99 protein-coding genes, 1 rRNA gene and 1 riboswitch (1 of these 101 running past the window's edge) are annotated in these 115,343 nt (G+C 47.3%); of the genes, 41 read left to right on the plus strand and 59 right to left on the minus strand.

What is annotated here, in order from left to right; genetic code table 11:
- Positions 1-113, minus strand: a 16S ribosomal RNA gene (locus IEY09_RS12320); the annotation flags it as partial.
- 661 nt (positions 114-774) lie between these two features.
- On the opposite strand from IEY09_RS12320, the gene IEY09_RS12325 reads away from it, so the two are divergent.
- Positions 775-1,239, plus strand: a complete 465-nt coding sequence (locus IEY09_RS12325) for an RNA recognition motif domain-containing protein (RefSeq protein ID WP_037430549.1) — start codon at positions 775-777, stop codon at positions 1,237-1,239.
- 11 nt (positions 1,240-1,250) lie between these two features.
- On the opposite strand, the gene murI is transcribed toward IEY09_RS12325, so the two are convergent.
- Positions 1,251-2,066: a glutamate racemase gene (murI, locus tag IEY09_RS12330; protein WP_188871257.1), complete on the minus strand. Its 816-nt coding sequence runs from the start codon at positions 2,064-2,066 to the stop codon at positions 1,251-1,253.
- Positions 2,067-2,207: 141 nt separating this feature from the next.
- Between murI and trmA the strand changes: the two genes are divergently transcribed.
- Positions 2,208-3,305 (plus strand): tRNA (uridine(54)-C5)-methyltransferase TrmA, encoded by a 1,098-nt coding sequence (trmA, locus tag IEY09_RS12335; RefSeq protein ID WP_188871258.1) that lies wholly within the window; start codon positions 2,208-2,210, stop codon positions 3,303-3,305.
- 66 nt (positions 3,306-3,371) lie between these two features.
- On the opposite strand, the gene fabR is transcribed toward trmA, so the two are convergent.
- Entirely contained in the window at positions 3,372-3,986 is a 615-nt protein-coding gene (gene fabR / locus IEY09_RS12340) for an HTH-type transcriptional repressor FabR (protein WP_011070594.1), read from the minus strand.
- 143 nt (positions 3,987-4,129) lie between these two features.
- Between fabR and IEY09_RS12345 the strand changes: the two genes are divergently transcribed.
- The 3 genes from IEY09_RS12345 (at position 4,130) to mnmH (ending at position 7,506) form a co-directional block, all read left to right on the plus strand.
- Positions 4,130-5,236: an acyl-CoA desaturase gene (locus IEY09_RS12345; RefSeq protein ID WP_037416479.1), complete on the plus strand. Its 1,107-nt coding sequence runs from the start codon at positions 4,130-4,132 to the stop codon at positions 5,234-5,236.
- 96 nt (positions 5,237-5,332) lie between these two features.
- The gene (selD, locus tag IEY09_RS12350; protein WP_188871261.1) at positions 5,333-6,391 is read left to right on the plus strand and encodes a selenide, water dikinase SelD; all 1,059 of its coding nucleotides are present in this window, start codon (positions 5,333-5,335) and stop codon (positions 6,389-6,391) included.
- A complete protein-coding gene (gene mnmH, locus IEY09_RS12355; RefSeq protein ID WP_188871263.1) occupies positions 6,391-7,506 on the plus strand; it encodes a tRNA 2-selenouridine(34) synthase MnmH in 1,116 nt (371 codons plus the stop codon). Before selD ends, mnmH begins: the two co-directional genes overlap by 1 nt.
- Positions 7,507-7,583: 77 nt before the next feature.
- On the opposite strand, the gene IEY09_RS12360 is transcribed toward mnmH, so the two are convergent.
- The 11 genes from IEY09_RS12360 to IEY09_RS12410 all read right to left on the minus strand — a co-directional run bounded on the left by IEY09_RS12360 (position 7,584) and on the right by IEY09_RS12410 (position 27,148).
- Positions 7,584-9,446, minus strand: a complete 1,863-nt coding sequence (locus IEY09_RS12360) for an MFS transporter (RefSeq protein WP_188871265.1) — start codon at positions 9,444-9,446, stop codon at positions 7,584-7,586.
- Positions 9,437-10,048: a TetR/AcrR family transcriptional regulator gene (locus tag IEY09_RS12365; protein ID WP_144346701.1), complete on the minus strand. Its 612-nt coding sequence runs from the start codon at positions 10,046-10,048 to the stop codon at positions 9,437-9,439. The genes IEY09_RS12360 and IEY09_RS12365 overlap by 10 nt, the downstream gene beginning before the upstream one ends.
- Before the next feature lie 228 nt (positions 10,049-10,276).
- On the minus strand, positions 10,277-10,720 hold the full coding sequence (locus IEY09_RS12370) for a GNAT family N-acetyltransferase (RefSeq protein ID WP_172588439.1): 444 nt from the start codon (positions 10,718-10,720) through the stop codon (positions 10,277-10,279).
- Between the two features lie 6 nt (positions 10,721-10,726).
- Complete coding sequence (gene cysQ / locus IEY09_RS12375; RefSeq protein WP_172588438.1) at positions 10,727-11,539, minus strand: 3'(2'),5'-bisphosphate nucleotidase CysQ; 813 nt, start codon at positions 11,537-11,539, stop codon at positions 10,727-10,729.
- 70 nt (positions 11,540-11,609) lie between these two features.
- Positions 11,610-12,161: an ADP compounds hydrolase NudE gene (nudE, locus tag IEY09_RS12380; protein ID WP_188871267.1), complete on the minus strand. Its 552-nt coding sequence runs from the start codon at positions 12,159-12,161 to the stop codon at positions 11,610-11,612.
- 237 nt (positions 12,162-12,398) lie between these two features.
- Positions 12,399-21,920: a putative Ig domain-containing protein gene (locus tag IEY09_RS12385; protein ID WP_188871269.1), complete on the minus strand. Its 9,522-nt coding sequence runs from the start codon at positions 21,918-21,920 to the stop codon at positions 12,399-12,401.
- A gap of 122 nt (positions 21,921-22,042) precedes the next feature.
- The gene (locus tag IEY09_RS12390) at positions 22,043-22,678 is read right to left on the minus strand and encodes a phage tail protein (RefSeq protein WP_037427516.1); all 636 of its coding nucleotides are present in this window, start codon (positions 22,676-22,678) and stop codon (positions 22,043-22,045) included.
- Positions 22,679-22,911: 233 nt separating this feature from the next.
- The gene (locus tag IEY09_RS12395; protein WP_172587863.1) at positions 22,912-23,400 is read right to left on the minus strand and encodes a GNAT family N-acetyltransferase; all 489 of its coding nucleotides are present in this window, start codon (positions 23,398-23,400) and stop codon (positions 22,912-22,914) included.
- On the minus strand, positions 23,387-24,553 hold the full coding sequence (locus IEY09_RS12400) for a hypothetical protein (RefSeq protein ID WP_188871271.1): 1,167 nt from the start codon (positions 24,551-24,553) through the stop codon (positions 23,387-23,389). The genes IEY09_RS12395 and IEY09_RS12400 overlap by 14 nt, the downstream gene beginning before the upstream one ends.
- Positions 24,553-26,562: a phytanoyl-CoA dioxygenase family protein gene (locus tag IEY09_RS12405; protein WP_188871273.1), complete on the minus strand. Its 2,010-nt coding sequence runs from the start codon at positions 26,560-26,562 to the stop codon at positions 24,553-24,555. Before IEY09_RS12405 ends, IEY09_RS12400 begins: the two co-directional genes overlap by 1 nt.
- Positions 26,540-27,148: an aspartyl/asparaginyl beta-hydroxylase domain-containing protein gene (locus tag IEY09_RS12410; protein ID WP_188871275.1), complete on the minus strand. Its 609-nt coding sequence runs from the start codon at positions 27,146-27,148 to the stop codon at positions 26,540-26,542. The genes IEY09_RS12405 and IEY09_RS12410 overlap by 23 nt, the downstream gene beginning before the upstream one ends.
- A 120-nt stretch (positions 27,149-27,268) precedes the next feature.
- On the opposite strand from IEY09_RS12410, the gene yrfG reads away from it, so the two are divergent.
- Positions 27,269-27,931 carry a GMP/IMP nucleotidase gene (gene yrfG / locus IEY09_RS12415; protein WP_037427521.1) on the plus strand — a complete coding sequence of 221 codons (663 nt, stop codon included), beginning with the start codon at positions 27,269-27,271 and terminating at the stop codon, positions 27,929-27,931.
- Between the two features lie 70 nt (positions 27,932-28,001).
- Here the strand turns inward: yrfG and IEY09_RS12420 are convergent, their stop codons facing one another.
- The 12 genes from IEY09_RS12420 to gspC form a co-directional block, all read right to left on the minus strand.
- Positions 28,002-28,763 carry a type II secretion system protein N gene (locus IEY09_RS12420; protein ID WP_188871277.1) on the minus strand — a complete coding sequence of 254 codons (762 nt, stop codon included), beginning with the start codon at positions 28,761-28,763 and terminating at the stop codon, positions 28,002-28,004.
- Positions 28,764-28,777: 14 nt separating this feature from the next.
- Positions 28,778-29,254: a type II secretion system protein M gene (locus IEY09_RS12425; RefSeq protein WP_037416438.1), complete on the minus strand. Its 477-nt coding sequence runs from the start codon at positions 29,252-29,254 to the stop codon at positions 28,778-28,780.
- 1 nt (position 29,255) lies between these two features.
- A complete protein-coding gene (gspL, locus tag IEY09_RS12430; protein ID WP_047535796.1) occupies positions 29,256-30,443 on the minus strand; it encodes a type II secretion system protein GspL in 1,188 nt (395 codons plus the stop codon).
- 48 nt (positions 30,444-30,491) lie between these two features.
- Entirely contained in the window at positions 30,492-31,490 is a 999-nt protein-coding gene (gspK, locus tag IEY09_RS12435; RefSeq protein WP_037416434.1) for a type II secretion system minor pseudopilin GspK, read from the minus strand.
- Positions 31,487-32,254: a type II secretion system minor pseudopilin GspJ gene (gene gspJ / locus IEY09_RS12440; protein ID WP_037416432.1), complete on the minus strand. Its 768-nt coding sequence runs from the start codon at positions 32,252-32,254 to the stop codon at positions 31,487-31,489. Before gspJ ends, gspK begins: the two co-directional genes overlap by 4 nt.
- On the minus strand, positions 32,235-32,603 hold the full coding sequence (gspI, locus tag IEY09_RS12445) for a type II secretion system minor pseudopilin GspI (RefSeq protein ID WP_037416429.1): 369 nt from the start codon (positions 32,601-32,603) through the stop codon (positions 32,235-32,237). The genes gspJ and gspI overlap by 20 nt, the downstream gene beginning before the upstream one ends.
- Positions 32,590-33,162, minus strand: a complete 573-nt coding sequence (gspH, locus tag IEY09_RS12450) for a type II secretion system minor pseudopilin GspH (protein ID WP_082389634.1) — start codon at positions 33,160-33,162, stop codon at positions 32,590-32,592. The genes gspI and gspH overlap by 14 nt, the downstream gene beginning before the upstream one ends.
- A gap of 1 nt (position 33,163) precedes the next feature.
- A complete protein-coding gene (gene gspG, locus IEY09_RS12455) occupies positions 33,164-33,598 on the minus strand; it encodes a type II secretion system major pseudopilin GspG (RefSeq protein ID WP_011715426.1) in 435 nt (144 codons plus the stop codon).
- A gap of 74 nt (positions 33,599-33,672) precedes the next feature.
- The gene (gene gspF / locus IEY09_RS12460; RefSeq protein ID WP_037416423.1) at positions 33,673-34,896 is read right to left on the minus strand and encodes a type II secretion system inner membrane protein GspF; all 1,224 of its coding nucleotides are present in this window, start codon (positions 34,894-34,896) and stop codon (positions 33,673-33,675) included.
- 3 nt (positions 34,897-34,899) lie between these two features.
- A complete protein-coding gene (gene gspE / locus IEY09_RS12465; RefSeq protein WP_229777892.1) occupies positions 34,900-36,465 on the minus strand; it encodes a type II secretion system ATPase GspE in 1,566 nt (521 codons plus the stop codon).
- Entirely contained in the window at positions 36,462-38,576 is a 2,115-nt protein-coding gene (gene gspD / locus IEY09_RS12470) for a type II secretion system secretin GspD (protein ID WP_037427533.1), read from the minus strand. The genes gspE and gspD overlap by 4 nt, the downstream gene beginning before the upstream one ends.
- A gap of 24 nt (positions 38,577-38,600) precedes the next feature.
- On the minus strand, positions 38,601-39,527 hold the full coding sequence (gspC, locus tag IEY09_RS12475; RefSeq protein WP_037427535.1) for a type II secretion system protein GspC: 927 nt from the start codon (positions 39,525-39,527) through the stop codon (positions 38,601-38,603).
- 251 nt (positions 39,528-39,778) lie between these two features.
- Here gspC and hslR point away from each other — a divergent pair, with 251 nt between their 5' ends.
- The 3 genes from hslR (at position 39,779) to IEY09_RS12490 (ending at position 42,814) form a co-directional block, all read left to right on the plus strand.
- Positions 39,779-40,177: a ribosome-associated heat shock protein Hsp15 gene (gene hslR, locus IEY09_RS12480; RefSeq protein WP_037416410.1), complete on the plus strand. Its 399-nt coding sequence runs from the start codon at positions 39,779-39,781 to the stop codon at positions 40,175-40,177.
- Between the two features lie 36 nt (positions 40,178-40,213).
- Positions 40,214-41,074, plus strand: a complete 861-nt coding sequence (hslO, locus tag IEY09_RS12485; RefSeq protein WP_172589900.1) for an Hsp33 family molecular chaperone HslO — start codon at positions 40,214-40,216, stop codon at positions 41,072-41,074.
- 198 nt (positions 41,075-41,272) lie between these two features.
- Positions 41,273-42,814, plus strand: a complete 1,542-nt coding sequence (locus tag IEY09_RS12490; protein WP_037416403.1) for a phosphoenolpyruvate carboxykinase — start codon at positions 41,273-41,275, stop codon at positions 42,812-42,814.
- A gap of 269 nt (positions 42,815-43,083) precedes the next feature.
- Here IEY09_RS12490 and IEY09_RS12495 read toward each other — a convergent pair whose 3' ends face one another.
- The 4 genes from IEY09_RS12495 to IEY09_RS12510 all read right to left on the minus strand — a co-directional run bounded on the left by IEY09_RS12495 (position 43,084) and on the right by IEY09_RS12510 (position 46,102).
- Positions 43,084-43,242, minus strand: a complete 159-nt coding sequence (locus IEY09_RS12495; protein WP_167352739.1) for a hypothetical protein — start codon at positions 43,240-43,242, stop codon at positions 43,084-43,086.
- A gap of 85 nt (positions 43,243-43,327) precedes the next feature.
- Positions 43,328-44,140: a PepSY-associated TM helix domain-containing protein gene (locus IEY09_RS12500; RefSeq protein ID WP_069453827.1), complete on the minus strand. Its 813-nt coding sequence runs from the start codon at positions 44,138-44,140 to the stop codon at positions 43,328-43,330.
- Positions 44,141-44,168: 28 nt separating this feature from the next.
- Complete coding sequence (locus IEY09_RS12505; RefSeq protein ID WP_080612421.1) at positions 44,169-44,744, minus strand: FMN-binding protein; 576 nt, start codon at positions 44,742-44,744, stop codon at positions 44,169-44,171.
- A 176-nt stretch (positions 44,745-44,920) separates the two neighbouring features.
- Entirely contained in the window at positions 44,921-46,102 is a 1,182-nt protein-coding gene (locus IEY09_RS12510) for a porin (protein WP_069453828.1), read from the minus strand.
- A gap of 489 nt (positions 46,103-46,591) precedes the next feature.
- On the opposite strand from IEY09_RS12510, the gene IEY09_RS12515 reads away from it, so the two are divergent.
- From IEY09_RS12515 to IEY09_RS12525, 3 genes are all read left to right on the plus strand, one after another.
- Positions 46,592-47,830 carry a dicarboxylate/amino acid:cation symporter gene (locus tag IEY09_RS12515; protein ID WP_037427568.1) on the plus strand — a complete coding sequence of 413 codons (1,239 nt, stop codon included), beginning with the start codon at positions 46,592-46,594 and terminating at the stop codon, positions 47,828-47,830.
- Positions 47,831-48,086: 256 nt separating this feature from the next.
- Complete coding sequence (locus IEY09_RS12520; RefSeq protein ID WP_188871278.1) at positions 48,087-49,205, plus strand: FUSC family protein; 1,119 nt, start codon at positions 48,087-48,089, stop codon at positions 49,203-49,205.
- Positions 49,206-49,336: 131 nt separating this feature from the next.
- Complete coding sequence (locus IEY09_RS12525; RefSeq protein ID WP_188871280.1) at positions 49,337-51,328, plus strand: M14 family metallopeptidase; 1,992 nt, start codon at positions 49,337-49,339, stop codon at positions 51,326-51,328.
- A gap of 24 nt (positions 51,329-51,352) precedes the next feature.
- On the opposite strand, the gene IEY09_RS12530 is transcribed toward IEY09_RS12525, so the two are convergent.
- Complete coding sequence (locus IEY09_RS12530) at positions 51,353-52,120, minus strand: class I SAM-dependent methyltransferase (protein WP_188871283.1); 768 nt, start codon at positions 52,118-52,120, stop codon at positions 51,353-51,355.
- Between the two features lie 270 nt (positions 52,121-52,390).
- On the opposite strand from IEY09_RS12530, the gene IEY09_RS12535 reads away from it, so the two are divergent.
- Positions 52,391-53,167, plus strand: coding sequence for a DUF4097 family beta strand repeat-containing protein (locus tag IEY09_RS12535; protein WP_037416378.1), 777 nt, complete (start codon positions 52,391-52,393; stop codon positions 53,165-53,167).
- Positions 53,168-53,421: 254 nt separating this feature from the next.
- On the opposite strand, the gene IEY09_RS12540 is transcribed toward IEY09_RS12535, so the two are convergent.
- Together IEY09_RS12540 and IEY09_RS12545 are read right to left on the minus strand one after the other, a co-directional pair.
- The gene (locus IEY09_RS12540) at positions 53,422-55,053 is read right to left on the minus strand and encodes a methyl-accepting chemotaxis protein (protein WP_188871285.1); all 1,632 of its coding nucleotides are present in this window, start codon (positions 55,051-55,053) and stop codon (positions 53,422-53,424) included.
- 537 nt (positions 55,054-55,590) lie between these two features.
- Positions 55,591-56,316, minus strand: a complete 726-nt coding sequence (locus IEY09_RS12545; protein ID WP_224021403.1) for an SIMPL domain-containing protein — start codon at positions 56,314-56,316, stop codon at positions 55,591-55,593.
- 657 nt (positions 56,317-56,973) lie between these two features.
- Between IEY09_RS12545 and IEY09_RS12550 the strand changes: the two genes are divergently transcribed.
- Both IEY09_RS12550 and IEY09_RS12555 read left to right on the plus strand, forming a co-directional pair.
- Positions 56,974-57,600, plus strand: a complete 627-nt coding sequence (locus IEY09_RS12550) for an SLATT domain-containing protein (RefSeq protein ID WP_188871287.1) — start codon at positions 56,974-56,976, stop codon at positions 57,598-57,600.
- The gene (locus tag IEY09_RS12555; protein WP_188871290.1) at positions 57,578-58,921 is read left to right on the plus strand and encodes a reverse transcriptase domain-containing protein; all 1,344 of its coding nucleotides are present in this window, start codon (positions 57,578-57,580) and stop codon (positions 58,919-58,921) included. The genes IEY09_RS12550 and IEY09_RS12555 overlap by 23 nt, the downstream gene beginning before the upstream one ends.
- A 216-nt stretch (positions 58,922-59,137) precedes the next feature.
- Here the strand turns inward: IEY09_RS12555 and IEY09_RS20225 are convergent, their stop codons facing one another.
- Together IEY09_RS20225 and IEY09_RS12565 are read right to left on the minus strand one after the other, a co-directional pair.
- Positions 59,138-59,581 (minus strand): GIY-YIG nuclease family protein, encoded by a 444-nt coding sequence (locus IEY09_RS20225; protein WP_229777894.1) that lies wholly within the window; start codon positions 59,579-59,581, stop codon positions 59,138-59,140.
- Between the two features lie 10 nt (positions 59,582-59,591).
- Complete coding sequence (locus tag IEY09_RS12565; protein ID WP_188871292.1) at positions 59,592-61,727, minus strand: S9 family peptidase; 2,136 nt, start codon at positions 61,725-61,727, stop codon at positions 59,592-59,594.
- A 240-nt stretch (positions 61,728-61,967) separates the two neighbouring features.
- Positions 61,968-62,198, plus strand: a riboswitch (FMN riboswitch).
- A gap of 195 nt (positions 62,199-62,393) precedes the next feature.
- Here IEY09_RS12565 and ribB point away from each other — a divergent pair.
- Entirely contained in the window at positions 62,394-63,047 is a 654-nt protein-coding gene (ribB, locus tag IEY09_RS12570) for a 3,4-dihydroxy-2-butanone-4-phosphate synthase (protein ID WP_055647604.1), read from the plus strand.
- A 355-nt stretch (positions 63,048-63,402) separates the two neighbouring features.
- On the plus strand, positions 63,403-66,636 hold the full coding sequence (locus IEY09_RS12575) for an EAL domain-containing protein (RefSeq protein ID WP_188871294.1): 3,234 nt from the start codon (positions 63,403-63,405) through the stop codon (positions 66,634-66,636).
- Between the two features lie 76 nt (positions 66,637-66,712).
- On the opposite strand, the gene ftnA is transcribed toward IEY09_RS12575, so the two are convergent.
- Positions 66,713-67,249: a non-heme ferritin gene (gene ftnA, locus IEY09_RS12580; protein ID WP_037416358.1), complete on the minus strand. Its 537-nt coding sequence runs from the start codon at positions 67,247-67,249 to the stop codon at positions 66,713-66,715.
- Between the two features lie 328 nt (positions 67,250-67,577).
- Between ftnA and moeA the strand changes: the two genes are divergently transcribed.
- The 4 genes from moeA to IEY09_RS12600 are packed head-to-tail and all read left to right on the plus strand — an operon-like array spanning position 67,578 to position 70,633.
- The gene (gene moeA / locus IEY09_RS12585) at positions 67,578-68,831 is read left to right on the plus strand and encodes a molybdopterin molybdotransferase MoeA (protein ID WP_188871296.1); all 1,254 of its coding nucleotides are present in this window, start codon (positions 67,578-67,580) and stop codon (positions 68,829-68,831) included.
- Positions 68,832-68,840: 9 nt separating this feature from the next.
- Positions 68,841-69,602 carry a molybdopterin-synthase adenylyltransferase MoeB gene (gene moeB / locus IEY09_RS12590; RefSeq protein WP_144376174.1) on the plus strand — a complete coding sequence of 254 codons (762 nt, stop codon included), beginning with the start codon at positions 68,841-68,843 and terminating at the stop codon, positions 69,600-69,602.
- A 55-nt stretch (positions 69,603-69,657) separates the two neighbouring features.
- Positions 69,658-70,320, plus strand: coding sequence for a Bax inhibitor-1 family protein (locus tag IEY09_RS12595; protein ID WP_037416350.1), 663 nt, complete (start codon positions 69,658-69,660; stop codon positions 70,318-70,320).
- 25 nt (positions 70,321-70,345) lie between these two features.
- Positions 70,346-70,633 (plus strand): putative hemolysin, encoded by a 288-nt coding sequence (locus tag IEY09_RS12600; protein WP_047536502.1) that lies wholly within the window; start codon positions 70,346-70,348, stop codon positions 70,631-70,633.
- A 39-nt stretch (positions 70,634-70,672) separates the two neighbouring features.
- Here IEY09_RS12600 and rlmF read toward each other — a convergent pair whose 3' ends face one another.
- On the minus strand, positions 70,673-71,785 hold the full coding sequence (gene rlmF, locus IEY09_RS12605) for a 23S rRNA (adenine(1618)-N(6))-methyltransferase RlmF (protein ID WP_188871298.1): 1,113 nt from the start codon (positions 71,783-71,785) through the stop codon (positions 70,673-70,675).
- 59 nt (positions 71,786-71,844) lie between these two features.
- Positions 71,845-72,255 (minus strand): flagellar basal body-associated protein FliL, encoded by a 411-nt coding sequence (locus IEY09_RS12610; protein WP_037416344.1) that lies wholly within the window; start codon positions 72,253-72,255, stop codon positions 71,845-71,847.
- Between the two features lie 101 nt (positions 72,256-72,356).
- Here IEY09_RS12610 and IEY09_RS12615 point away from each other — a divergent pair, with 101 nt between their 5' ends.
- Positions 72,357-72,926, plus strand: coding sequence for a chorismate--pyruvate lyase family protein (locus IEY09_RS12615; protein WP_169548441.1), 570 nt, complete (start codon positions 72,357-72,359; stop codon positions 72,924-72,926).
- Between the two features lie 64 nt (positions 72,927-72,990).
- On the opposite strand, the gene IEY09_RS12620 is transcribed toward IEY09_RS12615, so the two are convergent.
- On the minus strand, positions 72,991-75,801 hold the full coding sequence (locus tag IEY09_RS12620; RefSeq protein WP_188871300.1) for an immune inhibitor A domain-containing protein: 2,811 nt from the start codon (positions 75,799-75,801) through the stop codon (positions 72,991-72,993).
- 302 nt (positions 75,802-76,103) lie between these two features.
- Positions 76,104-76,697: a YhgN family NAAT transporter gene (locus IEY09_RS12625; protein WP_037416335.1), complete on the minus strand. Its 594-nt coding sequence runs from the start codon at positions 76,695-76,697 to the stop codon at positions 76,104-76,106.
- A gap of 286 nt (positions 76,698-76,983) precedes the next feature.
- Between IEY09_RS12625 and IEY09_RS12630 the strand changes: the two genes are divergently transcribed.
- Together IEY09_RS12630 and IEY09_RS12635 are read left to right on the plus strand one after the other, a co-directional pair.
- Entirely contained in the window at positions 76,984-78,624 is a 1,641-nt protein-coding gene (locus IEY09_RS12630) for a ZIP family metal transporter (protein ID WP_172589867.1), read from the plus strand.
- Positions 78,625-78,686: 62 nt separating this feature from the next.
- A complete protein-coding gene (locus IEY09_RS12635; RefSeq protein ID WP_055647610.1) occupies positions 78,687-79,487 on the plus strand; it encodes an NRDE family protein in 801 nt (266 codons plus the stop codon).
- Positions 79,488-79,491: 4 nt separating this feature from the next.
- Here the strand turns inward: IEY09_RS12635 and IEY09_RS12640 are convergent, their stop codons facing one another.
- Positions 79,492-79,941 (minus strand): YybH family protein, encoded by a 450-nt coding sequence (locus IEY09_RS12640; protein ID WP_037416327.1) that lies wholly within the window; start codon positions 79,939-79,941, stop codon positions 79,492-79,494.
- Between the two features lie 129 nt (positions 79,942-80,070).
- On the opposite strand from IEY09_RS12640, the gene IEY09_RS12645 reads away from it, so the two are divergent.
- Complete coding sequence (locus IEY09_RS12645; RefSeq protein ID WP_188871302.1) at positions 80,071-80,631, plus strand: lysophospholipid acyltransferase family protein; 561 nt, start codon at positions 80,071-80,073, stop codon at positions 80,629-80,631.
- Positions 80,632-80,657: 26 nt separating this feature from the next.
- Positions 80,658-81,281, plus strand: coding sequence for a LysE family translocator (locus IEY09_RS12650; RefSeq protein ID WP_188871305.1), 624 nt, complete (start codon positions 80,658-80,660; stop codon positions 81,279-81,281).
- On the opposite strand, the gene IEY09_RS12655 is transcribed toward IEY09_RS12650, so the two are convergent.
- Positions 81,278-82,546 (minus strand): mechanosensitive ion channel family protein, encoded by a 1,269-nt coding sequence (locus tag IEY09_RS12655; RefSeq protein ID WP_037416320.1) that lies wholly within the window; start codon positions 82,544-82,546, stop codon positions 81,278-81,280. The genes IEY09_RS12650 and IEY09_RS12655 overlap by 4 nt on opposite strands.
- A gap of 207 nt (positions 82,547-82,753) precedes the next feature.
- On the opposite strand from IEY09_RS12655, the gene IEY09_RS12660 reads away from it, so the two are divergent.
- Positions 82,754-83,332 (plus strand): outer membrane beta-barrel protein, encoded by a 579-nt coding sequence (locus IEY09_RS12660; RefSeq protein WP_188871307.1) that lies wholly within the window; start codon positions 82,754-82,756, stop codon positions 83,330-83,332.
- A gap of 17 nt (positions 83,333-83,349) precedes the next feature.
- Here IEY09_RS12660 and IEY09_RS12665 read toward each other — a convergent pair whose 3' ends face one another.
- Complete coding sequence (locus IEY09_RS12665; RefSeq protein WP_188871309.1) at positions 83,350-83,742, minus strand: DUF1090 domain-containing protein; 393 nt, start codon at positions 83,740-83,742, stop codon at positions 83,350-83,352.
- A 217-nt stretch (positions 83,743-83,959) separates the two neighbouring features.
- Here IEY09_RS12665 and IEY09_RS12670 point away from each other — a divergent pair, with 217 nt between their 5' ends.
- Positions 83,960-84,595: a DUF3157 family protein gene (locus tag IEY09_RS12670; RefSeq protein WP_188871311.1), complete on the plus strand. Its 636-nt coding sequence runs from the start codon at positions 83,960-83,962 to the stop codon at positions 84,593-84,595.
- Between the two features lie 137 nt (positions 84,596-84,732).
- A complete protein-coding gene (locus IEY09_RS12675) occupies positions 84,733-85,722 on the plus strand; it encodes a DUF481 domain-containing protein (RefSeq protein WP_144376182.1) in 990 nt (329 codons plus the stop codon).
- Here the strand turns inward: IEY09_RS12675 and IEY09_RS12680 are convergent, their stop codons facing one another.
- Positions 85,723-86,322, minus strand: a complete 600-nt coding sequence (locus tag IEY09_RS12680) for an MliC family protein (RefSeq protein WP_372841599.1) — start codon at positions 86,320-86,322, stop codon at positions 85,723-85,725.
- Between the two features lie 402 nt (positions 86,323-86,724).
- Between IEY09_RS12680 and IEY09_RS12685 the strand changes: the two genes are divergently transcribed.
- Positions 86,725-87,339, plus strand: a complete 615-nt coding sequence (locus IEY09_RS12685) for a hypothetical protein (protein WP_037427937.1) — start codon at positions 86,725-86,727, stop codon at positions 87,337-87,339.
- Between the two features lie 116 nt (positions 87,340-87,455).
- Positions 87,456-88,781 carry a M48 family metallopeptidase gene (locus IEY09_RS12690; protein WP_037427939.1) on the plus strand — a complete coding sequence of 442 codons (1,326 nt, stop codon included), beginning with the start codon at positions 87,456-87,458 and terminating at the stop codon, positions 88,779-88,781.
- A gap of 139 nt (positions 88,782-88,920) precedes the next feature.
- Here IEY09_RS12690 and hutH read toward each other — a convergent pair whose 3' ends face one another.
- The 3 genes from hutH to hutC all read right to left on the minus strand — a co-directional run bounded on the left by hutH (position 88,921) and on the right by hutC (position 93,013).
- The gene (gene hutH, locus IEY09_RS12695) at positions 88,921-90,462 is read right to left on the minus strand and encodes a histidine ammonia-lyase (RefSeq protein ID WP_188871313.1); all 1,542 of its coding nucleotides are present in this window, start codon (positions 90,460-90,462) and stop codon (positions 88,921-88,923) included.
- A gap of 49 nt (positions 90,463-90,511) precedes the next feature.
- A complete protein-coding gene (gene hutU / locus IEY09_RS12700) occupies positions 90,512-92,182 on the minus strand; it encodes a urocanate hydratase (protein ID WP_188871315.1) in 1,671 nt (556 codons plus the stop codon).
- A 123-nt stretch (positions 92,183-92,305) separates the two neighbouring features.
- Positions 92,306-93,013 (minus strand): histidine utilization transcriptional repressor HutC, encoded by a 708-nt coding sequence (gene hutC / locus IEY09_RS12705; RefSeq protein ID WP_188871317.1) that lies wholly within the window; start codon positions 93,011-93,013, stop codon positions 92,306-92,308.
- Positions 93,014-93,226: 213 nt separating this feature from the next.
- Between hutC and hutI the strand changes: the two genes are divergently transcribed.
- The 4 genes from hutI to IEY09_RS12725 all read left to right on the plus strand — a co-directional run bounded on the left by hutI (position 93,227) and on the right by IEY09_RS12725 (position 97,476).
- Positions 93,227-94,453, plus strand: a complete 1,227-nt coding sequence (gene hutI, locus IEY09_RS12710; protein WP_188871319.1) for an imidazolonepropionase — start codon at positions 93,227-93,229, stop codon at positions 94,451-94,453.
- Between the two features lie 324 nt (positions 94,454-94,777).
- Positions 94,778-95,998 carry a NupC/NupG family nucleoside CNT transporter gene (locus IEY09_RS12715; RefSeq protein ID WP_047540364.1) on the plus strand — a complete coding sequence of 407 codons (1,221 nt, stop codon included), beginning with the start codon at positions 94,778-94,780 and terminating at the stop codon, positions 95,996-95,998.
- Between the two features lie 14 nt (positions 95,999-96,012).
- Positions 96,013-96,723: a purine-nucleoside phosphorylase gene (deoD, locus tag IEY09_RS12720; protein ID WP_047536455.1), complete on the plus strand. Its 711-nt coding sequence runs from the start codon at positions 96,013-96,015 to the stop codon at positions 96,721-96,723.
- A 156-nt stretch (positions 96,724-96,879) separates the two neighbouring features.
- Positions 96,880-97,476 (plus strand): Crp/Fnr family transcriptional regulator, encoded by a 597-nt coding sequence (locus IEY09_RS12725; protein ID WP_047536454.1) that lies wholly within the window; start codon positions 96,880-96,882, stop codon positions 97,474-97,476.
- Positions 97,477-97,636: 160 nt separating this feature from the next.
- Here IEY09_RS12725 and IEY09_RS12730 read toward each other — a convergent pair whose 3' ends face one another.
- A complete protein-coding gene (locus IEY09_RS12730) occupies positions 97,637-98,188 on the minus strand; it encodes a protein tyrosine phosphatase family protein (protein ID WP_188871321.1) in 552 nt (183 codons plus the stop codon).
- 261 nt (positions 98,189-98,449) lie between these two features.
- Between IEY09_RS12730 and IEY09_RS12735 the strand changes: the two genes are divergently transcribed.
- Both IEY09_RS12735 and IEY09_RS12740 read left to right on the plus strand, forming a co-directional pair.
- Positions 98,450-99,043: a hypothetical protein gene (locus tag IEY09_RS12735; RefSeq protein ID WP_188871323.1), complete on the plus strand. Its 594-nt coding sequence runs from the start codon at positions 98,450-98,452 to the stop codon at positions 99,041-99,043.
- Between the two features lie 207 nt (positions 99,044-99,250).
- A complete protein-coding gene (locus IEY09_RS12740; protein ID WP_229777896.1) occupies positions 99,251-101,146 on the plus strand; it encodes a DUF885 domain-containing protein in 1,896 nt (631 codons plus the stop codon).
- 91 nt (positions 101,147-101,237) lie between these two features.
- On the opposite strand, the gene IEY09_RS12745 is transcribed toward IEY09_RS12740, so the two are convergent.
- From IEY09_RS12745 to IEY09_RS12755, 3 genes are all read right to left on the minus strand, one after another.
- A complete protein-coding gene (locus IEY09_RS12745; protein ID WP_188871327.1) occupies positions 101,238-101,969 on the minus strand; it encodes a hypothetical protein in 732 nt (243 codons plus the stop codon).
- A 128-nt stretch (positions 101,970-102,097) separates the two neighbouring features.
- A complete protein-coding gene (locus tag IEY09_RS12750; RefSeq protein WP_188871329.1) occupies positions 102,098-103,111 on the minus strand; it encodes a DUF3137 domain-containing protein in 1,014 nt (337 codons plus the stop codon).
- A 93-nt stretch (positions 103,112-103,204) separates the two neighbouring features.
- A complete protein-coding gene (locus tag IEY09_RS12755; RefSeq protein WP_037416234.1) occupies positions 103,205-103,627 on the minus strand; it encodes a hypothetical protein in 423 nt (140 codons plus the stop codon).
- Between the two features lie 372 nt (positions 103,628-103,999).
- Between IEY09_RS12755 and mtnC the strand changes: the two genes are divergently transcribed.
- Positions 104,000-104,680 (plus strand): acireductone synthase, encoded by a 681-nt coding sequence (mtnC, locus tag IEY09_RS12760; RefSeq protein WP_169548464.1) that lies wholly within the window; start codon positions 104,000-104,002, stop codon positions 104,678-104,680.
- A gap of 61 nt (positions 104,681-104,741) precedes the next feature.
- Here the strand turns inward: mtnC and IEY09_RS12765 are convergent, their stop codons facing one another.
- Positions 104,742-105,137, minus strand: coding sequence for a GFA family protein (locus tag IEY09_RS12765; RefSeq protein ID WP_047536445.1), 396 nt, complete (start codon positions 105,135-105,137; stop codon positions 104,742-104,744).
- Positions 105,138-105,286: 149 nt separating this feature from the next.
- On the opposite strand from IEY09_RS12765, the gene IEY09_RS12770 reads away from it, so the two are divergent.
- Both IEY09_RS12770 and IEY09_RS12775 read left to right on the plus strand, forming a co-directional pair.
- Positions 105,287-105,715 carry an acyl-CoA thioesterase gene (locus IEY09_RS12770; RefSeq protein WP_037416226.1) on the plus strand — a complete coding sequence of 143 codons (429 nt, stop codon included), beginning with the start codon at positions 105,287-105,289 and terminating at the stop codon, positions 105,713-105,715.
- Between the two features lie 59 nt (positions 105,716-105,774).
- Positions 105,775-106,038, plus strand: a complete 264-nt coding sequence (locus tag IEY09_RS12775) for a GNAT family N-acetyltransferase (RefSeq protein WP_144376199.1) — start codon at positions 105,775-105,777, stop codon at positions 106,036-106,038.
- A gap of 20 nt (positions 106,039-106,058) precedes the next feature.
- On the opposite strand, the gene IEY09_RS12780 is transcribed toward IEY09_RS12775, so the two are convergent.
- From IEY09_RS12780 to IEY09_RS12810, 7 genes are all read right to left on the minus strand, one after another.
- Positions 106,059-106,607 (minus strand): HPP family protein, encoded by a 549-nt coding sequence (locus IEY09_RS12780; protein ID WP_011715363.1) that lies wholly within the window; start codon positions 106,605-106,607, stop codon positions 106,059-106,061.
- Positions 106,608-106,724: 117 nt separating this feature from the next.
- Positions 106,725-107,135 (minus strand): acyl-CoA thioesterase, encoded by a 411-nt coding sequence (locus IEY09_RS12785; RefSeq protein ID WP_188871331.1) that lies wholly within the window; start codon positions 107,133-107,135, stop codon positions 106,725-106,727.
- A 107-nt stretch (positions 107,136-107,242) separates the two neighbouring features.
- Complete coding sequence (locus IEY09_RS12790; protein WP_188871333.1) at positions 107,243-109,732, minus strand: toxin-antitoxin system YwqK family antitoxin; 2,490 nt, start codon at positions 109,730-109,732, stop codon at positions 107,243-107,245.
- A gap of 140 nt (positions 109,733-109,872) precedes the next feature.
- A complete protein-coding gene (locus tag IEY09_RS12795; RefSeq protein ID WP_188871335.1) occupies positions 109,873-111,666 on the minus strand; it encodes an AMP-dependent synthetase/ligase in 1,794 nt (597 codons plus the stop codon).
- A 128-nt stretch (positions 111,667-111,794) separates the two neighbouring features.
- Positions 111,795-113,105 carry an ABC transporter permease gene (locus IEY09_RS12800; protein ID WP_188871337.1) on the minus strand — a complete coding sequence of 437 codons (1,311 nt, stop codon included), beginning with the start codon at positions 113,103-113,105 and terminating at the stop codon, positions 111,795-111,797.
- Positions 113,102-113,965 (minus strand): ABC transporter ATP-binding protein, encoded by an 864-nt coding sequence (locus IEY09_RS12805; protein WP_188871339.1) that lies wholly within the window; start codon positions 113,963-113,965, stop codon positions 113,102-113,104. The genes IEY09_RS12800 and IEY09_RS12805 overlap by 4 nt, the downstream gene beginning before the upstream one ends.
- A 46-nt stretch (positions 113,966-114,011) precedes the next feature.
- Entirely contained in the window at positions 114,012-114,377 is a 366-nt protein-coding gene (locus IEY09_RS12810; RefSeq protein WP_188871341.1) for a GntR family transcriptional regulator, read from the minus strand.
- A gap of 92 nt (positions 114,378-114,469) precedes the next feature.
- Here IEY09_RS12810 and IEY09_RS12815 point away from each other — a divergent pair, with 92 nt between their 5' ends.
- Positions 114,470-115,343, plus strand: the 5' portion of a protein-coding gene (locus IEY09_RS12815; protein WP_188871343.1) for an alpha/beta hydrolase. Its footprint extends 746 nt past the window's final position; 874 of the gene's 1,620 nt are visible here — the first part of the coding sequence; its start codon is at positions 114,470-114,472; the stop codon falls past the right edge of the window.

Raw genomic sequence — 115,343 nt, forward strand, 5'->3', positions numbered from 1 at the left:
CCCGTCCGCCGCTCGCCACCTCAGGAGTAAACTCCCTTGTGCTGCCGCTCGACTTGCATGTGTTAGGCCTGCCGCCAGCGTTCAATCTGAGCCATGATCAAACTCTTCAATTAAAAGTTTTTTGTTTCCGAAGAAACGACTCAATGAATTCTACTGTTTTGATTCGCTCTGCTCACTAAGAAGCATAGCGTTTCAATTCATACATTACTGTATGTACATATTGCTATGAACACTCATTCATTGATTTAATTTTTTGATTACTCGCCAAACGGCAGAGTAATTTCGATTAACTCAACACCTGTGAGTGTCCACACAGATTTGCTTGATAAATTGTTAAAGAGCGTTGACCATCGCATTATCACTACTGATTTCAGCGGGTCAGGGCTGCGTATTTTACGCATTCCCGTTTTTGCGTCAAGTAGTTTTTTAAACTTTCTTTTCGCTCATCAAGGACTGAATCACTCGATGAACTGGCACTTGCAACTGCGTATCGCTGTCTGCCGTGTCAGTGGATGCGCATTATAGGCAGCGGAACTTTTTGTGCAAGTGCTTTTTTAGCCCCTAAAGACTGTACGCCGACATTTTAAGCATTATGTTTATTTTTTATCTATTTTGGCTTGGTTATTCAATTTTGATGTAAGTTTTTATCTGATAAATGATAATTCGCGCTCAATTTTTCGGCAGCAGTCTAGTGTAAAAGTAAATAATTCATTACCATATGACTTGCTGTTAACAGTTATTTATCATTTTCTATTTCATTCAGAGAGCATTTATATGCAAAAGTCATTTCTTATTGTTTTGGTTATTGCCATTCTTGGCGCAATTGCGCTATCTCAATTTGCAACAACATTACCCGCTTACATCGCCTTTGTTGCTGGCGTGATTATTACTACGCTTATCTTTAAATTTGTCCCTGATTTAGGTACTACTCAAGCTGCTGATGAACAATATGTCGGCCCGACAATGACACTCTATGTAGGTAACTTGCCTTATCGTGTGCATGAGGGAGAAGTGAAAGTCTTGTTTGGTGAATTCGGCCCAGTCAATTCAGTCCGTTTAGTTCGAGATCGTAAAACAGGCCGCCGTAAAGGCTTCGGTTTTGTTGAAATGTCCGAAGCAGGTGCTCAAAAAGCAATGGTTAAGCTAAATGACTTTAACTTCCAAGAAAGAACCTTAAAGGTTAGAGAAGCTAAGACTCAAGATTCGGAAGCCGCCGACCGTACAGGTACTGATGAATAATCTGCGTTAGCTTATCCGTTCTGGTTGATTGTGGTGATTCGCTCTAGGGCCGAAAAGCCACAATCGACTAACATAGTCATCAATCCCTCACTGATTTCCGCTTTAGTATAAAACGCCTGCATAACCGAATCTTGGTGCTCGTCTTTTAGACCTTGCTGTTCGCTCTTAGTAGCTAACAGTGTTTTGACTCGTTTAGCTATTGCCTCACCTGAATCAAGCAGAGTCACACCTTGACCCAATACCTGCTGCAATTCATCACGCATCATTGGGAAATGAGTACATCCAAGTACCAATACATCTAACTCCGCTTCGACAATCGGCGACAATATCTGCGTTAATCGCACCATATCCAGCTGACCAGTGGCAATCTTCTGCTCGGCCATCAGCACTAATTCCGAACATCCGAACAGCTCTACATGGCAGTCATCGGCAAATTGGCTAATGAGTTCGTGAGTATAGTGGCGCTTTACCGTACCTGGGGTGGCTAGTAAACCGATACGCTTACTTTTAGATAACTGCGCTGCAGGTTTAATGGCGGGGACAACACCGACAACAGGAACAGTTAAAGTGGCACGCAGCGCGGGCAACACAACCGTACTCGCGGTATTGCAAGCTACGACAACAATTGCTGCATGGGTACGCTCTACGACTTGGTCGATTAGCGCGACACAGCCTGAGACAAGTTCCTGCTCCTCCAATTCGCCATAGGGCAATCTGGCATTATCGAATAAATAGCAGTAATCATGGTGAGGAAGCAGTTTGCGAATTTCTGCTAATACGGATAGACCGCCGATGCCAGAATCGAATACTAATATTGGTTGCGACAAGCCCATCTCCAGTTAATTCTTCGCCCCATGCGCGGGCGGATTTTCCCACAGCTTTGCTCAAACCGCAAAACCAAGATGCTGGACATTCGTGTCACCTAGTATAAAATTTGCGCCCCAATTTACAGCCACGGTGAATCAACAATGAATTTAGCAGCAATGGATCCTACGACCTATGATGCGCAACTGACTGCAAAGCGTATCAAGCTAGAGCAGACCTTTGCCCAATTTGAGACGCCGAGTGTTGAAGTGTTTGCCTCTGAGCCTGCCAACTACCGTATCCGCGCCGAGTTTCGCGTATGGCATGAGGGCGACGATTTATACTATTACATGTTTGATAAAGTATTGAACGACAAAGTACGTTGTGATCAATACTTACCTGCGAGTGCGTTAATCAATCAAATGATGGCGGCACTGATCGCCGAGTTAAAACCTAACCACAGCCTACGCCACAAACTCTTCCAGGTTGATTTTTTATCAACGCTCAGTGGTGAGATTCTAGTATCACTGCTGTATCACAGACAGCTTGATGACCAATGGCGCAGCGAAGCCACCGCGCTCAAAGCTAGATTGAGCAGCCAATTTAAGGTCAATATCATTGGCCGTGCGCGCAAACAGAAAATCGATTTAGATAAAGACTTTGTGGTTGAGTCACTGCAAGTGAATGACAAAGTTTTCCATTACAAACAAATCGAAAACAGCTTTACCCAGCCAAATGCCAAGGTGGCAATCAAGATGCTGGAATGGGCTATCGACGTGACTCAACACAGCCAAGGCGATTTGCTGGAGCTTTACTGTGGTAATGGCAACTTCTCTATCGCGCTGGCACAAAACTTTAATCGCGTGCTCGCGACCGAGTTAGCTAAACCTTCGGTGGATGCAGCCCAATACAATATCGAAGTCAACAATATCGATAATCTGCAAATTATCCGCATGTCGGCGGAAGAGTTTAGCGATGCGATGGCCAAAAAACGCAGCTTCAGGCGCTTAGAAGGCATCGATCTGGATAGCTATGTGTGCAACACCATTTTTGTTGACCCACCACGAGCAGGTATTGACCCAGCTACGTTGGACTTAGTGCAAGGTTATGAGCGGATTTTGTATATCTCGTGCAATCCCGACACCTTAAAAGACAATTTGCAGCAATTAAATCAGACTCACAAGGTGACACGTTTTGCGCTATTCGATCAGTTCCCTTACACCGACCATATGGAAACAGGTGTGCTGTTAGAACGTCGTTAGGCGACTCTATATACCTAAAAACAAAGGAGCCTGTGGCTCCTTTGTTTTTAGTCAAACCGTACCCAACTAACGATGTTCTACTTTATGTTGTAATGCTTCAGCGCCCTTGGCGACCATGCGCAGCTGCATTACTAATTGATCGGCAAGCACTTTACGATCGGCGCGCTTCATATCCAGTGCCGACGCTCCGGCGTTAAACACTAAGGTCACTAGCGCTTCTGCCTGCGCTCTGGCTAGCATAGGTGTACGGCCCGCCGTCGCTTCGGTGTAATGGGCCAATTCAGAAATAAAATGTTCAATCTCGCGAGCCACCGCTGCGCGGAATGCCGCCGAGGTACCTGAACGCTCATGCAGTAAAATTCTGAAAACGTTTGGATTAGAATCAAGTACTTCCATAAAGGTATCCACTGATATACGGATCACGCTACCACCCGCTTCAGCACGTTGACGCCCCTTGCGCATCATTTGCCTTAGGGTAAGCCCGCCCTCGTCGACCATAGTCAACCCGAGCTCATTCATATCCTTAAAATGACGATAAAAGGATGTGGGCGCAATGTTGGCTTCCCTCGCCACTTCTCGCAAACTTAAGCTAGAGAAGCTCCGCTCAGCACTGAGCTGATTAAAGGCCGCATCGACTAGAGCCCGCCGAGTTTTCTCTTTTTGCTGTGCACGAATACCCATTCTTGAATCCGCTAACTGAATGTAATGACGCGATAATACCGCTTTTGCGATTGAAACACAGCCCTATCCACCTTGACCAAACAAGATTGCTGGGCTAAATTAGCTTACAGTTGTACGCTCAAATGCGGATATTGGAAACTATAATGAATAAACCCCCTATCATCTGGCTTAATGTCACCCTATTTAGCCTAACCTTTCTCAGTGCGGTAATCCTCGTTCCTTGGTATGGCCTAGCCCACGGTTACGGTGCCAGCGAATGGATTGCTTTTGTGGTGTTAGCCTTTGCCAGTGGTCTGTCGATCACTGCGGGTTACCATAGACTCTGGTCACATAAAGCCTATAAGGCACACCCTGTAATACGTTTCATCTACGCACTTGGTGGTGCATTAGCATTACAAAACAGCGCATTACATTGGGCATCCGATCATCGAGTGCATCATAAGCATGTCGATGACAATGACAAAGATCCTTACTCCGCCAACATGGGTTTCTGGTACAGCCATATCGGTTGGATGCTGCGCGAATACCAAGCCCAGCGTTACCATGACTACCAAAACGTGCGTGATTTACAGAACGACCGTATCGTGATGTGGCAACACAAGCACTATCTTGCACTTGTGCTACTTATGAATATTGGTCTGCCTGCTTTATTAGGCTGGTTCACTGGCAATATCGCGGGTATGTTACTGATGGCGGGACTTCTGCGCTTAGTGGTCGTGCATCACTGCACCTTCTTCATTAACTCCCTCGCCCACGTGTGGGGTAGCCAACCTTATACCGATAAAAATACGGCTCGCGATAATGGTTTTCTGGCTGTACTGACCTACGGTGAGGGTTACCATAATTTCCACCATATCTTCGAAAACGATTATCGTAACGGGATTAAATGGTGGCATTACGATCCGACTAAGTGGTTGATTAAGGCGTTATCTTGGGTGGGTTTAGCCAAAGACTTACGCACGAGTCCGCAGGAGCGAATCGAGAGTGCCCGCTTACAAATGCAACTGCTGCATGCTAAAAGCAAAGTGCTCAATTTGCCAAATGCCGATGAAATTATTGAAAAGATTCAACAAGAGTATGAGTTGATGAAACAACACTTACTCGAATATTATCAAGCCCAAAAAGCACTGTTAGAGGCCAAACGTAAGCAACTGGTCGATCAGCAATTATTGCAGCAAGTCGAAGAGCTAAAAACCCGACTCCTGAATCAGCAAAAAAGCTGGAAGAGCCTGACTGCAACTTATAGCTAGGCCACAATTATCGGTAAAAATCATACGGCCGCCTTGCATGGTGGCCGTATCCTATTATTATGATGCCTCATTCACTTTTTACAGGATGTTAGGCTCATGTCGAATTGTGCAGTATCTCCAACCGATAGCATTAAACTCACCGAATATAGTCATGGTGCCGGTTGCGGCTGTAAAATTTCCCCTAAAGTACTGACCACCATTCTTGCCTCGCAGCTGCCTGTATTTACCGATCCTAATCTGCTGGTCGGCAATCAGAGTCGCGATGATGCGGCCGTGTATAAGCTCAATGATGAGATTGGCATTATCAGTACCACTGATTTTTTTATGCCCATTGTTGATGACCCCTTTACCTTTGGCCGCATTGCTGCCACCAATGCGATTAGTGATATTTACGCCATGGGCGGCACGCCGATGATGGCGATTGCTATTTTAGGCTGGCCAATCAACAAATTGCCTGCCGAAATCGCGCAACAAGTGGTTGATGGCGGTCGTCAAGCCTGTATGGAAGCAGGCATTATGCTGGCTGGCGGTCATAGCATCGATGCACCTGAACCTATCTTTGGCCTTGCAGTAACAGGACAAATCGCCTTAACCGATTTAAAACAAAACGACACTGCTAAAACTGGCGATCGTTTGTATCTCACAAAACCTATTGGCATTGGCATCCTGACCACGGCACAAAAGCAGAAGAAGCTAAAAGACGAAGATAGCCACATTGCGGTGAATGCCATGTGCCAGCTCAATAGCGTAGGCGCTAAGATCGCTAAGATCAAAGGCGTAAACGCCCTGACCGATGTCACTGGCTTTGGCCTTGCTGGCCATCTGCTCGAAATGTGCCAAGGCGCTAAACTCACCGCCAAATTAACACTCGATGCAGTGCCACTCTTGCCGCGCGCCCTCGACTATCTAGCGCAAGGCTGTATACCCGGTGGTACCCATCGTAACTACGACAGTTATGGCGAACACTTGCCCGCACTTACCGATCACCAAAAAGCCATTTTGTGTGACCCGCAAACCAGTGGCGGCTTGTTAGTGGCGGTATCGAATGAGGCCGAAGCAGAACTGGTGGCACTGCTTAATGCCCATCAAATTGAGCCTATCTGCATTGGTTCGCTAGAAACGCCCACCTCCACCGCCAATGTGGTGCTGTGTTAATGACAACAACGATTATCCAGGCCCAGCAATACCACGATATCTTTATCGCTGGGCAGCCATTAATCGACTTAAGAGCGCCAATCGAGTTTGACCGCGGCGCGTTTCCTTCCTCGGTAAATCTGCCGTTAATGGTTGATAAAGAAAGGGAAAAGGTCGGCACTTGCTACAAAGAGCAAGGACAGCAAGCCGCGATTACCTTAGGCCATTCACTCGTACATGGCGCAGTAAAACAACAAAGAATTGATGCTTGGTTACACTTTTTATCGGCCCACCCCGAAGCTTATCTTTACTGCTTTCGTGGTGGCCTGCGTTCACAATTAACTCAGCAATGGCTTAAAGAAGCGGGCGTAGTCGTACCTTATGTACAGGGTGGCTACAAAGGCATGCGCCAATATTTAATTGGTGTGATTGATGCCGTCCCTAACGAACAACGCTTGTTAAGCCTAAGTGGTATGACGGGCTGCGGTAAAACGGATTTTTTAAAACAGCGCAAAGAGGCAGTGGATCTTGAGGGTATCGCCAATCACAGAGGATCGAGTTTTGGTAAAAACATCGACCCACAACCAACGCAAATAAACTTTGAAAATCAGCTCGCGATTGCACTACTCCGCCACCAACAGGGTAATCATTCCTGCTTACTACTTGAGGATGAAAGCTTTCTGATTGGCCGCTCAGCGCTGCCGCAAAGCTTTTATAGCGCAATGCAGGCAGCCGATATTGTGGTACTCGAAGAAGAAGATGACATCAGGCTCACTCGCTTACTCGATGAATATGTTCATAAAATGCATCACGGTTTTGTTGAACGCTTAGGTATTGAGGCAGGCTTTGATGCCTTTAGCCAATATCTTTTGCAGAGTCTTACCAGTATTCGTAAACGTCTCGGTGGTAAACAATTTCAAGAATTACAAGACATCATGCAACTGGCTCTGACGCAGCAACTCAATCAAAACCAAACCTCACAGCATTTAACTTGGATAAGCCTGCTACTGCAAAAGTATTACGACCCTATGTATGAATACCAATTAGCAAAAAAAGCACATAGAGTGCTTTTTAGGGGAAATCACCAAGACATGCATCAGTGGTTAGATAACTTATCGCAAGATAATCTTGGCTAAACAAGTACAGCTCAGCATGTTAAAAACAAGAAAACCGTGTGCTAACTGCCACGGTTTTCTTTATCTATCTCGTCAAGTTAGGACTTATTGAGCAGATTCAAGACACTATCCCTTAGCGAGTGCCGATCAGCGCTTTGACCATCCACCACATCCGTTAAGCTCACCGATACCTTGGACCAGAAGCGTTTCGGCATTGTGGTCAATGCATGGCCATCTTTATGACTGAAGTAAGAGCCCCACAGACCATTGAGCGCCATAGGGATTACGGGCACGGGATCGCGGGCCAAGATTTTATCGATACCAGGGCGAAACTCGCCGAGTTCACCATCCGGCGTTAAACGACCTTCGGGGAAGATACACACCAACTCGCCATTCGCTAACGCCTCATGAATTGATTCAAAGGCTTGATTGTAAGTCGCCTCACTCTGGCGTGGCGAACAAATCGGAATCACTCCTGCATGGCGGAACAGGTATTTCAGCACCGGAATTTCACTGATCGATTTATCCATCACAAAACGAATCGGCCGGGTCGACGCGCCCATAATGATCAACGCATCCACATAGCTCACATGGTTACAGACGATAATCCCTGCACCTTCCTTAGGGATCTTTTCTCGCCCAGTCACAGTCACCCGATACATCACATGGCTGAGTAAGTAACTGATAAATCGTTGTGTAAACTCAGGCACCTGCGAATAGACATAAAGCGCAACCACAAAGTTCATCACCGCCAACAGTAAGAATAACTGTGGAATACTCCAGCCAGCCACACCGAGTAACAGCATAGACAACAACGCCGACGCCACCATAAACAGTGAGTTCATAATGTTATTCGCGGCAATCGCTTGCGCACATTCTCCCTTCGCAGAACGCGCTTGAATAAAGGCGTACAGAGGCACGATAAACAGACCTCCGCTGACACCAATCATAAAGAAGTCCAGCATCACTCGATAATGCTTCTGCTCGGCAATAAAGCTTTGTAAGCCATAAACAAAACTAGCATCCGCAGGTGCAGGCGGAATCGCCCACAGCAAGTCCACACCAAACACGGTTAACCCGAGCACCCCAAAGGGCAACAAGCCTAACTCCACATGGCCAAAGGAAAAACGCTCACAGACAAAGGAGCCCACCGCAATCCCAATAGAGAACATTCCCAGTAGCAGCGACACCACTGTCGCACCAGAGTGCAAATGCAGCTTGGCAAAGTTAGGGAATTGGGTCAGATATGTCGCCCCCAAAAACCAGAACCAGCTAATGGCGAGGATGGCCATCCAAATCGAAGGCGTTTGGCGTGCCTTCTTAATGGTGCGCCAAGTGCCAGATAATGGCCGAAATTGGATTTTCTGAACTGTGCCCTGTGGCGGTAAAGCAGGGATCGCACGGCTAGACAAATACCCCGCCAAGGCAAGGGCTGCGACCGTGATGGCCGACCACAAGGTGGCGTTGTTTTCAGACACTAAAATCCCGGCATTCAAGGTACCGATCAAGATAGACAAAAACGTCCCCATCTCAACCCAGGCATTGCCCGTCACTAACTCATCCTCTTTTAAGGCTTGAGGCAAGAGGGAATATTTGACCGGTCCAAAATAGGCTGACTGGCTACCGGTTAAAAACAGCAGTAATAACATCATCATATAATTCTCACTCACAATGGCGAGTGCGGCGCTGAACATAATGATGACTTCGAGCAGTTTTAAGCGACGGATAAGCTTGGCTTTATCCATATTGTCGGCCACCACACCCGCATGAGCCGAGAACAGGAAAAACGGCAGGATAAAGACCCCAGCAGCCAAATTAACAAACATGTCGACGCTAATGGGTAAATCATTGACTTGGCTGAAGGTGACGAGCAACAGCAACACATTTTTATAGATATTGTCGTTAAGTGCGCCCAGACATTGGGTTGCGAAATACGGTAAAAAACGTTTTGTTAGCAGCATGCTTCTTCCCTCTGGTAACCCATTCCCTGTAAATACCCTGTTACATGACTTTCTAGCAAAGCGGGTAAAGATACTGTATCGGCAAATAATTTATTATCCAACGATAATGCTGCCAGTCCGTGGATCCCGCCCCAGAGTACTCGACTCATTTGGAGTTGCTGCTCAGCAGTCTTATGGGGGAACAACAGGGCTAACTCACGTTCAATTAAACTGAATAAACCCGCAATAAGTTGGCCTTGGGATTCGGGCAAAGGTTCGGAGTCGAGTAGCTGCAGTTCAAATACCAACTTAAAACATTGGCGCTGCGCATGGGCAAACTCAGCGTATTTTTGCGCCATACTGATGATTTTATTGCGACTATTATCTGCATTTACCTCGGAGAGCTGATGCATCAGCGCCTGCAGCGTTGCCTCAGAAACGGCTAACAAAAGGTAGTTATAGCTACCAAAGATATTGATTAAGGTACTCGGCACATAGCCAATCTGGCTAGCAATCTTGCGTAAACTCAGTTCTTGTGTCCCTTGCTGTTGCAGCAGTGCCATTGCTGCTTCTATTGCCATAGCACGAATCTCATCATGACTATGTTCTTTGCGTCTCGCCATAGGTCTCACTCCCTGTTGAATGGTGTGAGATTAACAGCCTGAAAAATAAAAAACAACGTTCAAAATAAGTTTATTTTGCGTACAGCATGAAGTAAAAGGCATAAAAATGAGGGAAGAAAGTCTAACTCTGGGCAATCGCTCGATGCGAACCTTGGAGGGAATTTAACTTTTAACGCATAAAAAATGACGCCCTCAATTGAGGGCACCATTTCGAGATTGAACTTTTACCTAGCGGCAGTGATAACTCATCACGACTCTGTCGGCCCCAGCGCCAAAATAGTCCGCTTCGAAGGCAGTATCGACAAACCCTAAACGCTGATATAAACCATGGGCAGGATTATGGGGATCGACAGTTAAATCCACCCGCTTAACCAGAGGTGGTATTTGGCTTAAACATTGTTGGATTAATTGTTTACCAATGCCTCGCCCGCGGGCTTGCTCACTCACCGCCACGGACAGGATCCACATACAAGTAGGGTCGCCACTTTGAGCGCAGAGCAAATAGCCTAAAAGCTCCCCGTCAGCGTCTACGGCAACCAGAAAATGCTCGGGCCAACAATCAAACCCTTGCCGGAAGAAAAAATCCGGATAACAATGCTCGCCAAAGATAGCCTGCTCGAGTTGAAACACGTCGGCTAATTCTGACTTTAATACTGGACGAATCGACTGCATGTAAAACTATTCACCAATTAAAATTTTATCCCACGCTAAATTGGGCGCACCCACAACAATAAAGTTAGGATTTTCAAGCGTCTCACGCTCGTTGTAGGTTAAAGGTTGCAGCTCGGTATCCATGAGCTGGCCACCCGCTTCCTCAATAATGATCTGCGCAGCGCCAGTGTCCCACTCACCTGTCGGCCCGACTCGCACATAACAATCGGCACGCCCTTCGGCAACTAGACAACTCTTCAAGGCTGCGCCCCCCATGACCACCAACTCACAGTGCTTAGGATGATTGAATAGGGTCAACACGGATTGGGGGTCCTGACGACGACTTACCGCTAACCTGAGGGAAACTTGCTCACGGTGCTGAATTTGCCGACTACTGATACGCACTTCTTGCTTATCGGTACGTTTATAGGCGCCTAAGCCCGCAATGGCGTAGTAACACACCTGCGTCATAGGCACATAAACCACGCCCATTACAGGGCGATTGTGCTCCACCAGCGCAATGATCACCGAAAAGTCACCACTGCCCGCAATAAACTCCCCCGTACCATCTAGAGGGTCGACTAACCAATAACGTTTCCAGCCTTCGCGCACGCTTAGGGGAATATCGGCAGCCTCTTCCGACAGGATAGGAATATCGGGAGTCAATGCGGCTAAGCGTTCACAAATCAGCTTATTCGCCGCTAAGTCCGCCGAGGTGACGGGGGTATTATCAGACTTGGTTTCTCGTTCAAAATTACCCTTGAGGTAAATCTCACGAATAGTGCGACCCGCATCCGTTGCTATCGCAATCACCTCGTCGATTAACTCTTCTGGCTTCATAACCACTCCAATCGCAAACTTCGCGAATGATTTACAAGCACTCAGTTGCTGAACGCTTTAACGAAAAAGATTATTTAAGTTGTAGGTGTTTCTGCGCTAAAAACAATGCGCTCACACTACGAGATTCGGAAAAATCGCTATTATCGAGTAACGCTTCCCACTCGGCCACTGCCCAAGGCACTACATCTATGGGTTCTGGCTCATCGCCTTCGAGGCGGCTTTCATATAAATCTTCTGCTATGAAAATTTGCATCTTGCTAGAGAAATAACCCGGTGCAAGACTAAGTTCTTTCAACAGTGTCAGCTTACGCGCCCCAAAACCGATTTCTTCCTGTAATTCTCGATTGGCCGCCTCGATAGCTTGCTCACCAGGGTCAATTAATCCCTTAGGAAAACCTAGCTCGTAATTGTCGGTGCCAGCGGCATATTCACGGGCTAACAACATGTTGCCTTGATGAATGGGCACCACCATCACAGCGCCACGGCTTCCGCCCTTCATCCGCTCATACTGGCGCTCGACACCGTTGGAGAATTTAAGATGGACCTGTTCAATTTGAAACAAACGGCTCTTAGCGACAACTTCAGTATGCAAGATTTCCGGCTTATGGTGCCGCTGCGACATAACTGCCCCTGGATAAAAATAGCAACAAACTAACTAGGATAAGTGACAATCTTACTATCCTGTCTTTAATCTACAACCTGAATTTAGTGCGGCTATTCCAAAGACCACCATCCAAGCCATGGGATTTAAATCACATACTCAGCAAGGACAAAGGAGAAACGGTTAAAACTTTTCGCTTTTTACCGCGAAAAATCACCAACAAAAAAGGGGCTAAGCCCCTTTTGATGTCAACATCATCTAAAACTGATAGCGCAGATTGAGCTGATAACTCAATAGATCATTCGGCTCGATATCTATGTATTGATAACCTAACCCCACGGACCAAGCATCACTGAATTGGTAACTAAAACGCACTCCCGCATACCAATCAGTACCATCTAAATCGGTCTTGATCCTTGTATTGCCCATGCTACTGCTGATATCTGCTTGCCAATGGAACAAGCCAACGGGTACTTCAAAACGCCACCCCTCATGTTCAAGCAAGGTAAGTCTCAGGCCAAGCATCGCCCCATCGGCAAGGACTGGAGTGACGGTTTTCACCAACTCATGGTATTGCGCTGGCGTTAACGTCGAGCCCTTAATTCTCGCGCTTCCTTCACCAAAGTCGGCATAACCCAGTTCCAACGCTACGGTCGGCGTCCACTGATAACCCAGACTCACCCCAAATGCGGTATCCGAGTCATCGACGTTGAGAAGTTGCCCCTCTCCGACTTGGACGTTCAACTCAGGCAGGGTTTTATCGGCCTTCGCTTGGCCAATGAACCCCTCAACATACCAGTCTGTTGCCTGTGCCTGTTGCGTCACACTGAGAAATAACAGGCAGCCTAAGGCCAATCGCTGTAGCTCTCGGCGGCGCAACATGGCGCACGCTAAGATAAATGCCAACGCCCATAAGGTCATACTGCCTCCTCCTGACTTATTATCGATAATGACCTCTTGATAGGCTTTAACAGTGATAAGCACTTGCCCCGTTGCTTCACCACCTTGACCATCGCTAATCCTATAGGTCACGGTATCCACACCATCAAACCCTGTTTTAGGGATATAACGCAGTTTATTCGCCTCGATAGTCACACTGCCTTGTTGAGCTGTCGCACTTAACAGGGTCAACGTATTACCATCCAGATCGGTGTCATTACTCAGCACGTCGATAAGCAAGCTGGTGCGATCATCGGTGGCGGCGCTGTCATCAACAGTCACAGGGGCTGTGTTGCCATTCACCTCAATCGTCAGCTCACTACTTGCCGTACCACCTTTACCATCGGTAATGCTATACACCAACACATCGGTGCCGATAAAGTCTGCCGCTGGCGTGTAACTGATCCGTTGATCCGCTAACACTGTGGCAGTGCCAAACTCACTGATCACTTGAGTAACACTCAAACTATCGCCATCGCTATCCGTATCGTTGGCAAGCACATTGACATCGATACTTTGGTTCCAAGCAATTGCTGCCGAGTCGGGATTGGCGACAGGCAAGTGGTTACCATTGAGCATCACCGCGACGCCACTTGGGTCGACGATAGTACGGTTAGCCACACCATCATCATCGTTAGGGCCACCGTCTTCGATAGTCAACTGCACACACCAATGGCCTTCGGTTAATCCCGGTGTCCAACGGCTATCCCCCGGTGGCGGGCAGAAACCACGTTCCCCCTCAGTACTGGCAACAGTGTTGTTTGCATCAATCACAAAGTCTCGCCAGCCCGCTTGCGCATTAAACTTGCGGTAGACGGCATTCGCTGGAACGGGCGAACGTTGTGGCAATACCAAGCTATAGCTTTGGCCCTGTTGTGGCAGACCCGTCGCAATAAAGTCGAAAATACCGCCCACATTGGCAGCTAAAGCATCTTCAGCCACGGCTTCAGGCTGTAGTTGCACACCGCTCTGTCCACGGCTTAGGGCAATATTTCCCAAACGTAAACAGACGCCCGCTTGCCCTTCGGCCAAGAAGTACACTGGCTGCAATTCCCCTTCAGGCATCACATTACAGTCATTGTTCGCATCCAAATAATCTGGGATGCCATCACTATCGCTATCGCTATAGCCTTCTTGAACATCAGGGATTAAATCGCCATCCGCATCGGCACTCGTCAATGCAGCTAAACTTGGACGCACTACGATGTACACTGTTTCGGTACTCGACAGCATAGGCGAACCATCATCGGTCGCTGTTAAGCTCACGGGATAAATCCCCGGCGTTACCGCGGCTGGAGAGAACATCATCCCCGTCGCATCCGCTTGCAAGCTTAACGCACCGCTTGCCCACGTCAGCGTTAATGTATCTTGCTCATTGGCATCGGAGGCGGTGGCACGAATATGCACGTCGCCGCCATTTTGCGCGACTATCACCTGCTGTTGGCCAGCTTGAGTCACCGCCAAACTAACCTGTGGTGCAATATTGGCTTCGGTAATCACCACTTGGGTCTGCTGCTTACTACCAAGATTCAGGCTTGGGTCAAGGCTGATTAATACCTCTTCATTCCCTTCACTCACACCATCGTTCAAGGTAGTAAAGTGGATTTCTGCCATTTGTCCTGAGGCTATCTCCACTACGCCATCAACCAAATCATGGTCGCTGCTGTCTGCCGTTCCTGACACTGTGTAAGGAATACTCAGCGGATAGCTTGGTGCCTCTCCGTTGAGGTGAACACTCACGGTCACTTGATTCCCTTCTGCAGTAACTTGATCTTTGCTCAGCGAAATCAATGGATTGACTTTGACCTTCTGCGCTTTAATCGCCTTATTACCCTCACCGTCCACTGCCTGCCAATAGGCTAAGTAGTTGCCAGGGGCGAAGAACAAGCTCTTATTCACCAGCGACACGGGTAATGGATGGCCATTACGGTCAACCGCCTTGGCAAAACCGAGTTTCACCCGCGTAAACAGGCCAGTCGCATTCACTTCCACATCATCAGGAAGGGTGATCACGGGTTGACTCGCTGAGTCAGCGCCTTCAATCAGCACATTGACTTTGGCGGTTGCTCGGCCTTTGTTGCCATCGCTAATGGTATAACGCAGTGCAACAGGCCCCACATAAGCCTCGGGCGCGGTAAAGCTGAGTCCATCAGCTGTGATTTGTACACTGCCAATATCCGCAGCAGCACCATCAATGCTTAAGGTGTCACCATCGACATCCACATCGTTTGCCAACACCGGCAGTGAATAGGTGTCATTTGCAGTACTGGTTAAGGTATAGCTGTCATCGATAGCTTGAGGATCGTCGTTCACTGGCGTAACCGTAACGGTGACTGTGGCAGGCTCTGAGCTCAGCTCTGCATCTTTAGCGATAAAGCCAATAGAGTCAGTACCATTAAAATCCTTCTCAGGCGTGTAGAGCCAGACACTACCGTGCTGCTCTAAGGTACCAGAGGCAGGTTGGGCGCTGATCTCATAGGTCAGAGGATCATTATCGGCATCCTCACCCGCAAGCGTGATCATCACCGAACTGTCTTCCTCTAGCGTCACTGTCTGATTGGTAGCGACAGGTGCATCATTAACGTTTGCCACCACAATGCTGAAGCTTTGCTCTGCGGTTAAGCCATCCACATCGGTGGCGCGTAGTACCACGGCATGACTGCCGACATTGGTGTTAGTTGGGGTGCCACTTAACACGCCTGTGGCTGCATTAAAGCTCAGCCAACTTGGCAGTGTCACGGCACTTAAGGTGACACTGTCGCCGACATCGCTATCCGTTGCTACCAAGGTGTAGCTATAGGCTGCATCTTGGGTGGCACTGGTTAACGCCGTTGAACTGATGGTCGGTGCATCGTTGACGTTTGCCACCACAATGCTGAAGCTTTGCTCTGCGGTTAAACCATCCACATCGGTAGCGCGTAGCACCACCGCATGGCTGCCGACATTGGTGTTAGTTGGGGTGCCACTTAACACGCCAGTGGCTGCATTAAAGCTCAGCCAGCTTGGCAGAGTGACTGCGCTTAAGGTGACACTGTCGCCCACATCGCTATCCGTCGCCACCAAGGTGTAGCTATAGGCTGCATCTTGGGTAGCACTGGTTAATGCCGTTGAACTTATGGTCGGTGCATCATTAACGTTTGCCACCACAATGCTAAAGCTTTGCTCTGCGGTTAAGCTATCGACATCGGTGGCGCGTAGCACTACCGCATGGCTGCCGACGTTAGCATTAGTTGGGGTACCACTTAACACGCCCGTGGCGGCATTAAAGCTCAGCCAGCTTGGCAGTGTCACGGCGCTTAAGGTGACACTGTCGCCGACATCGCTGTCGGTCGCCACCAAGGTGTAGCTATAGGCTGCATCTTGGGTAGCGCTAGTCTGTGCACTAGAGGTGATGGTTGGTGCATCGTTGACGTTTGCCACCACAATGCTGAAGCTTTGCTCTGCGGTTAAGCCATCGACATCCGTAGCGCGAAGCACCACGGCATGGCTGCCGACATTGGCATTAGTTGGGGTACCACTTAATACGCCAGTCGCGGCATTAAAGCTCAGCCAGCTTGGCAGAGTCACGGCGCTTAAGGTGACACTGTCGCCCACGTCGCTATCCGTTGCTACCAAGGTGTAGCTATAGGCCGCATCTTGGGTAGCGCTAGTCTGTGCACTAGAGGTGATGGTCGGTGCATCGTTGACGTTTGCCACCACAATGCTGAAGCTTTGCTCTGCGGTTAAGCCATCGACATCCGTAGCGCGAAGCACCACGGCATGGCTGCCGACATTGGCATTAGTTGGGGTACCGCTTAACACGCCAGTGGCTGCATTAAAACTCAGCCAGCTTGGCAGAGTCACGGCGCTTAAGGTGACACTGTCGCCCACATCGCTGTCGGTCGCCACCAAAGTATAGCTATAGGCTGCATCTTGGGTGGCACTGGTTAACGCCGTTGAACTGATGGTCGGTGCGTCGTTGACGTTTGCTACCACGATGCTGAAGCTCTGCTCTGCGGTTAAGCCATCGACATCCGTAGCACGTAGCACCACTGCATGGCTGCCCACGTTAGCATTAGTTGGGGTACCACTCAGCACGCCCGTGGCTGCATTAAAGCTCAGCCAGCTTGGCAGTGTCACGGTACTTAAGGTGACACTGTCGCCCACATCGCTGTCGGTCGCCACCAAGGTGTAGCTATAGGCTGCATCTTGGGTGGCACTAGTCTGTGCACTAGAGGTGATGGTTGGTGCATCGTTAACGTTCGCGACCACAATGGTAAAGCTCTGGTCAATCGTCAGACCATCCACATCCGTAGCGCGTAGCACCACGGCATGACTGCCGACATTGGTGTTAGTTGGGGTGCCACTTAACACGCCAGTGGCTGCATTGAAGCTCAGCCAACTTGGCAAAGTGACTGCGCTTAAGGTGACACTGTCGCCGACATCGCTATCGGTCGCCACCAAGGTGTAGCTATAGGCTGCATCTTGGGTAGCACTGGTTAATGCCGTTGAACTGATGGTCGGTGCGTCGTTGACGTTCGCGACCACAATGCTGAAGCTTTGCTCTGCGGTTAAGCCATCCACATCCGTAGCACGTAGCACCACCGCATGGCTGCCCACGTTAGCATTAGTTGGGGTGCCACTTAACACGCCCGTCGCCGGATTGAAGCTCAGCCAGCTTGGCAGTGTCACGGCACTTAAGGTGACACTGTCACCCACATCGCTGTCGGTCGCCACCAAAGTATAGCTATAGGCTGCATCTTGGGTGGCGCTAGTCTGTGCACTAGAGGTGATGGTTGGTGCATCGTTGACGTTCGCCACCACAATGCTGAAGCTCTGGTCAATCGTCAGACCATCCACATCCGTAGCGCGTAGCACCACGGCATGACTGCCAACATTAGCATTAGTTGGGGTACCACTTAACACGCCCGTAGCTGCATTAAAGCTCAACCAACTTGGCAGAGTGACTGTGCTTAAGGTGACACTGTCACCGACATCGCTGTCGGTCGCTACCAAGGTGTAGCTATAGGCCGCATCTTGGGTAGCACTGGTTAACGCCGTTGAACTGATGGTCGGTGCATCGTTAACGTTCGCGACCACAATCGTGAAGCTTTGCTCTGCGGTTAAGCCATCGACATCTGTGGCGCGTAGCACCACGGCATGGCTGCCGACGTTAGCATTAGTTGGGGTACCACTCAGCACGCCCGTCGCCGGATTGAAGTTCAGCCAGCTTGGCAGTGTCACGGCACTTAAGGTGACACTGTCGCCCACGTCGCTATCCGTCGCTACCAAGGTGTAGCTATAGGCTGCATCTTGGGTGGCACTGGTTAACGCCGTTGAACTGATAACGGGAGCACCATTAGGCTTCACTGTATTACTCGCCGTGGAGGCGCTACCGGTTCCGGCTGAGTTTATAGCTGCAACCGTAAATGAATAGGAAGTCCCATTGGTTAATCCCATTATCGTGATGGGTGAAGACGTGCCCGATGCCGTAATACCGCCTGTAGTCGATACTAAGGAATAGCCCGTAATGGCATCGCCACCAGTGAATGCCGGGGCACTAAAACTCACCGTTGCTTGAGCATTCCCCGCAGTGGCAGTGCCGATTATTGGCGCGCCGGGTACAACGGCATTGATACTGAATGAACGACTAACTTGAGTCGCCGCCAAATAACTCGCATCACCCGCCTGATCCGCGTTAATCGTACACATGCCTGTGGCTACAAAGGTCAAAACACCACCGGAAGTAATCGTACAGACAGCGGGTGTTGATGAGGTAAAGGTTGGGATCAACCCACCCGTTGCGTCGGTCGTTGCAGTAAGTGTTGGCGATGTACCAAAATTCTGATCGCCCGGATTGAGGAAGGTAAGCGTTTGGATCGCTTTGGGCGTAATTGGGTTAGATGCGCTGGAGGCAGGGCCGAAACCCACTGCATTCTCAGCTTCCACCGTAAAGGTATAGGTCACACCATTAGTTAGACCACTCACCACAATCGGTGAATTTGCGCCACTGACAGGTAAGACATCATTTGGCGTCACCGATACAACATAGCCGAGGATATTCGAACCGCCGTTATTGGCAGGAGGTGCAAACGCCACGCTCGCCTGGGTATCGCCTGCCGTCGCAACAATAGTGGTGGGCGCGCCGGGAACAATCGCACTTACCGCAAACGAGCGGCTGACTTGGGGAGCGGCCAAGTAGGATGAGTCGCCCGCTTGATTCGCATTAATAGTACAGGTGCCAGCGGTCACGAATGTTAGCGTAGTGCCGCTCACCGTACAGACACCAGGGGTGGATGAGGTGAAAGTGACAACATAACCACCGCCTGCAGACGAACTGGCTGTCAGCGTTGGTGTAGTCCCAAAGGTCTGTGCTCCAGGGTTGTTAAAGGTGATGGTTTGTGGTGATGCCGGGGTAATGGAATTCGATGCTGCCGAAGCCGCCCCCGTGCCCGCCGAGTTAGTCGCTGTCACCGTGAAGGTGTAGGAAACACCATTGGTCAAGCCGGTCACTGTAACCGGCGAACCGGAGCCAGTACCTGTTGCACCACCTGGACTAGCAGTGACGGTGTAACCACCAGCAAGAATCGATGCACCACCGGTACTGGCAGGTGCAGTAAATGTTACCGTTGCCTCGGCATCACCTGCGGTTGCCGTACCGATGGTTGGCGCATCAGGAACTACCGCATTCACCGTAAAGCTTTGGGTTACTGTAGTCGCCGCATTGGTTGCGCTATTACCAGCCTGATCGGCATCAATCGTACAGGTACCTGCACTTACAAAGGTCAAAGCAACGCCACTCACCGTACATACACCAGTGGTAGACGACGAGAAGGTGACTGTGAGACCGGAGTCTGAAGTTGCAGACAAGTTCGGTGTGGTACCAAAGTTATAGTTGCTCGGCTGGGCAAAGGTAATTGTCTGGTCGGCTTTGGGAGTTGCCGAGTTGGATGCGGCCGAGGCTGTGCCTGTACCTATCCCGTTGGTCGCCGTCACAGTAAAGGTATAGGCAGTGCCGTTGGTGAGACCGGTGATGAGAATCGGTGAACTGGCACCCGTATTTGTAAAACCTCCGGGGTTAGAGGTCACGGTATAACCAGTGATAGCAGAACCACCGTTATTGCCGGGAGCGCTGAAAGCAACTGATACCTGGCCATCACCTGCGGTTGCAGTGCCTATGGTTGGCGCATCAGGCACTGTCGGAATGGCCACAGTATGGGCGGAACCACTCGTATAGGCGGCTGGACCTACGTTGCCAGCAGCATCGCTGATATTCGTTGCGCCATTCAGGTTCAGCTTGATAGTACCGTTGCCGGTGATACCACTGACGGTCACCGTCACACTTGAGCCAGAGGTCGCGGAGACACTGGCGACAGTGCCAGTCGCGCCACCAGTAGTACCAAGCGCAAAGTCATCGGTAGAAATGTTGTTGACGGATTCGCTGAAGTTAACCGTGAAATCGACGCTGGTATCAGTCGATACTGCGCCACCAACAGGAGCAGTGCTGGTTACAGACGGTGTAACGCCATCCACAACCAGCGCTTTATTGGCGCCCAATGAGTTGGCCGCTCCGGGCGATGCCAGTGTAAGCGTCGCATTATTCGTAGCCGCATCGCGAATAGTGCCGCCATTTAACGACAATGAATTGGTGGCGACATAATCCAAATCGCTGCTATTGTCGCCCGCCTGAACGGTGTAGCTGAAGGTCAAGCTGCTGGAGCCACTACCATTCGCATAATTAATGGTGCGATCCGTTGTGCCAGTTTCCAGAGTCAGTTGTGGCGTACCAGTGACATTCACCACTTCGCTAAAGTTAACTTGGATACTGATGCTATCGCCCAATTTGTAAGTGCCATTGGCTGTACTGGCTGTCACAGAAGAAACGGTGGGTGCGGCACTATCCACAAGAACACTGCTTGTGGAGCCGACAGAATTTAGCGTCAGCGTCATGTCATTATTGGCAGCATCTTTCAAGGTTCCGCCGTTCAAACCAAGCGCACCTACGGTAATACCATCAGAATCAACCAAACCACTCTCAACCGTGTAACTGAAGACAAGCGCAGAGGTTCCAGATCCCGACGAGTAGGTTGCGTATTTGGTTGTGCCACCAATAGTCAATGCAATGCGAGGGGTACCTCCACTAATATTCACGATCACGTTTTCGCTGGTGTTAACCGTGAAACTCAGTGATTGCCCAGTGATATAAGTTGCGCTGAAAGGAACGCTTACACTGGTGACTGTTGGAGGGGTGACATCAGGAACCGTATTAAATACAAAGCTATCAAATACATCAAAATAACCGCCGCCATTTGAAGTAATAACTACCTTGTCAACATTATCAAAGGGATTGTTGTTTAACGTTACAGTAAATGAGCCATTAGCCTGACCAAAGCCAGACCCAGTACTTTGAGTCCCCACAGATGATCCGTCTCTAAAGCCCTCAACCGAGGCAAAACCACCACCAAATGCATTGATGTAAAAACTAACGAAGTCAAATTCATTGCCCGAGGTGGTTTCGACAGTAATTGTTTCAACTCCAGAATACATACCTGCAAATAACCCGGCAGAATTACTCTGACCATCATCCGTATCCTGAAACCAGTTAGCGGCGCTGTAAGTTATTTTAAAGTCACCCTGTGTAAAAACATTTGATCCATGGTCTGCACTCTCAACAAAACCAGAAGCATTGAAATCGACAATGACATTAGAAGGAATTGAAGCCGCATTGACACTCATACTTAGCAACACTACTGCTGCAAAACCCAGTTGAACGATCCACTTAATGCCTGTATTTATATTTACGAATCCACAAGCCGGAGTTTGATATCGCTCATCGGGATGATCTGTTTTGCAGCATGACATATTAAGCCCCTTAATAGCTGTGTACGAAAATTTTTGATTTAGCTAAAGTAGCTAAAACCAGCAATCCAGAAGATTTAACTCCCTCTGGATTACTGAATTAATTTAATAGCAATTATCCAACGTTAATTACGCGACGGATAAATACCCTCTAACGCGATAATAAAATTCATCCCCAGATAGGGATTGCGAATTCCGACAGGCTGTCCTCCACCAACAGGATTGACGGTTACGGTGCCAGCAGGTGTAACGCTACCATGCACTCCACCGAGGCTGCTCTTGGTAGAATCTGGCGCCGTACTGGTAAACAATCCATTAAACGCAACACTGGTAGGCCCCGCCTTAGCTGTCGTAGCAGAGAGGTAGGTAGTCGCGCCTGCTGCCGGAGGAACCATTGCAGTGGCCGTGGTGGTAGCAACATCAACCGTTGCTGTTACGCTACTTGCATTACCAATGAAAGTAGCTGTTGGTGCATGAATGGGTAGCTGATTGGTAGTGAGGTTAACGTTTTCAACACCGGCAACTTGTCCCAAAACAACATTACTTAACCCTGCACCAGTTCCGGTACCCACAGGAGTACGACTTTGCAAGTTAGGCAACCCAAAGGTTGTGGTGCCATTGCCACCATAGGTTGTACCCAGAAGAGAGAAAAGCGCGCTGTTGGTGGAAATGGCCAATAACTGTCCATTGCAAAGCGCCCAGCCACGCGGAGCGAAAGTACCAGCGAACATGCGGATTTCTCCAATAAATGGATCTGACATTGTATTTCTCCTTAAATAACGATTTTGTCTATGTAACGTCTTGCAATGACTTAATTACTCACGACAATTAATCGACAGCGAGTCCTTTTGCTGATGACAACATCATTCACATCACACAATCGATGGTCTATTGTGAAACATAATGAAAACAATTTAGCTACAACTAAACATATCTGAAAAATCGGCAAACACAATTACGCAGAAATAATTTTGTATAAATTATCAGCCGACGTTTAAGGCCATAGCATTGACTCATAGGTTTCGGAACGGCTTTGAAACTGAAATCCATGCCGTAAATAAAGTGATTTAGCCTGAGTATTTTCACTCTCTACTGATAAATGAACAGGCAACTGACGTTGCCTCGCCTCAAGCTTGACCGCCTCTAATACCGCAGAGCCTAAACCGCGACCTCGCATACTTGGCGCAATAATAAAATCAACAAGATGAACCCTATGCCCATTGGTATCGAGCATCAGTTTGCCGACCGCTTGTTGCTGATAAAACAATATATAGGTAATGGCATGTGGATATTGCTCCCGATAAGAGACTTGTTGCAGCCGATATTGTTGCTCCAACATGTTCTGTACGACATCAAGGGGTAAACCAAGCTCATAGAAGAAGGTTTTAGTTGAATAAAAAAGTTCTGCCATAAATAAGTTATCGCTTGCATTGGCAGGCTTAATACTCAAGCCAGTGAATGGATTTAACTCAGCTAGCATCATGGTTTTTATCTCGAACTAAAGGTTGCAACAGTTGCTCATAAGCATTCAATAACAGCTGCCATGAGAGAGTTTGTGATTCATTTAATGGGGTAGATTGGGCGGGTACCATGGGTACAAACAATTGCCCTTGTCGCTTTACATCAAAGTGCCAGTGGCCTTGCCAATGCTCAATATCTTCTGCGGCTAACGGCCATTCTAAAATGGCCGAAAGTGCGCTGGGTTTAAACGCATTTAATTGTTGATAATCCATTAAGATGCAACGACTTGATTGATAAAGTGCAGCAGTTTGCTGGGCAAAACCATGTAACACGCCCATTCGAAATGCATCTACACTAGGCTCACCATGTGTGTTTTCACTAAGCGGCAATGCATGGAGAAATACAGCCTTCACTCGCCCCGCCATATGCATCCCAGCCTCTCGTTGATGCGAAGCCAAAATATCTCTGGGATGGCGCATCAGACATAGCACTCGACTATTAGGGTAGAGTTCTAGCAACATGGGCCAACAAGCTAAATCCCACGCATTCCACTTGATCACTAGCTCACGCTCATCAGGCCTTAACCGCCCTTGTAGCCTTAAACATAAATCCACCAGCAGTGGTGTTAAGGCCGAAGGCCAAGCATCATGGTGCATCACATCGCTGCAGAGCATAGATTCGGATAACACTCGGCAAGTTTTGAGTAGGGAAAAACTGCTTGAAACGAGTGTTGACCCACAACGAGACCAATGGAAAATCATCAAGTTAGGATTGATAGAGGGCAAACTTTCGCGTTGGGATAATAAGGGTTCGAGCAAGGTTTGAGGCTGGATAAAACTGGCCAGTAAGCCACGACGAGCATCGCTGATATCGTCCTCCAAGAAAGGTTTTGATAACCGCTTAAAAACCGGAACCCAACTGATTGTTTTGGTTTGAGCATGATAACGAGAAGGAAACCACACTTGGCTGAAGCGTACTAAATCTGGAATGAAGCTTTGTTGCTGTAAGGCAATAAATGCAAGCATCTGCTCTAAATTTAGCTCAGGCCAATTGAGGAAGTCTGCCATCAGAGCAATAAAATGCTCAACATCCTGCGCTTGATGCAGTAAAAACAATGATTCAGGCTGATGCAGCAATTGCCAATAGCGTTGCTGCTGTTCATTAAAATCAATCATTAGCAGGCCATTGGGTAGAAGTTAATGTACTGCACCATGCGGGGTAACACGCCTCGATTGGGCGTCGGTCCATGGGGCAATGCATGGTGCCAAATAATTAAATCCCCTGCGTTTGCGACAATGGGTTTAATGGGCCACTCTTCCCAACGCTGTTGCTGCAACTCAATATCAGTCTTGTTTTGTTCCTGTAGCCAAGCTTCTATTTTGAGGTGAAAACCGGGAACACAGCAAAATGCCCCTTGCTCGGCAGGGGTATCCGTAAGATAAATCAATCCTTGAGTTCCAAATGGCACAGGTAGTTGCAGTGGCATATCCCAATGCATATTTGGGCCAGGAAACTGCCAAGTGGGCGTTTCAGGGGGATTAAAACTCACTCTGTCAGTTGTCATCACTAAATCGGTACGCTGCCATAATTGTTCAAAGGCTTGGCGGATAAGAGGTGTTTGCCGATTGGCATCGAGGATAGGATGACGAAATAACTGCAGCATGATTTTCTGCATCAACTCATGGGACTGATACCAAGTTGATGGATCATTTTCATTCGCGCCAAGCTGTTGCCAAATCACGGATCGACTGGCCGCGCATTGGGCTTTTGACAACACTTGCGGGATGACTAAATAACCTTCCCGTTGCCAAAAGGCGAGTTGGGCATCGGTAAGCACTTGAGGTAAAGCGTTACCATAAGCTAACTCGGTATTGCCGCTTTCTGGCTCAGCTTGGGATAAGGCACGCAATCGCTGATTAATACCGACAATATCCGCGGTGGTCAGTTTAGTTTGTCTTTGAACGAAGGCGATAAAATCAGTTTGTTTATCACATTGATAGAGCGCCTTCATCCCAGGCTCTAATCCAATACCGCACAGATCCAGCAGCGCTTTATCTAGGCTCCATTCTCCCTCTGCCACCTCATTGGTTTGTCCACGCTTTTGCAACTGAATTTTTTGCCATAGTCGCTGCAAGTGATAAATTCCCAAACAACTCAAATCCTCACTGCCAACAAGCGCCAATTTATGCTGCTGATATTGGAAGATAAAATCGGGATATGCTCCCAGCTCGTAACGGAAGTCCACTCTGCTAAGAGGTTTAAGCCACAAGGATTTTTTATATTGGGAGAGGGTTAATTGTGATTGGTTTTCAAGTAATTGATGTTCGCCATAAACCCTGATTTTTGTCGTCAGTTTTAGGCTTATGGGTTGGGGTTCATAATCGGGTAACAATAAGCTCCCCACTAGCCCACTTCTGTCATCTTGAGCGAGCAAGCGGGCATGAGCTAAATCGAGACAGAATAAAGGACCCAAATAAATGGGTGGCCGCTCTTTTAGCTCGAGCCATGCATCCAACTCAATCGACTCAGGGATTAAACATCCATCCTCTGCTAAAAAATGCTGTAGATGGCTAAAAATCTGTACCTGCGGTTCCTGTTGCAGCAGGTGTTTCATGGTTTCAGAAATTATCAGATCAAAGGTTTGTGTTGATGCTGGCCGCCAAAGCGTAGCGTCAGCACAAATAATCGCATCGACACGATCCGCTACATCGAAATATGCCAGCAGCTTTTCAACACTCTCCAATGACGCTCGATGAATGTCGAGTAAGGTTACTCGCACTTGCTTCGCCGTAAATAGCGGTAATAAGGCTAAGATTAACCAAGCAAAAGGCCCGGTTCCGGCATAGAGTATGTGCACAGGATGGTTCGAGTTAGCTTTAAGTTTGTCCTGTATCGCTTGATAAATTCCCTGAATAAACACTCTGCTACGTTCGGGATCTTCTGCACATTGCGCCGCAGTTGTCGGTGATACCGCCTTGCCAAAAGCCGTAATACTCGCCTCTGTATCGAGAAACAACGCCGGGTGCAGTTCCAACCCAGTCAATTGGCATAACTGCGCCAGCATTGGATCGATAAGCCGCTTTGCCTCCCCCGCTGAATGGGATTGCAACAGCGCCTGAGCAAACAGCTTTAATCTTAGATACGCCTCGCGCTGCCCTGCATTAGGCTTTGATCTTGGCATCATGGATAAGCTCCTTTAACCACGAGTTGACTTCACAATCGATCACCAAATTAATTCTGGCATCCACGCCTTTATTCGCGACCCAATGGGTTTGGTCAGCATTGATATACCAAAGCTCTCCGGCCCGCATAGGTACACGTTTCTCATCCACATAAAAATAAAGCTGATCATGGGTTTGTAGGGGCAAATGTAATCTAGCCTCACCCTGTTCAAGTGATAATCCTTGATCCCTATGGGGCTTGATTTCAGCACCAGCGTGTAAGCGCATTAAGCGCATTAAGCGCACCGATTTAACTGGGCAAGCAAGGGATTGAATAAACTGCAGCAGCGCGGGGCTCGATTCCAGTGAAGGCAAATTATCCCAATCTGTCGCGGCACTAATGGAAAAGGCTTGTAAAATGGGGTGCGCGACTCGATATTCCTCGGCGCAGCGTAGAGCCAACACATCCCAACCGCCCTGAGAGCCCGCGTGATAATCACGTTGGTTAATGTGTGGCAACCACTCATGCTGCAACAAAGTCGTGAGTTCTTGCTGTAAACTAGTGATATTCGGAGCTTGGGTGAGTAAGGCGAATGAGCAGATATCCATATCCAAGTGTCTCATTTTTAGACAAAAACGAATTAATCAAGCCTAGCACAAAGTGTCATGCTGGCAAGATAGGCTACTGTAAACCTCACGCTGAGCTGAGTTAACCACACAGGATATCCCATGTTTGACTGGAAGAAGATTGATACTGTACTGCTCGATATGGATGGCACCCTGCTCGATTTGCACTTTGATAACCATTTTTGGCTGAGTCTGGTGCCACAGGAGCTGAGCAAGCAGCGGGGATTAAGCCAGAGCCAGGCACAACAACTGGTGGAAGAAGCCTACGGCAGAGTCGCAGGCACGTTAGATTGGTATTGCCTCGATTATTGGCAGTCCGAGCTGCAGCTCGACATTATGGGGCTTCACCGCGACTTAGTTGACCGTATTCAACTGCGCCAAGACAGTATGCCTTTTCTCGATGCCCTCGCCGCCGCGGGCAAAAAACGCATCTTAGTCACCAATGCCCACCCTAAGAGTCTTGCTCTTAAGCTGGAGCATACTGAACTGGGGAGTGGTTTAGATGCGATGATCTCAAGCCATGAAACGGGTTATCCCAAGGAACACCCACAATTTTGGCAAACGCTATTCGAAAAATTCGCCCTAGTGCCTGAGCGCTGCCTGTTTATCGATGATAGTGAACCCATTTTAAATGCAGCGCGCTTAGCGGGCGTGGGGCATCAGCTCGGGATCAGCAATCCCGATAGCCAGAAACCTGCCAAAACCTTCAATGATTTTCCGGCCATTAGCGACTATCGTTTATTGCTTAACGATCTCGCGAGTTAACCCCTCGAAATAGAAAAGGCACCCAAGGTGCCTTTATCAAATCATGCATTAGGTTACATTACTGGCTAGATTAAAGCCCAGGAATACGCCCCTGATAAACAATAGGGAAGTAACCGTCATCTCCACGCTTGCCGAGGATATTAAGAGATTTACGCATATCTTCCGGCTGTTCGTTGGTCTCTTTGATCTTAGCGGCAACCTTGACCATATTCCCCTCGTCTAACTGTAAGGTACCGATAATTCCCAACTGGTTTTTGCTTTCGTCGGTAGCGAGCTGAGCTTTCCCCTCAACACAGCTAAGGCCTAACTCGATATTACCCAGTGGATAATCGCCGAATTGATTCTTCACATTGGTTTGGTTTAAGAATAATTTACCCGATAATTGTTCGCACCAAGGTTTACCTTGTTCTAGGGTTTCCACCAGCAGGCTGACTTCACCATTAATTTCGGTTCTAAAGGGCAGCTTAGTATTACCAATTAAGAAGCTATCGGGCGCTTCAAAGCGCAATCCTTGAGCGCTGATACCGCCCATAGACCAAGTGACGACACCTTTGGCACTCACAGGGGTTGCACGGCTACCCACTTGAAAATCCAGCTTCACTTTGCCTAAAAACAAAGACCAAGGGCTGAGTTCCCAACGCACTTGCTCCAATTGGCGCTGCTGAATATTCAAAGTTTCAATGCTACCCGCCCAAATACTGCCACTCACTCCAGAAATTCCCACATTCGCTGGGAGTGGTGCGAGGCGCACGGCCACACTGGCAGGAAACAACGCCACTAAAAACACGATATAAATTAGTACACCAATAATAATCTTTTTTATCAGACTCACAGCTACACCTTAACCTATTGCGCTAGTTGGATCCGTCTTACTTTGACATAGCCAGGCGCGTCAGCCTCCGCCAAATCAACACTCTCAAGGGATAAGCCCTTTTGCTGCACTAAATCATTCAAATAACTGAGTAAGGCATCGAATGGCACATCATCCATCCACACTTGGATTTTATCGCCCTGGGGCTGCATGCGAGTGATCACTAAGCCATAACTGCCCGCTGTTTGGTTGACGACTGAACTTAAACTGCCGCTCATCGTCGGCTTAGCGCCGCTTTGTTTTAAGCCAGCGATTTTATTCGCCGTCTGCTTTACATAGGTCAAGGTTTGCTGCTGCGCCGTTAAGTTGCGCAGTGCATTGGCCTCAGCATTGGCGATTGGTGTCCAAATCCCCCAGTAAAATAGACCGATCACTAAAAATACGGCGCCAAAACCTACGATCTGCTGCTCGCGCGACGCAAGCCCTTGCCACCAAGTCCGCAAATTATCCATCTTATTTGCTCCTCAAGGTTAAGGTGCTGGTGACCTGATCTTCACCGCTATTCATCGTGCCACCATCCATTTGGAAACGACGGCCGACAATCTCTTTAAACTTCTCAATTTGCGCGTAATTTTTAGCAGTGACTTGCATGCGGATTTCATTACGGGCACTTTCAAATCGTAAGCTATTGGGTTTTAGCTCAGGTACTTGTTTAAAGGCGTCTTGTAACCCCGCCAGCATAGCAAAAAACTCTGCACCACTGCCTTGGCCTTGGAGTGCGCGTAGTTGGCTCTCCATCTGCGAGCGTAAATTCACAATACGTGAATTGCCTGGTATCACTTGTTGATAAATGGCTTCACTTTGCGCCTTCAAATCGGCGATTTGGCCATTTACCTGATGAATGGTTAAGCCTTTATTTACCAGAGACAACACAATAGCAATGGCTAGTACAATTGCCGCATTTTTCCATTGCAACAGATGCTTACTGTATTCGCGCTTAGGCGTATAGACACCCGTCAGTAAGTTAATCGGCGCATGTAAAATGCCGCGCGCCAGCACCAACATAGGTAAGTCGAGTGGCTGTGGCTTAAGCTCGACACCGTCCAACTCCATCTCGGTGTAACTGGCGACCGACACCTCGTCTGTCTGAGCCGTCAGTTGCTTCATTGCCACTGGCAACCAAGATAAAGGCAGGCTATGGCCCGTTCCTAATCCTGTACGCAACAATAACTCGTTACCAAAACGCATAGCCGCCCATTGGCATTCCTGCAATGGCAAGGCCAAGCAATCAGGCACGATACGCTTTACTTTTAAGCCCGCTTCGGCCAAACAGCTGAGCCAAGTTTGCATTTGCTCATGGGCAACGGCCACCACGCTGAGGGCATCGCCATTGCGTGGGCCAACGGTAAAGTGCATCGCATCCACATCCTCGGCGATGGTTTCTTCCAACATAAAAGGCAGGGCCTTTAAGGCTTGGCGTTGGCCTTTTTCGGGCAGATTCACGCTGGTGAGCGTCATGGCGGAAGCTGGCACCAACACATCAATAGGGCGATTGCCCGCGCGCTCAGTTAAGGTTGATAAACCTTGGGCGTTGGCCAGTTCGCCTGAGGCGATAATTTCTTGTTCTTGTTCGGACCAAACCAGCCAAGAGCATGCCTGCTCTGCGGTTCTGCCTAAGCGAATAAATAGCCGTTCACTCACAGTTTTTCTCCACCAGCTTCAACCTTAAGGGATTGAGCTTGTTTGCTATTATTTTTGTCCACCAAACTGACGGGTGAGCACATCCATTTTGTTACCGCTGCCCTTTTTGAGCACACTCTCCATCCTAAAAATGGCGTTGTCGACCTTTGCGCCCGAGGCAAGGAGGAAATATTGACTGTCGATCACAAAAGTCGACTTCATCGCATCTTCCCATTTAATCGACCCCATTGAGGAGGATTCGTAAAAATCATCAATCTTGGCAAAACCATCGCCAGGGCGCTGGTTAATAATGCTTTCCGCCTCACCGACAGAAATCTGATTATCGAGCATGGCCGCCAGCAGCGCTGCTTGTTCGACATCAATGGTATTCACATTCAACAATTGCCTGTCATTCCCCGGGATGACACAAATATAGGGCAATAATTTCAAATAAATATCCTGTGTGTATCCCATCACTGCCCGCAGCTCACTTCGATGATTCATCAGAGTGTTGGCGGCACGGTATGGCACGTGGCGTGCTTCATACTCGGCATCTTCAGCGCCATAGGGGCTGGTGATCGTGTCTTCGTCGATATAATCCTTTAGGGTTTGAGTGAGATGATCAGCGGTAAAATCATCCATACCTAAACTCACTAATAACGCCTTGTATTGCTTAGCAGCCAAGGGCAATTTAGGTTGACCGTTTTCCACATCTTTTGTGGTGACGGACAAGGCATTTAAGTTAAAACACGAACGCATATCGGTGATCTTGCCTGCAATCTCGCCATATTCTGCCGGAAATACCACATCGCTCATGGCCCAATATTGTTGCTTATGGACACGCCCCTCTGAATCGTCTAAGTCCTGCTTGAGGATCTTCTTCGCCAGCTCTTCGGCGGAAATAGCATACCAATAGGCCTGATCGTACTGAGCTAAGTTTAAGGTGCGGCGCATCGACAACTGATTACGACTGGTAATATTGGTGGCAATAATCACCACCATGGCCACGATCAGTAATACGACGATCAGCGCGACACCACGCTGTTTAGTAGGAGTTCGCCTTATCATGCGCCATCCTCATTTTCTGGCTCACCGGTGCCGGGATCTTCTTCCCCGTTACCGGAACCATCGCCGTTATTATCTTTGTCACCGTTGTCTTCTTTATTGTCTTCGGTGTTTTCGTCTTTGTTGTCTTCATCACTAGACTTTTCTGGCGCCGCCGCGCCCAGAGGCAGCATAAACTTACGCTGAATCTTACCTAGACCTTCAATCTCAATTTCGATTGCAATGGCTTTGGGTAACTTAGTCGCCTCAACCTTGCGCTCCCACTTATCCTCCATAAAGAAGGAATACTCGACCGAGAGCACCTTATCGATAATCACCGTCTTGATTGGCTCGGCGCCAAATTCCGGCTCAGGGTAAGGAAAATACCAGCGTTCTAATTTTCCTTCTCGTACGACATAGGCGACTGACTGCAAACTGCCACGGGGCAATAAGCCATCTGGATTGAGCCAGCCCAAGCGGTAAAAGACTAAAGCCTCGGATTCCGAATCTAAAAGGTCATTCCCCGTCTGAAATACCGTTGTTCCGCGGCCACCTTCGAGGAGTCTGGGTGTGCGAGCAACCATCTGTCCCAAGTCGCGCTCAATCGCTCCAAAGCCCTGTTGCAACGCTTTTAAACGGGTTGAGAAATTCTTTGTCACTTCATCATTGGTCAGAACTGTGCTGAGTACCGCATTGGCCGCTAAGCCCAACATGGCAAAAATCGCAATCGCGATCAGCATTTCCAGCAGGGTAAACCCCCGATGAGCATTAGTTTGTTTTAAGGACATAACTGCTCACTTGTGCTGCAATACGCTGATAACGCTCATCTTCACTGACACTAATACGGATCATGCGAAAATTATCATCGGTGGTTTTCACCACTTCTTTTCGCCAGTACCAATCCTTACCAGCCAGTTCTACTTGGCCCTCTTTTTTGCCGATTTCCGGAAATTGAGGCTCGAGTCTAGCATCGACCATTTGATTGTCGGCTACCCACTGAGCAAGGGTGCGCGACTCCAAAATCGGCATATTCGCCATTTGCTCACCCAAGCTTTTGGTGATGGAAACGGCGGCAATCGCAAACACCGCCAAGGCGACGATCACTTCGAGTAACGTCATGCCCTTAGCGTATTTCATCAGGGCGCCCTAGGGTTAAACGGCCAAGGGCATCGCCCACCACCAATACGTCGAGGGGGCCTTTATCTGTCTTGGTAATAAAACTCAACTCAAAGGCGCTCATTTCGCCGCTGGGAAATAGCAAAATCTGTGGTTCAGGGTGCTTTTTCTTATCTTCCGCAGAGGGCTCGATTAAAGGTTCTTTAAACCAAGAGTCATCTTGTTCGTCCTCTTGTGCGAGCGGTAAACCATCGAGCACCAAATTAATCACCACACCAGGTTCCATTTGTTTTTCAGACAGAATTCTGTCCTTTTCCAATGGACTCCATTTACCATCTTTATAAAAAACAAACTGATAACTGGTTTTTTCCACCACAATACCGATAAATTGGCCGCTTAATACGGTTTCATCCAGCACTAACTCTGTAGCGGCTATAAATTGCTGCGCGGTTTTTTCCAGCGCCTGTTGTGGCCCCGAATTGCCAATAGACATGGTCACCGCCGCGGCGGTGAGTCCCATTAGCAAAATCACCAGCATCACCTCCATCAAGGTGAAGCCGGCGTGGCGCAGCGTTAACATCTTATTGGAAATTCTGTAAGTTCCAGTTACCGATATCATCTTCGGTACCTGGTTGACCGTCTGGGCCTGCACTAAAGATATCTAACTTGCTGTTTTCGCCAGGGCTTAACAGTAAGTAGTTATTACGCCATGGGTCCTGTGGTAAACGCTTTACATAACCTTCTTCGCGGTAGTTACGAGGCTCAGGTGAAATCGTTGGTTTTTGCACCAAGGCTTCTAAACCTTGCTCAGTCGTTGGATAAACACCGTTATCTAACTTGTACATATCTAAAGCGTTTTCGAGCGCGACTATGTCAGATACCGCTTTTTGTTGGTCGGCTTTATCTTTGTTGCCCATCAGATTTGGCACCACCATAGACGCCAAAATACCGAGGATAACGATTACCACCATCACTTCAAGTAAGGTAAAACCCTTGTGCTTTTTATTCATTTGCATCGATTACATCTCCTAAAAAACCTGTGCCATTCTCAGCCGTATGACTGAAAGGCAATATTCCATAATGTCAAAAACTAGCCACTAATCAAATTGTTCAGCGCCAATATCGGTTGCAGAATGGCCATTACGATAAAGAGTACAACCCCCGCCATACTTACCACTAACATGGGTTCGAATACGCCGAGGGCGAGCGTCACATTACTCTCAAACTCGCGATCTTGGTTATCCGCAGCACGCTCAAGCATGTCTTCGAGCTGACCACTCTTCTCCCCCGAGGCGATCATATATAACATCATCGCAGGGAATAGCTTAGTGTTAGTCAACGCGGTACTGAGGCTAGTTCCTTCCCGTACGCGCGCCGTTGCATCATCCACCGCCGCCCGTACCCGCATATTTTGCAATACCTCGCTGGCAATGCGCATCCCGTCCAACAAAGGCACCGAACTGGCGGATAAAATACTCAAGGTACGCGCAAAACGCGCAGTATTGAGCCCTTTGCTCACTCGGCCAATCACCGGCATTTTCAGCAAAAATGTATGGTATTTCATCTTGAAAATCGGTGATTTGAGTAGACGCTGGAACACTACCAACAGAATACCAATCGCTAAAACAACAAACAGACCATAGTGTTGGACAAAATCCGAGGCAGCAATTAAGAAACGGGTCGTTGCTGGTAACTCGGCGCCCATATGCTCAAACTGACCAACGACCTTTGGTACCACAGCCGCAAGTAACACTGAGACCACCCCAATGGCGACAATCGTCAGCATGATGGGATAAATCATCGCCTGTTGCAGTTTAGATTTAAGCTGCTGGCGACGTTCGGTGTAATCGGCTAAGCGATTTAGCACCACTTCCAAGTGGCCGGATTTTTCCCCCGAGGCCACCATAGCGCGGTATAAGTCATCGAAAATATGCGGAAATTCAGCCAAGGAATCGGCCAGACTATAACCCTCAACGACCCGGGAGCGCACCGCCATGATCATACTGGCAAGCCGCGCCTTCTCACATTGCTGGCCTACCGCCTTAAGACATTCCTCGATCGGTAAGCCCGCCGCCACCAGTGTCGCGATTTGACGGGTGATCAGCGCTAATTCCGCCACTGAAATCCCGCGCTTAAAGGGCGAAAATCCCGCACCTTTCGCCTTGGCTTCTTTTTCAGTGACCGGCAGAATATCCAGCGGCATCAAGCGTTGATCGCGCAATTGGCTACGTGCGTGTCTGGCGGTATCCGCTTCGATCACGCCCTTAAGCTGCTTCCCCTTGGCGTCCAGCGCCTTATATTCAAATGCAGGCATAGCTTACTCCTCGCGGGTCACCCTTAGGACTTCTTCCAGAGTGGTGATACCTGAGAGCACCTTGCTCATGCCATCGTGACGAATGCTTGGTACCGACTGGCGGATATATTTCTCAATCGCCAGTTCGCCACGTCCACCGTGAATAAGCTCGCGCACATTATCATCGACCAACAATAGTTCGTGAATGCCCGTACGACCACGGTAGCCACTGTTACCACAGGCCTTACAGCCATTGGCACGATAAATATGGCGTGGATCATCGGCAGTAATACCCAGCAGCTCACGTTCACGCTCATCGGGCACATGCTGTGTCTTACATTTTGGACAGAGGGTACGGATCAAGCGCTGAGCCAATACCCCGAGCAAACTTGATGAGACTAAGAAAGGCTCTACGCCCATATCCTGCAAACGGGTAATCGCGCCCGAAGCGGTGTTGGTGTGGAGAGTCGAAATCACTAAGTGACCCGTCAAGGATGCCTGCACCGCAATTTGGGCGGTTTCAAGGTCACGGATTTCCCCGATCATCACTACATCGGGGTCTTGACGCAGAATCGCCCGTAGACCACGGGCAAAGGTCATGTCCGCCTTAGTGTTAACTTGAGTTTGGCCTATGCCTTCCAATTCGTATTCGATGGGGTCTTCAACGGTTAAGATATTGGTATCTTTAGAGTTAATTTCAGTAAGTCCAGCATACAGCGTGGTACTCTTACCCGAACCTGTAGGGCCCGTTACCAAGATAATGCCGTGGGGACGACGAATAAGCTCATCGAACTTAGCTCGGATGCTGTCCGTCATACCCAGCTGTTTTAAATCCAGATTACCGGCGTTTTTATCGAGTAAACGCAGCACCACCCGCTCACCGTGGCTCGATGGCATGGTCGATACCCGCACGTCCACCGCGCGGCCTGCAATCCGCAGCGAAATACGGCCGTCTTGTGGTACTCTTTTCTCGGCGATATCGAGGCGCGCCATCACCTTAATCCGCGACACCAATAAAGATGACAGTTTACGGTTTGGCTTGAGCACTTCTTTGAGCACGCCGTCAATACGGAAACGCACGACTAGCTGCTTCTCGTAGGTCTCGATATGGATATCCGAGGCTTCTTCTTTAATCGCTTCTGATAACAGGGCATTAATCAGCTTAATGATCGGCGCATCATCATCGCCTTCGAGCAAATCTTCGGTTTGTGGCAACTCTTCTGCAAGAGTAAATAAATCCATTTCGTTACCAATGTCTTCCATCAGCTGCTGCGCTTCGGAGGAATTGGCTTGGTAGGCCTGAGTCAGTTTGACCTCAAACTTACTCGGCTCGAGCTGTACCAAAGGTAAATCCACGCCCGAGTAGCGACGCGCTTCAAGCATCGCCGCTAACGGGCTTTTGGCGGTATAAAACAGGTTCAAGGCGCCATCATCGCCATAGGCTAAAATCACCTCATGGCGGTGGGCAAAGGCAAAGGGTAAACGCTCTTTGCTGCTGGAGCGAAATACCTCATCACCTTCGGCTTCAATACCTAGTTCATTGGAAACTAAGCTTAAATCCTCGACTTGGGATACTTGTATTTCACTCATTGTGTTTTATCTTTGTTTTTGTTTTCATCCAGCGACTTGAGAGTCGGGTCAGTTTTACGCATCTGAGTCTCTAGCCCTTTGCCTTCTTTATAACGATCTAAAATATCGTTCACTTCTGGCGGCACATACTCAGACTGGTTCCACTCATCTAATACCGGCACTTTAGTCTCAGGCATTAGATTGACACCACGCTCTTGCTGTTCAAGCTGCAATGCTCTGAAATAGTTGTATTTACGACCTGCGATACCTTCCATCGTCACACCATCACGGATAATGGTGGGTTTGATAAAGATCATCAGGTTCTTCTTGGTCTTCTTACTGGAAGAAGATTTGAATAAATGGCCAAGTACTGGAATATCGCCGAGGAATGGCACTTTCTGCACGCTTTCTTGGACTTCTTCGTTAATCAAACCACCGAGTACCACGATTTGGCCTGAATCAGCCATAACAGTAGTGGTTAAACGGCGAGTCGCGAAGGAAATATCCACACCCGTGTTACCGTTTACGCCGGAGACTTCTTGCTCAATCGCAAGCTTAACCGCGTTGCCTTCGTTGATCTGCGGCACCACTTTTAATTTCACCCCAACCTCTTTACGCTCAACGGTTTGGAATGGGTTGCTGTTGTTTGAGCTGGCGGTAGAACCGGTAAGAATAGGCACTTCATCACCGACGATGAAAGAGGCTTCTTGGTTATCTAAGGTAGTAATAGAAGGTGTTGCAAGTACGTTTGAGTTAGTGTCACTCGATACGGCTTGTACTAGGGCACCAAAGTCACCCATAGCAACGCCCCATGCCATACCATTCACTTTACCTAAGGCTTGAGCAAGTAAGGTAACATCGCCCTTTGTATCTGGGTTTTTACCAATCACGTCACCTGTGTTTGGATTGGTAATATAGGTTCCTTCTTTATCCTGCGCCTGCCATACACCCGCGCCAATCTCACCGATAGTTGGGCCTAAGTTATTGAACTGAGTTCCACCACCCGCTTTCGCGGCCCATTGCACCCCAAAGCCGACGTTATCGCCTTCGGCAACTTCCACGATAATGGCTTCTACTAATACTTGGGCGCGGCGAATATCGAGTTGGTTGATCACGCTTTCAATAGTGCGCATTTGATCTGGCTCAGCGCTGATCACTAATGCGTTAGTATCAGTGTGGGCCATAATATTGATTTCATTACGACGTTTGCCACCACCCGCTGCCTGAGCGCTAGGATCTTTTTCACCTTCCAACTTTTGGGCAAAACCGGTTAGCACTTCAACTAAGTCTTCGGCCTTGGCATAACGTAAATAACGTACTTTCGTATTGCCCGTGCTGGCTTGCTCGGCATCGAGACGGTGGATCAGCTCCACCACCCGTTGACGGCTCTTTTCATCACCACTGACCACTACGGCGTTAATCCGCTCATCGGCCACCACTTTGGGCGCTTGTCCGGGAAGCTGCGCTTGGTTAGCTGTCGCGCGGTACAGGGTATCGATAATTCGCACCATTTCGCCAGCAGAAGCATATTCAAGTGGCACGACTTGAACAGAGGTATCACCCTGTTTATCTACACGGCGAATGATTTCAACTAACTTATTAACCACCGCAGCGCGGCCAGAGAGCATCAGCACGTTTGATGGATCGTAGTTCACTACGTTACCACCACCAGCGTTATCGTTTAACTGACGTAATAATGGTGCTAATTGCTTGGCTTCGGTGTTATACAACGCCACGATGCGGGTAACCATTTCATCGCCTAGGCCAGGATCGTTGTCATTAGCAACACGAATCGCCGCGGTTTTCGCATCTTTGTCTTTGATCACTTTGATAACGTTATTTTCCATCTCGACGATGGCATAACCGTATACTTGCAGCACGTTGAGGAAGAACTGGTAATACTGCTCGTCATTGAGCAGATCATAGCTGCGAACGTTGATCTTGCCGCGAATCGTCGGGTCAACAATGATGGTTTTGTTCAAGTTTTTACCAACAATATTGATAAACTCTTGAATATCAGTGCCTTTAAAGTTGGCCGCATATTGTTCAGACCAAACAAATTGCGAGGTCAGCATAGTGGCGCCCGCCACAACTCCAGCAATCAGTTTGCGTCGAATCCGTTTGTTATTCATTATTTTACTTTCCCCTAACGCGTGTTATTGCGGCAAACTAAACATGATTTCAACCAACTGCCCTTCCCGTTCAACCATAACAGAAACTTCAGTTAATTCAGACAATTGGCTCATCATTTCTAACGCCTGACTCATTACGGTCAGGTCGTATCCATTAATCGATTTAGCAAGGTCATTGGGTTTAAAGCCTGCTTGCTTAAATAGGTTCACATCTTTGCCAGGATTGAGGCGATAGCCAACAACGTTTTCTCCCTGTCTCACGGGCGAAATCGCAATATAGTCAGTAATTTTACTGGGATCGGCTAAGAGTTCACTGCGAGATTCGGCCAGCTCTTGAGAGATTTCAGCATTCTTGCGCTGATCCACTCGGCTAACGACTTCAGCTTTTCCGCTCTTGGCCTTTTGTAATTGTTGATTCGCTGGGCTTTGACTGGTGTAAACCAAACCATCAAGCATCAAGGTTTCATAGCGACCCGCATTGGTAATGATAATCCGGTCTGCATAGACTTCTTTTAACGAAGCGGATGTACCCTTAATTTTATCACCCAAGCTGTAGGTTTCTTGGCTACCACTGGATTCAATAATCGCCAGACCTTTTTGGTCAGCGGTGGATGCCACCACCCCCGTCAGTTGAATAGAAAGGGAAGTCTTTGGCGCATCGGTTACGGTTTCGACCACTTCGACTTTAGGTTTATCCGCCTTGGCGTCGGCTTTGCCGAAAAGTGCGAGTTGCTGTAATCCTGCCAGATCAATTTGCCCAGCCCCTTTACCCGCCGTGGTCACCGCAGTGGGAGACCATGCTGTAGGAGAAGAGGTGGTAGGCACGAGTTTCCATGTAATTTGCGCGGCTAAGAGTAAACTCAGAATAAAACCAAGCCAGAAAACAACCTGACTCAACGGCTTATGCGGAATACCTGCAGCTTTTGCGATAACGTTATCTAATAAATCCATATTTATGTGGACCCTCAATACAGGTCTCTGTTCTGATTATAAAAATTATCATGTTCGCCACATGCTAACCTAGGCCGCATTTGGCAACAACCCCATAACAGTATTGCAATTGGCGAAAATTGGCCATTTATGCTAACTTTGCCCGCCTAAAAAGGGTGTGAAGCGCACCACTCTTTAACATAATAGCAATGCGACTTAGGCATTTTATTACTCAGCATGTGAACTCATCGATCTTTTATCTTGGAGACACTATGACACAAAGTTCAGGCGACAGTGGCAGCGTTCGACTCGATAAATGGTTATGGGCCGCACGTTTTTATAAAACCCGAGCCATAGCCAAAGAAATGATCAACGGCGGCAAAGTACATTACAACGGTGCGCGCACCAAATCTAGTAAGAATGCTGAGATAGGTGCCGTCCTTAAGATACGACAAGGTTATGACGATAAAGAGATCGTCATAAAAAAATTATCAGAATCACGCCAAAGTGCATCAATTGCACAGGAATTGTACGAAGAAACCGCCGCCAGCATCGCTAAACGCGCGTTAAATGCCGAAGCAAGACGATTGAATATTCTTAATAATCCTGCACCCGACCATAAACCGGATAAAAAGCAACGACGCCAACTTATCCGATTTAAAGAATGCTAAGAATTACGTAAAAGTTACCTAATAGTGAGATACAAAATGACCCAAGATATTTTACACCGCTACCTGTTCGATAATGCCGATGTGCGTGGTGAACTGGTGCAATTGCAAGACAGCTATCAGCAGGTAATAGGTTCACATGCCTATCCTCCTGTGCTGCAAACCCTGCTCGGCGAATTGCTAGCGGCGACCTCTTTATTAACCGCCACCCTAAAATTTAGCGGTGATATTAGCGTGCAGTTGCAAGGGAATGGCCCAGTATCGCTGGCGGTGATCAATGGCAATAACCTGCAGCAATTACGCGGTATCGCCCGCTGGGATGGCGAGTTAGCAGACGATGCCAGCCTAGCCGATCTGTTTGGCCAAGGTTATATGGTTATCACCCTCACACCGGACGAAGGCGAACGCTATCAAGGCGTGGTCGCCCTTGATAAACCCACCTTAGCCGCCTGTGTCGAAGACTACTTTAACCAGTCAGAGCAATTACCCACAGCAATGTGGCTATTTGCCGACGGTAAACAAGCTGCTGGCATGTTCCTGCAAATATTACCAAGCCAAGAAGATCATAATGCCGACTTCGAGCATTTATGTCAGCTGACAGCGACCATCAAGGCGGAAGAGTTATTCACCCTAGAAGCGCAGGACGTATTACACCGCTTGTATCATCAAGAAGAAGTGCGTCTGTTCGATCCTATCGAAGTCAGCTTTAAATGCACTTGCTCACGCGAGCGCAGCGCGGCGGCGATTAAAACCATCGATCAAGCGGAAGTCGAAGCCATTCTGGCGGAAGACGGTAAGGTCGAAATGGGTTGTGAATACTGCAATGCAAAATACGTGTTCGATGCTATTGATGTTGCAGCAATCTATGCCAATGGCACCACTTCAAATACCCAGCAGTAAGTTTTTACTTACTGTCAAAGGGCACCTTGGGTGCCCTTTTTTGTACCACCTCAATGATCCAGCTCACACTTTAGCCACGGATAGGATACAATCGGCACACTTTGTCCCCTAGCACGCCTCGGGCGATAAATAAAAGCAAAATCGGCAGACGATCGATAAAAAATAACCTTACAAATACAAGTAAATGGAGACCTCACTATGGCGGATGGATTAAACCGCGTTCATTACAACCCCTCAACAGCACAACTGGTCGAATTTGCCCTGCTCCGCGGCGAAGGTGAATTAACCGCCAATGGTGCGCTGGTTGCCAAAACCGGTACACGCACAGGTCGCTCTCCTGGCGATCGTTTTATTGTTAAAGAACCTAGTTCAGCGGCTGATATCGAATGGGGACCCGTCAACCAAGCATTTGAACCCGGTGCTTTTGAAGGATTATGGGCGCGTGTAGAAGCATTCCTCGCCGATAAAGAGTTGTTTGTATCTGACCTCGAAGTCGGTGCAGACCCAGAACATTACCAGCCAGTGCGCGTGACGACTCAATACGCTTGGCACCAACTGTTCGCCCGCAACCTTTTTATCATCCCAGAAGAATTTAACCGTCAAGACAAGCCTGTATGGCAAATCATCAACGCGCCAGACTTCGTCTGTGTTCCTGAGCGTGATGGCACCAATTCAGATGCGGCGGTGATCTTAAACTTTGCCGAGCGCAAAGTGTTGCTAGCGGGCCTGAAATACGCTGGCGAAATGAAGAAGTCGATGTTCTCCGTGCAAAACTTCCTGCTGCCAGCCCAAGGCGTATTGCCAATGCACTGCTCGGCAAACGTAGGTAAAGACGGCGACACCACCCTATTCTTCGGTCTGTCGGGTACAGGTAAAACCACCCTGTCTGCGGATCCAAAACGCTTCCTGATCGGTGACGATGAGCACGGCTGGGCACCGGGCGGCGTATTCAATATCGAAGGCGGCTGCTACGCCAAATGTATCGACCTGAGCCAAAAGAACGAGCCTGTGATTTGGGATGCGATTCGTTTCGGTACTGTGCTGGAAAACGTGGTAATGGACGAGCACCGCGTACCTAACTACAAAGACAGCAGCCTGACTGAAAACACCCGTGCGGCTTACCCGCTCGAGCATATCGCCCAGCGTAAAGAAGACAACCGTGGCGCCGAGCCTCACGCAGTGGTGTTTTTAACCTGCGACGTGTCTGGCGTGTTGCCACCGGTTTCTATCCTGAGCAAAGAGCAAGCGGCTTACCACTTCCTCTCTGGTTACACCGCGAAAGTCGGTTCGACTGAAATCGGTTCAACCTCGGCGATTCAGTCCACCTTCTCTACCTGCTTCGGCGCACCTTTCTTCCCACGTCCTGCGGGCGTGTATGCTGAGCTGCTGATGAAGCGTATCGAATCATTCGGTAGCCAAGTGTACTTAGTTAACACTGGCTGGACTGGCGGCCCACACGGTATTGGTAAACGTTTCGACATCCCAACCACCCGCGCCATTGTCGATGCGATTGTCAGCGGCGAGCTGAAAAACGTTGAAACCGTTCATTTAGATACCTTAAACCTCGCGGTGCCTGTAGCGGTTAGCGGTGTCGACAGCAATCTACTCAACCCAGTGAACACTTGGAGCGATAAAGCACTGTACGCCGAATACGCCCAAAAACTGGCCGAAGCCTTCACTAAGAACTTCGCGAAGTATCAAGTGTCAGACGCCATCCGTAACGCGGGTCCAAAGGCGTAATGAGATAGCTGCAAGTTAAGATTAACAACCAATGCCGACTTCAATAGTCGGCATTTTCTTATGGCAAAAACCGCAGTTGACCTAGATAAGAAATGATCCAATCTCTATAAACGCATTGTGCGCTTTAGCTTGCTAACACTGATGCCATCTCAGCTTGTAATCACTCTAGACATTCATACTGTTGGCAGGATTTTAGAAATGTGAGATCAGCAGATTGAAGGCTTTGTAACTGTTCAATTATACAGACCAGTAGACCTTTTTGTATTTGCTCAATCACTCCAGCTTTTTTGATAATGAAAAAGAGCATTTTCGATGGCAGTATCATGAGCAAAGCGACCAATTCCGTTATCTGCGAAATGATAGCCATAGCCACCACTCATCACGGTTACCAATACAACGACAACGAAAGGCCCAACTAGCTTAAACATCAAATATCCGCTACATGAATCCCGCCTTGGGCAATCCAATATACAACGATTGTCAAATTGGACGGAGGACATTTGCAACGAAAAACTATCGTCTGGGTTTAGTCTGTTTTATCCAGATCCACAAACCACTGAATGAGACAAGGAGTAACGCTAAAGCGAAAAAATCCCATATCCACACAGAATAGATACCAAATGCACGACCACTATGCACATCCAGCATCACCCTCTCCCAGTTAAGGTTAGTACTACGTGCATATCGAACTAGGTTAACGTCGACCAAATCATTTGGGGTTACCCAAGAGAGAGGCGCTAATGGTTGCATGGGTATCCAATCGATAAGATTTTCATCAGCACGGAAATACCCTGTAGCAGCTTTAAGCCAAATGTAATTAACTGGCTCAGCTTGAGTATTAGGCCCATCAAGAAGGTGAATTGACTCTATGGCTAATGCCTCTAAACCGCTGGGTAATCCAGTACTTTGATTTTGGGTCTCGAGTATTTTACCTTCCCTATCAAATAGATAAAGCTGCTCACTATCTATAGCAATCAACATATTGGAAAAGTAAGCCGCACTAATTAATTGGCTTTGAGCCTCGAGTATTTGTTCATGCTCCAACCAAAGTCGGTTGTCGGTGATCAATAGCGGCTTAGAGTCGCTGCCAAATTGAACAATATGCTTAGGCGCTATAATCCCATAATAATCCAACAACCACGCTTGTTGCACAAAGGCTTTACTCAAGTGCAAATGTTGACTGTGATTAATGGCAATCCCTGTCACAACGAGTAATAGGATAAATAGACAACTAATAATACCCAATCTGCGGTGCCATGGACGTAGCACGCGTGATAGGGTGTAATTCACTTTTTGTATTGCTTGATATTTATGCTTTCGAGTCATAGTGATACGTTTTTTGGTTAATTAACGATTATTGACTCTTGTCGATATCAGTAACATGACTATCTAACCACAAAGCCATACGTGACAGTTTCGTCAAAGCTCTTACCGATAACGTTGCACCTGTAATGCCATCAATGTGGCGATCAAGTTGTGTTTGATTGACGAGCTTTGCGCTCTTGAATTGATCCGTGAAAAAACTATGGCGAACTTCATCACCACGACTTTCACGGTAAATCAATACCTTAGTATTAACTATTGCTTGAGCTTTAATATGAATACCAACGGTAATAGGAGCTTCTTTACCTATTTCATCTAAAATCCACACGGTTTCATTATCTTGCTGCCAATAACGGATACGCATTTTATTAAAGCTATGTGCAAGTATCGATTCAATGACCTGCTTCGCACTGTCGTCAACCCAATAGACTTTAGCTGTGCCTTTGCTGCCATTAAATGCCTGTTGAATAAAGGCATCGGTGGTTTGATATTCAACCGCCCCCCCCCTTAGCGGGCAAAGCAGAATCAACAAAATGGTTAGACTGCTAATGCATGATCTGACAAAGCACTGACTCACTTTTGTCAGTGATGAGAAAAAAAGATCCATAATAACCTTCAAAGGTGAAAACTAAATCGACTGTAGCCAAGAAAGCATAGGAGACTCATTCACTGAATATACTGGCACTTTGTCGCTTTCGCGCGAAGTTAACGGCCGAGAGTAAAGAGCGTAAACAGAATCAGGTCATATGTAAAACATGACCTGATTCAGGTTAGCAATGGGGTTTAGAACTGGTAACCCACACCTAAGTTAAATCCGTCAGCATCTTTAGCACCGCCCACTTTTTCATAGTCAGCTTTAAAGACCACATTTTCATGCAACCAGTAATTGACACCTAGGTTAGTTTGAGTGATTTCAGTATCAGTGCTGTTGCCAGCTTTGTTATCCCACGCATTGTAACGGGCAAATATGCCAAAGCTTTCGTTGAAGCGATATGAAGGCTCAATGTAATAACCTTTCTGCTTGTCTTGTCCGAGCGCCTCGGCCTCTTTACCATCAATATCCCATTGAGCATATAACGCTTTAAGGGTGAAGTTTTGAATGCTGTAAATTGCATGAGCGGTGAGCAGCGTCGCCGATGCAGTATCAACACCTGCGGCTCCTTGCGTTAAATCCGATTGATATTGTGCCGAAGCGGCCAACTCTAAACCTGGTACTGCGGTATATTTCACCCGCGCGGTATACGCTAACTCCTCACCCTTGGCTTCCGAGACTTTTTGACGACCACTGCGAATGTTAAAAGCCTTATCCCCTGTAGTGGCAACCGCTAAACCGCTGGTCACTGCGGTATCAAATGCAAGACCGGGTGCAGCTTTGATATTTAACGCTAAGCCCGCTTCCCACCAAGTTGCAGGGATAATGTTAGCTTCTACAGGGTTACGTTCAACACCGTAAAATGTTGGTGGCTCGTGAGTTTCGTTGATAATACCCACAGGCATCAAGAACAGACCCGCTTTACCCGTGAAGTCCTTGTTAAAATCATGCTCTACATAGGCTTGTTCTATCTCCACTTCACCTTTTTTACTTTCACCAGCCAGTGCATGTTCTACTTCTAGCTCAGAGAAAAAACGGGTGTTTTGTGTAAATTCATGACCAAAGAACAATACAAAGCGGTGAAAATCGAACTCTTTCTTGTCTGTATTTTTGATATTGTCTGAAATATTGTTGTAGTGCAGTTCGCCATAGCCACCAATGGTAGTTGCGCTCTTGTGTGAGCCTGTTTCTTCAACGGCATCGGCGGTTTTTTCTACTCGCTTTTCAGTTTCTTCTAAGCGTTTTTCAAGATCCTTCAGTACTTGCTGTTGCTGCTCAATCACTTTTCGCAGCTCTTGAGTTTCATCTGAAGCCATAACTTGAGGGTTAACAAAAAGACCTAATAGTGCAGTAGCAAGTAGTGTTTTCTTCATCATATTTCCCAGAATGGTTGTTATTTGTAAATTAATGTAAAAATTTGTGAGGATTTTACACAGCAAACAAAATAATGCAAACAATTCGCATTTGGATTTATGATCAAAATCAATTTTTATTTACATAAAAATTACACCTGTAACACCCGCTGATTACTAAATCTTTTTTACTATTCTGATAACGTGCTCAGCCAAAATCACAATTCATCAATTCGATGGGTAAAACCCAAGCCTAAACTAAACAAACTCCATTTTAACGCACACATTTTTAAACATTAATCATTTATAGGTTGTGTTATTTAGGTTTTGGTTATTTTCAAACCAAGATTGATGATGTTTCACAAAACCCGTTACAGCAACTGTGATACCTTAGGCGCCCAAAAAACCTGTCGGGGCTGAGCTTTTTACGCTAAAAGCAAAGGCTGACCTGTAAATAGATAACGAGTCTTAAGACACAAAATGCTGCGGCAACCGGGGAGTTTCGCAAGAATGAAGAGCAAGAGTTTATTAGGCAACATTGGTGTACAAGTGGTTATCGCCATGATTATTGGCGCACTGGTGGGTTTTATGATGGGTGAAAGTGCGAGTATCTTCGCACCGCTTGGTACCATTTTTATCCATTTAATCAAAATGCTAGTGATCCCATTGGTACTGGTGTCAATCATAAGTGGCGCCGCCAGCTTAGGTGATAGCCCCTCGGCGGGTAAGATTGGCGTAGGCACTTTTGGCTTCTTTATTGTCACCTCAGGGCTTGCTGTCGCTTTGGCATTAGTGATGGGTAAGGTGTTTACACCCGGCGCCGGTGTTGACTTTACCGCCCACAGTGGCAGTGGCTTGATGGAAGTGACCGCCGAACATGGCGCACTCCCCGGAGTGATCGACACCTTTATCGGCATGATCCCAACCAATGTGTTCGAATCACTAAATGGCGGAAATATCCTGCAAATACTGGTATTTAGTATTTTCTTTGGTATCGCACTGACGAAGGTCAAAGGCGATGGAGCTAAGCCCATCATGGCGGCGTTAAATACCGTCGTTGACGCCTTTGTGTGGATGATCAACTGCGTGATGGTGATTGCCCCTATCGGTGTGTTTGGTTTGATGGCCGATTCCGTCGGCACTTTTGGTTTTGATGCCTTAGAAGTCGTGTTTAAGCTGTTTGCCGTGTTTGTGGCCGCGATTCTGCTCTATGGTTTTGTGTTCTTCCCCATAGTGGTGCAGCTGTTTTCTAAGGTCTCGGCACGCCAGTTTATTTCGGCGATGAAAAAGCCGCAGGTGATGGCACTGTCTACCGCGTCATCAATGGCCACGCTGCCAGTGAACATGGAAACCTGCGAAGAAGATCTTAAGGTCTCTAAGGCCACCACCGCTTTTGTGCTGCCCTTAGGTGCCACCATCAATATGAGCGGCAATGCGATTTATTATGGTCTGGTCGCGATGTTTTTCGCGCAAATGTACAACATTGACCTCTCAATGACCGCCTATGCCGCGATTATCTTTACCTCCACCTTAGGCGCCATTGGCCAAGCGGGTGTGCCAGGTCCATCATTTTTAGTGGTCGCAGTGCTATTGGCTGCGGGTATTCCCATTGATGGTTTACCGCTGTTATTCGCCCTCGACCGAGTGTTTGACATGATCCGCACCGCGCTAAACATCACAGGTGACGCCGCCTGTGCCGTGATTATGGATAAGTACACTGCGGAGCAACCGACTCAAGAACCGAGTTAACACGCACGCGCATCCTAAGGCTTGAATAGGCTTGCTTATTCAAGCCTTTTTTATGACTGAGCCTTGTACAGACCGCATGCTATCTTACTGATTTAATATCAATTACCTAGCTTTAATGTGATCTTGGCGGTGCCTTGGACTAAGCTCAAACAGCGCCGCCTCGCAATTTGCATTTCTTTATCTGCCAAGCCACACGGGCGAAGTGCGTTTCTGCGATAATGGCTTGGCTACCATCAGTCCAAAGGAGTGTTGCATTATGTCCGTCTTTGCCCCTGCAAGCCCTTTTGCCGACTTTATCTATCGCCATTTCCGCGCCATTCACGCCCTCAAACTCGGCCTCGCCCTGCTGATTGCCGTCACCATTAATGCCATTTGGTCACCGCCGCATTTTATTTGGAGCATGGTGACGATTGTGATCATTATGATGAGTCTGCCACAGGTGGGTGGTGCGATTGAAAAGTCTCTGCAACGGGCGGTAGGCACTTGTTTAGGCTCGGCTTATGGCGTGATGTTAGTGGCCACACTCGACAGTTATTGGCTGATTATGGGGCTGTTAATTTTAGGGGTGACGCTGATTTGTTTTATCTCAGCGGGACGCTACAGTTATGCCTATCTGGTGGCAGGATTCACCATTATTATCGTGGTGGGCGATGCTAATCATGATACCTCTGAGGCGCTATGGCGCACGGCCAATATTCTGCTGGGTTGTGTTATCGCGATTCTGGTGTCGCTGTTTATCTTCCCGATTAAGGCCAAGCAGGACTGGCGCAGCCAGCTCGCCAATGCCATAGATAATATGGCCAAGGTGCTGACCCAACATTTACAGGCCCCCGCCAACCATGATTTAGATTTTCGCGCCGAACTCGAGGCGGCAATGAAGGCGGTATTAACCCAGAAGAAACTGTTTTTCTCCCTCGAGTGGGAAAGCCAAACCCTGAAAAAACATAAAGTGCTGCTGGCGGAATTAGTTAATAAACAGGTGCGGCTGATCACCCTACTCGAGCTATTACCTTTGAGTCGCTGGCAGGAGGCCGACAAAGAGGCTTACCACCAAATCAACAAAGTCGCCGCCGAGCTTACGGCTTATCTGCAACGCCTTGGCGAATTTGTTGCGGGTAAAACCGCGGCTTTACCGACGCTGCCCACCGCCCTAGAGCAAGAGTTGCAACACAGATTACAACTTAGCTTGGCCGCTCAGACACCAAATTCGCCCCCTTTGGCGAATGAAGTCGCACAGGGATTTGCCCTCACGGGATACGGCTGGCTTATCTATCAACTCGCCATTGCCGTCGAAGCTCTCTACGCCGATATCGAGATTATCGAAGTCGCCTATCGCGGACAAACCGTGTTACATAAAACTACCAAGCGCGCATAGGCCGTCACCACGGGAATAGCAGCGAAAAATCACTCCCTCAGACCAAGATAAACCCTTGGCAGCCCTTGCACTTGCAGGGGCTTAATGAAAAGATACCGCCCTAATAAAAATTCGATGTGTGGACTGTTTTCATGCGCTTGTTTTCCCCTTCCGTTATCGCCATTGCCTGCTTATCGGCGGGCTCATTATTCACAGCCCAATTAGCCGTTGCCGCGAATACCGAAGTCGCACAACCCGAAGTGACTAATTCTGGAGCTGCCAACGCTGAAGTTGCCAGCACTGAGGCCGCTAAAACCGACGCGGTTGAAACAAATGCCAGCAGTAGCGCTTTGAGCGCGACAGAAACCGCTCCCGAAGTCGCAGCGACACCGACTCGCGCTAATACCTTTGTCAATGATGCCATTCTCCCGCCGAGCATCACGTGGCATGGTGGCAGCGAAGCTCTGTTACTCAGCGCCGATAACGAATGGGCGACGCCCTTCGAGCAAAGCAACGGCACCGAAAGCCCAAGCTATGACGATACCATCGCATGGCTCGACCGATTGGCGGCCGAAACCACCAAATTGCAAAAAGTCAGCCTAGGTCAGAGCCCTCAAGGCCGCGATATTTGGATGTATGTCGCCAGCAGTGAAGGCATTAACGAATCGGCACGGCTAAAGCAAAACACTAAGCCGACGATTCTGGTGCAAGCCGGTATCCATGCCGGTGAAATCGACGGTAAAGATGCAGGCATGATGCTACTGCGGGATATAGTCAAAGGTGACAAAAGCGAGCTACTCGAAAAAGCCAACCTGCTGTTTGTGCCTATGTTTAGCGTTGATGCCCATGAGCGCAGCGGCGAATTTAATCGCGTTAACCAACGTGGCCCGGTGAATATGGGCTGGCGCACCAATGCCAATAATCTCAACCTGAACCGTGACTATGCCAAGGCCGACACCTTAGAAATGCAGAATATGCTGCGGGCCATCAATGTGTGGCAACCGGATCTGTATATCGATGTGCATGTCACCGACGGCATCGACTACCAGTACGACATCACCTTCGGCTACAACCTCGCCCAAGGCTTGAGTCCCGCGAGCTTTCGCTGGCTCGAAAATAGCTACCGCCCAGCGGTCGAAGCCGCGCTAAGTGCCCAAGGTCATATTCCTGGCCCGCTGATTTTTGCCGTCGACAATGCCGATATCACTAAAGGCATGTCACTGTGGAACCCAAGCCCACGCTTCTCCAATGGTTATGGTGATGCCCGCCATCTACCCACCATTTTGATTGAGAACCACAGCTTAAAACCCTTTAAGCAGCGCGTACTTGGCACCTATGTAATACTTGAGCAAACCCTTAAAACCGTGGGCAACCAAGCGACCAAGTTAAAGAGTGCGATTCAAGAGGATAAATACCGCGCCTCGCCACTGATCACATTAACGTGGAAATCAGCGCCACTGGCTAAAGGCTGGGATTTTAAAGGCATCGACTACACTCTTGAGCAGAGCCCGATTAGCGGCACCGAGGTAGTGCGTTGGACAGGCGAGCCTAAACTGTACCCGAATTTACCAGTGATGGCCGAAACCGTGCCGGATATCAAAGTCACTCGCCCGAGTGCTTACTATATTCCCGCCCAGTGGACACAAGTGATCGACCGCTTGAATCTACACGGCATTAGGATGACACGTTTAAGCAAACCGACTGAGCTTAAATTGCAGCAATATAGCCTGAGCAATCCGGTGTTTAATACCAAGGCGTTCGAGGGGCGACTCACAGTGAAGGCCGACTCGACACTGGCGAAACTGACCACCACCTTGCCCGCAGGCACAGTGAAAATCAGTACAGATCAACCCTTAGGCGATCTGGCGATTTTACTGCTTGAGCCACAATCACCGGACTCATTACTGCAATGGGGCTTCTTCAACCCTATCTTTACCCGTACCGAATACATTGAGGACTACGCCGTAGAGCCGCTGGCCGCCAAGATGCTTAAGGAAGATCCCAAGCTACAGGCGGAATTTAACAAAGCGCTTGAAAACCCAGCGTTTGCCGCCGATCCCGAGGCACGCCTACGCTGGTTCTATGAGCGCAGTCCTTACTACGATAATCAATATCTTAAGTATCCAGTCTACCGTAGCCGTTAATCCCGCAGTTAAAAACGGCAAGGATTAAGCAGGCTTACGCGCGCTAATGCTATACACCAAGGGCACCTGTTGCCCTTGGTGTTTTAGTACATAACGACCATCGGCTTGCGCCTCTAGCCCTGCAAAACAGTTATAGGGGCTAAACGCAAACTCGTGGAAGAACTCCAACACTAAGCCCGCCTGCAATAAAGCATTGATCACCTCAGACAAGCTATGCGACCAGCACATTAAGGTTTGCTGCTCATCACCGGCATTCTCGGTATAGGTTCCTTCCTGCTCAATATCTGGCTCTCCGCGATTAAAATAGCTATAGCCATCGAATAGCTGCTGCGCCGGATGAAACTCGGCCATATAAAACTGTCCGCCGGGCTTTAAACACGCCGCAATGGTCTGCGCCCAGAGTGTTAAGTCCGGCAACCAAACAATCGCGCCATAGGAGGTAAAAACAATATCTTGCGGCTCAACCTTGCCTACAACGCTGTAGACATCGCTACAAATAAACTCGGCAGACAACTGCGTCTGCTGCGCCAGCTTGCGCGCCTCAGCAACCGCCACCTCGGATAAATCAACCCCAATCACTTTTGCGCCCATTCGCGCCCACGACAGGGTATCTAAACCAAAATGACATTGCAGATGCAGTAGGCTTTTGCCCGTCACCGCAAGCTCGTTTAGCTCGATTTCCGTTAAGGATGTTTTGCCACTCAAAAAGCCTTCAACATCATAGAAATCAGAAGTTAAGTGCACTCGAGTGCGGGCATCCCAGGCGGTTTTATTGGTCGTTAAGTAATCCATGTGAATCCTTTCTAGTTGCGCTTTAAATCAAGCAGGAATGTTGGACACACGCTAACTGAATAAGTGAGTAATTTCACCACTCTTTGGGAAAAATCACTTATTCAGCGGACATGTCCGCCTACGGTCAAGCGGACACATTTAACTTATCCGCATGATTATTAATACATTTTAAAATTGGCATAGGATGTGCAATCTCGACTGATATCAAGCTTATCGCTAATAGCTCAGCACTCAGTCGGTCGTCGAGTGTCGATAACAAGGAAGAAGAAAATGTCACTACGCCCTTTTATATTCACCCTCGGGTTTATCGCCGTCTTTACGGTTGGCGTGTCACTCACTGGCTGCATTATCAATGTGAACGCCGCTGGCATGCCGGATTTAGACCACCAGCAACGTGAACTCAGCCTCGATGCTCAAGACTTACAGGAGCTCGTTGCAGAAACAGGCGCGGGCAGCCTTGAAATCATCGGTGTCGAAGGCCTGACCCAAATTAAGTTAGTCGCTGATATCTATAGCAATGACGATAGCAAAGTGATTCTCACCCTTGAGAAAAAGGCCAACAAAGCCAAGCTTAAGGCCGACTTTGAATCCCATAGCAGCTTTAACAATTACTCACCCTATATCGATTTAAAACTACAAGTGCCAGCAGGATTAGCGCTAGATATCGACGATGGCTCAGGTGCTATGTTTATCAACAAGATGACTGCGGATATTAAGGTGAAGGATGGCTCAGGCGAACTGGTTATCCATGGCGGCAATAATGTCAGTATCGACGATGGTTCTGGCGCGATTGAAGTCAGCCAAGTCAACGGCAACCTTGCCATTGTCGACGGCTCTGGTGGTATCCAAGTTAATGATATTAAAGGCAGCATCACCATTGATGACAGCTCTGGCGAAATTGAAGTCGCTAATGTGCAAAGCACAGTCACCATTAACGATGGCTCAGGCGATATCAATGTGGTGAACACTAAGGGCTTAACCATTCTCTCAGCAGGTTCAGGGGATGTGAGCTTCGATAAAATCGATGGCCCAGTAAGCAAACTCTAAACCCGTTAAACCAACAGCGTTACCGCTCAACCAACTTCCCGGCGTAGAGACTGATGTTGTAACGGTTCCCAACCAAAATGTCAGTCTTCTACCCACCCTTTTTAGTGTTACCGTTCCATGGACAATCTTATGCACTTTATGCCACTAACCCCTTGTAGTGGCATCTTTTTTCCGCCTGAGACTTTCCGGGATTGGGTGCTACCATTGATAACCGAGTAATGCCTGTCCTGACTTTTTAGTGTCGACTTATTCACTCAATATCGACGTTTTGTTTTGAAAAAGGCAAGTAGTTGCTTTTGTTTACCAGCTTCAGCCAACACATCGTGGCAGGCCTTGCTGGCACTGCCAACACCCATTACGTTTTGGTCGACTATTTCAACTGTAGAGGAAATATTTTGGGAGATATCTTCAGTCACACTTGATTGTTCACTAGAAGCCGTTGCAACAACAGTATTGACATTAGAAATTGTATTAACCGACGTGGAAATACCATGAAAAGCGTTACGTACCTTTTCCGAAACCATTTGAGATTCATCTAACAAACTTGCATTTGCTTTCATGTAATGATCAGCTTTTTCTGCTTGAGACTGTAGCTTGGAAATGATCCCTTGAATATCAATAGTCGATTGTTGTGTTTTAGCGGCAAGTGAGCGTACTTCATCTGCCACGACAGCAAAACCGCGTCCAGCTTCTCCGGCCCGTGCCGCTTCAATTGCAGCATTTAATGCCAGTAAATTAGTTTGTTCGGAAATACTGGTAATAACGTCAATAACAGAGCCGATTTCTATCGAATAATCTTTTAGTTGATTCACTATGGCTCCTGAATCACGAATGGCTGCACCGATTTTTTCAGAAATGACATCAGATTCACCGAGGGATTTATTACCCACTGTGACATTATCCATTGCCTCCCTTGCGCTGGTTTCAGCCTCAGTTGCATTTTTACTGACTTCTAGGGCTGTACTGGACATTTGATTGAGTGCGGTCGCGATTTGTTCTACCTGAACCAGCATTTGCTTAGAGTTATTTTCAACCTGATTCATAGTGGAGGCCAATACTTCCGCAGAAGTCGCTGTATTATCGGCAACGTTAATCAACTGCTCGGTCATTTCAGAAATTTTATCAGCAGTATCATTGCATCCCTTTGCCAATAGACCCAATTCGTTATTACCAATATCGTTAATTCGATCTGTAAGATCACCATTTGCTAATTTAGAAATAAAGGCCTGAACTGTCTTAATCGAAGTTACAATAAATCTTGATATGATAATCGATGTAGCTAATACCAATAGCGAAACAATGACTAAGATAAATAGCATTATTTTTATCGATTCATCGTAAATCTCATCACCATAACTGCTCGCAGCTTGTGCTCCTTTGCTATTTAAATCAGATAATTGGAGTAATAAATCCGAGTATTCGTTATAAGCATTGAGAGATTCGGTTAACAGCAGTTGTTTGGCGTCTTCATTCTTGTTTGCTCTTGAGAGAGTGAGAAGCTTCTGCTGAATTCCCAGGTACTCCTTATACAAGCGATTAAAATCATTGAATATGACTTTTTCTTCATTCTCGCTAATCAGTTGTTGATAGGTGCGTATAGATTCGTCAATTTTCTCTTTTATTTTATCCAATTCGCGTTCAGTATCTCGCATTTGAGCATCGTCCAACGAGAGAATATGACGGGATTCTAACACCCTAAGATCTGCCGTTTGGCCATTCAGTCGTTCTATAACGCGCACGGATGGTAGCCAGTCGTTGGATATGACGGTGGATTGCTCATTAATGACTTGCATTTTACCTATCGCCAGCATGGCTAACCCAAGAATCGCAACCATGGGAATTGCAAAAGCTCCAAGTAAAAGATGATTTATCTTTAGATTACGCATGTAGACCCCGACAATAATGACTATGCTCAAATGTGTTTATACAACGCCTGATACAGGCTTATTCCCTCCATAAATATATAAGCCAGACATTCAACTTTCGCTATCCGAACGGATAATTAATCACTAAATTAATAGTAGTTATTTGCAGGTTTCTAAAAGGCATAACCTTAGCTAATACATGATTTAAAGTAACAGCGATAAATGTGGGGCAAAATTTAACAATGGGTGTCTCGATAAACTCTAAACCCGTTAAACCAACAGCGTTACCGCTCAACCAACTTCCCGGCGTAGAGACTGATGTTGTAACGGTTCCCAACCAAAATGTCAGTCTTCTACCCACCCTTTTTAGCGTTACCGTTCCATGGACAATCTTATGCACTTTATGCCACTAACCCCTTGTAGTGGCATCTTTTTTTGTGTCTGAGACTTTCTCAGGCTCAATTCAGGTAAGCCTTTGGTAACGTTTTACCTAATTGTTTTCGGAGCAAAATTTGTTGGTATCTCAATAAACTATCGCTGGCTTTTGAAGTAAAGCGATCACTTCACATCGAGATCAAATACCACACTGATAGAAGCTGAAAAAACCATATTCTCCTGCAGATATTGCCCAGTCACTTGAGGTTTGCCCAAACGTGAACCAGTGACCTCTATTCGCTCGATTCTATTATTAGCGCCATAACGGCCAATGCTGTCATCTGTTGAGGAACCAATGCTGTAAATTTTGCCAAGCATCGCCCCAAAAGCACTCGCCAATAAACTTCCTTTCTCTTTTGCGTCAGCGACAGCCAAGGCTCTAGCCTCATTTTTAAGCTCCACTTCTTTCGATGACTTCAGCTCAACGCGGGTGATTTCATCAAGTTGTACACTTAGAGCAAAATCCATAAAAGCGTTTAGTTTCTCTAAGTTATTGAGGGTCACTTTTAAGTTACGGCTTGCTCGATAACCATCAAGCACACGCTTTTCATTGTCCCCGTAGGAGTACTCAGGCGCTGTGGAGATTGAGGATGCTGAAACATTTTTCTTATCGACATTAAATTTACCAAGGCCAGACAAAAACTTGTTAACCCTATCATCGACATCATTTTTAGCTTCAGCACTTGTTGCTTTTAAGCTTTCCACTTCAAGATAGACCACTGCAATATCAGGGCTTGCCGTTATTTGAGCGGTCCCAACCACAGCAATATGACGATTATTCGGCAAGCTATTATTTGAAAGGGCTAAAGTTGGCAAAAATAACAAAACAATCAAACAAATATATTTCATAAAACCTCCATGTAAGCAGGACTGACAATATACCGTATATGACGTAACAAGCCATAGCGGCTATAGCATCACCCGCAAAATTTAGTCGTGGGCGACCTGATATACTACGTCTTAGACTTTCTCAAACTCAATTTTGTCCAATAGCGTCGGTAACGGTTCGAGGGGCTAATGGGCGGCATCATGGCTTCTGGCTATCGTATTCCCTAATTGCCTGCCGCAGGCTTTCGCACGCTCTTATATGAGACACACCAGTGACTCGCCGTACTCATGTTTTAAAAATCGCGTCCCTGTAGGCCCTACTAAAAAATCCCTGTTTTAGGAGATCACTGGCGCAACAATGCTTGATGGAATGCAACCATTGATAGTCGAGTAATGCCTGCTCAGAATTTTGTTATTTCGCAGTAAATGTAGCATTGATAGTCCTGAAAAACTCTTTATATTTTGCCCGATTTTATTTTCTCCAAGTATTAATAGTGATAGTATCGGAGACGTCCTGTGCGTGCCAATTTTTTTTGGCCACTCTGTATTTAATTCAGAGTGATACTAATTATGAAGAGCTTTTGCTCTTAGGTATAAAAGCCTTGCCCGTTATAACGGGTGTTCACTTATCATTACTAAAATCTACGCACAGGACATTCAAACAATAAGAAGGAATTTATGGCACTCTCTGACGATATTTGGTGGACTAGGAAAGCTAAAATCCAAACGGAAAAAAGATTACTTACAAATGCATATCAGTCTCAGTTGATAATGTTATGGTATGCATTTTTTGGCGTTGCGGTATCCATATATTATTTAAAGTTTAATACTAACAGTGAGTATGCTAACGTTGCTTGGGTAATCTATTCTGTTTTGTCTCTGACAATGTCAGGGTTCATAACAGGTAGATCGTTTAAAGAACGTTCTTCACAAATAAAAGAATGCTATGAAGCTCTTAAAAGGATTCAGCATAGAGCCAAACTTCTGGAAGCGTCTTCAAATTCTACCGAAGAAAATTGGAAAAGTGTTCGTGAGGAATATCAAAAACTATTGGGCCTTTGTGAAAATCATACCGATTCTGATATGGTTAAAGCGCTTTGTATAGAACATCTTTCCGCCCGCGGAGAACCGGATAAAATAACAGGTTTAAAACCTGAGATGACAAAATGCCCAACATATTATCACTGGTTTGTTTTTTGTAAAGACATCTTTAAACAAGCGGTGATCCTCTTGGTTATGTATATCCTTCCAATAGCAATATTCTTTATTTTATGGAGTACCCATGACTGTCCGGCATCAGTTTGAGAAGCACTTCTCAATTGAAAATTTGACAAGAATATTCAAAGAGAACGTTGCACTTTCTGGGGCCACTGGAATAGATAATCTTGATCCTACAACGTTTCTTAAACAGCTAGATGAACAATTAGAAATCTTGTCCCGCAAATCCCTCGCTGGAACCTATAGATTTAGTAAATATAAATTGAAGTTAGTTACAAAAGGGAAAGGTCAACCTCCTAGAGAAATATCAATCCCTACAGTAAGAGATCGAATTGCTCTTCGTGCCCTAAATGACTTTTTATCAGAACGTTATAATGACTCAGTAAACTTTGTACTTCCACAGGATGTGATAGCTAAAGTAAAAAGCGATCTTGATAGCAATGCTTTTAACGGCTTTATTAAACTTGATGTAACTCAGTTCTACCCATCAATACTTCATGCAGAACTCAATTCTCGTTTACGCAAGCGGATTCATGGTGAGAATGAGCATATTCTAGAATTAATCCATTCAGCGATCTCTTCTCCAACTGTCGTAAAATCATTCAAAAATGATGATCAAGTAAGTAAGGGAGTCCCGCAAGGATTAGCAGTATCAAACATATTGGCAGCTATTTATATGGCTAATATTGACCGTGCCCTAAACCAATATGAGGGCATTAGTTACTTCCGCTATGTTGATGATGTTTTAATATTGTGTGACTTCAATAAGGCGCAAGAGTTGGCTAAAGACATCATAAAGCGATTCAAAAAAATTGGTCTAATTGTTCATGCACCAGCTCCTGATTCAGAAAAATCAGTTATCGAGAAAATAGGTTACCCGTTTAGCTACCTAGGTTATTATTTCAAAGGTGAACTGGTAACGGCTAGACAAGGTACAATAGATCGACTCAAGGACTCACTAGCCGCCATATTTACCGCTAGTAAATATTCAAAATACAGCAATGAAGAATTTCTTTTGTGGCGTTTAGATATGCGTATCACGGGTTGCGTCTTTGAGAAAAAAAGTAAAGGTTGGTTGTTTTTCTTTTCAATGATTAATGATGAAACTCTACTGCACGAATTAGATCATTATGTAGACAAACTTATCAAAAGGTTCAAAATTTCAGGTACACCAAAACGATTCTCGCGAGCATTTAAGGAATTAACACATAATCGTTTCCAAACTAATTACATACCAAATTTTGATAAATATCATCGACATCAAAAATTAGCTCTGCTCAATAAATATTTCCCTAAAGACGTAGAAGAAAAAACACTTACTGACTCCCAGATTGATTATCACTTTAGAAGACGTATTAAAAAACAAACAAAAGATTTGCTTGAAGATATTAAAGACTTTAGGTCTTAAAAATTTTTGTTATTTTCATGTGGGCAGACTAACAGAATACTCAGTGGTTAACGGGATTAAGCACTGGCATGGAAGTGACCGTTGGCGACATGGCCGCTCTTTCACATCCATGTGATCGCGGCATTCGCACTTCCTTATGCAGCAGATGCCACCGTCGAGCCTATAGGGATACTTCTTGTTAAATGAAAGGGCGGCGTGTCACTGAAATGGCAGAGCTTAATCGTTCCCCGCCATCATACCTAACGCTATCAAAGCGAGCTTTTGACTGCGGCTTAACTTTTTAACCGCGATTTCACGCTTGAGTGCATCACTGCGGGTGCCGACTTGCTCTTGATACATCAGGGTTAATGGACCTTTGCCGCGCAGGTACTTTGCTGCTTTGGGGCTGCTTGATTGATGCTCATTAAATCGGCGTGCGACATCTGTGGTGATGCCTGTGTACAAGTGGCCATTGGCGCAGCGGATAAGGTACAGATACCAGATCGAGACTTGTTCTATCTCTGACGTCGCACCTTGCTCCGAAGTCACAGCTTGCTCAGCACCTAGCGCTTCTGGCTTGCTAGAAAGCTGAGCTTGGTTAACAGCTTGCGCTTGGCTAGCCCCTTTTTGGGGGCTAGCCGAGGGAGTTGAATTAGCGGTTTCTATCACTACATCGGTCACCCGTTAGCGCCTACTTAGTCATGCCGAGCAGGTTTAAGAAGAAGGCATATTCCTGCGCAGTGTCTTGATACTGGCGGTAACGACCACTCTTACCACCGTGTCCTGCATCCATATCGACGTGGAATAACAATACCTTATCGTCGAGTTTGTACCATTTATTTTGCACTTCGCGCAGTTTTGCTACCCATTTAGCAGGCTCGAAATACTGCACCTGTGAATCATGCAAACCTGTGGTGACCAACAGGTGGGGATACTCATGGTCGGCAACATTGTCATAGGGCGAGTAGCTGAGCATATAGTCGAAATAGGTCTTGTCGTTTGGATTACCCCATTCATCGTACTCGTTGGTAGTGAGCGGAATCGACTCATCGAGCATAGTCGTCACCACATCCACAAAGGGCACGTGCGCCGCAATGGCAAAGTACTTTTCAGGCGCCATATTGGCAATCGCGCCCATTAACAGCCCACCAGCACTGCCGCCCGAGGCCACCACTTTATTTTTATCGCCATAACCTTGTTCGGTTAAGGCGGTGGTGACATCAATAAAGTCATTAAAGGTATTCTTTTTATTCAGTAATTTGCCCGCATCATACCAAGGGCGGCCTAACATTTCGCTACCGCGCACATGGGCGATGGCATACACAAAACCGCGGTCGAGCAGGCTAATAACCGACGACGAAAAGTCAGGCTCTACTGTGTAACCATAGGAACCATAACCATATTGGTACAGAGGGTTGGTGCCGTCTTTCTTGAACTTATCCTTACGATACACCAAGGACACTGGCACCTTAGCGCCATCGCGGGCGGTGACAAATAAACGTTCGGCGCGGTATTGGCTGGCATCGAAGCCGCCGAGAACTTGTTCCTGCTTGAGCAGATCGCGTCTATCGGGATTGCTTAAGTGGTACTCATAAATCGCCTCGGGCGTGGTCAGGCTAGAGTAGAAAACCCGTAACTTATCGCTATCTTGCTGGGCGTTAACATCTAAACCCAGCACATAAGCGGGTTCATCGAAACTCAGCTCAAAGGGCTTTTGGCCATTGAATGGCATCACTTTAATGCGTGTCAGGCCATTTTCACGGGTTTGAATAATCAGGTAATCCTTAAGCACCAGCTCATCTTCAAGCCGCGCATTGGGATTGTGAGCAACCACTTCCTGCCATTTGGATTTATCGGCGGCATCCTTAATCGCCACTTTCATCAAACGGAAGTTAGTCGCCTGCCAGTTGGTGAGGATGTAATAACTGTCACCCAGCTTAGAGACACTGTATTCATGGCCTTCTTCCCGCGCAAGCACAGGTTTGAACAGGCTTAAAGGATCGTTTGCATCCAGCACTGACACTTCGCTGGTTGTGGTGCTCTCGTGGAACAGCACGATTTGCGACTCATCTAAACTCTTGCCGAGGGAGATGTAATATGCATCATCTTGCTCCTCATACACCAACACATCGCTCGATTGTGGTGTGCCGAGTTCGTGGCGATACACGCGGTAACCCAGCAGGGTTTGCAGATCTTTGGCGATATAAAACACATGGCGATTATCATTGCCCCAAACGATACGACCCTCTGTGTTTTCAAGCACATCGGTGATCATGGCGCCGGATTCAATATCTTTAAAGTAGATGTTATACACGCGGCGGCTTAACACATCTTCACCGAAGGCCAACATGGTTTCATCTGGGCTGACGCTAACGCCGCCCAAACCATAAAACTCATGGCCCTTGGCGCGCTCATTCACATCGAGCATCATTTGCTCAACCCCGTCACTGCCTTTGCGGGCGATCAGCGGATATTCGCTGCCCTCTTGGTAGCGGCGGTAATAGCTATGCTGGTGCCATTGGTACGGCACACTCGACTCATCGGCCACTAAGCGCCCAGTCAGCTCGTTAAACAACCCGTCTTGCAATGACTTAAGCGGCTTAAAGTAAGCTTGGGTATAACGATTCTCAGCCTTAAGGTGCGCTAATACCTTAGGATCTTGGCGTTTATCGTCGCGCATCCAATAGTAGTCATCGGTGCGTGTGACGCCGTGCAAGGTCATCACATGGGGAATTTTTTCCGCAACGGGCGCAGAGACTTGCCCTTTTGGAGTGGAGCAACCGGGTAATAGCATAGCAAGACCTAAAGTAAGCAGCAGAGTGCGCATGTATACGTCCTTGTGACGTTCAAACACCATCGTGGGGCACGACGGCAAGCCAATAAGTAAATGTGCCGGATATGATATACCCAAGCTAGCTCAAGTTGCGAGTTTCCTAAAGATTGCGCTTGTTTAAGGATCACAAGGCATTGTGCGCTTGCGCAAACCTTGCCCAATTTCAGGCGCGATGTTGTTGCCATCACCAATAATTAGGCGCAACATAACCGCGTTTTTAGGCTAAAGCCTAACAACAATTCTCAGGGCGGGGTGAAACTCCCCACCGGCGGTAAATAGTGAGGTGAATAAATTTCCCCACACTAAAGCCCGCGAGCGCCCGAACGCAATTCGGGGTCAGCAGATCTGGTGTCCTAGCTTGTCTCGCCATGGTTAATGCCTATCGAGCGCTACTATTCCAGAGCCGACGGTAATGGACTGTTTGCCGCAAGCAACAGTACTGAGTCCGGATGGAAGAGAATGTAAGACAACACTTGGATAATTGGCATTAACTTGAGCTAAGTATCCCTGCTGTTAGCCTCATATTTTGCAATCACGTTTTTAAGCCTGCGCTTAAAGCGGGTCGATTGCTACAGCACAATCCCCTTTAGGGTAATGGCTGTATTTCTGCACGCCCTGATTCTGGATATTCCCATGTCGTATTTTTGAAGGATATTAACCATGAATCAGTCTTTACTTGCTCCTTTTGGTACTGCTATCGAACGCGTTGAAGCGGGTCTTAATGCCCTGCGCCAAGGCCAAGGTGTGTTGGTGGTCGATGACGAAGATAGGGAAAACGAAGGCGACTTAATTTTTGCCGCCGAGTCACTAACCAATGCGCAAATGGCCATGCTCATTCGCGAATGCAGCGGTATCGTGTGTTTGTGTTTACCGGACGAAAAGGTCAAAGCCCTTGAGCTACCACCTATGGTCGAAAACAACTCGAGCCAATATGGCACCGCGTTTACCGTGAGTATCGAGGCCAAAGTGGGCGTCACTACTGGGGTTTCGGCCGCTGACCGTGTCACCACCATTAAAACCGCCATCGCCGACAATGCTAAGCCAAGCGATTTGGCTCGCCCAGGCCATGTGTATCCGCTGCGCGCTCAACCGGGCGGCGTGTTAACTCGTCGTGGCCACACCGAAGGCACGATTGATTTAATGCAGCTAGCCGGACTCAAGCCCGCAGGCGTGTTGTGTGAAGTCACCAATCCCGATGGCACTATGGCGCGTCTGCCGGAAATTATCGCCTTTGGTGCAGCGCATAAAATGCCTGTACTGACGATTGAAGATATCGTGGTTTACCGTAAGTCGTTATTAGCCAATGTAGGCTAAATTTGGCCCCATAAACAGGATGCAATTTAAAGGACGCGTGCGAAGGCCCGCGTCCTTTTTTATTTAACTTCGATAAAACACTTTGGTTAAGCATCAAATCACGCTAGATATCACAGACAGCAAAACAATTTATCTGCTAGGAGAAAATTTCATCAATAAAAATATAATCTTAGGTGTATATAATAAATAGCTGAATTTCGTGAGCTAGATTAGATATCCATAAACCAAGGGTCGCGAGCGACAGACTTGTATGTTAAATATTCGCACCCAGTGCCTGACCTTCCGCTTTCACCCCATCAAGGAAATTCCTTGATTTTTTATGTTTCAAATCAGGCCAATTGAGGAGTAAGTTTGTATGCCATCCACGCTACAGCATCTCAGCTTGAAACAGAAACTGATTCTGTTTTCGCTGCTACCTTTGCTGATGATGAGTATTTTTGTGCTGTCGCGAATGTATGTACTTGTGAAAGAGTATCGCTTTGCCACTCAAAACCATTTGGCAATACAAACCACTTCAAAAATCAATGAATTACTCTATCAACTTCATAACGAATATGGATTAAGTACCCAATTACTCCCAGCCACTACGCCTCAAGATGAAACACGTCTATTGCAACAGCAACAACTGACCTCTGATGCACTAGAAGCACTGCTTAAGAGTCCGGCTTTGCTTGCGTTGAATACTGCGTTAAGTGGCCAACTGGCATCGACCCAGTTACAGGAAAAACTGACGAGTTTAACGCTGCTAAGTCATAAATTGGCATCGAGCCGCCAAGAAGCGCTCGATCAACACCCTTCTGCATTTATCGATTTATATCAACAATTTAATTCTGAATTAATGCAGTTAATCCAACAACTGCAATTACTCACCAATGATATTAATCAATCAAGAGCCTACGCGGATTTACTGAATCTACTGATGGTGCAAGAGTTGGCGGTGAAAGAACGCAGCGCCATCAATCGTATGTTGTTGTCAGAAAGCCTCAGCATTAATGACTACAAAGCCATCAATACCATTATGTATGAATATGGCCAAGCCATCTCCCATGCCAGCAATGCCTCAATATCTGACAGACATTCCCTCATCCGCCAGATACAAGCCTCACCGGAAAGCTTGCGAATACTTAAAATCAGTCAACAAATAGAGCAACAGATCCATATCAGCACGTTAGTACAAAGCATCAACGCCAATCTGGGTTACGATGGGTTAATCGATAGTTTTCAAGATTACTTATTAACGGGTAGCCTGATATCGCTTGAGAAGTTCAATCAATCCTTAGCCACGATTCAGCAAAAACTCGCAGAACTTAACCGCGAAACAATCAACCTGCCTTCACTTGCGCCTGCAGTACAGATTATCGAAGAGAGTATCAACCAGTATCAATTCTGCATGTCCAAGATCTTACAATTAAAAGATCAAAAACTATCGCTCGCTGAAATCACCGCCCTTGCTCACATCAACAATACCGATCTCACTAGCGCCATTGATAAATTATTAATGCCTCCCCATCCAGTGAGCAGCAAACACTGGTGGACATTAACCACAGATAGAATCAATAAGCTGAACGCGCTCAGTAATGAAATCACGCGTACCATGGCTCGCCAGAGTAATGAACAACAACAGCATGCGCTAACCCTATTAGGTATTTATCTGCTCTCCGCCTTATTTACCGCCACCATCACCCTGTGGCTAGGGCGGAAAATCATTCGTAGCTTTATGGATAAAATCACCCAAATTGCTAATGATATGCAGCGAATGGCCGCCGACCCTGAGTTGAATATTCATATTGATGTGTCAGGCTCAGATGAACTTGCGCGGATGTCACGGGCGATGAACCGTATGCTGAGCGAGCGCCAGAAAGCGAATCAAGCGCTTAATCGGGCCGCGGCGGTCTTTAACTATTCGGCCGAAGGCATTATGGTGACGGATGCCGATAACCATATCGAATTAGTTAACCCCGCCTTTAGCCAGATCACAGGCTATAGCTTAGAAGAGGTGAAAGGCCGAAGCCCTTCACTTTTAAGCTCGAAACGCCATCCAAGCCATTTCTATACCGCGATGTGGGAAGCATTAGAAAAAAACGGCAAATGGGAAGGCGAAATCTGGAATAAGCGCAAAGATGGCCAAGTGTATCCCGAGTATCTTGCGATTACAGTGGTGCGTAATGAACGGGGTGAAATAATCCAACATATTGGTTTGTTTATGGATATCAGTAAACGTAAGCAATATGAACAGGATCTGTGGTATCAGGCACATTTCGATACGCTCACCGGATTACCGAATCGCAAACTCTTTAATGAGCGGCTGCAGCATGAAATCCAGCTCGCCCAACATGACTCCCGTAAACTGGCGATTCTGCTGATTGATTTAGACCAATTTAAATATATTAATGACGTACAAGGCCACGCCACAGGCGACTTATTATTACAAGATGTGGCCAAGCGACTGGAAAATATTGCTGGTAAAACCGACTTTGTCGCCCGCATCGGCGGGGACGAATTTGTGCTTATCCTTCCCCGTGTCACCAATGAATTTGCGATCGAGCATATGGCAAGCCATATCATCGAAACCCTGTCGACGCCTTTTAGCTTGAATGAACGGGAAATTCAAATTTCCGCCAGCTTTGGGATTGGGGTTTACCCAGAAGATGGGCTAGATGTCAGCTCGCTGACCCGCAACACAGAAATGGCCATGTATCAGGCAAAAGACGCCGGCCGCAATAACTTCAAATACTTCACCTCGGGAATGAACCAAGCCATGTTTGCCCGTATGGAGCTTGAACAGCGGCTACGCCGTGCCGTGGCACAGAATGAGTTTACGCTGCACTATCAACCGATTGTGGAGATGAAAACAGGTAAAGTCTGCAGTGTTGAAGCGCTGATCCGCTGGCAAGATCCGGATTTAGGCTTAATCCCTCCTGACCAGTTTATTGGCATCGCTGAAGAGACAGGACTTATCGAACCTATGGGGGAATGGGTACTCAACCAAGCGATGCACGACCTCAGACAATGGCAACAACTTGGCTTACACCTTAACGTGGCTATCAATGTTTCAAGCCGCCAATGTGTAAATGCTCGAGGTTTAGGATTTGATCAAGTGCTGCAAGAATGCTTTAACCGCCACCATATCAACCCAAGAAACGTGCATATTGAGATCACTGAAAGCATGCTGATGGGCGATGCTAGCCACTGCTTAACCACACTAGAGTCCATCCGTCATTTAGGCTCGCAGATTTATATCGACGATTTTGGTACAGGCTATTCATCCCTGAGTTATTTGAAGAAATTCCCTATCTCTGTGATAAAAATCGATCGCAGCTTTGTGGAAAATGCCCTGAGCAATAGCTCAAATACTAATTTAGTGAAAGCCATCGTGATGATGGGGCAAAGCCTTGAAATGGAACTCGTGGCCGAAGGGATTGAAACCGAAGCCCAATGGAATCTACTGCGTGATTTAGGTTGCCACTACGCCCAAGGCTATTTGATCTCTAAGCCCCTGCCATTTGCAGCCATTACGCCGCTGCTAAGCCAAACACTACCGGCATTATTACAGCAGCAAGAACCGCGCGAAAAGTGTGTTAATGCTTGATAGGTTGACGAAAATCCTGATTTTTGCCCATAAAAAAGCAGCCTAGGCTGCTTTTTTATGGGCAAAGAGGTAGCGCTTAAGCCTGCGGTTGGCTTTGAGCATTCATAATACTTTCGCCGCCCTTTGAGGCTAATTTGGCAAGATCTTTATCAATAAAGAACAACGCTTTGCCATCTTCACCCACTAAACGGATCTTATCGACAATCGACTTAAACAGCTTTTCTTCTTCATGCTGTTCAGCCACATACCATTGCAGAAAATTGAAGGTTGAATAATCTTGATTCGAAAATGCAGTGTGGGCTAACGCGTTAATCTGACGAGTAATTAACTGTTCATGCTCATAGGTCAGCTCGAATAACGCCAGCAGAGAATCGAACTGTGACTGAGGTGCTGCAATGGCGCCCAATAGAGGTAAACCACCGGTTTCACTCACATAGGTGAACAAACGGCGCATATGGCCCATTTCTTCATCTGCATGTTCGCGCATAAATTTTGCTGCGCCTTCAAAGCCTTGATCTTCACACCATGCACTCATTTGCAGGTATAAATTAGAGGAGAAAAACTCCATATTAATTTGTTCATTCAACTTTTCGATCATGGTTGCAGACAGCATAGTTAATCCTCTTGGGCATTCGCACTTAAATCATCGGCTCACATTGTCATGAAGGGCGGCAGCAAAAGCAACAAAATTTACCTTTGTTGACTTAGCTAAGTTAATGATTCATTGATAAAAATGATTTTCATTTGTTCATAGAATCGCGTTTAGTACCGCACGAACGGTACTGCAAACTCAAGTATAAAAAGAGTAAACCTTAGGCAACACTTAAGGAAAACTACCTAACAAATCACATAAACTCCTATGCAGATCATAGCCAAGCAAGCGCAGCGTGGCATAATAGCCCCCATATTTGCTCCAACCCTTTGCCCATAAGGAAGACCCGATGTCCGTGAAAGCCGATCCTTGTTCGCAACCTAGCTTAATGCATCCAGATCAAGCCATTCCCCTTCTGCTTGAGCAGGTTAGCCCAGTGTCAGACACCGAAGTCGTTACACTTCCCCACGCGCTTGGCCGCGTGTTAGCAGAGGATTTGGCCTCGTGTATCGATTTACCCCCCTTTGATAACTCATCAATGGATGGCTACGCTTTTCTCTTTGCCGATTTAAACAGTCAAACCGAGCAGACCACATTAACACTGATTGGTAGCTCCTTCGCAGGCCATGGCTTTGAGGGTGAAATTATCCCCAACTCCTGCGTGCGCATTATGACGGGCGCGCCAGTGCCTGCGGGTTATGACACAGTGCAAATGCAGGAAGAGACCCAAGCACAGGGCAATCAAATCCAAATCAATCACCCTAAGGCTAAGGGCGCCAATGTGCGTTGCCGCGGTGAAGAGCTGTTGCAAGGCACTAAAGTGCTTAAAGCGGGCATCGAAATTAAAGCCGCTGAGCTCGGTGTATTAGCCACCATTGGCGTGAGTCAGGTGCGGGTTTACCGCCAACTCAAGGTCGCGTTTTTCTCCACAGGGGATGAGCTGCGCCCCGTGGGCAGCGACTTAGCGCCAGGGCAAATTTACGACTCCAACCGCTATTCAATCCAAGGGTTACTCAACCGCGCCAATGTGGAATGGTTAGATTTAGGGGTTGTCGCTGACGATCCAGAGGCGATTCGCCATGCATTTCGCCATGCCGCGAGCCAAGCGGATATGGTATTAACCTCGGGCGGCGTATCCGTCGGTGAGGCAGATTTTACGAAGCAGATCCTTGATGAAGAAGGCAAAATCACCTTCTGGAAACTCGCCATCAAACCAGGTAAACCCTTCGCCATGGGACGCATAGGCAAAGCAGTATTCTGTGGTTTACCGGGTAATCCTGTGTCCTCTATGGTGACCTTCTACAAGCTGGTGTGGCCAATTCTAAACAAGATGCAGGGCTTAACCCCAAAAGCGCCACTGATGTTATCGGCTACCCTGACGACACCAGTGCGTAAACAGCCCGGCCGCGTTGAGTATCAGCGCGGTATTTTATCCCGCAATGCACAGGGCGAGCTGGAAGTCGCCATTACAGGCAGTCAAGGGTCGGGTATGTTGACCTCTATGAGTCTGGCTAACTGCTTTGTGTTGTTAGAACAGTTCCAAGGTGACTCGCCAGCGGGCACAAAAGTCACGGTTGAACCCTTTAACAGCGTGCTTTGCTAAGGTCTTTTTATGAATCAACAAGTAGACATCCTTAGCGATAGCGAACTCACCCGCTACAGTCGCCAAATCTCGATCAAGGCGATGGATATCGATGGCCAAGAACGCTTAAAACTCGCCAAAGTGTTGATGATTGGCGCTGGCGGTTTAGGCTGCGCGGCGGGGCAATATTTGACCGTTGCGGGTATTGGCGAGATGACCTTAGTCGATTTCGATACGGTTGAGCTCTCTAACCTACAGCGCCAAGTGCTGCATCAGGATGCCACTATTGGCCAACCTAAAGTCGAGTCGGCCAAGCAGCGCCTTAATCAGCTCAATCCTCACGTTAAAATCAATACTATCAATGCGGTATTGGATGACCATGAGATCGATGCCTTAGTCGCCAACCACAGTATCGTGGTCGATTGCACTGATAATGTCAGCGTGCGTGAGCAATTAAATAAGAGCTGTTTTAAGCACAAGATCCCTCTGGTTTCTGCCGCAGCCATCCGCATGGAAGGCATGGTCACCGTATTTGACTATCAAGCGCAAACGCCTTGTTATCATTGCTTTAGTTCACTTTTTGGCGAGCAGCAACTCAGCTGTGTCGAATCCGGTATTCTTGCGCCCGTCGTCGGTATGGTCGGCTGCTTGCAGGCGGTTGAAGCAATCAAAGTCATCACGGGTATGGGCAAAACACTGGCAGGACGAATGCTGATGATCGATGCTATGACCATGGAATTTCGCGAGATGAAATTACCCAAGCACCCTCACTGCAAGATATGTGGTGAGTAGCACATTAACCTTTAATATTCAGCACGCTTTTTACAATTAAGGAATGACAAATCAAATGGATACTGAAAATAGCGTATTTGACCGCCGCACAACCGATGACCCTATTATTGGCGCGGGTGTCTATAACTTAGTGATTGGCTTAACCCTCGTCTGGGGTTTTGCCGTGAACTATATGATGGTCAGCTATATCGACCCCGAGGCGATTGCCAGCGTGAATCCGTGGGTGTTCTTTATCGGTTACTTCGCCTCCTGCTTCTTGGGGATTTATCTGTTCCAATCTTCAACTAATCCCCTCGTCAGCTTTATTGGCTATAACTTTGTAGTCGTGCCCTTCGGCCTGATTATTAATATGGTTGTCAGTCAGTACGATCCCGCATTAGTTACTGAAGCGATTAGAATAACTGGCCTAGTCACGATTGCCATGATGTGTTTGGGCACGCTGTTTCCAGCTTTTTTCCAAAAAATATCTGGAGTACTTACCATCGCATTACTATTGGTGATAGTAGTCGAACTAATTGAAATATTTATCTTTAATACCCATCACGGCATTTTAGATTGGATAGTTGTGCTGATCTTTTGTGGCTATATTGGCTACGATTGGGGCCGCGCGAACCAAATCCCGAAAACCGTCGATAACGCCGTCGATAGCGCCGCCGCTTTGTATATGGATATCATCAATCTATTTCTACGTATTTTGCGGATTTTAGGACGAAAATAAGTCACTCAATGACAAGGAAAACAGCATGAAACTAACCTCACCACTGTTAATCGGTCTCATCATCGGCGCCAGCTTAATCGGCTGCGGCGAGAAAACCGAGCCAGCAACAAACGCTCAGGCTGAAACAAAAACGGAAGCAAAAGCACAAATCGCCAACCCTGCATCAGAGTATTGCGCCTCCCTCGGTGGCATATCGGAAATCCAAAGAACCGCAGAGGGTGAACACGGTATGTGTACCTTGCCAAACGGTGAACAGATTGAAGAGTGGGCGCTATTTCGCCGCGACCATCCACAGGAAAAGCCCAGTAATTGAGGCTGAGTAAAAAAGCAGGCGCACTCGGCGCCTGTTGTTTTATGTCCCGCTGACGATCTGATTTCGCCACTGCAAACGTTTAGCCTGCGAATGGAAGCTCCAGGCTAACACGCGGGTGATCTTATTGCCCTGCTGCATTTCAATGGTTTTAACGGTATCCACACCCAACTTTGCCAATGCTTGATAGCAAGGTTTAAGATTTTCCTGCTTTGACACTAAACTGGTAAACCACAGACACTGCTCGGCAAACGCTTGGCTCTCGCGGATCATTGTGGCTAAAAATTGCCTCTCTCCGCCTTGGCACCATAACTCCGCCGCTTGACCACCAAAGTTTAAGGTCGCGCTGGCCGCTTTAGGCTGTTCACCGCGATTAAGTTGCAGATTACGCACCTTGCGCAGCGAGCCTTCGCTAGCTTCTTTTAACGAGCCATGAAAGGGAGGATTGCACAGAGTTAACTCGAAGCGGTCAGATGCCTGAATGATCCCCTTAAAGACCACCTTTTCATCCTGCTGTTGCCTTAAAGATAAGTGACCCTGCAAACTCGGGTTATTGTCGATAATCCGCTGCACATTAGTGAGCGACTGAGGATTGATATCCGAGGCGACAAACTGCCAGCCATACACTTGATGCCCTAGGATGGCATAAACGCCATTCGCCCCAGTGCCGATATCTAAAGCGCTAACTTGTCCAGCACGCTGGACGGGGGCGCCTTCGAACAACAGATCAGCCAAGTAGTGTAGATAGTCAACTCGTCCGGGGATTGGTGGACACAGCGCCCCCTTAGGAATATCCCAAAACGCCAGCCCATAATGATGTTTCAATAGGGCCGCATTGAGGGTTTTCACTGCTATGGGGTCGGCAAAATCTATCGATAAGGCGCCGTATGGCGTTGGCCGAACAAAGGTTTTTAGCTTAGGGTAACTCGTCATCAACGCCGAAAAGTCATAGCCGTGAGCATGTAAATTACGCGGGTGTAAGGTCTTTCTCTCAACGCCCTGTTTTGGCTTGCTCGTCGCTTTAGCGGGGGCAATATTTGGTTTTGCTGGTTTTGCTGGTTTTGCCACAAGTGGCTTAGGCGTGCTTGGTTTGCTGCGTTTTCCTGTGGGTGACATCGCAGGCTTAGCGGCAATTTTAACGACGGGCTTAGACATAATGATGGTTCAACAAGAGCGGGCCAATCCAAAGATCGACCCTTAGCCTATTGGCTGGATTAATCGTAAAGATAAGAGGTAAACAGTAGATTGACTACTATTGGTTTACCCGCTTCCTTGGTCAGCAGATTATTGACCATATCAAAGCATTCACGGCGGATTTCCTCACGGCCAGTAAGAGACTTAATTTTTTCTTCGGCTTGGTTACCCAGCACCTCAATAATGGCGGCACGCAACAGTGGATCATGGCGCTCAACGATCACTAAATCATCGGGACTCTTTACCATCAGCTCAACACTGATCTTTACAAACCCGAGCTTTTTGCGGTTTGAAATATAGTTAGTCACAATTTCGGGCTCAAACCCGTAATAGGCGAAATCCCCAGTAGGGGGTGGAGCTTTCTCGTCGGCTGCATATGCGCTAAACACAGCACTGAGCAAGATCAGGCAGGCTGATAATAATTTTTTCATCGCGGTTTACAGCTCCCTAAAAACAATAATGGTCAATGGAAGAAACTTCCCAATCTATCTGGTAGACTGCCGACGTTTGCTTATATTGTAACGAGTATTTAATGAATGTGACCAGCTTAAGCTTTCCCTATGGCGAATCTATTCAATGGTTTTGTGCCGATAATGCCAAAAATCTTCCCGCTTCTCCCCTTAAGGAATGGTTACTGGCGCCAGGAAGCCTGACGCAAAAACTCAAAACCTGCTGCGATAAGTTTGAAGTCAAAATTCTTGGTGAAGGCCAATGTGCCCCGCTCGAAGGGGAATATCCTAAGCAAAACACCGTTTGGGTGCGCGAAGTGTTACTCTGCCTCGATTCTGTACCTTGGGTATTTGCCAGAACCTTGATCCCTCAGTCTTTGTTATCGACACGCCAAGCCGATTTTTTAGGCTTAGGTACACGCCCGCTCGGCGAATTATTATTCAGCCAAGATAGCTTCATTCCTGGTCGCATTGAAATCGCCCGCTTTGACACAGATAGCCGCCTTGCCCAACTGGCACAGAGTTTAGCGCAAAACGTCGAGCATGAACTTTGGGGCCGACGCCGATATTTTCACCATGACGAAGAGGAAATGTTTGTCAGTGAAATGTTCCTTCCGGCCGCTGTACAAGCGATGGCGAGGCTACAACCCTAGCTCTCTTAAGCTAAAGCAAAAATGCCTCTATATCAGAGGCATTTTTCGTTAGAACAATCCCTTCTTATTGGCGCTGGCGGCGCCATGCAAAACCACCGAGCAACATCAGGCTTAGCCAACCTAGACTGCCACCACCGCCACTACTTGGGGTTTCGCCTGGCGTCGTTGGCTCAGATACGGTAACACTTGAACTGCTGCTGGCAGTGGCATTTTGTGTATCTTTCACCGTCAGTGTCACTGTGTAAGTACCCGTCTGAGCATAAGTGTGGGAAGGCGATGCCGAAGTGCTTGAGGTGCCATCGCCAAAGTTCCATGTATAACTTAGGCTACCAACGCCCCCTGCCGAGGTATTGCTAAACTTCACCGTAAGCTGGTTGGCAATGACGCTAAAGCCAGCAGTTAAGGGCAAGCTCATCACCACCGTTTTCGTCGCGGTGGCAATTGCGCCTTTTGCATCGGTTACCGTTAAGGTCAGCGTATAAGTTCCAGCGCTCGCGTAGGTATAACTCGCCGACGATGAATTACTCGTCGCTCCGGCAACGCCAAAATCCCAAGCATAGGTGTAAGCACCCTCGCCACCATCAACCACTGCGGCCACGGTGGCGGTTAAGGCATTTTGGCTCAGATTTATTGCCGCAGTTAACGGAGCTAACGCTGGATCGGCATTCGCATTGGCTAAACGAATTACCGCGGTGCGGTTATCGCTGGCCTGAGAGACCACTTGCATCGTCAACCCAAGTTGTTGCAGTTGCATGCCAGACTGAGGTTGTAGTGGTGCGCTGTAATCCAAACTATCATCAAAAAGACTGACCGCATCGAGGTTATTGTCCCCAGAGTAAGCTGTTTGTTTTACCATGCTAAAAGCCGCATCACGGATTTGTTCATCGGTAGAAAGAGTGCCAATCATATTCTGGTCAGCATCAATCACACCTATCAAGCTACGGCCGGGATGATCCGATACATTGTTATCGCTGTAACTGGCATTCTCTAGCCATAGCAGTACACCAGGGTCAAACCCTTTACTCTTTAAGCCCGCATCGACACCATTATGGCTGCGTAATTGAATAAGGTAACGGGATGCGGCGCCAGGGCGAGTACTGGTAATGCGGCTGTAACCCACAAGAGTCGCTTTACCAGCCACCTCAGCATTATCGGCATACCGCTCAGTTACACCCTGTTTAATACTGATATTATCGATAGTAATCCCCGACTCAATTGCCGCCTCATCGGTCACATAGGTAAATTCAATGGTGACACTCTTACCTGCATAGGCTGACAAATCATATTCCAAGGCAACCCAAGCATCGCTGCCCACTGCGGTAGAGATGTCTGATGACTTACCAGTGATAATATGTCGGGCATTGTTAATGGCGTTGATCGACTTAGTGTAATTCCCCGCAATCGCCGTACCATTAACCTTAACTTGCATATAGTCATAGTCAGTCTCAATTGCCCAACTCGCCTGCAAAGAGAGTGTGAGTTTTTCGCTGGTGCTAGGCAAGGTTGCGGTAAAACTCATACTGTTTGTCAGCATGTTACCTTGACCAGAGTAGTACTGGTAACTCCCTTGATAAGGTGCTTTAAAGGCAATTTGTGCCGCAGGAAGCGGTATCGATATTTGATTCACGGCATCTTGGTTTATCGCCTGATTAAGCGTGATTTCCATACCCGATTTAGGAATACTGTCTAAACTAATCTCGCGCTCGTTAAGCCACTTTCCTTTATATTTTGTCTGTAAATACGAACGTGCGTAGGGGCTAAAACCACTCGGCTGCGCACCAGGAATAGCCCCTGTCCAACTGCCTCCCGACATTAAAGACCAATAACCAACAGGCGAACCATCTTTGTTAGCGTTGTCTGTAGTGTCGTACTCATCGGGCAGTCCAAGATCATGACCAAATTCATGGGTACAGACCCCAGTCGCGGCATCGATCGGTTGGATAGTGTAACCAAAGAGTTTTTTGCTCGAGCCCGGTAAAGTGTAGCCTTGAGTACCTTGATCCACGTAATAACGGTGCGACCAAATAGCGTTTGCTCCTAACTTACCACCACCAGTTTCTTCCCCAATGCTGGAGTGGAAAATCATCACATGATCAATAATGCCATCGGCTTCATTTAAGTTACCGTTATCATTTAAATCATATGGGTCTTCAATATCATAGGTTGCAAGCTCTGCAGCTGACATATTCGCTACGGCTAGCGATACTGCTTCTTTAACCAGTTCAGTCACATTAACATCGTTGCCAGTGTCGGCATCATTAGCGCCATAATAATCAGCATTTTGGCTAGCGGTATACCAACCTTTAACGTCACCACTAAAGAAGAAGGTTTTGCCCGAAACGGCTTGGTAATACTGATAGGCCGAATCTAAAGTTTGCCCCTGCGGGCCACTAAAACCAGCCGTAGAGAAGAGTAAATTCTTGTAGTGAGAAGCAGGATAACTCGAGTAATACATGTCGGTATCACTCGCTGTTAAGCCGTTGTTATTATATTTTAAATCTGGAAAATCAATCAGTACGGTTAATACCTTAACCGTTTTAGTCACATCTGCATCCGCTAAAACACGCTGTGCGGGGGCACGCATCACCGCTGATGTTTTGGCTTTTTGCAGGCGTTCATGCTCAGCCTCAATCACCATTCTAGGCTCTTTAGGCTGTGCGAAACTTGCGCGAGCAATAAAGGCTTCAACGGCCGCTTGCTTAACGCTATCGCTGGCATCCTCTGAGACTTCACCCCGCTTAATCAGCCAATAGAGGATCCGCTCTTTATTAATGACTCCTGCATCCGCTGGCGTGTGATTGGGCGCAGCAATACTCGCGCCACTCAGCAAGGCCAACATCAATCCAAACGCTGTGATACTCTTTGTACTTCGCATTACCGTCTTCCTTCCGTCACAATCTGCGCTGTTATAGCCAAGCTATTTTTTAAGGCTAGTGCCTATTTGCTCTATGGCAAGTTTGTTTATTGGTTGTCTTCCCTCATCGGAAAGCCAACTTCAATGGGATGTGAAAACATATCAGGACACCAAGAGTGTAACAACTTGATACAGATTGGAAGGTGATGGTTTTTATACTTTTGTCAGCGTTGGTTCAGCAAGCATCCTCAACAGCGATTTTTTGCCATAAAAAAACCGCATTAACGATGTAATGCGGTTTTTGATAACTTGGTGCAATACGCTTACCCAGCAGTTTTCATATAGTTTGATACTCCATCGAGGAACATTTGTACCGATATCATTACCAGCACCATCCCCATCAAACGTTCAACAGCCGTTAACCCCTTTTCACCCAACATACGGGTAAAGAGCTTATAAAACATTAAAATAACCGCACTCGCGCCCCAAGCTGATACGAGAGCAATAGTCCAATCCCCCATACGTGAGCTATCGGTATGCGCTAGTAAAATGAGCGCGGCAAGAATAGATGGTCCCGCCATTAATGGTATCGCCATCGGCACGATAAATGGCTCCTCCCCTGCTGCAAGCCCAACCACACCACCCGGCTGGGGGAAAATCATCCGAATCGCGATCAGAAACAAAATAATCCCACCGGCAATACTGACCGATTCAGATCGCAGATTTAGGAAACTTAAGATGGCTTCGCCAGCATACAAAAAGGCCAACATGATCACTAATGCAAAAATGAGTTCACGAATCAAAACCCTACGACGTTTTTTAGGATCAATATGCCGTAAAATCGACGCGAATATCGGTAAATTACCGAGAGGGTCCATGATGAGAAACAACATTACCGCAGCAGAAAATATATCCATTTAACTTTATCAACGTCTAAGCCAACATGAGCACATATTGTATAACTTTTTCGCGTTACAGATGTGAAAAATTATCTAGAAAATTCCTTAAGATGGATTATGAGTGCCGTTTCATGATCCTCTAGCGGTTTTTTACCTATCATCCATAAGCCATTGAGTCGTTGATTCATTTTTACTACAAGCCACAGCACAACATCTCGCTTGAGTAAATTGCCTGTAAGTCGCTGCTCATTTAAATTACAACTGGTATACTACAGCGTTTTTTCAGCCAATTTTCGTGGAATCCATGCTCTATCTTCTTGCTAGTTGTCTCGCACTCTTAATCGGGCCACTGTTTTACCGCTACTTTGCATCAGGCAGCGGATTGCAGAAGGGACTTGATGGCTTTATTTTCGTCTCCTTAGGCGGATTAGTGCTGATCCATATTCTACCTGAACTTCTCGAGCATGGCGGCCTGCTGGCCATCGTCTTTGTAGTACTCGGCCTGTGGGGGCCCACAGCCAGTGAACGCTTGTTCCACCGCTACTCTGAAATTACGCATAATTTTGCCCTTTTTCTTGGCATTAGTGGCTTATTGCTGCACACCATCACAGATGGGAGCGCTATGGTATTAGCCCAAAATGAGGGCAACTCCATTTTGTTAGCCTTGGGCGTTATACTCCATCGTCTCCCTGTTGGTTTTGCTATTTGGTGGATACTAAAACCTCATCTTGGTGCCCGTTGGACGCTGGTTATTTTTGGCGCCATTATGCTATTCACGAGTATTGGCTATTTTGCTAGCGAACAGCTTTTATCACACATGAGCATAGATAAAACCGTTTATTTACAAGCTTTTGTGACAGGCTCGATTCTGCATGTGGTGTTACATCAGCCACATGGTCAACAGGAAACAGATAAACAAGGCCAGTATGAATATCAGGCGGGTATCGGCAGTTTGCTCGGTATTGGTTTATTAATGATGCTGTTATTGATGGATTCTGGCGGCCACGAACATGCCCATCACGACCACAGTACAGAGCAGCTAACAACATGGCTAATGACCATAGCGCCAGTGCTATTACTCAGTTACGCCGTAGCAGCACTAAGATTCCAGCTTGGTTTAACACCACAGGACAATAGCCTCGCCCGTCGTTGGTTCCAACGTTTAGCAGGCCCAGAAGCCCTAGTACTGACGGCGCTATTGCTTGGCCCTTGGTTAGCGCTGTTTCAACTCTTAGTCGTCTTGATCATGAGTGCCTATTTAGCCTATGCGCGGGTCGATATTACCGATCCCCATACTAAATTACCAAGCCAAACCCTGCGTTTTGGTTTCGCCCATTTGGTTGATCGCAGCGCACCTTGGGTGCTCCTCAGCTTGGTATTAGTTAACTTGATTGGTCACCCTTCGGTACCGTTAAGTAACCCTATATTACAGATTACCGTGCTATTGCTGGTATTTTTACCGATGCGCTTCTGCAATTTAGGTGCGGCCGTATTGTCAATCGCCTTAGCCTATAGCGGCTGGAGTCCGCTGGCCATCGTATTGCCTTTGATTGCCGCTCCGGTGTTGAATATCGCTCAACTTAAGCTTATGGGTTGGTCGCAACGGGGGATTTTGCTGGCAATTATTGCCATAGCCCTCGTTGCTGCCCTTAAGTTGCCCATGTGGTTCTCGTTGTTCACTCTACCAGAAGCCATTAACCTCACGGCACTGCTGATCTTATCAGCCTTATTTGCAGCCAGCTTACTGCGCCTCGGGCCTCGTAAATTCTTGCGCCGCTTAATGATGTTAAAACCTGTGGCCCACGGCCATAAACACAGCCATGATCATGCGCACGCGCATGCTAAAACAGCCGAAACATCACATGTGCACGGGCATGGCCACTCTCATTCACACGGTCAGACTAGCGGCCACAGCCATCCCCATAGCGATAAGCACCAGCACTAACACTGTTCATTTGCCGACAGACAGGCTAAGTTAACCCCATCTTTGGATAAACTTAGCCTGTTATGTGCATACTTTTCGTCGCCCTTAATACTCATCCCCAGTATCCACTGATTATTTGTGCGAATCGGGATGAGTTTCACCACAGGCCTACTGCACCTGCACAGTTTTGGCCGCCTGAGCAGAATATGCTCGCGGGCAAAGATTTACAGGCGGGCGGTACTTGGTTTGGGGTGAATAAGCAGGGACAAATTGCCGGAGTCACTAACCTCAGGGTGGCTCAAAAATCCCAAGAGCCGATGCGTAGCCGTGGCGAACTTGTCATTCAGGCATTAAGTTCGGGCTCGCTGATCTGCCCTAACTGGCTTGTGGAACACGCTGAAAATTATCAACCCTTCAATCTCGTGTTTGGCCAAGGGACTCATCTCTACTGCTTTAACAGTCTTAAACGGGAAACAGTAAAATTAACCACAGGATTCCACGCGATTAGCAATGGCGCGCTCGATGATATTTGGCCGAAAATGGCTAAAGGTCAGCGCTCGCTCGAGGCCCTTATTCAACAATCGGGACCGCTTGAGCTAGAGTCACTTATACGGTTGATGCAGGATGATTCTCGGCCACAGGATAACGAGCTACCCGACACTGGCGTCGGGCTAGAGTGGGAACGCCGACTCGCGGCGATTTATATTTGCCACCCCGACTATGGCACTCGTTCCACCAGCATTTTGCTACAAAATGCCCAAGGGGAAGTTCAGTTCACTGAGGTGAGATACGATGGCAAGGGACGACGTTTGGGACAACAGGATTTTCACTTCACCCTACCGTCCCAATTACCGCAACAGCCCGACTGCTTAGCCGATTTTTAGTATATCAGTCAGAGCTGTGATCCATAGTGATCACCCAACGGTCATCAATTTTTTCCACCAGCAAGGTAAATACGCCTGTCGGGCTATCCTTTTGCCGCTTTAAATCCCAGCGACCCACCACCATTGCGGCGTAGTTACTGAGCATTTTGATTTCTTTGATGGTGAACTTCAGCTCTCCTAGTGCCTCTTTATCGGGATAATTTTTCTTATAGGCTGCAAGCGTTTCTTCCCAGCCATAACGAAACTTACCGTTTGAGACAAATCTAAGCTGCTCACTCTGCCAATAACCCTGCATGTAAGCATCAAGATCACCGCGATTCCACGCATCTTCCTGACCTTTTAACATTTGGGTAATCTCATCAGTTGGCACCGCACTTACCTGCCCAACAAATAGCAGCAAAAGCGCCGCGAGAGACTGCAAAATGGGTTTTCTTATCAATCCTTGTCGCAACATAGTACCGCTCCCTCACAATCAGGTTAGACTGTATTATCAGTATTTCGGCCCAGACTATCTTGTCTAAGTCGATTTATAATTAAAAAAAGCTAATGATATTATTCATTTTTCGACTCTGGGCACCACACTATGTTTACACATTTATGCCGCTGGCTACTCAAAATTTCAGGCTGGCAAATCCAAGGGGAGCTCCCCAATCAAGCCAAATACATTGTCATTGTCGCACCACACACCAGTAACTGGGACTTTATTATTGGGGTACTCGCCCGCGGTGCATTGGCTACGCGCATCCACTTCCTTGGTAAGCATCAATTATTTATTCCACCTTGGGGTTGGTTCTTCCGAGCGATTGGTGGTAGCCCAGTTGATAGGCGTAAAAACAATAACTTAGTCGATTCTGCGGTGCAACTGTTTGCCACTCAGTCCGAATACAAACTGGCACTCGCCCCCGAAGGAACGCGTAGCCCTGTTACCCGTTGGAAATGCGGCTTCTACCATATCGCGACCAAAGCGCAGGTCGCTATTGTCCCTGTAGGCTTAGATTTTGCGCGTAAAGCCGTGGTGATCCGTTCACCACTGCAACCCACGGATATAGAGCAAGATATGGCTGAGATTTTATGCTTTTACCGCAGCATTAAGGGACGTCATCCCAAGGTCATCCCTGATTATTCACCCGATAACAAACGCTAATTCTCTCATCTAACTCGGAGCAAAACATGCAGACCGAAACTTGGTTACTCTACCTTTTTGCGATTGTTTTGATTGGTATTTCTCCTGGGCCTATTGCAATGTTGTCTATGTCCCACGGTATTCATTTCGGTAAAAAACGCAGCATAGCCACAGGGCTTGGTAGTGTGTGCGCCGCACTGGTATTAATGGTGGCCTCGGCGGCAGGTTTAGGGGCACTGATCAGCGCCTCGGAATACGGCTTTACCATACTCAAGTGGTGTGGTGGCGCCTATCTGGTGTTTTTGGGTATCAAATTATTGCTCACAAAACAGCACGTTCAGCCATTGGAAGTGGCAAAAAAAGAAGGAAATGGTCAGCCTAAACAACTCTTTAAACAGGCATTTTTAGTAGGGATCAGCAATCCTAAAGACCTACTGTTTTTTGCGGCGTTATTTCCACAATTTATCGATTTAACCGCACCACAATTACCGCAATTGGCGATTCTTGCCCTCACTTGGGCAATGGTCGACTTTAGCTTTGTAATGATCTACGCCTCGATGGCCAATGTGCTGGCACCTAGCCTTAAGGCCAGCAACAAATTGCATTGGTTTGACCGAACCAGCGGCGGCGTATTTCTTACCCTCGCCGCGATTCTCGTCAGTCGAGACTAGCCCTCGACCTTCACCGATTTCAGACTGCGGATATCGTTACCCGTCGGCGCTTGGAAGGCCTGCAAACCAAACTCAGGCAACACGGCAAAGATATGGTCGAAGATATCCGCTTGTATCGCCTCATAAAAAGCCCAGCGGGTATCATTGGTAAAGATATAAACCTCAATCGGTAAGCCTTCGGTGGTCGGTGCCAATTGGCGCACCATCAGGGTCATATCCTTATGCACTTTATCGTGGCGTTGCAGGTATTCCTGCAAATAAGCGCGGAAAGTCCCCACGTTGGTCAAATGGCGACCATTGACCATCATATCCAGATCCGACACTTTAGCATTCGACGCTTGGATCTCGCTGATCTTGGCGGGGAAATACTCTTTCAAACAATTGATTTTACTCAGGCGATTTCGATCTTCCTCAGTTAAAAACTTAATACTGTTGATATCGATATTAACCGCGCGTTTGATCCGACGACCACCGGATTCCGACATACCACGCCAGTTACGGAACGCATCCGAGACGAGTGCATAGGCGGGGATCATGGTGATGGTCTTATCCCAGTTACGTACTTTGACTGTGGTTAAGGACACTTCCTCCACCGCGCCATCAGCGCCGTACTTATCCATTTGGATCCAGTCGCCCTTGCTTACCATGCGGTTGGCTGCGAGCTGAATCCCTGCGACAAAGCCTAAAATCGTGTCGCGGAACACTAACATTACAAAACCCGTCGCTACACCTAAGCCGCTGAGGAAGTACACAGGAGACTGATCGGCGAGCACAGAAAGGGACACGATAAGGCCGACAAAGAATAGGAACAACTTAAACAACTGCACAAAGCTTTTAACCGGTAGACGGCGGCTGACCAGATTGATGTCAGAGATTTCATTAACCGCATCAAGCCCCGCGTAGATAGCGCGGATCATCAATACCACCAGCCAGATACTCAGTAGGCGATCAACTAAGCCGCTAAGTACCGGATGCTCTGTTAAGGTTATAGGCACCAGCAGATTGAGCACGATAGCGGGCACTAACATCGCCAGCTTTTCGAGCACTTTATAGCGCATAAACACATCGTCCCACGTCACTCTAGATCGCAGGATCACCATGTTAACCGCGCGGATCACCCCACGGCGCATAATAAAATAGGCAATGGCCGCGACTAACACGCAAGCAAGCAGCATAATGCTGGTTGATATTCCGTCGGATGGTTGACTGTCAATTCCCAAACCCGTTAACCATGCCGAAATTTCGAGCCTTATTTCCTGATCCACAATTCACTCCAATTTAGGCGCTAGCGCAACAAAGTCATACAAAGGAAACAACTGGGTTACCCTCAGTTAAATATCCCTTTAAAAACACTCACCATAAGATACAAAAATTTTACAACCAATTATTTTAAAAGAGATTTTAGCATTTTGAATTGACCACACACAAAAGGAAATGAACAATAATCCACCTGCTACCAAGGAAGCCATCCCATGTATCGTCATTTACCTAAATTCGCCTATCTTAGCATTGGGCTACTGAGCCTATGCCAACCGCTACAGGCAACGGAATATAACACTTCAAATCATCTGATGATGCCAGATAAATCAGTTGAGAGAACCACCACTCCCTATGTAGCGCTCATGCTCGATTACGTTCCCGCAGAAGACAATCTCTACGGAATCACCCTTGCGCCCTATCATTTCGATGATGATTATCAGCGATGGGGTTATTACCTTGGTTATGCCCGCAGTCGTGAAACCGATATTGAGGTGCCAGAACCCGCACTATCACATCGACAAGAAAGCCTCTGGCGCTTAGGTTTAAGCTACAGTTTAACCAATGACTTTAGCATTTATGCGGGCGGCAGCCTCTATATCAGCACCACAGCTTATACCAACAATATTTCACCCCGCATTGTCGATGGCAAACCCTCGTGGGAAGAAGATAAGTCCAAACATTGGGGTGCCGAAGCAGGCCTAAGATATCGCCTAACAGAGCATGTCATGCTGAGTGCAGGTTATAACTCCAGCACTGAATCGACCATTTTGAGCATAGGGTATGCGGGTTAAACCGAAAGAGTCCGAAGTTATTGTGCAAGCTCTGCTCTCGCCTTAGCAAGCTCAGATTCAACTTCTGCAATCTTTTGGCGTTTTTTATTGATTTTATCCATAGGCTTACCATCGGCAATCGCTTCGGTAAGCTCATGCTGGCGCTCAGCTAATTTAGCCTCTAAGACCTCAATTTTAGCTAAACGCTCGGCAGTTAAGCTATCATCGTCACAATGGTTTGCGACCTCACTATAGGCCTTTTCTAGCCCTGCCACTTTGTGCTGATGACTAGCAGCCTTAGCCTCAGTGAGTTCAGCACTTATAGCCGCCAATTTTGCAGCACAGCCCGTTTTAAGAGGCTCATCTGCCCAGGTTACAGCACTGAAAATCAAGCCGATAACGAGTCCATAAGTACGATGTTTACCTTGCATTTTACTCTCCTCTACAGACGTTATAGACAATCCGACTCTATGACAACGCCCTGATACTTTTTATCCCTAAGCGCATACCTTAAACTCAGCCTGCCCTCTCTTACGGCTAAATCCGCTTTATTCATCAAAACGCGACTTAGACAGTGACGAATATGCTGCAAATTGTTTATGTTAGGGCAGAATGTTGACTCAGATGGATACCGGAGCCAGAAAATCAATGCAAACCTCATTTCGCCTTAGCGCACTTAGTTCACTCTTATTGCTCTCATCCTCAGTGATGGCAGCCGATGTGGCCACCATTACCCTTGAGAATGGCGCTCAGGTCAGACTAAAAGACGACTTTACCTGGGAATATATCATCACAGAGACCAAAGCCGCTAAAGCGCCAGCTGTTGCTACAGTTGCGGCCCCAAGTTCTACTGTAACAACAGCCGCAGCGGCAGTAGCCAGCAGCACATCCGCCGTTGAAGCAACCAAACCTGTCACAACCCTGACCGCCAATGCCATCGCCAGACCCGAGATCTTAGGCTCTACTGCCAAAGACGGCATTAAAGTCACCTTCAGCGAGAGCCAATGGAAGCAGGATAAACTCGGCTTGACCTTTGAGCTTGCCAGCACCAGCGGCGAGCACGTAACCTTAGTTGAGGTCGAAGCCAGCTTCTTTGCCGACGATGGCACCTTACTCAAAACCGAAAAACTGGAAGTCTGGGAAGCGATTTTCCGCATGCCCGAAACCTACCTACGTAAGGGCGAGCAACGTAAGAGCCCTGTGATTTGGGTTGAAGGCGTCGATAAAAACCGTTGGCAGAAACAATTGCTCAATCTAAAAATCACCGAAATCAATTCTCGTTGATCCTTAAGCAAGATCGGGAATTGGGTGCTAACATCCAATTCCTGAAATCTTCGCCTATTGTTATTGCCTTACTCTGCGCCATATAGGCTAGAATGCCCAAATCTTCGACACTGTTTATTTTTTAGAGCCAGCCACTAATGCCAAATCACTCTTCTAGGTTATCTGTAGCCATATTACTGGCAGGCTTAAGTGGGCAAAGTCTGGCAGATACTGTGTTACTGAGAAATGGCGATAAAATCACTGGCGAAATTAAAAGCTTTGACGAAGCACACTTAGTTATCAAACCCAGTTATTCCCCCAAAATATCCATAGAGCGTAGCGCGATTAAAAGCTTTGAAACCACCCAAAATCAGCATTGGAGCATCAACCGTACGCTACAAGATGTGAGCATAAAATCCTCCGAACTCGATGGGTTTGTTCAGGTTAACAATAAACAAATTCCCATTAGTGAGCTGGTGTATTCAGACCGAAAAAGTGACTCAGAATGGCGCTATAGTGGCAGTGTTGAGGCCGCACTCGATGTCACCAGCCACAGCAAAAATACCCAAAAACTCCATGCAAAAAGCGATATCACAGCCGAAACCTTGCAATGGCGCCATAACCTGAAAAGTGAAGTGCGCTATGAAACCGAAGGTAACGCCACCAAACGTAATACGATTGAAGGCCACTACAGCCTTGACTACCTCATCAGTGAACATTGGTTATTGCGGCAAGAAGATTATTTTCAAGAAGATAGACTCGACTTCCCAATTAGCAACTATTACGCCGCGATCGGTCCGGGTTATCGGTTTTGGGGAATAGGACGAGATAAACTGGACTTTGTTGTTACATACAACCATTTTTGGTTGGATACCCAAATATTTACCTATCAACTCAACGCTTGGGCATCCACGCTCAACTATAAACAATATTGGTTTGATGGCGTATTGGAGACCTATGCCGATCTCCAAATCGCCTTTCCTGACACACCAACCATTGATTATATTTCGGACTCAACATTTGGGCTTAAGTATCTACTGACTCAGCAAATTTACCTCTCATTCAAATATGATATCAATGAGACTAAAACCTCGATACGCCATGTTCGGGATGTCAGTTATAACCTAGGGCTTGGTGTTAATTTTTAATCATTTAGCTGTTTTGACCGTACAGGTCATTTCTGGCGCTTCATATCCCCAGACAATTTTGGCTTCGCCATGGTGTTCCCATAGGCTTTCGTTGCGCCCCTGATACTTAGCGCCACTGCCACTTGGCTGAACAAACATCAAGGAAGTTTGATCGCCATACTCTGCAATTAAGGTGGCCGGCTCAGTATTAAAGTAACTGACCACGACTTCATTGGCGGGGTTGCCATCGCAGGCATAAAATACTGGGCCAGTCATCTCAACGAGGCGATATTGCGCCTGTAACTCTGCAATCCGTGTTTGGTAACTCGATTCAATACACGCATGTTTATCATCGCTTTTCCAACATTCGTTGCGACCTTTTACCCAACCACGTTGCAGCGCTTTTAACGTCGGAGGCTGTTCATTTTTAGCTTTTGCGGTGGCCTTAGCATAGACCTCGGCCAATTGTTTATCTAACTTAGTTAAGCCCGCATCCTTACACACCATATCTTCGATACTGTCCGGCTGTACTTTACTACAGTCAAAGGAAGGCTTTTCAGCCGCAATAGCAGGCATACTCAAAGCGATGGCTAAAAACCCCGCTATTCCTGCGATTTGCATATTGATTATCTTAGTTAACCTCATACTCTTGAGTCCCTTATATCAACGACCAATCACTATTCATTGCCATAGCTAACGCCATCTCAGCTTAACCTAAGCTGACTTAAGCAAAATACACTTATCAAACTGGCAAAAAACAGCACTACTCCACAAATACCCACTCAATGCCTGTTCCGCAATCAAGCAGTGTTTAACAAACTCGACTAAGTGTAGTGCAGCCTGATGGGTTATCCCAAAAGTGTCCACTGAACGGACACATTGAGACTGAACGCGCGGACACATTTAGGCTCGCCAGGCGGACACTTTCTACATGTGATTGATAAATAAAGAATATTTTATTGGCATGGACTCTGCTTATACAGGTGAGTTAATCACAAACACTTATTCATACAAGGAAGCATTATGAACACACGCACTAAAGTATTCGGCGGCTTATTGATCCTCGCACTTATCCCCTGTGGAATTTGGGCTACACAGCAGACAAGCACTCAGTCATCGACCGAAACCAATATTTCAATCAATAGCAGCAATTATCCTGACTTTTCGTGGATTTATGTACGCCAAGATGGTGAGCTCACGATAGGCGCGGGTGAGAGTCAAGATTGGAACACACTCAAACAACAAGGCAATACTTACCAAACGGATTACCTCTGGGTTAAGACTGGCGGAAACCGCTATGTGATTACCGATCCAGCCCTTGTAAATCAAGTGAAAGAGGCCGTGCGCCCAATGCAGATCCAAGGCGAAAAAATGCAGCGTCTAGGCGAACAAATGCAAGTAAAGGGTGATGCTATCAGTGCCGAAACCAACAACCTGTTAGTCAATCTCGCCTCAGGTGAAAAAGATGCTGAGAGTAACGCGCAAATTGAAAGCCTAGGCGCATCGATGGAAGTGATGGGCAAAGAGATGGAGCAACTCGGCGATGAACACCAAAAGCTAGTTAATATAGCCGAAAAGCAGGTTTACGAACTGGCGCAAAACGCGATTAAAAATGGCACCGCCGTATTGGCACCTTAAGCCATTTTTAGCACGAAAAGGTAAATTATCGGTTATTCCAGTTATAGAGATTGAATTTCCTAGTGAAATTGACTATTTTCACGCCGCTTTGTTATTTCACTAGGAAAAGGATCAACATGGAACAAGTGGTTAGCGCAGGGAACGACAACCCTATTCAAATGACCGATACCGTCTATTCGAAGGAAAAGTCACTCTTTACAATTTTAGCGATTATTTCAGGACTTATTTGGCTTGTACTTATTTTAGCAACTAAAGGTATCGCCCTGATTTGTGTGCTGATGTTTTTTATTATCTACCTCTTCACCCACTCGGCGTTTATCAGCTACCTCAAAGGTACCGCGGTTGAGATAAGCCCTGAGCAGTTCCCCGATTTACACAAGCAATACCTCGCCTGCTGTGAGCGTTTAGAGATTAAAGAACCACCGCGCGCCTACCTGTTAGCCGCCGATGGTATGTTAAATGCCCTCGCGACCCGCTTTTTGCGCCGCAACTACATAGTGCTGTTTTCATCAATTGTGGATGCACTTGAGTCGGATAAAGACGCGATTAACTTTTATATCGGTCATGAGCTTGGCCATATTCGCCGTAACCATATTGGCAAAGAACCGCTGTTAGTGTTTGCCACTTGGCTGCCATTGATCGGCGCCGCCTATGCCCGTGCCTGTGAATATACCTGTGATTTACACGGCTTGCGCTGCTGCAATAGCTTACGTTCAGCCACCAATGCGGTCGCCGTACTCGCCGCCGGGGTTGAGCAGTGGAAACGGATGAATGTCGATCAATATATTCGCCAAACCCAAGAGTCGAGCGGCTTTTGGATGTCTTTCCATGAGATCAATAGCAGCTATCCTTGGCTGACTAAACGCATGGCAAGAGTACAAGCAACCGCACAAGGCAAAGTGTATACGGCGCCTTCACGCAGTGTATTTGCCTATCTCTTTAGTTTGTTTATGCCACGTATGGGCACAGCAGGCGGCGGGATTATCATCCTTGCGGCGATTATCGGTGTGGCAGCAGCGGTCGCGATTCCCGCCTATAAGGAATACCAAGAAAAAATGGGCGCAGAGATAAGTTATGAGGCGCCAACTGATCAAACTCCGGCTTTAACTTTGACCGTTCCCGATACCGATGCTGCGGTTAAACATATAGATCAATTACATCAGTCATTAACGCCCATTACAGATACTTTAACGGCCTACTACCAAGCCCACAAAGCTTGGCCGACAGAATTGGAAGTCCTTGGACTCACGGATGCACAACTGGCCACCTTTAATCTCTACACCGATGGCATAGTCGGGTTTGTGGGCGGCGAACCCCTAGGGGATTATCAAGACTATGAGGTGTACCTATCGCCACAAGTCGACGAGCAGGATAATGTGACTTGGGTATGTAGTAGTAATGGTATTCCCGACGAGTATTTACCCGTCGATTGCCAAGGCTAAGATCAAAAAGCGCTAAAGTGCTAAATCCCCTCCCTAAATGAGAAAAAGGCATAGCAAATCGCTATGCCTTTCACTTTATTGGTCGCTTGCTTCAGCACTTTTCACCCGCAGAGGGGTTATCGGCGCCAAAGACTATGCATTACAGACTCGGCAATACGCCTTGGGGCAAGTAAGCATTAAAGCTGGCGGTGTACAACAGATCCGTTGCCGCTTCGATATCCGGCGCGAAGTATCTGTCTTTATCGTAGTAGGCAACCACTTCGCGTAGCTCGGCTTTGGCCTTAGCCACTGCATCACTTGGCGCTAATGGTGCACGGAAATCCAACCCTTGGGCGGCCGCTAACAATTCAATCGCTAATACGCCGCGGGTGTTTTCACTCATATCCCGCAAACGGCGCGCCGCAAAGGTCGCCATAGACACATGGTCTTCTTGGTTGGCCGAGGTTGGCAAGCTGTCGACCGAGGCTGGATGGGCGTAGGTTTTGTTTTCAGAGGCTAATGCCGCCGCGGTTACTTGGGCGATCATAAAGCCCGAGTTCACCCCGCCGTTTTTCACTAGGAAAGGTGGCAATTTAGACAGGCTAGAGTCGATGAGCAGCGCAATACGACGCTCTGCAATCGCGCCTAATTCGGCAATCGCAATCGCCAAATTATCCGCAGCCATAGCGACTGGTTCGGCGTGGAAGTTACCGCCAGAGATAATATCGCCAGTATCTTGGAATACCAGCGGGTTATCGGTCACGCCATTGGCCTCAGTGCCTAACACTTCCGCCGCTTGGCGAATTTGCGTCAAGCAAGCGCCTAGCACCTGTGGTTGGCAGCGCAGCGAATAAGGGTCTTGTACCTTTTCACAGTTTGCATGGCTTAAGCTGATTTCAGACTCTTCACCCAACAGATGACGGAACACCATAGCTGAATCGATTTGACCTTTTTGACCACGGGCCGCATGGATGCGAGGATCGAACGGACTGCGGCTACCCATGGCCGCCTCAACGCTCATCGCGCCAATCACTGAGCTGGCAGCAAACAAGTCTTCAGCGTGGAACAAGCCTTCCAGCGCCAGCGCGGTAGAAGCCTGAGTACCGTTGAGCAGCGCTAAGCCTTCCTTCGCAGCTAAATCGAGTGGCTTAAGGCCGGCGATTTCTAAGCCTTCGGCGGCCGAAATAATCTGCCCTTGGTAGCTCATCTCGCCTTCACCCAAGAGCGGCAGACACATATGGGCTAACGGCGCTAAGTCGCCAGAGGCACCCACAGAACCTTTTTCAGGCACGCAGGGATAAACCTCGGCATTCACTAAGCTGATAAGGAAGTTAATCACTTCTAAACGGATACCCGAGAAGCCACGGCTTAAGGAGTTGATTTTTAACACTATCATCAGGCGCACGGTCGCGTCCTGCATGTATTGGCCCGTGCCCGCTGCGTGGGATAACACGATAGAGCGTTGCAGCAATTGCAGATCTTCCGGGGCAATCTTAGTGTTGGCCAGCAGACCAAAACCTGTGTTGATGCCGTAAACGGTGCGACCTTCATCCAACACCTTTTGCACGATTTGCGCGCTGGTGTTGATATCGTTTATCGCCTCTGGCGCCAGTTCGAGTGTCAGCTTATGGCGGCTGATTTCACGCAGTTGCGCCAGACTTAAACTGCCGGGCGTTAATACTAAATGATTGACTGATTTCATTTTTACATCCGTATTCTTGTCGTTGTTTTTCACGGTTTGTGTTGAATTGTTAGTCTTTAAGCATGGGCAGATCTAAGCCCTGCTCTTTTGCGCAGTTTTTCGCGATCTCGTAACCCGCATCCGCATGGCGCATCACGCCTGTCGCTGGGTCGTTCCACAGCACGCGGCCAACACGTTTAGCGGCGGCCTCAGTACCGTCACACACGATCACTACACCCGAGTGTTGACTAAAGCCCATGCCCACACCACCACCATGGTGCAGCGACACCCAAGTCGCACCGCTGGCAGTGTTTAGCAGAGCGTTCAGTAACGGCCAGTCAGATACTGCGTCTGAACCGTCCATCATAGATTCGGTTTCACGGTTAGGACTGGCGACTGAGCCTGAGTCTAAGTGGTCGCGACCAATGACGATGGGCGCCGACAGCTCGCCGTTTTTCACCATCTCATTAAAGGCTTGAGCTAAACGCGCACGGTCCTTTAAACCCACCCAGCAGATACGCGCTGGCAGACCTTGGAAGGCGATACGCTCACGAGCCATATCTAACCAGTTGTGCAGGTGAGGATTATCTGGGATCAGTTCTTTGACTTTAGCGTCGGTCTTGTAGATATCCTCAGGATCGCCAGACAGGGCAACCCAACGGAACGGGCCGATACCTTCACAGAAGAGTGGGCGAATATAGGCAGGCACAAAACCTGGGAAATCGAACGCGTTTTTAACGCCGGTTTCGAAGGCCATTTGGCGAATGTTGTTACCATAGTCTAAGGTCGCCGCGCCTGCCGCTTGCAGATCCAGCATGGCTTGCACCTGTACCGCCATCGAGGCTTTAGCCGCTTTAACGACGGCAGCTTCATCGGTTTTACGCATGTCAGCGGCTTGCGCCATGGTCCAGCCCTGTGGCAAATAGCCGTTCAGCGGATCGTGGGCAGAGGTTTGGTCGGTAACAACGTCAGGAGTAATGCCACGCTTCACTAATTCTGCAAAGATATCGGCAGCGTTAGCCAGCAGGCCCACAGATACTGGTTTACCCGAGGCATTGGCGTCGTTGATCATAGACAAGGCTTCGTCTAATGAAGTGGCCTTTTTATCCACATAACGGGTACGCAGACGAAAATCGATACGAGTTTCATCGACTTCACAGGCAAGCACAGAGAAACCGGCCATAGTCCCGGCGAGCGTTTGCGCGCCGCCCATACCACCCAAACCACCTGTGAGGATCCACTTACCGGCAGCAACGCCGCTAAAGTGTTGTTTTGCGACCGACACAAAAGTTTCGTAGGTACCTTGGACAATACCCTGTGTCCCGATATAAATCCACGAACCTGCGGTCATCTGGCCATACATGGCCAAACCTTGCTTATCTAGCTCGTTGAAGTGTTCCCAGTTTGCCCAATGTGGCACTAGGTTAGAGTTAGCAATCAGCACGCGCGGTGCATCGGCGTGGGTACGGAATACGCCTACAGGTTTGCCCGATTGCACTAATAAAGTTTCATCGTCTTCGAGACGTTGTAGCACTTCGATAATCTTGTCGTAGCAGTCCCAGTCGCGGGCCGCGCGGCCGATACCGCCATAAACTACTAAATCCTCTGGACGCTCGGCGACATCGGGATGTAAGTTGTTCATTAACATGCGCATTGGCGCTTCGGTTAACCAGCTTTTACAGCTTAATTGGCTACCATGGGGCGCAATAATACGGCGGCTTGGGTCGTGTCGCTTGTCCATTGAGATGTCCTCTTTCAACCTGTTGAACTCACTCGCCTTACGGCTAAGTGCTATTGTTTTTATTGTGTTTTTGTCGCTAAACATCGGATGAATGCCATAAGCATTCACCTCTGTTTGCGTACGTTATTTATTGAATGTCAGGTGTCCGCCGAGCTTAAAGCGGCTACCCGGGTGTACTAATTTGGCAAAACTCACCACCCCTTGGCGTGACCAAGTGCGGCGTAAAATCTGTAAACAGGGTTCGGTCGCCGGAATGGCTAACCTCTGTTGCAACTCACTACTGGCAATAATCGCCTCAATCGTATGATGCGCCTCGGTCAGCGGCGCCACCTGCGACAGATATTCATGGGGTGTTTGCAAGCTAAAATCCTGCACTAGGTAATCGGGGGCAAAAGCGGGGTTCACATAACGCTCCTCGACTTGTAGCGGTAACCCCTGCTCGCAATGCACTAATATTGAATGAAATACCGGACTGTCCACTTCGAGCGCCAGTGCGATGGCGATAGGCGCGGTAGCGTTTACTTGCTCAAGAGCCAACTGCTGCACACTGTAACCATGACCACGGTCTTTGATTTCGTCGGCAATGTTGCGGATCGCCAACATGGAGGATTGCGACTTTCGCCCCGCAACAAAGGTGCCCAGCCCCTGTGAGCGCTCAAGAACGCCGTTGTCCGTCAGCTCGGTCAAGGCGCGACGCGCCGTCATCCGGCTACAGACAAACAGTTCGGCTAGCTGGTTTTCCGAGGGTACGCGGGCATTTTCTTCCCACTCACCAGACTCGATACAGCCAATGATATATTGCTTAATTTCTGCAAACTTAGGCGTAGCCAAAACACTTCCTCGGTATAAAAATCTAGAATCTAGAATCTAGAATCTAGAATCTAGAATCTAGAATCTAGGTGCTAGACGCGGGCACACTTTCAAACGTTCAAAATTGCGGCTACAATCCTAGCTTGTATATACAAGTAAATACAAGCTAGCTCACATAACTTTCGATAATAAAGAGTTTGCGGGGCCCAAAAGCCAACGCAGCGAGGGATAACAATGTCTTGGGATCAGGTTTGGATAGACGTTAACGTAGCAACAATGGACCCTTCCATATCAGCACCTTACGGCGCAATTACCAATGCGGCTATCGCAGTAAAAGACGGTAAAATTGCCTGGTTAGGCCCACGCAGCGAGCTGCCCGCCTTCGATGTATTGTCCATTCCTGTTTACAGGGGCAAGGGCGGTTGGATCACTCCGGGGCTGATTGATGCCCACACACATTTAGTGTTTGCCGGTAATCGTGCCAACGAATTTGAGCTACGCCTAAAGGGCGCTACCTACGAGGACATCGCCCGTGCTGGCGGCGGCATTATTTCCACTGTTAACGCCTGCCGTGAGGCCGACGAAGCCGAGCTATTTGACCTCGGGCGCCAGCGTTTAAACGCGCTAGCCAAAGAAGGGGTGACTACGGTTGAGATTAAATCTGGCTATGGTCTAGATACCGAAACTGAACTAAAAATCCTGCGCGTGGCCCGCGAACTCGGTAAACATCACCATGTGGATGTGAAGACCACCTTCCTCGGTGCCCATGCGGTGCCACCCGAGTTTAAAGACAATAGTGACGGCTATGTCGACCTAATTATCAATAAGATGCTGCCTGCGGTGATTGCCGAGAATCTTGCCGATGCGGTGGATGTGTTCTGTGAGAATATCGCCTTTAACCTAAAGCAAACCGAGCGCGTACTGAGCGCCGCCAAAGCGGCTGGCCTGCAAGTTAAACTGCACGCCGAGCAATTATCCAATATGGGCGGCTCTGAATTAGCCGCACGTTTAGGGGCTAAGTCGGTCGATCATATTGAATATTTAGATGAGGCCGGCGTTAAAGCCCTAAGTGAAAGTGGCACCTGCGCCGTGCTGTTACCGGGCGCGTTTTACTTTTTGCGGGAAACCCAAAAACCGCCAATCGACTTATTGCGTCAATACGGTGTGCCTATGGTGCTCGCCAGCGACTTTAACCCCGGCTCATCGCCCATCTGCTCGACCCTGCTGATGCTGAACATGGGTTGCACCCTATTCCGCTTAACCCCAGAGGAAGCGCTTGCGGGTTTAACATTGAATGCCGCCAAGGCACTAGGGATTGAAGAGAATGTCGGCAGCTTAGTGGTTGGTAAACAGGCGGATTTCTGTCTGTGGGATATCGCCACCCCAGCGCAGTTGGCCTACAGCTACGGCGTCAATCCCTGCAAGGATGTAGTAAAAAACGGTAAGCTAATCCATCAATAATTTCAAAGCTTTGGTCTATTTAACTGCACTCACTCAGTTAAATAGACCTTCTGACAATAGTGACAAGATCTCCTGCACTAGATACATCGCCTAAATACCTAAATTCCAACAGCATAATCTTGATTTAGATGCATTAGGTTACACTGCCAGCACATATCATCTAACACATTGAAATAAATTAAAAATTAAACATTTCATGTGATTTTCTGCAAATAACCACATTTTTATCCTCAAATAGGAAAAATGTCCGTTTTTTTAACGAAAAAATCTTGAATGATTCATCTCTATAAAATGATCTATTACCAGATGATGATGGATGAACCTATGTCAACAATCATGAGTTGTATCGGTATTGCTGTTCTAGTCTTTATTGGGTATCTATTCTCCGAAAATAAACGCCAAATAAAATTTAAAACCATTGCAGGAGCATTAACACTTCAAATTTTACTCGGTGCATTTGTTATGTTTGTACCAGCAGGAGTCACCATCATTGAAGCCATGAGCAGTGGCGTCAACAGTGTAATTGCCTTTTCAAATTCTGGTTTAACCTTTGTTTTTGGCGATCTAGCTAACTATAAATTAGGCTTTGTTTTCGTTATCAACGTACTTTGCGTAGTGATATTTATCTCTGCCTTAATCTCAGTACTCTACTACCTAAAAGTCATGCAATTTATCATTAATATTATTGGTGGCGGACTCTCTAAGATATTAGGTACCAGTAAAGCTGAATCTCTTTCTGCCACAGCAAATATTTTTGTCGGACCAATTGAAGCCCCATCGATGGTTCGACCCTTAGTCAAAAACATGACTCGCTCAGAGTTATTTGCTGTTATGACAGGTGGATTAGCCAGTGTCGCGGGTGGCACTATGGTGGGATATATCAACCTAGGCATTGATCCTAAATATATTCTTACAGCTTGTTTTATGACCGCACCAGCAGGTCTATTATTTGCAAAGCTACTCTGCCCACAAACTGAACAAAATATAGTTAATAATGACAATAAAATCGAAGATGCTGATCAGCCCAAAGGATTATTAGCAGCCATTACTGATGGCTCTTTAATGGGCATGAACCAAGTTATTACTGTAACGGCATTATTAGTATCATTTGTAGCCATTATTGCATTATTAAATGGCATCATTGGTAGTATCGGTAATTTATTTAGTATCGATAAGCTTACATTAGAAATGATTATTGGCTATTTGCTATCTCCATTAGCATTCCTCATGGGAGTCCCTTGGTCTGAAGCAATACCTGCAGCTTCAATTATTGGCCAAAAAATTGCCATTAATGAATTTGTTGCTTATATCAGTTTCTTAGAAGTATCTAATACTCTTTCAGATAAAACACAGGCCATTGTTGTCTTTAGCCTATGTGGATTTGCCAATATTGGCTCACTTGCTATGGTCGTTGGTGGTATCGCTGCCATGTGCCCAGATAAACGAGAACTTATCACTCAAATTGGCCCAAGAGTACTTTTAGCCGCAATCTTGGCCAATTTAATGTCAGGTACTATTGCAGGCGCCTTAGTGTCATTAATGTAATTTAGAGGTGAAACATGTCGACTCCACATATCAATGCGAATCCTGGTGACTTTGCAAAAACAATTATTATGTCTGGTGACCCACTCAGAGCAAAACTTATTGCAGAAACTTATTTAGAGGATGTAAAGGAAGTCACTAATGTCCGTGGAATATTAGGTTTTACTGGAAAATATAAATCTAAAGATATTTCAATTATGGGTCATGGCATGGGTGCACCTTCAGCCTCGATTTATTTTCATGAACTGATGACAACCTACGGTGTTAAAAACTTTATTCGAGTAGGTAGTTGTGGAGCTATATCGGATAATATTCAGCTGAAAGATTTAATTGTTGCCATGGGAGCCTCTACAGACTCCAAAATAAATCGTATTCGCTTTTTAGACCACGATCTGGCAGCCATCGCAAACTTTGACCTGTTACAGGCGTGTGTTGAAGTGTTAAAAACGACAACTGTTAACTATAAGGTAGGCAACGTATTTTCATCTGATCTATTTTATCGACCAAATGAAAATGACTATACCCTGATGGCAAAATACGGCGTACTAGGTGTAGAAATGGAAGTAAACGCTCTTTATGCGCTTGCTGCAGAGCATCAATGCCGCGCACTCGCTCTTTGTACCGTTACAGACCATATTACCCAGCATGAACATTTAACGGCTGACGAACGCAGAACCGATCTCCATGAAATGGTCAAAGTCGCATTAGAAACGGCCATTAAAATTTAATCTATTTAATATGGTTAAAGCGTATTGAATAAATCTTAACTTAATGCGTTTTAACCACTTTCACCAAATTCATACTCCAGGGTAGTGATTGCTATTCAATACTGCGATAGTATACTTGTATACAAATAACATGTTTTGAATATGTAACAAATACTTATGGATGATATCGCTACTATTGTTAAAGCTATTGGTATTGCAGAGATTAAATACCATAAGAACTCCTACTTGCTAAGACAATCTAAGCATGTTTCTGAACTCATATTCTGTGAAAATGCCAACCTAACCGTTTCTTATATAAACTCGAGTGGTAATGAATTCATTCTTAAAGTTGAAGATAATTACTGCGGATTTCTAGGTGAAATGGAGTTTTTCCAAGAAAACAACAGTGCTTTATTTAGCATAAAAGCAAATAAATCCGGCGTAATGTATCGAATATCTAAAGCTAATTTTATAAAAATTGTAGAAAAAGATTCAAATATGTTCATGTATATTACGTCATTAATTACAAAAAGATATAATCGAAATATGCACGAACTTATCAGCAATCTGACACAATCAACAAAAGTGAGTATTATCAACCAAATATTAGAAGCTAAAAATTTAGCAAGCGAAGAACAATTTAAGCTTTCATCAACTCTTGGCGCAAAACGACTCGGAATAACGACACGCTCATACCGTAGAATAATTAACGAACTCATCCAAGAAGGGAAAATCGTAAAATTAAAGCCATTTTATAAAATAATTAACTTGTAGCGCTTACTTTTACTCTACAAAAACGTATATTGTTAAAAAACAATGCCTTTAAACACTTGGTATATAAGTGGTAATAATGGCGATTTAACGCAAAATACCATCCGCGCATCAAGCGTATAACTAAGCAATCGCGCGGGCGGATTCATACTCACGTGAAACATTAGAAACCGTATTTTTGACTTACATCAGCTAACAATGCCTGCCATTTAGGATAGTTTAATAACTCTCCATTCCATGGCGCCATAGTCTTTTCTATCTCAGGCTTTTGGCCTTGCTTTAACTGATATAAATAGGCAAACGCTGAGGCGCGATAATTAGCAAGGCAATGAACTAACACATTTTTCTCCTTATGCTGATCCATTACTGTAAAGAAGGCTTCAACATCTTCTACTTTAGGGTTTTGCCAATCCACGGGAATATACACATAGTCCATTCCGGCCTGAGTCACGAGTTTTCTTTCATCGGGATGGGCATCTTTGCTACTGTCCGGCATAAGGTTGATCACTACATCCACACCTGCCTGTTTAAGCTGCGTAAACTGTTGCTCACTCGGCAAGCCAGAACTTAATAACTGTGGCGCTTGCAGCTGTAATGCTCTCACATCTTTTATATTTTCAACCGATTTAAATTCAGTCGTGATATTTGTGGCATTCGCCAGTGGAGACCCTATAAGCAGTGCAAAAACAAGGCTCGAAAGTGCGGTTTTTCTCATCAACAACTCCTTAGTCAACATAAACATCAACGACTTACTTAATCCTCTGATAATCCCTTATCCGCTAAGTTCAGTAAAATCACTCTGGATGTAAAAACCTTTGAGCAAGCGCTCATTTTTAATATTAGGGCACCTTAACTAAGGGGATTTTCAATAGAGACATTGGTACGACTAAACTAGTTTTAGGGATGTCATTGAATTTACAGAGGAGAATCCTGTAAGTTAGTGCAAACAAGCTTAAAGGCGCGAAATGGAGTTGTCATGTTAAGGATAAGTTTGCTGCTACTAATGTTTTCCAGCCAAAGCTTAGCCAGTTCATGGCCTGTACCTAAGTCGATTGTGATGGTTAGTCCTGATGGAGGAGTGATTGCGCGACTCCACTCAGGCTCATTTCCCTTAGACAAACCTCAGTCAGCACAGATGAGTATTTTTATCTGGAATGAACTGTCTGGATATGTGCTTTCCGAGCGCTATCCACTGCCTTATCGCTTTGCTCCAGCCAAATTTGCAGTAAACGACAACGGGTTTGTGATTACTGTAGGTAAATATGTTGCGGAAGAAACTGGCCCAGATATTGGCATTTTTAATCCTCAAGGACAGCAAATACAGTCCTATACCTTCGAGCAACTTTTCCCAGATGCAACGCAAAGACAGCAATTAATCGCTCAATCGCAAAAATTAACCACTGAATGGCAGCAACCTCAGCGAGATATGCCCCAATGGTATTGCCTATCAGCCCCAGATACGTTGATGAATAATGCTTTTTCAGTTAGACATGAATTAGGTGCTTTGCTGATTTATGTGGATGGGAATCCACTTGAAAGCTACCTATTTGAAAATGGCTGCCCATTATAATGATCGATAAGGATTTCCTTAGTCCCCCACTTCGCTTTTCACTCCACATTATCAATAAAACTAGTAACAAAATTTATGCAGTTTGAGTGCAATAAACTGTTAGGATAACCGTTCAAATTTGAGCTTGATCACACTAATCACGGTTTAACGCTTGCGGCACAAGTCCAACAACGGATTTGCCACAATGTTTTTTGTATGAGTAACCTGATGAAAAGAATAGTAAATGCTTTAATTCTGGCCATGTTAGCAACGGGTTGTAGCGATCCAAACCCAACACAGACCAATCAAACAGCGGAGCAGGCCAAGGCCGAAAAGGCCGTCCCAGTATTGAGCCTGAAGCAGCAACTCGCGCCAATCACCCAGCGTTATTTTGCCCTTAGACCCGAAATCGCCACCTATTATGGCGTGGCCGAGGATGAGGCAGGCAAGGATGTACTCTCTAAGCTGACCGATTACAGCCCGTCGGGTGAAAATCATCGCCGTAAAGCACTTAAGGCCATATTAACCGAACTCAATGCTATCGATGCCAGCCAGCTTACCGCCTCGGAGCAAGTGAGTTTAGGGTCAATAAAATCCGAAATCGCCGGCGCCCTGTTGCCAGCCGAAACCGTGGCCTATGGCACTATGCTTGGCGAATACGGTGTTTGGTTTTTACCTTATGTCGTCAATCACTTATCCGGGCTGCATGTTGAGTTTCCGAGCTATATGGAAGATAAGTTTGCAGTCAGCACCCCAGAGCAAGCTAAGGCCTATCTCAACCGTTTAAGCATGTACCCTGCCGCCATGGGTACAGTTATCGATAAGCTGGATCAAGATGTGCAGATGGGGGTAATCCCACCCGATTTTATTATCGATAAGACCATAGCTGGCTTACAGCAACAGTTAGTCCACCATGCTAATGAACATCCCTTAGTTAGCAGTTTTAAAGCCAAACTAACCGCCGCCCAAGTACCAGACAGTGAGGCGTTGGCGAACTCTGCCGCCGAACTGGTGGAGACTAAATATTACCCTGCGACGCGTCAGTTGATTTCCGCACTGCAAGCTGTGCGCATCAAGGCTACCCATTTAGCAGGACTTGGGCACCAACCTCAGGGCGCGAAACTCTACAAGGCGATGATTAAGCACCTCGCCAATTCGGATAAGACCTCAGATGAGATCCACCAACTGGGATTAGACGAAGTTGCCCGCATTACCGCCGAGATGGATGTGTTACTCAAACAAGTGGGTTACCGCAAAGGTACAGTTGGCGAGCGCATGCAGCGATTGCTCAAGGATCCTAAATATATCTACCCTAATACCACCGAGGGCAAACAGCAGTTAATGTCGGACATTCACGGCTATCTGGCGAAAGTGAATGCCAAATTACCACTGTGGTTTGGGCAGTTACCGAATCAAGAAGTTGCAGTTGAAGCCGTGCCCGATAGTCGTGCCGCCGCAACCAGCGGTGCATTTTACGATGCGCCTTCTCAAGATGGTTTGCGTAAGGGCACTTTCTGGATAAGCCTATACGATATGGCGGCGCTGCCCTCCTATTCGCTGCAAACCTTAACCTATCACGAGACCAATCCCGGCCATCACTTACAGACTCTCATCGGTCTGTCGGATACCTTGCCGCTGCTGAGTACCATTTTTTACTCTAATGCCGCGGGAGAAGGCTGGGCGCTGTATGCCGAGCGGTTAGCCGCCGAGATGGGCATGTATAAGGATAATCCGATTAACGACCTTGGCCGCTTGCAGTCTGAGCTACACCGCGCGGTGCGCTTAGTGGTCGACACTGGGATGCATGCCAAGGATTGGAGCCGCGAGCAAGCCATTGATTATGCAGTGGCGACTGAGGGAATACACCGCTCAGAAGCTATGTCCGAAATCGAGCGCTATGTGGTTTGGCCTGGGCAAGCCTTAGGTTACAAGCTGGGTGAGCTGAAAATTATCGAACTGCGAGCTAAGGCAAAGCAAGCCTTGGGCGATAAGTTGGATATCAAAGTCTTCCACGACAAATTGCTCGAAAATGGCGCCTTGCCCTTAGATTTATTGGAGCAAAAGATGGATCAGTGGCTCGAATCCGCTAAGGCAGCCAATGCCGCCGCCGAGACTAAGGTTTAATTCGGGTAAAACCGCTCAAATCATCTCAATATAGGGGCAGCTTAGGCGGCCCCTGTTCTTTTTACGGCTCCCTATGCTTTTACGTTTCAGGTTAATCCGCAAAACGACGTTGATACTTGCCGCTTAAATAGCGGATCACCACAAAACCGACAACACCTGGCAGTATCCACGACAGCAGACGAACATTGCCATGGTCGATAAACAAACGGCTGCCGCCAAAGGCAAAAAAGGCGGTGTAGCAGGCGATACCCGAGCCAATCATCGCGCCTAAATGCTCTATCCACCATTCTAATTTGGTCAAAGTCGCCTTAACGCTATAGCGCAGGAATCCCGCCCCCACCGTAGTGCCTAACAGGCCGAAAATCATCGCGAGGATCAGCTTTTCTTGGTATCCCCATAGCGCCATCACGGGGCCAAATAGCGTTAAGCTCAGCATTAACGACAAATGCAGCGGCGATTTTAATTGCTGACGCTGCGCCTTATAACGCAGAACCAACACGCCATGCCTAACGGTCACTAGAGTTAACAAGCTGATATAGATGAGAAATATCCAAGCATTTTTACGTTCCGCTATCTGCGCTGCTAAAGCATCGGCGTTGGCCGCAGGCTGTTTAATCACCGCGAGCGGATCAATGAGGCCCGTCGTTGCCATCGCCACGCCCGTCGCCGCCACTGTGTACATGGCATAGACATAATAACGGCCAAAACGACTATGGTTCGCGCTGCCCTTTTTCAGCATGGCAGGCATCCAAAATAACACTAATGCCAGTGCGCCCGCGGTGATATGTAAAAATTGCGACAGGGTGAAAATCGTGTTCATCATCTTGCTCCATCAAAGTTTGAAGCTTGATAGTAACTAACACGGGGAGTCACCCATAAGTGCCAAAAGTCATGTTTTAAGCTGTAGCATAAAGCAGCCACTTAATGTGGCTGCAATTGAGGCGACTGTCGCTATAACCCAGAATGTTTATCGAGCCTTAAAGTATCGATGATCGAGAAGGTATAACCTAGCTCGGTGAACATCCGCTCGATATTGAGCTTAAAATCGATGGGGCGATCTAAATCGAGTTGATTGATAAAGAAATGGTGTTTAGTCGGGATCTTTATCAGTAATTGTTTTTGATAGAAACAGGCTTCAACTTCGGCATTTAATTCGCGACTAAGGACTAAGAGATTCTCCATCATCAAGGGATTGAGTAAGTAGCGCGCCTCGACTTGGTCGCTGCTATACACCTCAAAACAACGCTCAAAACGCACATCCTCAAGCTTGACCCGCGACAGCTTTGTCTTAAACCCCTCAATTCGATTTTTTAAACTGCCCTTATCCGTGACTAACAAGGTAGTACTGTTGAATCGCTTAGGAATATTGCACACCAGCAGCACACCATTGAAGATGGTTTCCCGCTCAACCGAGCCATTATCGTTCGCTTTAGTGTTGTAAGCATCGACCTCGTAAAACTGGAACGGCACCTTGTTATAGGTTCCCTTAAGGCAATTTTGCGCATACTGCTTATCGGTTTTAGGCAGCAGTCCCAGCTCAAGGAAGAGAGAGAAATCGACCTTAGGCGCCCTCGTTAGCGCAAAGTCATCGCCAAAATACTTAAGGCTAATGGGATAGAGTTTTTCAAAGGCAGCATTATAGAGTTCATCGCTTTCCTTACCCGAGGCAATGACTACTAACGCTATCACGGGAACGGGCAGAAACACGCCAATCATCAAAGGCACAAAATAATCCATAGGCACCAGCATAAACTGCACCCCGAGCAGCCCAGCAAATGCCCCTAAAATCACCGTGATGCAGATGTAGTAGATTGGGGTGGTGAACTTGGCATTTTCACGCCGCCTTTGGTTTACGCCTTCACGTTTTGCTTCAAACGGTGCACATTTAGGGGCGATTTTTTGTTTGTAATACTTCAGAAAGGGAATGCGGTGCTCTTCGGGAATATCAAATTCAATCGAACTCATTGGCTCCTACTCTTGACGACTCAAATCCATTTAGGCCAATGATTTTACGAATTTTATTCCTGCAAGGCCAGTTTAAGGCCTACAAATGACCGATTAAGCCTGAGCAAGCCTGCGGCCACGGCGTTGCAGTAAGCCAAAAATAATCAGCACACCAAAGGCGGCGCTAAAGAGAGTTAAAGCTCTAGCTACACCGTAAAAATCCGTGAGATTAAAGGAAACCCCATCCGCCCACAGTACCAATAAACCCAGTGGCATTTGCATTGCCACCGCAGTGTACCAATCGAATGGTAATCGAGGGAAAAGCCGCTGATAGCTAAATAGCATCAGCCCAGAGAGCAGCAATAATAAGCCCGCATCATGGGCAGCTAACCCCAGATAAACCGGACTAGTGGGGCTAAGATTATCGACGCTCCCGAGCAAGGCATGCATATAGCCAGCACTGGCAACCAGTGCAAAACTCGTAAAGCTCAATACCGCCAACAGAATACCTAAGCCTAATGCGGGTAAATATTTCATAAACAGCCTCATCATTGCTACGCGCTCAATCCAATCTTTAAATCGTAAAGGCGCACAAATTCAGTCGAAAGAGAGTAAAGCAACAATAACAGCCAAAATTTCCCTTAGCTATTAAGACCATAGTCTTATGTCGACAACAAACTGCTGGATTATAAACAGCATAATTCCTCACACTAGATCCAGTATTTCACCTATATCCACTAGATAAGCCTCTAAAATTACTCATTTAATTGATTTTCAGCCAAATGAGTTAGTGATATGGCGCACATTCTCCCTTGGCTTAAAGGTGAAATCCACTAGCCAATTACCCCAATAACGCTTAGGATCAGGGTTGCATTTTTTAGCCAACATATTGTGGAGTATCAAAACATTATGGGTATCAGAGCCATAGTCGTAGACACAGCAGGCACCACGACAGACCTAACCTTTATCCAAGATGTGCTATTCCCCTATTCTGTCAAAGCCTTGCCAGACTTTTTAGCGCAGAACCAACACAATGTTTTGGTGGAAAACTGTATCTGCGACACCCGAGATATCGCCCTAGAGCCAGAGGCTGACTTAGCGCGCGTGACTGAAATTTTACAGCAGTGGGTTCGTGAAGACCGCAAAGCGACCCCGCTCAAAACCCTACAGGGGTTAATTTGGAAGCAAGGTTATGCCCATGATGAGTTTAAGGGCCATATCTTCCCTGACTTTATCGAAGCTGTTAAACGTTTTAGCGCACAAAATCTGCGTATTTACAGTTTCTCATCGGGCTCTGTCGATGCCCAAAAACTGTTATTCAGCCACAGCGATGGCGGTGATTTAACCGAGATGTTTAACGGTCATTTTGATACCCGTACAGGTAACAAATTAGATAAACAAGCTTACTGCAATATTCTCAACACCATCAGCTTAAGCCCTAAGCAAGTGCTATTTGTGTCTGATGTGATTGAAGAATTAAAAGCCGCCGACGCTGCAGGCATGATGACCTGCCAAATGGTACGCGACAGCAAGCAGCGCACGGGCGATTTTCGCACTATCAGCAGTTTCGATGAGCTAGTGATCGAGTAACATCGGCACTGCACATCAAAAGCGACCCTAGGGTCGCTTTTTGTTTTTCTGGCAATCACATCTACCTATCCGCAGGGTGATTCACCCCATCGCAAACGGGCACATCGCCTAATTCATAGGGATTCACGCCTTCGAGGCAACCAAGGTTATAGCCATATTCATTGGGATTAGAGCGCCTTTGATGATGGGTATAAATGCCGCACACAGAGCAGAAGTAATGTTTGGCCGTTTTGGTATTAAATTCGTAGCACTTTAATACTGCCTCGCCTTTGATAATCTTCAATCCCGCCAGCGGCACTGAACCGACGATAGCGCCCTTGCGCCGACAGATTGAGCAATCACAACGCCTTGGCTTTTCAATGCCATTGGGCAGCGATAACTCCAACACCACAGCGCCACAATGGCAAGACGCAAAATGTGTTGCCTGAATAACCGTATCCCCAATCTGTTTTATCATCGCCAACTCCTTGCTTCACTTAATGTTGTCACTATTGCCTAAGGCTTGTCGCTCGCACTTTATACTGCTAGTCTGGCAGCCTTAAACGAGCGTTTTAACTAGAGCTTTTGACTATGAGTAATGCAATGGAAAGTCCAACCCTAAGTCCAATGGAAAAGTTTCTCGCACAGCACCCTATAGTGACCGAAATCCCCGTGGCATGGGGCGAAATGGATGCGCTGCAACACGTCAACAACGTGGTCTATTTCCGCTATTTTGAAACCGCACGTATCGACTTTTTCAACCGCCTTTTTCCACTCGATGCCCTGTATAAATCCGGTGTTGGCCCAGTGATTAGCGAAAATCAGGCCCGCTATAAACGTCCAGTGACCTTCCCCGATACGCTATTGGTCAGCGTGAGTATCAGCGATATTCAAAGTGATAGATTCACCATGCATTATCAAGCATTTAGTAAGCAGCAACAGGCCATTACGACCCTAGGTTCTTCGGTCGCTGTGATGTTTAACTTTAAAACTGGTCAAAAAGCCGAGCTTCCCACGGAATTACTCGCCATTCTTAAACAACACGAGCAAGCTTAAGCTACCGAGTCTATGGCAACATTGCCATAACACTTTAGGCCATATCAGAGGGAGGCTGTATGTCAGAAAAAGCGCCAATAGAAGTCGTTGTTGAGCATCAACAGGATAAACAACGCTTTGTGATCCCCGTTGACGGGCATGAAGCCGTGCTGGAATACCGACTCAATGGCCAGCACATCGACTTTAACCGTACCTTTGTGCCCGACGAGCTGCGTGGCAAAGGTCTTGCCGAACGTTTAGTTCGCCACGGTTTGAAATGGGCCAAAGCCCAAGATTACGAGATAGCAGCCAGCTGTTGGTATGTGCAGAAGTTTTTGAAATAACTGGCTTCGCAACAGGTACGCTAAATCCAATAGACTGGATAGTGGCGTTTGGGATCGGTGGAGAGATTATTCACGACCAGCGCCACCAGCAATAACAGTAGTGAGCCGAGGAATACTGGCATCAACGCATAGAGAAACCCGAGTTGATGCACGTTCTCACCGCCTATCACAGCAATTAATGCCGTTGCACCGCCCGGTGGGTGCAGCGTGCGAGTTAAATACATCAATGCGATGGCTAGTGATACGGCTAGAGCACTCGCGAGCACCATATAATCGGCAAACACTTGGTACACAGCCACACCAATCAGTGCCGATAACACACTGCCGCCAATCAAGTTACGTGGCTGAGAAAACTCTGCCAGTGGCGCGCCATACACTAATACCGCCGACGCCCCAAATGAGCCAATCACAAACATAGTGCCGAGCAGATTATCACTCATATAACTGGCGAGACTGGCGACTAAGTAAATGCCGCAAAAGGCGCCTACCCATGACCAAACGATCTTTTTCAGGGGTTGTCGTGGCGGACAGATGTCCTTAGAACGCATTCGGGTGAAGTAAAATCTCATGCTAAATCCGGCCGGAAGGAATAAAGGCGCGGATAAGTGATCCGCATCACATTTGCGGCCGCCACGTTAACGTTTTCACCGCGCAATTGCAATTGTGCGGTGAAAGTGAACGCGAATTTAAGCCGCTTCACCATTGAGGCTGGCTAAGATTTCACGAATATCTTCGGGGATAGGGCGACTCTTTTCACAACTGTAGTCGTAGTGGACTAAGGTGGTTTTCACTTCCGCAGTTTTACTGCCAGCTTGCCAACAGGTTTGAGTCAATTCGAAACTGCTATTACCGATACGGCTGACATAGGTTTTCACCGTCACACTTTTGCCGTAATAAGTCGGCGCGATAAAGGCCACGGTAAAGCCTGCCACTATGAGGTTCCACTGATGCAAATCCAACTCGGGATTAAAAATCTCGAAGATTGGCGTGCGCGCGGCTTCGCACCACACGGGGATCACTGTGTTGTTAATATGGCCTAGGCCATCGGTTTCGGTAAATCTTGGCTGGATTTCGAGGCTGTATTCGGTGACTGACATGCAAACTTCCCTTTTGTTGTTCTTATACTTTTATGCTGTGAATGGGATAAACGAGGCGCTTACCCCGTTTATCCCTACCAAGCCTAACAGAAATAAGAAGCGCGATGCTAGAACTGGCAGCTCGCGGTATCTGGGGTTTGCTTGCCGTTAGCATCGTACTTTTTCATACAGCCAGCTTTACCCATATCATAAATTTTTTCGTATTTGAGCTTGCCACTGCTGTCGTAGGACTTAAACACACCATGGCTTTTTGGGTTTTCTAGGTGATAGATTTTGCGCCCCTTAGTCACATGGGAAAAATCCGAGAATCCAGGTTCCTCTTGATAGATCACTCCGTTGATATAGCGCTTGTGCACCACATGTTGCTCATCAATCCGCAGCATTTCGCTGGCTAACTTGCCATTCTGGTCATAACAGACTTTATCCACGGCATAATTGCTGTCGAGATCCTCGATACAACTCACGGCACCATTATCAAAATATTCCCGCTGGATACCGCAGCGTGCAATGGCGTTATCCCAGAAATAAGGTTCACCGTTCCAGGTTTCGCCTTCTTGCTGGCAATAGTTCCACAAACTCTTTAGCTGGCCGTTAGGATAGAAAGTGTAATGGGGGCCAGAGAGACGGTTATTGATAAGATGACCATATTGCACGAGCGAATAGCCGCCGTCGGTGGAATAGCGAATGCTTGGGCCATATTCCTTACCCGCTTTATAAGTCTGCAAAGACATTAAGCGGCCGTTAGAATCGAATCGATATTCTTTATCGACTGACCCATTGGTGTAATAGCTTAATTCGGATAGTCGGCCGCCGCGATACACTCGCTGATCACCATCTTTAATCGAGCTAGTCTCGGCATTGTTTGTGTTTATTACACCCTCACAATCGCCTGCATAAGGCTCTTTTCGCATCATGCATTCATCCTGCGAGGGTTTAAGTTTTACGGCGTCATTGAACTTATACTGACTCAACTCATTCAGATCGCCGTTAGGTTCGAGCCACATTTGTGGGCCATCTAACTCGCCTTGACGATAGTTAGCTACATTGCTGACAGTATTCGGGGCTGAATACCATAGACTCTCACCGTGGAGTCTGCCCTTATCATAATGTTTAAGGGCAAACATAAAATTATCTTTATTGAATAACTTAGCCTCACCTTGGCGTAGGCCGTTCTCATAGTTGACTTCGGTCTTGTAGAGGTAAGTCACCGATTGCCTAGTGGTAAATGCATCGTTAGCATCTGGGGTTCGAATATATACCCAGAGGCCTGAACGTTTACCATCGAGGTAGCTGCCTTCACCGCTTTGAAAGCGATAATCCCCTTGGGTGACCTTTTCTACCCAAGCGCCTTGCTTCACACCCTTTTGGTATTGGCCTTTGCTACCATCGGACTCAAGCCACTCACCGTCTTTTACGCCATTGAGATAAATGCCCTTTTCGGATAATTTCTTCGCGCCTTCGGTGCCGGAATCGTAATCTGGGGTATAGATTTCACTCGGGCCATCGGGCACGCCCTTGTTGTAGTGAATAAAGCCGTAGTTATCGGCGTCATCCATCATGGACTGCAATACCCATTTACCCTGCTTTTGGCCGTCGAGGTACTCGCCCTCCCAATAGGTTTCACGGCTGTCGGCTTCTATCCATTTACCCACTTGCTTACCCAGCTTATAGTCACCCGCATACATCACACTGCCATTGCGGGCATCGTAGGCGGCAAAGTGACCATCAAGTTCGCCTTGAACATAATTGGCTTCACTGGCAACACCAGCCCAAGTACTGCCCATGCTCATGAATTCGTAAAAAGGCCCTGTTCGCGGGATTTTTTCGCTGCCATTTTTAAGCCAATCGACATCGTCGGCCTCATAACCAATGGCGACTAACATAAAACTGCCATCTTCTTCGACGTAGGCACTGCGATCAAACGTGGCGACTAGACTGTATTTTCGTTCACGCCCCTCGGCATCCTTATCGGTGCGAGTCACGGGATAGCGCAGCTTGTATTCCACTGCGGTTTTTACATCCGCCGCTGTGCCTTCAGAATTGCGATAACCAATTAGTGTTGGTTTGAGCTTAGAGGTACCATCCAAAATCGCTTTAATATCAGGATCTTTTACCCCTTCCGCCTCATAGGTCATACGATACTGCTGTGGTGGCAGCTGGCTTAACACCTTGCGAACCCCACCCACGGTAAAGGTGCTAATGGTTGGTACAACTTCATCGAGCACGGCTTGCAAGCGTGGCAATTTAGTTAGCTCTTCACCCTCAAAGCCATAACCCCGTAGATGCTGACCATCGGCATCCTTGAGCATGACGATAACTTCCTTAGTACCGCCCTTGTCAAAGTCATGGTAAAACACCGCCACGATTTCAGCGCGGCCGTAATCGTCAATACGCACACCGGGCGCATCGCCATAGAGCATTTCGCCCCATACCTGTTGATCTTTTTGATAAAAATTGAGCCATTGGCCATTGGGAAGATCCACGGGACCGTGAACCATTTTGTCATATTCCGCCGCAACCGCAGCAGGAATGACCACAAAAGAAGATAACCACACCGCACCGACAGCGGCGCATAAACGACGAATCGAAAGTTCCATTTAACTATCCTTTACACCGACACCTTGCGCCTCGTGCGCACCAGTAAACGGGGCGAATTTTAAGCTAAGAACTATGCGTCAGGAAGTAGTTGAGACAAAAAAGGCCGCTAAGCGGCCTTTTAAGATCAAATATTTAACAATCAATTATTATACATAGCATTAATTTCATGGGCGTACTTGTGATAAATCATTTTGCGACGCAACTTAAGCGTCGGCGTGATTAATCCTGCCTCCATCGAAAAAGCTTCCGGCAGCAGGGTAAACTTTTTGATTTGCTCAAAACTAGCCAACTCCTGCTGGAGCTGTTTGAGGCGCTGCTCGAAATGCTCAACCACATGGCTATGGCGCAGCAGCTCAATAGGCGACTCATACTTTAAGCCTTTTTCCTTTGCCCATGCTTCGAGGGATTCAAAGGCTGGCACAATCAGCGCCGTCACATAGTTACGCGCATCGGCAATCACCGCCACTTGTTCGATAAAAGGACAACACCCAACAGCACCCTCAACCCTTTGCGGTGCAATATATTTACCGTTAGAGGTCTTCATCAATTCTTTAATACGATCGGTAATAAACAAATTGCCGTGGGCATCGAGTCGTCCCGCATCACCGGTTTTTAACCAGCCGTCTTCAAAGGCGGCGGCAGTATCTTCAGGGCGATTGTAATAACCGCGCATCACGGTATCGCCACGGACTAAGATTTCATCGTCTTTACCCAGTTTAATTTCGATTTCGGGCAAGACTTTACCGTTTGACCCCGCGACACGGTTATCCAAAGTGTTACAGGTCACAGTAGCGTTTGTTTCGGTCATGCCATAGCCACAAAGCACAGGAATACCAATAGCATGGAAAAAAGACGCCACATTTAAATCAAGTGCAGCACCGCCACAGGGCATAAACTTTAAGCGTCCACCGAGCACAGCCTGCAACTTGCTGTAAACCAATTTGTTCGCCAAACGCCATTGCAAGGATAACCACAAACCGCCCTTAGCGCGGCCTTGGCTCACTTCAAACTGACGCTCGCCAACCCTCATCGCCCAAGCAAATAATTTTTTACGACCCTCTGCGGATTTCGCGACCTTATCCTGTACTGCGCTGTAAACCTTCTCGAGGAAACGCGGCACCACACACAAGGTATGCGGACGCACAGCACTTATCGCTTCTTTTACTCTTTGGGTATTTTGCAGATACACATTATGGCCACCACGGCATAAAACGTAGAAACTCCAGCTACGTTCAAACACATGGCTTAGCGGTAGGAAAGCTAAAGACACATCGCCAGCATTAAAAGGCAAAATCTGATCGTGCTGACGCACAGTCGAAGCCATATTGCGGTAATCCAGCATGACGCCTTTAGGATCACCCGTGGTGCCGGAGGTATAAATAAGGGTTAACAGATCATCAAGATTCGCGTCTTTTAAACGTTGCTCCAGCTCGGCACTTTGGTCATATGCCTGCGCTAGCACGTTATCTAAATGCCTATGTTGAGGTTTATCCTGAGCCAACTGAACTGCGGCATCGAACACAATCACATGCTCTAGGGTCGGACACTGTTTTTGTAGCTCGCAGGCCAGCGCATATTGCTTAGCGTCGTCGACAAAAATCACCTTAGCCGCCGCATCATTAATGATAAAGCTGGCTTGCTCTAAGGTACTGGTTGGGTAAATAGGCACGACAATGGCACGGCTTTTCAGAATGCCGATATCGGCACAGGTCCATTGTGGGCAGTTTTGTGACAGGATCACACAGCGGTCTTGCACTTGTACGCCGAGTTGAATCAACACTTGTGCAATTTTATGGCTGATCTCATCAAATGCCTGCCAACTGACTTGATGCCAAGGGGCTGCCATTTCAAAACCTTCCAGCGCAATAGCCTCCTTTAACGACTGGCTTTGCTGCTGTAATAGTCGAATTACGTGATATTGTTCGAGCGACATGAGTGACTCACCTTTTAGCTTACAAGTGTTCCGCTTTTGCAGCATTCTACCTGAAGGCAAGCTAAAAACTAAGAGTTTTTGCTCTAATCTTGTGCAAATGTCGCCCAAATCACGTCATTTAAGGCCGATTACAGCCCAACGATATCGCCCCGCCATAACTTTTTATGGCCGCCAAACAGGGCAATTTGCCCCAACACAACCAGTAAAAGATCGCCTATTAACCAATAATATAGATGACCATCATGCTGCAATGCCGCTAAACTGATAGACACCCATAGTGAATGCCCCAGCACCACCAGCATAGTCAAGCTAACCTGTAACACTCGGCGGCACAGGCAACCTAGCCCTAACACCAAGGCACAAGCCCAATAGGTGCTCATCACTAAATGCGCCAGCAATGGCGCACTTATCCCGCCATTGAGCCAAGTAATAAACACACTACAGAGCAACATGCCGACACTGATGAGATACAGCAATCGTTGCTGCCCTCGGGCAAAAGCATTAACCAAACCGGTTCTGCCATCAAAACCCGGCATCAACAACAGTAACTCTGTTGCACGCGCTCGTTGCACCCGACTCCAATGCACCAGCGAACAGCTGATCACACAAAACTGCGCCAGTAGCAGTAACACCGGAAAATCCCAATTAAACTGATGGGATAATACCCCCAGCACCAATGTCAGCGCGGGCAGCAACAACAGCAATACGGTTAACATCGGCCCGATAAAAAAGTTAACCGGATGCAAATAACGCTCGAAACGGCTCAAAAACCGCATGGATTGCAGATTAGGCAACCAAAACCAGCCCATTTCTAACCCGTTGAGGTACACACTGCGTGCTTCCACCCGCCAAGGTAATACTAGGCAGCGGCGCCAAATCAGCACTACCAACACAAACAGCACTATGATGCTCAGCCACAATGGTACTTGCTCAGCCAAAGCGCTAGAAAACGGCACTAAGATAAACAGTAAAAATGAGGAGTAAAACCATTGGGTGTGCCGCAGACACAGCAAAATAAAACCTAAGCTTATCCCTTGGGCAAACACCAGTAGCGACAGGCTAGAGGTAAAATCAAACAATACGCATAAGAGCACCGCAAGGCTAAACACGCCAATGAGCATCACCTCGCACTGGATAAAAATATTCTGCCGATAACGGGGGATTAAGATTGAGCATTCACTCGCCATCAAGCGAATCAACTGCCATGCGACCGCAGCTGAGGTAGAGACAATCCCCATGCCGACAAAAATATCAAAACTCTGCTTCTGCCCAGCCCATCCCGCCAAAACGCTCAGGGCTAAGCCAAATAATCCGGTACCCAAAAAACTCACACTGCCCACGTCAAATAACCACAGGCGCAGCATGCCGTTAAAGGGATTGATTGAATGCTGTGTTACAGGCTTATCAGTAGGTTGCACAAGCGGTTTAGCTGAACTCATTTGTGTAACTCCACAAAGAGTTGCTCCAAATTAAGCGCTTCACTTCGCTGCACGCCGGTAAGATTGAGATCAACGGCACCACGATCCACCAGTACAGAATCGCCATCGCGGCTGAGGATACGCACCTGCTCAGGTAACTCGGCGCCCTCCGCAAGTTTGACTAAACGCACCTCTTCCCGCAGGGCATCTATCTCCTTAAACAGCACTAACTCGCCCTGTTTAATCAGGGCGACATGGCTCGCGACCCGTTCTAAATCTGAGGTGATATGGGATGAAAACAACACGGCCGAGCCGGATTCGAGGGCCAAGTCGAACAAATCGACCATAAACTTGCGTCTGACTATCGGGTCGAGGCTGGCCACGGGTTCGTCGAGGATCAGCAACTCGGGACGATAGGCCATCGCCATGATCAAGGCCAAGGATTGACGCTGACCAACGGACAGGCGCTGTACCTGTTGAGTGACATCTAATTCGAAGCGGGTGAGCCAATCCTGCTCTAACTGCATGTCCCAGTGGGGATAAAAACTGCGGTGTAAATCGAGGGCGCGCTCAACGGTAAAGCCTTCATAACCAAAGGGTTGCTGCGGAACATAGCCTAAGCGTTCCTTAGCGGCAGAAGAAAGTTGTTCCGGCGTTTCGCCTAAGGTGCGGATTTCGCCCGAATCCGGCGAGAGGATCCCCAAGGCGCAGCGCATTAGGGTCGATTTACCCGCACCGTTTTGTCCCAATAGACCGACCACCATACCGGCCGATAAACGTAAGGTCAGATCCTTGAGCGCACGTTTTTCGCTGGCACCTTTGCCACGAAACACTTTGTTTACGTTGGAAAACTCTAGTATTGGGGTACAGTCTTGGTCCATCGAATTGCGTCCTTTTTATTCTCGTTTTCGCTTAGCTCGACTCAGGCTACCAACGCTCATTAATCAATTGCAGTAACTCGGGCAGACTCACGCCCAGCTGCTTTGCCTGCGCCAGCAAGGCATCTAATTGCGGCTCGAGCAGACTCACGCCCGACTCCATTGCCTCGGTACGCGCGGCGACCCTAGTCGCCTGACCACGGCGGCGCTCTAGCCAACCTTGATCGACCAATTGCTGAATAGCGCGGGACACCGTCATCGGATTGACCGCAAGAAATTCAGCAATTTGGCGCACTGAGGGTAATACGTCTTCCTCTTGCAACTGGCCGCCCACAATCAAGCGCACGATTTGCTCGTGTAATTGCTTGTAAATTGGCTCACCACTGCTGGGGTTGACATTTAAAAGTTCTAACATTAGTCTTTACACACTGTATTAATACATTGATACACCGATACACTGTATTTAAAGTAACACACTCATCCTGAAATGCAAAAAGGAAAGCGCTCATGATAGATAGCATGATCCACAGGAAGTCCCATAAGACCAGCGCTTGCGTTGCGATTAAGCGTTCAAACACAGGCTGGCATAAACATATTTCAACTCGCAAAATCATAGGCTTGAGCACACTTATGCTCGCCATGGCTAGCGCAACGGTTTGGGCAAGTGAAAAATCAGCTCCTTCAACAACACCCACAAATACCTGTTATGTGGACGGTGTTTCGGACCGTTTAAACTGCGGCTTTGTGACTGTGCCAGAGAATCCCAACAAGCCCGATGGCAAACAGATCCAAGTGCATTATGTGGTCTTGCCTGCGGTAAAAAACGTCAATCATGAAGAAGCCTTACTGGCGATAGCAGGCGGCCCAGGTCAATCGGCCATCGATAATGCGGCAAGCTTTGATAGCATGCTGAATAAAGTGCGTCAGCAGCGGGATATTTTGCTGATTGATCAACGCGGTACAGGTCGCTCAAATCTATTGAATTGCGATGCAGGTGAACAATCCTTACTCGCCCTCAACGATGACAATGTTGATAGCTTAGCCGAGGCGCAAAAATGCCGAGATCAATTAACGGGTAGCGATGTCACCCAGTACGGCAGCATTAATGCCGTCAAAGACTTCGAGGCCGTGCGCGCTCATTTAGGCTACAAAAAGCTGCACTTATACGGCATTTCTTACGGCACACGCATGGCGCAGCTCTATATGCGTTTGTATCCCGAGCACTTAGCCACAGTTACCTTAGACGGCGTAGTGCCGATGCAGCAAAGCGTATTAGAAATCGGCTCGGCAATTGAGCGCGGCTTTGACTTACTGTTTAAAGACTGCCAAGAAACCGCGGCCTGCCATGACGAGTTTCCAGAGCTCAGGGCCGAGTTTGACC

This window comes from Shewanella xiamenensis (genome assembly GCF_014647135.1).
In the GTDB taxonomy this organism is placed as follows: Bacteria; Pseudomonadota; Gammaproteobacteria; order Enterobacterales; family Shewanellaceae; genus Shewanella; species Shewanella xiamenensis.

What these genes read in the sequence shown, in the direction of transcription:
- IEY09_RS12325 (WP_037430549.1), top strand. Translation starts at nt 775, where the DNA reads ATGCAAAAGTCATTTCTTATTGTTTTGGTTATTGCCATTCTTGGCGCA.
- trmA (WP_188871258.1), top strand. Translation starts at nt 2,208, where the DNA reads ATGAATTTAGCAGCAATGGATCCTACGACCTATGATGCGCAACTGACT.
- fabR (WP_011070594.1), bottom strand. Translation starts at nt 3,986, where the DNA reads ATGGGTATTCGTGCACAGCAAAAAGAGAAAACTCGGCGGGCTCTAGTC.
- IEY09_RS12345 (WP_037416479.1), top strand. Translation starts at nt 4,130, where the DNA reads ATGAATAAACCCCCTATCATCTGGCTTAATGTCACCCTATTTAGCCTA.
- selD (WP_188871261.1), top strand. Translation starts at nt 5,333, where the DNA reads ATGTCGAATTGTGCAGTATCTCCAACCGATAGCATTAAACTCACCGAA.
- mnmH (WP_188871263.1), top strand. Translation starts at nt 6,391, where the DNA reads ATGACAACAACGATTATCCAGGCCCAGCAATACCACGATATCTTTATC.
- IEY09_RS12360 (WP_188871265.1), bottom strand. Translation starts at nt 9,446, where the DNA reads ATGCTGCTAACAAAACGTTTTTTACCGTATTTCGCAACCCAATGTCTG.
- IEY09_RS12365 (WP_144346701.1), bottom strand. Translation starts at nt 10,048, where the DNA reads ATGGCGAGACGCAAAGAACATAGTCATGATGAGATTCGTGCTATGGCA.
- IEY09_RS12370 (WP_172588439.1), bottom strand. Translation starts at nt 10,720, where the DNA reads ATGCAGTCGATTCGTCCAGTATTAAAGTCAGAATTAGCCGACGTGTTT.
- cysQ (WP_172588438.1), bottom strand. Translation starts at nt 11,539, where the DNA reads ATGAAGCCAGAAGAGTTAATCGACGAGGTGATTGCGATAGCAACGGAT.
- nudE (WP_188871267.1), bottom strand. Translation starts at nt 12,161, where the DNA reads ATGTCGCAGCGGCACCATAAGCCGGAAATCTTGCATACTGAAGTTGTC.
- IEY09_RS12385 (WP_188871269.1), bottom strand. Translation starts at nt 21,920, where the DNA reads ATGTCATGCTGCAAAACAGATCATCCCGATGAGCGATATCAAACTCCG.
- IEY09_RS12390 (WP_037427516.1), bottom strand. Translation starts at nt 22,678, where the DNA reads ATGTCAGATCCATTTATTGGAGAAATCCGCATGTTCGCTGGTACTTTC.
- IEY09_RS12395 (WP_172587863.1), bottom strand. Translation starts at nt 23,400, where the DNA reads ATGATGCTAGCTGAGTTAAATCCATTCACTGGCTTGAGTATTAAGCCT.
- IEY09_RS12400 (WP_188871271.1), bottom strand. Translation starts at nt 24,553, where the DNA reads ATGATTGATTTTAATGAACAGCAGCAACGCTATTGGCAATTGCTGCAT.
- IEY09_RS12405 (WP_188871273.1), bottom strand. Translation starts at nt 26,562, where the DNA reads ATGATGCCAAGATCAAAGCCTAATGCAGGGCAGCGCGAGGCGTATCTA.
- IEY09_RS12410 (WP_188871275.1), bottom strand. Translation starts at nt 27,148, where the DNA reads ATGGATATCTGCTCATTCGCCTTACTCACCCAAGCTCCGAATATCACT.
- yrfG (WP_037427521.1), top strand. Translation starts at nt 27,269, where the DNA reads ATGTTTGACTGGAAGAAGATTGATACTGTACTGCTCGATATGGATGGC.
- IEY09_RS12425 (WP_037416438.1), bottom strand. Translation starts at nt 29,254, where the DNA reads ATGGATAATTTGCGGACTTGGTGGCAAGGGCTTGCGTCGCGCGAGCAG.
- gspK (WP_037416434.1), bottom strand. Translation starts at nt 31,490, where the DNA reads ATGATAAGGCGAACTCCTACTAAACAGCGTGGTGTCGCGCTGATCGTC.
- gspJ (WP_037416432.1), bottom strand. Translation starts at nt 32,254, where the DNA reads ATGTCCTTAAAACAAACTAATGCTCATCGGGGGTTTACCCTGCTGGAA.
- gspI (WP_037416429.1), bottom strand. Translation starts at nt 32,603, where the DNA reads ATGAAATACGCTAAGGGCATGACGTTACTCGAAGTGATCGTCGCCTTG.
- gspH (WP_082389634.1), bottom strand. Translation starts at nt 33,162, where the DNA reads ATGTTAACGCTGCGCCACGCCGGCTTCACCTTGATGGAGGTGATGCTG.
- gspG (WP_011715426.1), bottom strand. Translation starts at nt 33,598, where the DNA reads ATGCAAATGAATAAAAAGCACAAGGGTTTTACCTTACTTGAAGTGATG.
- gspF (WP_037416423.1), bottom strand. Translation starts at nt 34,896, where the DNA reads ATGCCTGCATTTGAATATAAGGCGCTGGACGCCAAGGGGAAGCAGCTT.
- gspE (WP_229777892.1), bottom strand. Translation starts at nt 36,465, where the DNA reads ATGAGTGAAATACAAGTATCCCAAGTCGAGGATTTAAGCTTAGTTTCC.
- gspD (WP_037427533.1), bottom strand. Translation starts at nt 38,576, where the DNA reads ATGAATAACAAACGGATTCGACGCAAACTGATTGCTGGAGTTGTGGCG.
- gspC (WP_037427535.1), bottom strand. Translation starts at nt 39,527, where the DNA reads ATGGATTTATTAGATAACGTTATCGCAAAAGCTGCAGGTATTCCGCAT.
- hslR (WP_037416410.1), top strand. Translation starts at nt 39,779, where the DNA reads ATGACACAAAGTTCAGGCGACAGTGGCAGCGTTCGACTCGATAAATGG.
- hslO (WP_172589900.1), top strand. Translation starts at nt 40,214, where the DNA reads ATGACCCAAGATATTTTACACCGCTACCTGTTCGATAATGCCGATGTG.
- IEY09_RS12490 (WP_037416403.1), top strand. Translation starts at nt 41,273, where the DNA reads ATGGCGGATGGATTAAACCGCGTTCATTACAACCCCTCAACAGCACAA.
- IEY09_RS12495 (WP_167352739.1), bottom strand. Translation starts at nt 43,242, where the DNA reads ATGTTTAAGCTAGTTGGGCCTTTCGTTGTCGTTGTATTGGTAACCGTG.
- IEY09_RS12500 (WP_069453827.1), bottom strand. Translation starts at nt 44,140, where the DNA reads ATGACTCGAAAGCATAAATATCAAGCAATACAAAAAGTGAATTACACC.
- IEY09_RS12505 (WP_080612421.1), bottom strand. Translation starts at nt 44,744, where the DNA reads ATGGATCTTTTTTTCTCATCACTGACAAAAGTGAGTCAGTGCTTTGTC.
- IEY09_RS12510 (WP_069453828.1), bottom strand. Translation starts at nt 46,102, where the DNA reads ATGAAGAAAACACTACTTGCTACTGCACTATTAGGTCTTTTTGTTAAC.
- IEY09_RS12515 (WP_037427568.1), top strand. Translation starts at nt 46,592, where the DNA reads ATGAAGAGCAAGAGTTTATTAGGCAACATTGGTGTACAAGTGGTTATC.
- IEY09_RS12520 (WP_188871278.1), top strand. Translation starts at nt 48,087, where the DNA reads ATGTCCGTCTTTGCCCCTGCAAGCCCTTTTGCCGACTTTATCTATCGC.
- IEY09_RS12525 (WP_188871280.1), top strand. Translation starts at nt 49,337, where the DNA reads ATGCGCTTGTTTTCCCCTTCCGTTATCGCCATTGCCTGCTTATCGGCG.
- IEY09_RS12530 (WP_188871283.1), bottom strand. Translation starts at nt 52,120, where the DNA reads ATGGATTACTTAACGACCAATAAAACCGCCTGGGATGCCCGCACTCGA.
- IEY09_RS12535 (WP_037416378.1), top strand. Translation starts at nt 52,391, where the DNA reads ATGTCACTACGCCCTTTTATATTCACCCTCGGGTTTATCGCCGTCTTT.
- IEY09_RS12540 (WP_188871285.1), bottom strand. Translation starts at nt 55,053, where the DNA reads ATGCGTAATCTAAAGATAAATCATCTTTTACTTGGAGCTTTTGCAATT.
- IEY09_RS12545 (WP_224021403.1), bottom strand. Translation starts at nt 56,316, where the DNA reads ATGAAATATATTTGTTTGATTGTTTTGTTATTTTTGCCAACTTTAGCC.
- IEY09_RS12550 (WP_188871287.1), top strand. Translation starts at nt 56,974, where the DNA reads ATGGCACTCTCTGACGATATTTGGTGGACTAGGAAAGCTAAAATCCAA.
- IEY09_RS12555 (WP_188871290.1), top strand. Translation starts at nt 57,578, where the DNA reads ATGACTGTCCGGCATCAGTTTGAGAAGCACTTCTCAATTGAAAATTTG.
- IEY09_RS12565 (WP_188871292.1), bottom strand. Translation starts at nt 61,727, where the DNA reads ATGCGCACTCTGCTGCTTACTTTAGGTCTTGCTATGCTATTACCCGGT.
- ribB (WP_055647604.1), top strand. Translation starts at nt 62,394, where the DNA reads ATGAATCAGTCTTTACTTGCTCCTTTTGGTACTGCTATCGAACGCGTT.
- IEY09_RS12575 (WP_188871294.1), top strand. Translation starts at nt 63,403, where the DNA reads ATGCCATCCACGCTACAGCATCTCAGCTTGAAACAGAAACTGATTCTG.
- ftnA (WP_037416358.1), bottom strand. Translation starts at nt 67,249, where the DNA reads ATGCTGTCTGCAACCATGATCGAAAAGTTGAATGAACAAATTAATATG.
- moeA (WP_188871296.1), top strand. Translation starts at nt 67,578, where the DNA reads ATGTCCGTGAAAGCCGATCCTTGTTCGCAACCTAGCTTAATGCATCCA.
- moeB (WP_144376174.1), top strand. Translation starts at nt 68,841, where the DNA reads ATGAATCAACAAGTAGACATCCTTAGCGATAGCGAACTCACCCGCTAC.
- IEY09_RS12595 (WP_037416350.1), top strand. Translation starts at nt 69,658, where the DNA reads ATGGATACTGAAAATAGCGTATTTGACCGCCGCACAACCGATGACCCT.
- IEY09_RS12600 (WP_047536502.1), top strand. Translation starts at nt 70,346, where the DNA reads ATGAAACTAACCTCACCACTGTTAATCGGTCTCATCATCGGCGCCAGC.
- rlmF (WP_188871298.1), bottom strand. Translation starts at nt 71,785, where the DNA reads ATGTCTAAGCCCGTCGTTAAAATTGCCGCTAAGCCTGCGATGTCACCC.
- IEY09_RS12610 (WP_037416344.1), bottom strand. Translation starts at nt 72,255, where the DNA reads ATGAAAAAATTATTATCAGCCTGCCTGATCTTGCTCAGTGCTGTGTTT.
- IEY09_RS12615 (WP_169548441.1), top strand. Translation starts at nt 72,357, where the DNA reads ATGAATGTGACCAGCTTAAGCTTTCCCTATGGCGAATCTATTCAATGG.
- IEY09_RS12620 (WP_188871300.1), bottom strand. Translation starts at nt 75,801, where the DNA reads ATGCGAAGTACAAAGAGTATCACAGCGTTTGGATTGATGTTGGCCTTG.
- IEY09_RS12625 (WP_037416335.1), bottom strand. Translation starts at nt 76,697, where the DNA reads ATGGATATATTTTCTGCTGCGGTAATGTTGTTTCTCATCATGGACCCT.
- IEY09_RS12630 (WP_172589867.1), top strand. Translation starts at nt 76,984, where the DNA reads ATGCTCTATCTTCTTGCTAGTTGTCTCGCACTCTTAATCGGGCCACTG.
- IEY09_RS12635 (WP_055647610.1), top strand. Translation starts at nt 78,687, where the DNA reads ATGTGCATACTTTTCGTCGCCCTTAATACTCATCCCCAGTATCCACTG.
- IEY09_RS12640 (WP_037416327.1), bottom strand. Translation starts at nt 79,941, where the DNA reads ATGTTGCGACAAGGATTGATAAGAAAACCCATTTTGCAGTCTCTCGCG.
- IEY09_RS12645 (WP_188871302.1), top strand. Translation starts at nt 80,071, where the DNA reads ATGTTTACACATTTATGCCGCTGGCTACTCAAAATTTCAGGCTGGCAA.
- IEY09_RS12650 (WP_188871305.1), top strand. Translation starts at nt 80,658, where the DNA reads ATGCAGACCGAAACTTGGTTACTCTACCTTTTTGCGATTGTTTTGATT.
- IEY09_RS12660 (WP_188871307.1), top strand. Translation starts at nt 82,754, where the DNA reads ATGTATCGTCATTTACCTAAATTCGCCTATCTTAGCATTGGGCTACTG.
- IEY09_RS12665 (WP_188871309.1), bottom strand. Translation starts at nt 83,742, where the DNA reads ATGCAAGGTAAACATCGTACTTATGGACTCGTTATCGGCTTGATTTTC.
- IEY09_RS12670 (WP_188871311.1), top strand. Translation starts at nt 83,960, where the DNA reads ATGCAAACCTCATTTCGCCTTAGCGCACTTAGTTCACTCTTATTGCTC.
- IEY09_RS12675 (WP_144376182.1), top strand. Translation starts at nt 84,733, where the DNA reads ATGCCAAATCACTCTTCTAGGTTATCTGTAGCCATATTACTGGCAGGC.
- IEY09_RS12680 (WP_372841599.1), bottom strand. Translation starts at nt 86,322, where the DNA reads ATGCAAATCGCAGGAATAGCGGGGTTTTTAGCCATCGCTTTGAGTATG.
- IEY09_RS12685 (WP_037427937.1), top strand. Translation starts at nt 86,725, where the DNA reads ATGAACACACGCACTAAAGTATTCGGCGGCTTATTGATCCTCGCACTT.
- IEY09_RS12690 (WP_037427939.1), top strand. Translation starts at nt 87,456, where the DNA reads ATGGAACAAGTGGTTAGCGCAGGGAACGACAACCCTATTCAAATGACC.
- hutH (WP_188871313.1), bottom strand. Translation starts at nt 90,462, where the DNA reads ATGAAATCAGTCAATCATTTAGTATTAACGCCCGGCAGTTTAAGTCTG.
- hutU (WP_188871315.1), bottom strand. Translation starts at nt 92,182, where the DNA reads ATGGACAAGCGACACGACCCAAGCCGCCGTATTATTGCGCCCCATGGT.
- hutI (WP_188871319.1), top strand. Translation starts at nt 93,227, where the DNA reads ATGTCTTGGGATCAGGTTTGGATAGACGTTAACGTAGCAACAATGGAC.
- IEY09_RS12715 (WP_047540364.1), top strand. Translation starts at nt 94,778, where the DNA reads ATGTCAACAATCATGAGTTGTATCGGTATTGCTGTTCTAGTCTTTATT.
- deoD (WP_047536455.1), top strand. Translation starts at nt 96,013, where the DNA reads ATGTCGACTCCACATATCAATGCGAATCCTGGTGACTTTGCAAAAACA.
- IEY09_RS12725 (WP_047536454.1), top strand. Translation starts at nt 96,880, where the DNA reads ATGGATGATATCGCTACTATTGTTAAAGCTATTGGTATTGCAGAGATT.
- IEY09_RS12730 (WP_188871321.1), bottom strand. Translation starts at nt 98,188, where the DNA reads ATGAGAAAAACCGCACTTTCGAGCCTTGTTTTTGCACTGCTTATAGGG.
- IEY09_RS12735 (WP_188871323.1), top strand. Translation starts at nt 98,450, where the DNA reads ATGTTAAGGATAAGTTTGCTGCTACTAATGTTTTCCAGCCAAAGCTTA.
- IEY09_RS12740 (WP_229777896.1), top strand. Translation starts at nt 99,251, where the DNA reads ATGAAAAGAATAGTAAATGCTTTAATTCTGGCCATGTTAGCAACGGGT.
- IEY09_RS12745 (WP_188871327.1), bottom strand. Translation starts at nt 101,969, where the DNA reads ATGATGAACACGATTTTCACCCTGTCGCAATTTTTACATATCACCGCG.
- IEY09_RS12750 (WP_188871329.1), bottom strand. Translation starts at nt 103,111, where the DNA reads ATGAGTTCGATTGAATTTGATATTCCCGAAGAGCACCGCATTCCCTTT.
- IEY09_RS12755 (WP_037416234.1), bottom strand. Translation starts at nt 103,627, where the DNA reads ATGAAATATTTACCCGCATTAGGCTTAGGTATTCTGTTGGCGGTATTG.
- mtnC (WP_169548464.1), top strand. Translation starts at nt 104,000, where the DNA reads ATGGGTATCAGAGCCATAGTCGTAGACACAGCAGGCACCACGACAGAC.
- IEY09_RS12765 (WP_047536445.1), bottom strand. Translation starts at nt 105,137, where the DNA reads ATGATAAAACAGATTGGGGATACGGTTATTCAGGCAACACATTTTGCG.
- IEY09_RS12770 (WP_037416226.1), top strand. Translation starts at nt 105,287, where the DNA reads ATGGAAAAGTTTCTCGCACAGCACCCTATAGTGACCGAAATCCCCGTG.
- IEY09_RS12775 (WP_144376199.1), top strand. Translation starts at nt 105,775, where the DNA reads ATGTCAGAAAAAGCGCCAATAGAAGTCGTTGTTGAGCATCAACAGGAT.
- IEY09_RS12780 (WP_011715363.1), bottom strand. Translation starts at nt 106,607, where the DNA reads ATGAGATTTTACTTCACCCGAATGCGTTCTAAGGACATCTGTCCGCCA.
- IEY09_RS12785 (WP_188871331.1), bottom strand. Translation starts at nt 107,135, where the DNA reads ATGTCAGTCACCGAATACAGCCTCGAAATCCAGCCAAGATTTACCGAA.
- IEY09_RS12790 (WP_188871333.1), bottom strand. Translation starts at nt 109,732, where the DNA reads ATGGAACTTTCGATTCGTCGTTTATGCGCCGCTGTCGGTGCGGTGTGG.
- IEY09_RS12795 (WP_188871335.1), bottom strand. Translation starts at nt 111,666, where the DNA reads ATGTCGCTCGAACAATATCACGTAATTCGACTATTACAGCAGCAAAGC.
- IEY09_RS12800 (WP_188871337.1), bottom strand. Translation starts at nt 113,105, where the DNA reads ATGAGTTCAGCTAAACCGCTTGTGCAACCTACTGATAAGCCTGTAACA.
- IEY09_RS12805 (WP_188871339.1), bottom strand. Translation starts at nt 113,965, where the DNA reads ATGGACCAAGACTGTACCCCAATACTAGAGTTTTCCAACGTAAACAAA.
- IEY09_RS12810 (WP_188871341.1), bottom strand. Translation starts at nt 114,377, where the DNA reads ATGTTAGAACTTTTAAATGTCAACCCCAGCAGTGGTGAGCCAATTTAC.